This is a genomic window from Thermus caldifontis (assembly GCF_003336745.1).
GTDB classification, from domain to species: Bacteria; Deinococcota; Deinococci; order Deinococcales; family Thermaceae; genus Thermus; species Thermus caldifontis.
The window spans coordinates 108,458-217,651 of sequence record NZ_QGMX01000002.1; the positions used below are offsets into that span (position 1 = coordinate 108,458).

Sequence of the window (109,194 nt, forward strand, 5' to 3'; positions counted from 1 at the left end):
ATTACCGGAAAAGGCTTTGGGAGGAACTGGGGGAGAACCCTTCCATCAGAGTGGAACGCCTCCTCAAAAGCCTTCAGGGCTAGCTCCGAGAAACCACCCTTCCCCCTCCACCCGAACCCCCTCCCCGGGCTCCAGAAGGAAGGTGGCCGGGGGTTCCAGGTGGATTCCCTGCACCTGGCCCTTCCCTTCCAGAAGGGTTAGGAGAAGGGGTGCCTGCGGATGGAGGCCTAGCCCTCCGGGAATGCCTCCGCCAACCACACCTCCCCCACCCCCGGGCCAAAGCCCAAGGCGCCTTTTCCCCAAAGACGCAGCACCGGCTTGGGACGAAAATGCAGCACGGGGTTTAGCATAAGGGGTATGCGCGACCTGGATCGCGAGGAGACCTATCTCTCGGACCGCCGGGGCCTGGCTCTGGAGCTTCGCGACCTGGTGGGTTCGGGACCCGTGCCCACCCGGTCCTACCCCGCACCCCACGCCGCCTTGGGTTATGGGGAAGGCCATTTCGCCGCCCGGCTTTCCGGCCTTGCCGACTGGACAGAGGAAGGGACCCTGTTCGTGCTGGAGGGAGGGTACGACCTGGGAGAGGCCGCGGCCCTTTCCCTGCTGGCGGAGACGGAGCGGGTACAGGTGGTCAAGCTGGGCCTCCGCCCTGGTGTGGAGGTCTACCTCTCCCCTAGCCCTCTGAACCCTTACCGCTACCTGCGCTTCCTCCTTCTGGCCACGGGGCAGGAGGAAGCCCTTTCCGAGGTGGATAAGGTCCTGTTGGAGGAAAGAAGGCGCCTTACCCCGGAGATCCCCCTCGAGGAGAACCCCGCCAAGTTCCTGGCCTACACCCTGGTGGAGCGAATCCCCCTCCTCTACGCTCCCTTTTTCCGCCCCTTGGAGGAAGCAGGGCAGAGCCTTTTTGCCCGGATTGGGAAAAGCCTAGCCCTCACCCCACCCCATAGCGCCCTGGAGTTCTTCCTCACAGGCCTCGAGGCCCGCCACGAGCAGGGAGACCCCCTGGCCGCCCTCCTCCTGGGGGAGGGGGAGGCGGTACGCCTGGCCAAGGAGATTCTGGAAACCCGGGTGGACGCCATCGCCGAGGTACCGGCTCCCTCAGGCAGCCGCCTGGCCCAAGCCCTGGCCCTGTGGTACCGCCTGGCCTGGACCGCCTACTACCTGGCCCTGCTCTACGGGGTGGACCCCTCCGACCCCGAGGTGCTGGAGCGCCTGCGGGAGGCCACCTAATACCCCACCTGGGAAAGACCCAGATGGGACCCCGGTAAAGGCGTAACGCAAACCCAGTCCCGGTGGGGAGGGCAACGAGAAAGGGGGTAGCCGCCGTGCCCATGAAGGCCTTTCCCAAGCCAGCGGATCTCCAGGAAGCCATGACCCTGCAAAGGAGCCTGGCAGAGAAGGTGGTCCTGGAGGGAAGCCTGGAAGGCGTTCAGCGGATTGCCGCCCTGGACGCTTCCCACAAAAGGGGGAAGCCCCTGGTGGCGGTGGCGGTGCTATACCACCTGGAGAAGGGCCCTCTTGCCGTGGGGCTAGGGGTGGTGCCCGAGGAGGACCTCTTTCCCTACATCCCCGGTTTCCTCTCCTTCCGCGAGGCCCCTGCGTATCTCCAGGCGTTAAGCGGGCTTCCCGAGCCCCCCGAGGCCCTAATGGTGGATGGCCAAGGCATCGCCCATCCCCGGGGCCTGGGCATCGCCAGCCACCTGGGGGTGCACCTGGACCTCCCCAGCATCGGCGTGGCCAAACGCCTGCTCTATGGCCGTCTGGAAGGCCCCTTGCCCCGGGAGGCGGGAAGTGCGGTACGGCTCCTCTCCCCGGAAGGCCGCCCCCTGGGCTACGCCTACCGCAGCCGTACGGGAGTGAAGCCCCTTTTCATCTCCCCCGGCCACCGGGTAGGCCTGGAGGCCGCCTTGGCCTTTGTGCGGCGTCTTCCCACCCGCTTCCGCCTGCCGGAGCCCTTGCGCCTGGCCCACCTCGAGGCGGGCAGAGCCCTCCGCCGGCTGGACCCGTAAACTGGAACCCGTGGAGGCACACCGACCCAACCCCGTCTACCGGGCCGCCTGGTATCTGGCCCGGTTTCTCCTGCACCTCCTCTTCGGCTACCGGGTGGAGGGAGCGGAAAACATCCCCCCGCAAGGCTCGGTGATCCTGGCCGCCAACCACCTTTCCATCCTGGATCCCATCGCCGTGGGGGCCGGGGTGCGACGCCCCGTGAGCTTCCTGGCCCGGGCCGACCTCTTCCGCCTACCCCTGCTCTCCTGGCTTCTACCCCGGCTTTACGCCATCCCCGTGGAACGGGGGCAAAGCGATCTCTCCGCCATCAAAGGGGCCATCCGCGCCCTGGAAAGGGGTATGGCCTTCGGCATCTTCCCGGAAGGAACCCGAAGCCGCACGGGCAAGCTCCAGCCCTTTAAGACCGGGGTGGCGGCCATCGCCCTGCGCACCGGAAGCCCCGTGGTACCCGTGGCGGTGGTGGGCACCGACCAGGCCTGGCCCGTGGGGCAAAAGCTCTTCCGGTTGCGCAAGCCCATCCGGGTGATCTATGGCAAACCTATACCGGTTCCGAAGCTGTCCCGCTTTACCCACCAGGAGCTGGAAATCCTGACCCGGGAGATAGAGGCCCAGGTACGGGAACTTCTGCCACCCCAGTACCGCTAGAGCCAATACTTCCGTTATCACACATTGCTATACACAGGTATACAAATGGGTCAGAGTATTGCGTAGCTCCATTCACGCGTGCTATAGTCCTTGCGGAAGGGAAAAGAGGAAGGAGGTAAAGAATGGCAGCAAAGAAAACGGTCACCAAAGCGGATCTGGTGGATCAGGTGGCGGCCGCTACTGGCCTTAAGAAGAAAGACATCAAGGCGGCGGTGGACGCGTTCCTCTCCAAGGTGGAAGAAGCCCTCTCGGGGGGGAACAAGGTCCAGCTCACCGGCTTCGGCACCTTTGAGGTGCGCAAGCGCAAGGCCCGCACCGGCGTGAAGCCCGGCACCAAGGAGAAGATCAAGATCCCCGCTACCCAGTATCCCGCCTTCAAGCCGGGCAAGGCTCTCAAGGAAAAGGTCAAGAAGTAACGTATTCCCTTCCCCCGGGGGGCCTTGGCTCCCCGGGTTTATTCCTGGCCTCAGGCCCCTCCCAACGCTCCTCCCGGCTTGACCTTGGGCACCACCCGGGGGGTTTCCTTTTCCGGGCGCTCCTGGGGAGTACCCTCGTCCTCCTCTAGGGGCAGGCCCTCCACCACCTTTTGGAACTCTTCCCCGGTAAGGGTTTCCCGCTCCAAAAGGGTTTCCGCCACCCGCTCCAGGATTTCCCGTTTCTCCTGCAGGAGGTTTTTCACCCGCCCGTACTGCTCCTCGATGAGGCGGTGCACCGCCTCGTCTATGCGCTTAGCGGTTTCCTCCGAGTACTGGCGCACGTCGTAACCGCCCAGGTAGGTGTCCTCCCGCACGGCGTAGGCCACCGGGCCGAACTCGGGGTGCATGCCCCACTCGGTGATCATGCGCCGGGCCAGCTCCGTGGCCTGGCGGAAATCGTTTTCCGCCCCCGTGGTCACGTCCTCAAAGATGAGCTCCTCCGCTGCCCGCCCCGCCAAGGCCACGGCGATCTGGTCCAGGAGGCGGTTCCGGCTCCAGTGGAGCATGTCCTCCCGCCTGGGCATCATGAAGCCCAAAGCCCGCCCCCGGGGCACGATGGTCACCTTGTGCACCCCATCGGCGTGCTCCAGGAAATGGGCGGCCAGGGCATGCCCTGCCTCGTGGTAGGCGGTGATCTTACGGTCGCGGGGGGTAAGGACCAGGCTCTTCTTGGCTGGGCCCATCATCACCCGGTCGGCGGCCTCCTCGAGGTCCTTCATGGTGATCTTCTTCCGGCCTTCCCGGGCCGCCAGGAGGGCCGCCTCGTTCAAGAGGTTCTCCAGGTCCGCCCCCACGAAGCCCGGGGTGCGCTTGGCCAAAAGGGCCAGGTCCACGTCCTCCGCCAAGGGCTTTCCCCGGGCATGGATGCGGAGGATCTGCTCCCGGCCCTTCACATCGGGGGCGTCTATGGCCACCTGGCGGTCAAAGCGGCCTGGGCGCAGGAGGGCCGGGTCCAGAACGTCGGGGCGGTTGGTGGCGGCCATAACGATGATGGTGGAGTCCTTTTCAAAGCCGTCCATCTCCACCAGAAGCTGGTTTAAGGTCTGTTCCCTTTCGTCGTTTCCACCCCCAACCCCGGCCCCGCGCCTGCGGCCCACGGCATCGATCTCGTCGATGAAGACGATGCAAGGAGCGTGCCGCTTGGCAGTTTCAAAGAGATCCCTAACCCTGGCCGCCCCCACCCCCACGAACATCTCCACGAAATCGGAACCACTGGCGGTGATGAAAGGCACCTTGGCCTCCCCCGCCACCGCCCGGGCGATGTGGGTCTTCCCCACCCCCGGGGGGCCCACCAGGAGGACCCCCTTGGGAATCCTGGCCCCCATCTCGTGGAAGCGGGCGGGGTTCTTCAGGAACTCCACGATCTCCTTCAGCTCCTCCTTGGCCTCCTCGGCCCCGGCCACGTCCTTGAAGGTGACCTTGGGGGCCTCGGTGAGCACCTTGGCCCGGCTCTTGGTGAAGCTGAAGGCGGAATCCGAGGGCCCGGCGCGGCCGTTGCGGGAAAAGTAGAAGAGGGCCCCGACGAGAAGGCCTACCAGCAACAAGGGCCAAAGGAACCCCAAGGGGCTTTGCCCCTGGGGAGGCTCCACCCGCACGCTCACGCCCCTTTTGGTCCAGGCCTCGAGGGTCTGGTTATCGGGAGGGCTAGCGGCGTAGGTGGTGAAGGTGGAACCATCGGTGAGGGTACCCTGGATGCGGGTATCCCCGGCGCGCACCACCACCTCCTTCACCCGGCCCGCCTGCAGGTCCTCCAGGAAGGTGGTGTAGTTCACCCCGCTTGCCGGGTTCCCCGCCGTACCCGCCAGGCTGAAAGCCCAGGCCAAAAGGAGCAGGCCCAAAACGAAGACCAAGAAGTTCAAGGGAAGCCGGGACATGTCTTCTCTTAGGGTACACGCTCGAAGGGAAATCCGGGTAGCATGGAGCACTATGATACAAACATGCTCAAGTCTCTTGACTTTTCTATGTGGGATGGTTTATGCTTGGGACGAGAGGTGTAGCTATGGCTAAGGCAGTGGGCATTGACCTGGGCACCACCAACAGCGTGATCGCCATCATGGAGGGCGGTAAGCCCGTGGTCCTGGAGAACGCGGAGGGGGAAAGGACCACCCCCAGCGTGGTGGCCTTCCGGGATGGGGAGACCCTGGTGGGCCGGATGGCCAAGCGCCAGGCGGTCCTTAACCCCGAGGGTACCATCTTTGAGATCAAGCGTTTCATTGGCCGCCGCTATGAGGAGGTCCAGGAGGAGGCCAAGCGGGTTCCCTACAAGGTGGTCCCCGGGCCCGATGGCGGGGTGCGGGTGGAGATCAAGGGCAAGCTCTACACCCCCGAGGAGATCAGCGCCATGGTCCTCCGCAAGCTGGTGGAGGACGCCTCTAAGAAGCTGGGGGAAAGGATCACCAAGGCGGTGATCACCGTGCCCGCCTACTTCAACAACGCTCAGCGGGAGGCCACGGCCAACGCCGGGCGGATTGCGGGCCTGGAGGTCTTGCGCATCATCAACGAGCCCACCGCCGCCGCCTTGGCCTACGGCCTGGACAAGAAGGGGAACGAAACCGTCTTGGTCTTCGACCTGGGCGGTGGCACCTTTGACGTGACGGTGCTGGAGATCGGCGAGGGGGTCTTTGAGGTGAAGTCCACCTCCGGGGATACCCACCTGGGCGGCAGCGACATGGACCACGCCATCGTGAACTGGCTGACCGAGGAGTTCAAGCGGGAGTACGGGGTGGACCTCAAGGCGGACCGCCAGGCCCTCCAGCGCCTGATCGAAGCGGCGGAGAAGGCCAAGATCGAGCTTTCCAGCACCCTGGAAACCACCATCAGCCTTCCCTTCATCGCCCTAGACCCCGCCAGCAAAACGCCCTTGCACCTGGAGAAGAAGCTCACCCGGGCCAAGTTTGAGGAGCTCATCGAACCCTTGCTAAAGCGCCTACGGGGCCCCGTGGAGCAGGCCCTTAAGGATGCGGGCCTGACCCCCGCCCAGATCGACGAGGTGATCCTGGTGGGCGGGGCCACCCGGGTGCCGGCGGTGCAAAGGGTGGTGAAGGAGCTCCTGGGCAAGGAACCCAACCGCTCCGTGAACCCCGACGAGGTGGTGGCCATGGGGGCTGCCATCCAAGCGGGGGTCCTCATGGGGGAGGTGCGGGATGTGGTCCTCCTGGACGTCACCCCCCTCTCCCTGGGGGTGGAGACCAAGGGTGGGGTGATGACCGTCCTCATCCCCCGGAACACCACCATCCCCACCCGCAAGTGCGAGATCTTCACCACCGCCGAGCACAACCAGACCGCGGTGGAAATCCATGTCCTCCAGGGCGAGCGGCCTATGGCCGCGGACAACAAGAGCCTGGGCCGCTTCCGCCTCGAGGGCATCCCCCCCATGCCCGCGGGGGTGCCCCAGATTGAGGTCTGCTTTGACATTGACGCCAACGGCATCCTCCACGTGACCGCCAGGGAGAAGTCCACGGGGAAGGAGGCCTCCATCACCATCCAGAACACCACCACCCTCTCCGAGGAGGAGATCCAGCGGATGATCGAGGAGGCCAAGCGCCATGCGGAGGAGGACCGGCGCCGCCGGGAGCACGCCGAGCTCAAGAACACCCTGGACTCCACCCGCGTCCAGGCGGAGAGGATCCTCCAGGAGAAGCAGGGTACCCCCGAGGCCAGGTCGCGCCTCGAGGCGGCCATCGCCCGGGCCAAGGAGCTCTCGGAAAAGGACGCCCCCGACCCCGAGCTGAAGGCCGCCACGGAGGAGCTTTTGCAGGCGGTAGAGGCCTACGAGAAGGCCGCCACCGCCGGGGCCACCGGGGCATCCAGCCGCGGCCCTGACGACGTGATCGACGCCGACTACAAGCCCGCCGACTAAAGCCCCCCTGCCCTGGCCCCTGCCGGGGCAGGGGCCTCCCCTTACCCCCTTTCGGAGGAAGCATGGAGAAGGAACGCGAGAACATCCAACAGGAGGAGGCCGCCCAGGTGGAGCAAGACCTCCAGACGGTAGGCCAGGAGGCCTTGGCCCCAGAACGCCTCCTGGCCGTAGAGGAGGAGCTCCGAGCCCTAAAAGACCGGTACGTGCGCCTTCTCGCCGACTTTGACAACTACCGCAAGCGCATGGAGGAGGAGCTTAGGCTTAGGGAACGGGAGGGGACCCTCCGGGCGGTCCGCGCCCTCCTTCCCGTCCTGGACGACCTGGAACGGGCCTTGGAGTTCGCCGAGGCCAACCCGGAGAGCATCCTCAAGGGCGTGAAGGCGGTGCGGGAAGGCTTCTTCCGCATCCTGGCAGGGCTTGGCATTGAGGAGGTGCCTGGGGAGGGGGAGGCCTTTGACCCCCGCTACCACGAGGCCATCGGCCTCCTCCCGGGAGAACCGGGCAAGGTGGCCAGGGTTTTCCAAAGGGGCTTCCGCCTGGGCGAGGCCTTGATACGCCCAGCCCGGGTGGCGGTGGGCGAGGAAAAAAGCCCGGAAGAAGAGGGCGTGGAGTAGGCCATGAAGGACTACTACGCCATCCTGGGGGTACCGAGAAACGCCACGCAGGAGGAGATCAAACGGGCCTACAAGCGCCTGGCCCGCCAGTACCATCCTGACGTGAACAAAAGCCCCGAGGCGGAAGAACGCTTCAAGGAGATCAACGAGGCCTACGCCGTCCTCTCCGACCCGGAAAAGCGCAAGGTCTACGATACCTACGGCACCGCCACCCCTCCCCCACCCCCGCCCCCGGGTGGGTACGACTTCTCCGGGTTTGAGGTGGAGGACTTTTCCGACTTCTTCCAGGAGCTCTTCGGCGGCGGCCTCTTTGGGGGCATGGGGCGGAGGAGGCCAAGGAGAGGCCGCGACCTCAGGGCCGAGCTTCCCCTTAGCCTCGAGGAGGCCTTCCACGGCGGTGAAAAGGTGGTGGAGGTGGGGGGCAGGCGGGTTTCCGTGAGGATCCCCCCAGGGGTGCAAGACGGGAGCACCCTCCGCCTGGCGGGCCTGGGCGGGCCTGGGGAACCCCCAGGGGACCTTCTTCTTTCGGTGCGGCTTCTGCCCCATCCCGTTTTCCGTCTGGAGGGCCAGGATCTCTACGCCACCCTGGACGTTCCCGCCCCCATCGCCGTGGTGGGGGGTAAGGTGCGGGCCCCCACCCTGGAAGGCCCGGTGGAGGTCACCATCCCCCCTAAGACCCAGGCGGGCAAAAGGCTCCGGCTTAAGGGCAAGGGCTTTCCCGGACCCCATGGCCGCGGGGACCTTTACCTGGAGGTGCGGGTGGTGATCCCCGAGCACCTCTCCCCCGAGGAGGAGGCGCTTTGGCGGAAGCTAAAGGAGGTGCGGTATGCTGGTGCGTAGCCCCTATATATCCATGGAGGCCCTGGCGGACTACGGCCTTTCCTTGGGGGTGGTGCGGGCTTACGTGGAGATTGGCTTCGTGGAACCCTTGGTGTGGGAAAGCAGCTGGTACTTCCGGGAAGAGGACCTTTGGCGCATGCTTAAGGCCGAGCGGATCCGCCGCGACCTGGGGGCCAATCTGGTGGGGGCCGCCTTGGTGGTGGAGATCCTGGAGCGCCGCTGACCCCTTAGCCCCCCCTTTGGGACATCCCTCCCTATCTTTTCCCTTTATAATCAAACCAAAGCGCGCTACCTTCTCCCCGTTGACCAGACCTCCTCTGGGTTCGGTGGAAGTTCCCGCGTTATCTTCGCATAACTATCTTGACAATATTTGTATCAAGTGATATGATTTGGCTAGTAGGAGGACAGGGGTATGAACCTGGAGCGCTGGACCCAAGCCGCCCGCGAAACCCTGGCCCAGGCCCAGGTCCTGGCCCGGGAGACGAGGCACCAGGCCATCGACCTGCCCCACCTCTGGGCCGTACTCCTCAAGGACCCCACGGGCCTGGCCTGGCGGCTTTTGGAGAAGGCAGGGGGAAACCCCCAGGCCCTCAAGGAGGCAGCCCAGCGGGAAATGGGCCGCCTGCCCAAGGTGGAGGGGGCCGAGGTGGGCCAGTACCTATCCCAAAAGCTGGCCCGGGCCCTGGACCGGGCCGAGGCCCTGATGGCGGAGCTCAAGGACCGCTTCGTGGCCATGGATACCTTGGTGCTGGCCTTGGCGGAGGCCTCGAGGGCCGAGCCCCCCTTCGGGGCAAGCCTTCCCGAAGAGGGTTCCCTAAGGAAAGCGTCCCTTGAACTTAGAGGAGGTAAGACCGTGCAGACGGAACATGCGGAAAGCACCTTTAACGCCTTAGAGCAATACGGCATTGACCTCACCAAGCTGGCCGCTGAGGGCAAGCTGGACCCGGTGATCGGCCGGGACGAGGAGATAAGGCGCACCATTCAGATCCTCCTCCGGCGCACCAAGAACAACCCGGTGCTCATCGGCGAGCCCGGGGTGGGCAAGACCGCCATCGTGGAGGGCTTGGCTCAACGCATCGTGAAGGGAGACGTGCCGGAAGGCCTGAAAGGCAAGCGCATCATCTCCTTGCAGATGGGCTCCCTTTTGGCCGGGGCCAAGTACCGGGGCGAGTTTGAGGAGCGCCTGAAGGCGGTGATCCAGGAGGTGGTGCAGTCCCAAGGGGAGATCATCCTCTTCATCGACGAGCTCCACACCGTGGTGGGAGCGGGCAAAGCCGAGGGTGCGGTGGATGCGGGCAACATGCTGAAGCCCGCCCTGGCCCGGGGGGAGCTCCGGCTCATCGGCGCCACCACCCTGGACGAGTACCGGGAGATTGAAAAGGATCCTGCCCTGGAGAGGCGCTTCCAGCCCGTCTATGTGGACGAGCCCAGCGTGGAGGACACCATCTCCATCCTCCGGGGCATCAAGGAGAAGTACGAGGTGCACCACGGGGTGCGCATCTCCGACCCCGCCTTGGTGGCGGCTGCGGTCCTCTCCCACCGCTACATCACGGAAAGGCGCCTTCCCGACAAGGCCATCGACCTCATCGACGAGGCGGCAGCCCGTCTGCGCATGGCCTTGGAAAGCGCCCCGGAGGAGATCGACACCTTGGAGCGGAAGAGGCTCCAGCTGGAGATCGAGCGGGAAGCTCTGAAGAAGGAGAAGGACCCGGACTCCCAAGAAAGGCTCAAGGCCATTGAAGGGGAAATCGCCGATCTGAGCCAGGAGATCGAGAAGCTCAAGGCCGAGTGGGAGGCGGAGCGGGAGGTCCTGAAAAGGCTCCACGAGGCCCAGCAACGCCTGGACGAAGTACGCCGTCAGATTGAGCTGGCGGAGCGCCAGTACGACCTGAACCGGGCGGCGGAGCTCCGCTACGGGGAGCTTCCCCGCCTCGAGGCCGAGGTGGAGGCCCTCTCCGAGGGGCTCAAAAACGCCCGCTTCGTGCGCCTGGAGGTGACCGAGGAGGACATCGCCGAGATCGTCTCCCGCTGGACGGGCATCCCCGTGTCCAGGCTTCTGGAAGGGGAAAGGGAGAAGCTCCTCAGGCTCGAGGAGGAGCTCCACAAGCGGGTGGTGGGGCAGGAGGAGGCCATAAGGGCCGTGGCCGACGCCATCAGGCGGGCCCGGGCCGGCCTCAAGGACCCCAACCGCCCCATCGGCAGCTTCCTCTTCCTGGGCCCCACGGGGGTGGGAAAGACGGAGCTGGCCAAGACCCTGGCCGCCACCCTCTTCGACACCGAGGAAGCCATGGTGCGCATCGACATGACGGAGTACATGGAGAAGCATGCGGTGAGCCGCCTCATCGGGGCCCCTCCTGGCTACGTGGGCTACGAGGAAGGGGGGCAGCTCACGGAAGCGGTAAGGCGCCGCCCCTACACGGTCATCCTCTTCGACGAGGTGGAGAAGGCCCACCCCGACGTCTTCAACATCCTCTTGCAGATCCTGGACGACGGCCGCCTCACCGACTCCCATGGGCGCACCGTGGACTTCCGCAACACGGTGATCATCCTCACCTCCAACCTGGGAAGCCCCTTGATCCTCGAGGGGATCCAGAAGGGGTGGCCCTACGAGCGCATCCGGGAGGAGGTCTTCGCCGTGTTGCAAAAGCACTTCCGCCCCGAGTTCCTAAACCGCCTGGACGAGATCGTGGTCTTCCGGCCCCTTACCCGGGAGCAGATCCAGAGCATCGTGGAGATCCAGCTCCAAGGCCTCAGAAACCGCCTCTTGGAAAAGCGCATCACCCTCACCCTCACGGAGGCCGCCAAGGGCTACCTGGCCGAAAGGGGGTATGACCCCGTCTTCGGGGCTAGGCCCCTCAAGCGGGTGATCGGGCGGGAGCTGGAAACCCCCTTGGCGGTGAAAATCCTGGCCGGGGAGATCAAGGAGGGGGATGCCGTGGTGGTGGACAAGGGTCCTGCGGGCCTGGTCTTCCGCGTGGAGGAACGCGTCCAGGCCTGAGAGAGGAGGCGGCATGAGCGTGGTGGAAGTCCTGCAACAAGCCTACCAGGATGAGCTTCTAGATGCCCTCCGGGCCGAGCGGGCAGCAAAGAGCGTCCCGTACCCCCACATCCGGGCCCTCCTGGAAGAGGTGGCCCATAGGGAGCGGGCCCATGCCGAGGCCATCGCCGAAACCTTGCGCCGCCATGGCGCCTCCCTTCCCCCTACGCCCAAGGTGGAAGAGGAAGGCTGGGAGGCTCTTCTCCGCCTCCTTTCTGAGGAAGGGTTTGACCGGGTTTACTATCTGGAAAGCACCTTCCCCGAGCCCCACCTCGAGGCCCTCTTCACCCGATTGGGCCATGAGGAAAGGCTCAACCAAGAGGCCATCCGCAAAGCAGTGGCTCTTCTAGGAGGTAACCTATGATCGGTAAGGAAGACATCCGGCGCATCAAGGAAACCCTCACCGTGCAGGAGGGACCCGTCCTCTCCCTCTACCTGGACCTCAACCCCGCCAAGCCCGAAAACGCCAGCCGGGCCTACGCCCTAAGGGCCAAGGACGCCATGAAGGCCCTCAAGGTGCCCCAGGACCTGCAGGAAAAAATCCTGGAGGTGCTGAAAAACCAAGTGCTAGAGGCAAAAACCGCCGTCTTCTTCGCCAACGAAAAGCTCTTTGAAACCCTGTTGCTTCAGGTGGAACTGCCCCTGGTTTCCAGCCTCAAAACCACCTTCCTAGGGGAAAAGGAAAGCCGCTTCTTTACGGACGGGGCTCTGGCCCACTACGGCGAGCCCTTCCTCCTCCCCCTTATCTACGCCCTGGACGAGTACGAGCGCTACGGGGTGGTCTATTTGGACCAGGAGCGCTGGCGGGTTTTTGAAATCTTCCTGGGTGAAGTCCAGGAGGTGAGCGACGCCTTCTTGGCCTTGGACACCGAGGCTTGGCGGCGGCTCTCCCTGGATGCCCCGGGGCGCCGCTTCAACCTGGCGGGCATCTCCCGGGGCGGGGCAGGCCAGGACCTCTTCGCCAAGCGCCTGGCCGCTTGGGAAGAACGTTTTTACAAGACCCTAAGCCACGAGCTGGAGAAACTTACGGAGGAACGTGGGTTCACCCGCCTCATCCTCATGGGCCCCGAGGAGCACACCAAGCTTTTCCTGGGCTACCTGCCGAAACGCCTTAAGGAAAAGGTGGTGGCCCTTCTTCCCTCCCTGCCCCATCCCGGGGTCAGCCCCGGCCAGGTGCTCAAGCGGCTGGAACCTGTCCTGGAGGAGATCGAGCGCAAGGGCGAGGTAAAGCTACTCAAGAAGCTGGAGGAAGCCTATCCCAAGGTGGCCTTCGGCCCGGAAGTCCTGGAAAGGGTTCAGGAAGGCCGGGTGGAGCTTTGGGTGCTTCCCTGGCACCTGGACCAAACCGTGTACGCCTGCGAGGGGATCTTCTTCCCCGACGAGGCCCGGGCCCTGGCCCACTGCCAAAACCTCGAGGCCAAACCCCTGGCCGTGGTCCTGCCCGAGCTGGCCACGGGCTACGCCGCCAAGCTGGAGTTCGTACGGGGCGAAGCGGAAAGGGCGCTTTTGGAGCGTGGGGGCATGGCCGCGCTCCTGAGGTGGTGAAAGGAGGTGAGGAGGATGGTGCGGTTTGACCCTTTTAGGGAGTTGGAGGAGCTGCAAGAGCGTCTGGCAAGGGCCTTTGGCACCGCCCCGCAGCAGGGGCCTAGGGTGTACGCCCCTCCGGTGGACGTGCTGGAGGATGAAGCCGGCCTCCACCTCCACATCTACCTGCCCGGCGTGGAACCGGATAAGGTGGAGGTGGTGGCGGAGGAAGGGGTGCTTTCCGTGAAGGCGGAGCGCCCCTTTGAGAAGCGGGAAAACGTGGCCTACCACCGCCTGGAAGGCCCTTATGGCATCTTCGCCCGGAGCTTCAACGTGCCCAGCACCTTTGACCTCTCCCGGGTGCAGGCCAAGTTCCGCCACGGGGTGCTCCACCTCACGGTGCCCAAGGCCGAGGCAAGCAAGCCCAAGAAGATCCAGGTACAGGTGGAATAGGAGGTGAGCTATGCGGCGGACCACGCGGTACATCCTGGCCACCTCTAACCCCATGGGCGACCTCGAGGCCCTGGAGAAGCTGGTGAAACTGGCCCCCGACACGGGAGCGGACGCCCTCGCCCTCGTGGGCAACCTCATGCCCAAGACGGCGAAAAGCCGGGACTACGCTGCCTTCTTCCGCATCCTCGCCGAGGCCCATCTCCCCACCGCCTATATCCCTGGTCCCCAGGACGCCCCCATCTGGGAATACCTGAGGGAGGCGGCCAACATCGAGCTGGTACGGCCCGAGATGCGCAACGTCCACGAAACCTTCACCTTCTGGAAAGGTCCCTACCTGGTGGCCGGGGTGGGCGGGGAGATCACCGACGACGGGGAGCCCGAGGAGGAAGAGGCCCTGCGCTACCCCGCCTGGGTGGCGGAGTACCACTTGAAGACCCTCTGGGACCTCAAGGACTACCCCAAGATCTTCCTCTTCTACACCAACCCCTACCACAAGGGCCTGGGCGACGCCGGCTCCCACGAGGTGGCCCACCTGGTGAAGACCCATAACCCCCTCCTGGTCATCACCGCTGGCAAGGGCCAAAAACACGAGATGCTGGGCGCCAGCTGGGTGGTGGTACCGGGAGACCTTTCGGAGGGCGAGTACAGCCTCCTGGACCTGAGGGCCAGGAAGCTGGAAACCGGGAACGTCCGCTAGAGGAGGGCCCCGCCCGGGGGCGGGGCCCCGCCTTGCCTGCTACAGGAGGGGAGTATGTTGGAGAAACTTTGGCCCTTTGGTCGTAACCAGGTGCGGAAAGCCTTTGAAGAAGCCCTGGAAAAGGTCTTCAAGGAAGAAGGCGAAACCCTGGAACCCCTCTCCGAGCTTTCCGAGCACGAGGACCATTACCTCCTGCGGGTGGAGGTCCCGGGCCTGGGCCCGGAGAGCCTGGAGGTGCGCCTTCAGGGGGACCAGCTGGTCATAGAGGGAGAGAAAAAGGAGGAGAAGCGCACCAAGCACCTCTCGGAGATCGTCTATGGTCGCATCTACCGGGCTTACCTTCTTCCCAAGGATGCCAAGAAGGAGGGCATCGAAGCCCGCCTGCAAAAGGGGGTGCTGGAGGTGAAAATCCCCCGGGAGAAGCGGGAGGCCGAACCGCCGGTGCGGATTCCTGTGGTGGAAGGTTAAGGGGGGTTACCCTAGCGAGTCCTGGGCTAGCCCAGAGAGACTATCGGGCCTAGACCTCTTCCTCTGGGCCTTGGGCATCCTGGCCCTGGTGGCCGGGCGCACCCTGGCGGTCCAGTTTCCTCCTAGGAGGCGGGCATGAGGGTGGAAGAAGCGGTACTTCCCGGGGTAGGACGGAAGTTCACCATCACGGTACAAAGCGGCGACCGCTTGGTCATCGTGGTCCACCATTCGGGAAAACGGGAGCTGCAGTACTTTGAGGCTGGGGACGATGAGGATGAGCCCACCATGGCCCTGGACCTTACCGACGAGGAGGCCCGGGAGCTGGGAGCCATTTTGGCAGGGGTCCTGTTCCATCCCGAGGCCGTGGGGGACACCCAAAGCAAGCTGGGGCAGAAGGTCATTGAATGGATCAAGGTCCTGCCCGGTTCCAAGTTGGCAGGAAAACGGCTGGCCGAGTTTACCCTGCCGCCGGGGGCCCACCTCCTGGCCGTGGACCGGCAGGGTGCGCCCTTGATCCCCAACCCTTCGCCCGAGGTGGTCCTCGAGGTGGGGGACACCTTGGTGGTGGCGGGAAGCCGCGAGGCGGTGGAAGCCCTGATGAGGACCCTCTAATGCACCCCTCCGTGGAGGCCTTTGCTCTGGCCGCAGGGCTTTTAGCCTTTGGAGCGGCCTTGGTCTACCGTTTTGGTTTCCCTCCCTTGCCCGTCTACCTCCTCACCGGGCTTCTCATGGGCAAGGGAAGGATTCTCCTACGGGAAACCCAAAGCCGCCCGGCCCGTATTCCCTAACGCCCCTGGTATATGCTTTTCCCATGGAAATCTTCTTCCAGCTCTTTTGGCTCTTCTTCATCCTCTCTGTCCTCACCCCTTACCTACAGCAACGGATGCTCCTGGGGGCCAGGGCCCGGAAGATGGCCGAGCTGGAACGCAAGCGGAAAAGCCGGGTCATCACCCTCATCCACCGCCAGGAAGCCGTAAGCTTTTTGGGCATCCCCATCAGCCGCTTCATCAGCATTGACGACTCGGAGCAAGTCCTGAGGGCCATCCGCCTCACCGACAAGAATGTGCCCATAGACCTGGTCCTCCACACCCCGGGGGGATTGGTCCTGGCGGCGGAGCAGATCGCCGAGGCCCTTTTGCGCCACCCCGCCAAGGTCACGGTCTTCGTGCCCCACTACGCCATGTCCGGGGGAACCCTTATCGCCCTGGCCGCCGACGAGATCGTGATGGATGAAAACGCCGTGCTGGGCCCCGTGGATCCCCAACTGGGCCAGTACCCTGCGACCAGCATCCTCAAGGTGCTGGAGAGGAAACCCATCCAGGAAATCGACGACCAGACCCTAATCCTGGCGGACGTGGCGGAAAAGGCCCTGAAGCAGGTGAAGGCCACGGTGAAAAACCTGCTTTTGAAGCGCATGCCCGAGGAACGGGCCGAGGAAGTGGCCACCCTGCTCTCCCAAGGCACCTGGACCCACGACTACCCCATCGACGTGAACCAGGCCCGAGAGATGGGCCTTCCCGTGAGCACCGAGATGCCCCTCGAGGTCTACGAGCTCATGGACCTCTACCCCCAGGCCCAGGGGGGCAAGCCCAGCGTGCAGTACGTGCCCATACCCTACCGCCACCAAGAGCCCAGGAGGCCTTAGGTGTTTCCCCTTTACGACATCAACCACGCCCGCCGGCCCGCTCTCGTGGTCAAGGGCCTGGTGCTCCTCAACGCCTTAGCCTTTTTCTGGCAGCTTTCCGTGGGATTGGAATGGTCCGCCCAGGGCTACGGCTTTATCCCCGCCTTATTCTTTCAAGACCCGGTGGGCCAGGGCTACCGCCTCCTCACCAGCATGTTCCTCCACGGAAGCTTTTTTCATATCCTCTCCAATATGTGGTTCCTGTGGGTTTTCGGGGACAACGTGGAAGACCGCATGGGACGCAGCCGCTTTCTCCTCTTCTATCTCCTGGGGGGAGTGGCCGCCGCCTTGGCCCAGGGGCTTTTCTCCCCCACTTCCACCCTCCCCATGATCGGGGCCAGCGGAGCGGTTTCCGCGGTGCTGGGAGCCTATTACGTCCTCTTCCCCAGGGCCTATGTGGTCTCCGTGATCCTCTTCATCCTTCCCCTCTTCGTCACCTTTCCCGCAGGCTTCTACATCGGGTACTGGGCCTTCCTTCAGCTTCTCCAGGGGCTTTTGGGCCTACCCGGGGTAGCCTGGTGGGCCCACCTGGGAGGGTTTCTCTTCGGCGCCCTCCTGGCTCGGCGCTTTGCCCCCAGGTGGCGGCGCTGGTAAACTTTGGCCCATGAAGGTAGCCGACCTGATGACCGCAAACCCCGAGACCATCGGACCCGAGGCCACCCTCGAGGAGGCCGCCCGGAAGATTCTGGAAAAACGCTACGGTAGTCTGCCGGTGGTGGACCAGGAAGGGCACCTCCTGGGGTTACTCCAGGTGGAAGAGCTCCTGCCTCATCCCGAGAACGTGCCCTTCTCCGATGTGGAGGCGCTACAGCTGTTTGGGGAATGGGTGGATGCGGATTTCTTGGAAGGGATCTACCAACGTTACCAAAGGACGCCCGTCAGGGCGGTCATGCGCACCGACCTCCCCCAAATCCATCCCGGGGATCCCGTGGGGAAGGCCCTCGAGGCCCTTCTGAAAAGCGGGATCCGCCATCTACCCGTGGTGGACGAAGGAAACCGACTGGTGGGCATCCTAACCCGTAGCGATTTCCTGAAGCTCATCCTAAGGAGGCAGTGATGCACGGGCCCGGGCATATTTTAGAAGTGTTCTATCTAATCCTGGCAGCGCAGGCCATGGCCTTCCTTTTCAAACGCCTAAACCAGCCCGTGGTTATCGGAGAGGTTCTGGCCGGCGTTCTGGTGGGCCCGGCCCTCTTGGGCCTGGTGCACGAGGGCGAGATACTGGAGTTCATCGCTGAGCTGGGGGCCATCTTCCTCCTCTTCATGGTAGGTCTGGAAACCCGGCTTAAGGACATCCTGGCCGTGGGCAAGGAAGCCTTCTTGGTGGCGGTCTTAGGAGTGGCCTTCCCCTTCGTAGGGGGATACCTATTTGGCCTCCAGATCGGCTTTGCCACCCTGCCCTCCTTGTTTTTGGGCACCGCCTTGGTGGCCACCAGCGTGGGCATTACCGCCAGGGTGCTGCAGGAGCTTGGGGTGCTCTCCCGCCCCTACGCCCGGGTAATCCTGGGGGCCGCCGTCATCGACGACGTGCTGGGCCTGATCGTGTTGGCGGTGGTGAACGGGGTGGCCAAAACCGGCCAGGTGGAAACCGGTGCCCTCCTCCAGCTCATCCTACTTTCCGTGGTCTTCGTGGGCTTAGCGGTCGCTCTTTCACCCCTCTTTGCCCGCTTGCCCCTGGAAAGGCTCCCCGTGGGTAGCCCCATGGGCTTCGCCCTGGCCTTGGGCATCGGCATGGCGGCCTTGGCCGCCTCCATCGGCCTGGCCCCCATCGTAGGCGCCTTCCTGGGAGGGATGCTCCTTTCCGAGGTGCGGGAAAAGTACCGGCTGGAAGAGCCTATTTTCGCTATTGAAAGCTTCTTAGCCCCCATCTTCTTCGCCATGGTGGGGGTACGGCTGGAGCTTTCCGCTCTGGTTTCTCCCGCCACCCTGACGGCGGGAAGCGTGGTCACGGTCATCGCCATCCTGGGCAAGGTGCTGGGCGGGTTCCTGGGGGCCCTGACCCAAGGGGTGCGCTCCGCCTTAACCGTGGGGGTGGGCATGGCCCCCCGGGGGGAGGTGGGGTTGATCGTGGCCGCCCTGGGGCTTGCCGCAGGAGCGGTCAACGAGGAGGAGTATGCCATTGTGCTTTTCATGGTGGTCTTCACCACCCTTTTCGCCCCCTTTGCCCTAAAACCCCTTATCGCCTGGACTGAAAGGGGCCTGCGCCAAGCTAAGGAATAGCCCGGTAGGCGGCATAGGCGGAAAGCACCTGGGCCAGGTACTCCCGGGGCTCATCCCGTTCCTGGAAGCGCAGGAAGGCATAAAGGTCGCCCTCCCGGGCAATGCCCCTGAGGGTGTAGCCGATGCCGCCGTTATAGGCGGTGACGGCGCAGGCCACTTGCTGGAGACCCCCGTAGGCGGCGCACCTGTCCAGAAGCCAGCGCAGGTAGCGGGCGGCGTAGCGGATGCTGGCCTCGGGATCAAAGGGATTGGCGGGATCCTCCCCCAGCATGCGGGCCACATCCGCCCAGGTGCTCCTTAGGAACTGGCCTAGGCCCAAGGCCCCCGTAGGGCTTACCGCCAGGGGGTCAAAGCGGCTTTCCACGTGGAGGAGGGCGTAAAGCAGGTTGGGGTCTAAGCCCTCCTTCCCCGCATATTCCTCCACCCACTCCCGGTAGGGGCGGGGATAGGCCAAGGCGGTGGACCAGGCTGCCCGGATACCCTCCCGGTAAGCCCCCAGGCGGTAAAGGAGGGGCACCAAGGCCGGCCAATCCTTGGGCCTTTGCCAAAGGGCATACCGCACCACCCCCCGGGCCCAGGCCTCCTTACCCCCCTGGCGGAGGGCCTCCACGATAGGCGCCTCTGGGGGTGGCGGAAGAGAAGGGGCAGGCGGAGGCGGCTCGGGTTCCTTGCCCAAAAGGAGGCCAAGCCCCCCCTTGAGGAGGGTAAAGGCCTCCCCTTGCACCCCGGCCAAGCCCAGCTCCCCCGCCAACACATAGGCCCTTAGGGCGGCGTCATCGGCGTAAGGACTGCTCCCGCCGGCCAAGGTGAGGTAAAGGGGAAGGGCCTCCCCCTTAAGGCCTTGCCGCTCTAGAAGCCCCGCAGCCCGCCAAAGGCCCTCGGGGGTGCTCCGCCGGTAGGCCTGTACCGCCTCGAGGGTCCTCCCCAGCTCCTCCAGAATGCGCCCCTGGGCGTAGCGGCTTTCCGGATGGTCGTAACGGGCCAGGGCTTCTAGGGCCTCCTCCTTCCGCCCAAGCCGCCAAAGGGCGTGGCCCAGACCCAGGTACCCCCGGGGGTCCTGCCCCGCCCACTCCCGGTAAAAGGGCAGGGCCTCCCGATAGCGCCCCAGGCGGAAAAGGGCCTGGGCGCGCAGGTCCGGGCGTTCCCCTTCAGGAAGAACCTTGAGGAGGGCCTCGTAGGCCCTTCCCCGGAAGAGAGCCAGCCAAAGCCGTTCCCCTTCCTCCAGGGAAAGGAGGGCCTCCACGGCCTCTTTATCTGGAAGGAGCCGTTCCCAGGCGGAAAAGGCCCGGGGGTCTTGGGCCTCCTGAAGGAGGCTGGCCGCCTTGCGCCAAGCCTCCCTGGCCTCAAAACCCGGTTCAAAGGCCCGCACCCCCTCCAGGAATAGGGCGTAGCGCCAGGCGTACTCCGCCCGCTCCGCCAAGGGTATCTCCTCCCGGGCCACAAGCAGCCAGCCCGAAAGCATCCGGGCATAACCCTCCCCCCCAAGGGCCACCTGGCGAATCTCTTCCACCTTTCCCCTTTCCAGGGCGGCAAAAGGCTCAGGAAGACCCTGGGCTCGGCAGGAAGCCAGCACCAGCAAAAGGAGCGGGATCCCGCGCACCCCCCCACCCTAGCAAAACTCCCATGAGAAGCCTAAAGGCCAAGCCCCGACCTTCGTCTAGAAGAGGCATTCCTTTCCTTAACGGAAGTCCCCCTGGCAGAACCCCCGGGCCAAGGCGTAGCCTGATAGGGCTTATGGCTATGGAAGGACGTATTCCCCCCCATAACCTCGAGGCGGAACAGAGCGTCCTGGGGGCCATTCTTTTGGATTCAGATGTGCTGGACGAGCTGGAAGGCCTCCTCCCCTCCCCCGAGGCCTTTTATGCGGAGGCCCACCGCAAGATCTATGCGGCCATGCAGGCCCTCAGGTCCCAGGGCAAGCCCGTGGACCTGGTTACCCTGGCGGAGGAGCTTTCCCGCCGGGGAGAGCTGGAGGCCCTGGGAGGGGTAAGCTACCTGGTCCAGCTTTCCGAGGCCACCCCCACCGCCGCCTATGCGGAGCACTACGCCCGCATCGTGGCGGAGAAGTGGACCCTGAGGAAGCTGATCCAGGCGGCGGGTGAGGCCATGCGCCTGGCCTATGAGGAGGCGGGAAGCCTGGATGAGATCCTGGACACCGCGGGCAAAAAGATCCTCGAGGTGGCCCTTACCCAAACAGACACCGAGGCCCGTTCCATTCGCGAGCTGGTCCACGAAACCTTTGAGCACATCGAATCCCTCTTTCAGAACAAGGGGGAGGTATCCGGGGTACGCACCGGCTTCAAGGAGCTGGACCAGCTCATCGGCACCCTGGCCCCGGGCTCCTTAAACATCATCGCCGCCCGCCCCGCCATGGGAAAAACCGCCTTCGCCCTCACCATCGCCCAAAACGCCGCCCTAAAAGAGGGGGTGGGGGTGGGGATCTACTCCCTAGAGATGCCCGCCTCCCAGCTCACCCTACGCCTTATGTGCTCGGAAGCCCGTATAGACATGAACCGGGTGCGCCTGGGCCAGCTCACGGACCGCGACTTCTCCCGCCTGGTGGACGTGGCGGGAAGGCTTTCCGAGGCCCCCATCTACATTGACGACACCCCGGACCTCACCCTGATGGAGCTTAGGGCCCGGGCAAGAAGGCTCAGAAGCCAGCACGACGTGGGCCTATTGATCATAGATTACCTCCAACTCATGTCTGGCCCTGGGGCCGGTAAACAGGGGGAAAACCGCCAGCAGGAGATCGCCGCCATCTCCCGGGGGCTAAAGGCCTTGGCCCGGGAACTCCACGTGCCCGTCATCGCCCTAAGCCAGCTCTCCCGGGCGGTGGAGGCCAGGCCCAACAAGCGCCCTATGCTTTCGGACTTAAGGGAGTCGGGTTGCTTAGCTGGCGACACCTTGGTCCAGCTGACCGACGGCTCAAGGAAACCCATCCGCGACCTGGTAGGCCGGTCGGGATTTCAAGTTCTGGCCCTTAACGAAGCTACCTTGAAGCTGGAAGCGGCCACGGTGAGCCGGGCCTTTGCTACAGGGGTAAAACCGGTCTTTGCCCTCACCACCCAACTGGGACGCCGGATCCGCGCCACTGCCAACCACAAATTCCTAACCCCTCAGGGATGGAAGCGCTTGGATCAGCTCCGCCCTGGGGAGTGGCTGGCCTTACCTCGGAAACTAGGCACGACATCCCAGCAAACCCTTAGAGATGAGGAACTTGCCCTCCTTGGCCACCTGATCGGAGATGGTTGTACCCTACCCCGTCACAGCCTCCAATACACCACGCGAGATCTAGACCTAGCCCAAGGAGTAGTTCAACTAGCCCTCGCGACGTTTGGAAACGCCCTTAATCCACGGATAAAGGCCGAACGAGGCTGGTTTCAGGTCTACTTGAGCGCAAGCCGACGTCTTGGGATGGGTATCCGCAACCCTCTGGCAAAGTGGTTAGAGGAACTAGGCATCTGGGGGTTAAAGGCTTCCCAAAAACGGGTACCCGAACCTGTATTCACCCAACCCCCCTCTGCCATCGCCCGCTTCCTTCGTCATCTTTGGTCAACCGACGGGTGCATTCACATCTTGGAAGGGAGAAGACCTTACCCAAGGGTTTACTATGCTACCAGTAGCGAACAGCTAGCCATGGATGTCCAGACCCTTTTGCTTCGCTTAGGAATTAACTCCCGTATTCGGCGCGTCTCACAGAAGGGAAAGGGCCGCGATCAGTTTCATGTCATCATTAGCGGACACCAAGATCTAAAAAGTTTTCTTGACCAGGTAGGAGCTGTGGGCTTACGTCAGGCTAGGGCTCTCAAGCACGTGGAGGCCTATCTTCAGAACCACAACAGCAATCCCAACCGGGATGTGATCCCAGTAGAGGTTTGGCTGCAGGCTGTGCAGCCCGCATTGCAGGAATCGGGGCTTTCTCGGCGTGAGCTTTACCACACCTTGGGTATAGCCTACGCAGGTAGCACCCTCTTCCGGCAAAACCTAAGCCGGGACCGCGCCTTGCGAATGGCCCACGCTCTGGAATGGGGAGCCTTAAGCCAAGTGGCCACTAGCGATGTCTACTGGGACAAGGTGGCCTCCATCCATCCGGACGGGGTAGAGGAGGTGTTTGACCTCACTGTCCCTGGTCCACACAACTTCATTGCCAACGACATCATCGTCCATAATTCCATTGAGCAGGACGCGGACCTGGTGATGTTTATCTACCGGGACGAGTACTATAACCCCCACTCGGAAAAGGCGGGCATCGCCGAGATCATCGTGGGCAAGCAACGCAACGGCCCTACCGGTACGGTGGAGCTTCAGTTCCACGCCGCCCACGTACGCTTCAACGACCTGGCCCGGGAACCCTAAGGGTGGCCCGCCCCCAAGAGGGTTGCCGCCCCCTGGGCCAGGGCTTCCTTGAGGTCCCGGTGGCCAAGGGCGAGGCCCAGAGAGAGGGCCTCGAGGTAGCTCTCCTCAATAAGGGCCACCTCTATGGCGAGGATCTTCTCAAAGGCCTCCACCGCCCCATAGATCTCCGCGCCCCGCAGCGCCGAGCGCATATGCTCCAAGGACAGCTCCTGGACGATGCCCATGGCGGGGACCATGGCCCTAGGGCCTATCCCCAGCCTGGCGTGCACCAAGCCAATCCGCCTGCGCCCTTCCGCATAGGCCCGGTCGTAGGTGCCAGAAAAGAGCTCGCTGTACCAGCGGATAAAGGTGCCGTAAAGCCGCTCCACCCTTCCAGGCACCGCATGGAGGATGGCCCCAAGCTCCTCATCCCGCCCCAGGTAGTCGTAAAAGGCCAAGGCTATCTCGGGAGCTAAGGGAACCATGAGGGCTCCCAGCTCCCGAAGCATGGCCGCATGCCCCTCGGTGAAACCGGTGCGGCGCTTGAGGAGGTCCAGAAGGGCCCCGGGGTCCACGGGACAAATGTACCCTCCCTGGCCCCCCCTCGTCCAGGGCCAAGGCCCCGGGGAGCCTGACCCCGGGGCCACCCTTTCCCAGCCCCCTAAACCTTGGGGTTCAGACCCAGCTGGGCCGCCACCTCCTTGCGCAAGGCCTCGGGGTCCAGCTCACCCCGGGCTGCCTTGAGGGCCTTTTCCCGGATTTCCTCGGCCTTAACGCCCGGGGGACCCTCGAGGGCCACCCTCCGCACCCCCTCTCCATAGGTCCTGGCCTCCTCGAGGCTGGGGCGCACCAGGCGCACCTTGGAATCGTAGAAGACCGCACTGCCCCCGGTGAGGTCCGTAAGCCCCACATCCTTTAGCACCGGGTCCACCCGCATGGCGGCGTTGGCGTGGATGCCCGTGGCCCTACGGGGATCGGCCTTGATCACCTGGCCGTTGATCTCTAGGTCGCTCGCCCCGTAGGCCCAGTGGCCGAATCCCAGGGCAAAGGCCAGGTGGCCGGGGCGCAGGCCCTCCATGACCTTCAGCTTGCCCACCATGGGTTTCTTGCCGAAGGGCCCCAGGTCCCAGACCCCCTCGGGATTGCTGGCGGAAACCACCTTGACCAGCTCCCCATCCTTGAAGCCCAGCCGCTTGGCATCCTCGGGGTTAATGGCGATGTAGTTCTCGGGGGTAATGTTGAGGAGCCAGTAGTTGGAAACGGTACGGCTCTTGGTCATGGTGATCCAGCGATGGGTGATCAGGGTCAGGTCAAAACCCTGCCCCTCATCCTGGATGGGCTGGTCCAGGGCATCCGTGTAGGGAGGGAAGAGGCGCGGCAGAGGCCAGTAGGGCTTGCCCGTCATGCTGTTCTTGCTCTTGGCGTGCTTCTCCAGGTACAGGTTGATCTGCCTGCCATAGGGGTTGGCCACCGTGCCATCGGGCTTAAAGGCCTTCTCAAAGGCCTGGAAGCGCCCACCCCGGTTCAAAACGTACACCGCCCGGCGGAAGAGGCTCTCATCCCCAATGGCCGCCTTCCACTTCTCCAGGTCAAACACCGAAGGAGGCAGGTGGCGGCGGGCCTTCTTGAAGATCTCCAGCTCCCGGTCATCGGCCTCGGGCACGGCCTCCGAGCCATCGGCCTTCTCCCCAAAAGCCAGGTTGGCCACCAGCTTCAGGTAGAAGTCCTCGGGCCTGCGGAAGGGCATGCCGTTTTTGAAGCCCTTCTCCCCAAACCCCGGCACGCCCAGGTACTCCGCCAGCGCCAAGAGGAAGGCCTCTGTGGAGATGGGCATCTTTTCCCCAAAGACCTCCACCTCCTCAGGGATGGGGGGAATGGCGGGCTGGCGGATGGTCTGCACCTTCCAGACCACGTTGGGGTGGCTGCCGTGGAACTCCCAGCGCTCAAGATAGGTGAGGTCAGGGATGATGTAGTCGGCATAGAGGTAGGTGTCCCCCACCACGATGTCAAAGGCCACGATAAGGGGGATCTTTTCCGGGTCCAGCATGGCCTGGATCTGGGTGTGACCAGCAGGCAGGGCGTAGGCGGGGGAGCCCATGTAGTGGAAGAGGATCTTCACCGGGTAAGGGTACCCCTGGGCGGCGGAGGGCAGGATCTCCTGGTAGACGTCGGAGCTATGGGGGAACCAGGGCCGCTTAGCCGGATAACCCTCAAAGAGGGTGGTCTTCTCGTAGTCCAGCTCGTGGCGGATCAGGCTGATGCCAAAGGGCTCCAGCTTCTTGGGGTGGAGCTTGTCCATGTAGAAGGGCCCTTCCGCCTTCTTGCCCACGATGTCGTAGGTGCTGGCCCGGACATAACCGCCATGGTGGTCGTAGTTACCGATTAGAGCGTTGAGGACGTTCCAGGCAAAAGCGTTATAGAAGCCGTTGCTGTGCTGGCTGGCCCCGCGGTGGATGTCCACCACAGCCTTTTTCCCATGGTTGGTGAACTCATAGGCCAGCCAGACGATGTCCTCCACCTCCACGCCGGCCAGATCGGCCCACTCCTCTAGCTTTCGGCTGAAGGCCTCCTCCCGCAGGAGTTGAAGGGCGCTCTTCACCCGAATGCCGTTAAGGGTGGTGTCCACGAAGAGGTCGCCGAAGACCGGCTTGTCCTCGCTCTGGGGGTCCACCGGGGTGGGCTTCCCCTGTACCAGGACCACGGGATGGTCAAAGACCACCTCCTTGCCCTCCAAGGTGCGGACCTCGGGGGCCATCCCCAGGTGGCTCATGCGCAAGAGCTTGGCGGGGAAGCCCTTTTCATCTATCTCCACCAGCCAGGTGGCGTTGGTCCAGCTGGGCTCACCGATGGCCTTGGCCGCTCCCTTGTTGGCGGCGGAGAGGAAGCGGGCGTCAAACCGCCCCTTCTCAAACATCCAGCGCATCATGCCGAAGGCCACGGCGGCATCGTATCCCGATTTGGTAGGGATCCACTTGGTGGCGTGGGCCACGCCCTTTTGGGCTCGAGGGTCCAGCACCACATACCTGAGCTTCCCCGTGGCCGCTCCCTGGGTCACCTCCTTCACCCTTAGGGGTGGGCCATAGTTCCCCTCAAAGATGTTGGCCCCCACGAAGATGACAAACTCCGCCCCCGTTAGGTCGGCTTGCCAGTAAAACTTCTCGCCCCCTGTCCAGGTGTACTCCCCTTTCTTCTCGTCGTAGGCTAGCTGGTAGCTCATGGCCTTGCCCGTGAAGTAAAGGGAACCCTGGCAGACCGTGGTGTGCCCGTGGAAGTTCACGGTACCCAGGCCGTTTTGGAAGAACCACTTGAAGAAGTCGCTCCGCCCAGCCTTAAGACGCCCGTAGGCGAAGACCACCTGGTTGTTCTTGGGCCCGAGGTCGGGATGGTTGGGGTCGATGAGGGTATCCAAATGGTCCTTGAACTCCTCCTTGAAGCGCTCCACCAGGGCCTTCTTCTTGGCGGGGTCCTTTTCGCGCCAGATCTCCTCCACCCGGGCCTTCATGGCCTTCATCACCTCGGGATCCCTCAGGGCCCAGACCTCCTTTAGACCCGGGTAAACCCGTTCGTCCCCAATCTCCGCAAAGAGCTTGCCCCCCTCAGCGATCTCCCTCACCGCCTGCTCAAAGGGGATCTCCTTCCACTTGCCGCTACCCCTTGGGCCCGCCCGCTTTAGGACCTTACGGAAACGGTAGGGGTCGTACACAGTCTGCAAACCCGTCTGCCCCTTGGGGCAGATGCCCCCATCCACCTTGGCCGCCTTCTCCAGGGGCGTTTCCAAGGGGAGATGAGGGTAAAGGGTCCAGGGGGCATAGGGGCTTCCGTCCATCTTGGCCGCCACCCCCTCGTACACCTTGACCTTGATGGGGCAGCCGGTGTTGCACTGCAGGCAAACCGTATAGATCTGGTTCTCCGGATCGTTCAAGGGGTAGAAGCCCGGAGCCTTCTGAGCCGCGGCCTCCGCCTGGGAAAGGAGCTCCGTGGCCTTTTCCCCCAGAAGAACCCCGCTTCCAGAAAGCACACCCAGCTTGATCAGTTCCCGCCGGGAAAGCATCACGCCACCTCCTTAAGAAGCCTGCCCTCAATCACGGGCAGGATGCGCACCAGCACGTAGGTCACGGTAAAGCCCAGGACCACGGAAAAGACCACCACGCTCCACTCAAACCACGTGGGAAAGTAGACAAAGGTGAGGCGGTGGTCATGGTAGGCATGCACCAGGCCCTCCAGCTTGGGGTGGACCAGGCTGGGAATCACCAGGTTGAGGCGGATGGCCAAGAAGGTAACCGCCACCAGGAAGCTGGCAAGGCCTATCGCCCCCAGGCGGCCCCGCACACCCCAAAGGAGAAGGAGAACGGGAACCACCACCCCAAGCAGGATGTGGAATACCCAGTACACGTACCAGAAAGGGCCAAAGAGGGTGTTCCACAGGGCCTTGAACTCGGAACCCACCCCATACCACATGGGGATGGAGTACTCCGCCCACTCCAGGAGGAGGTCAAAGAGGATGAGCCCCAACACCACCCGGCCCAAAAGAAGGCTTAGCTCCTTCCACTGTCCATCCTTCCTGGGCCAGAAGAAGACGTACACCGCTGTCATCAACGCCCCACCCGAGAGGAGGGCCCCCGTGAGGAAGAGGATGGGGTAGATGGGGCTATGCCAAAGGTCTTGGGCCACCACCGTGCCGAAGAGGGCGCCCACCCCCCCGTGGAAGGCAATGGCCAAGGGCACGCCGATGGTTCCCAAAACCCTAAGAATCCCCTCATCCCGGTGGATCTCCTCTTGGGTGAAGGGGGTCTTCCGGCCCCCTGTGAGCAGGCGGGCTAACAAGCCCGTAACTCCCCGGCGATCCGCATAGCGGGGCAGGTGCCGCCGCAGGGCAAAGTAAAGCTCCGAAAGAAGAAGGAGGCCATAGGCGGTGTACAGCCAGACCATCCAGGCCATCATGGAGCGGAAGTTGGGCCTCAGGTAGACGTAGTAGAAGCGCTCCAGGTGCCCCAGGTCAAACCAGATGGTGATGAGGGCCATGAGAAGGCTGGCCAAGGCCACCACCAGGGCCAAGGGAGCGATGGGCTCCAACCTGCGCACCCCAAAGACGTAAACCAGGGCGGATAGCAAGAAGGCTCCCGCTGACAGACCGATAAAGTAAATGTACGCGGCCACCCATAGGCCCCAAGGGACGTAGCTGCCGTAGCCCGCCAGCTGGTGGCCGGTGGCGAAGCGCAGGAAAAACCCCGCAAGGCCTATAGCCGCCAAAACCCCGTATAGGATCCAACCCCAAGCGCGCATCCTCGTCCTCCTTTACACCCTTCACACCAGGTAGTACACCCTAGGCTCTGTGCCCAGCTCCTCCTTAAGCCGCATGGCATTGGGCTGATGGATGAGCTGGAAAACCAGGCTTTCCGGATCGGAAGCATCCCCGAAGAAGGTGGCCCGGCCAATGCAGGTGGTCACGCACTGGGGCAAAAGCCCGTGTTCTAAGCGGTGCAAGCAGAAGCTACACTTGCGGGCGTTGCCCACAGGGCTAGAGGGAACCACCCCCTCCTTGCGCACATGCACCTCGCCCCACTCAAAGGTGGGGAGCTCCTCGTAAGGCATCTGGCCCTGGCCGGGGGTATCCTGCGTCCAGCTTTCCCCGAAGTCGAAGGTGCGGGCCTGATAGGGGCAGGAAACCAGGCAGTAGCGGCAGCCGATGCAGGCGTCGTAGTCGATCTCCACGATGCCGTCAGCCCGCTTCCAGGTGGCCCCCACCGGGCAGACAGGCACACAAGGGGGGTTGTCGCACTGCATGCAGGGCCGGGGCAGGAACCTCCAGCTCACCTCGGGATACTTCCCGATCTGTTCCTCAATCACCGAGCGGTACACCACCCCGGGAGGGAGCTTGTTTTCCACCGCACAGGACACGGTGCAGGCGTGGCAACCCACGCACTTGCGGGTGTCGATCACCATGACCCACTTGGGGGTGGTGCCCTTTTTTAGGGCTCGCTCCAGGTCCCGCTGCATGCGTACCAGAACATCCTCATACTCCAGCTCAGGCAGGATGGGCCCATCCGGGGGCCTTGGGGGAAGCTCCACCTTCACCGGCTCGGCCCCAGCCTTCACCGGCTGGCCTCCCAGCACCATGCCGGCAAAGACCGTGGAGGCCACCTTCTCCAAAAAGGCCCTGCGGCTTTCCATCTCGCTCATACCCCACCTCCAAGGGCAGCTTAGGAAAGGAAAATGCAGCCATCATCGGCGTTTCTCCGACAACCTGGCCGGACGGGTGTCCTCGGGAAAACACCTACAAGCTTCAGGACCATTGTCCCCCTCAGGCCCGGCATACTAAGGGCATGGCCCGGATCTGGCTTCTGGTGTTACTCCTCTTAGGGTGCGCCCGTCCCCCAGAGGCCGGCCCCTTGGCCCCCCTTCCCCAGATACGCCTCGAGGAGGAAGCCCCCTTGCGCGTCGCCATAGCGGGCATCCTCTCCCCCAAACGGAGCTACCCCTACTGGACCCTGGCCCAGACCCTCTGGCCTGAGGCCACGGTCCTGGGAAGGCGGGGCTACAAGGAGGTGCTGGAGCTCTTGCAAAAGGGTCAGGCCGACCTGGCCTTCCTGTGTACCTTCGCTGCGGCCAAGGCGGTGGTGGAGGGCTACGGGGAGGTCATCGCCAGCTCGGTTCCCGCACCCTGGACCCGGTACCGCAGCGTGGTCATCGTGGCGGCTAGTTCGGACCGGCGAAGCCTTGCCCACCTGGCGGGGGCCACCTTCGCCTTTGTGGACCCCCTTTCCAACACCGGCTACATCCGCCCCATCCAGGAGCTCAAAAGGTTGGGCTATCGGCCGGAGCAGTACCTGGGTCAAACCATCTTCACCTATGCCCACGACCGTGCGGTGGAGGCAGTAGCCCGCGGCCTGGTGGAGGCGGCGGCGGTGGACGGGATGGTGCTGGATGCCCTGGTGCGGAAGGATCCCGAGCTCAAGACCAAGATCCGGATCATCTGGGAAGGACCCCAGGACCCACCCCCGCCTGTGGTGGTGAGAAAGGGGCTAACCCCAAAGGCCAAGAAGGAGCTACTGGACCGCTTACAAGAAGCAGGGCAGCTTCTCGAGGTGGGGATAGCGGGTTTCGCCCCCGCCGATGACGGGGCTTATCGCCGTTTCTTAGAGGGATTTTAGGCATGAAGGGAAGTTTGCGCACACGCCTTTTGGCCACCTTCGCCCTGGGCATGCTCTTCCTGGGCGTGGGGCTTGGGGGAACCGCCTTTTTCCTGGTGAAGACGGGACTGGAAGCCAGCCTCGAGGCCCAAGGACGCACCCAGAGCCACTACCTGGCCCTTCAGCTGGAGGAGGACCTCCTTTTGAACGACCTTTACGCCGCCTTCCGCCAGCTGGAGGCTTTGAAGGGGGAAGGGGTGCTGGGCTTCATCCTGGACCCCAAGGGGGAGGTGCTGGTGCACACCTTCCCCGGGGGGTTTCCCCTAAACCTCAAAACCCTAGAGGGGCGCTTCCGCTTCCAGGAGGAGACCTATAGGCTCTACCGCAGTTCCATCGGGGATGGCGCCGTGGGCCTTCTGGCCCTGGCCTTTCCCGAAACCCCCCTTTGGCGGAAGCTGTCCCAGCTTCTCGTCCTGGGGGCCTGGATGGCCCTGGGGGTGGCGGCCTTGGCCTTCCTTCTGGTAAGCCGCGCTGCGGACCAGTTCCTTAAACCCTTAGAGGCCCTGGTCCAAGGGGTGCGGGCCTGGCAGGAAGGCAAGGAGGCCACCCTCCCCGATCCTGGCGGGGAGTTCCGGGTCCTCCACAAGGCCCTGGTGGCCTACCGGGAAGGGGTGCGGCAACGGGAGCAGGAACTTTCCACCCTGAACCAGGTGGCGGAGGCGGTAAACCGGGCGGAAACCCCGGAAGGGGTGCTGCAAAACGCCCTGGAGGCCCTGGCCCAAAGCGGCCTCTTCCGCTGCGGGGAGGCGTGGCTGGGAGAAACCCTGGTGGGCAAGGTCCTCTGCCCCTACCCGGAGTACGGGGACTGCCCCCTGCGCCAGAAAGGGCAAGGCCCCCACACCCTGGAGCTTACCGGAGCCCGCATTCTCCTGGACACCGAAGCCCCCCCGGCCTTCCTCGAGGCCATCAAGGCCCCCATAGAAGCCGGTCTCCACCGGGCCCGGTACACCCAGGCCCTAAAGGAAAGGGCCCAGGAGCGCTCCCAGCTCCTCAAGGCCCTCATCCAAGCCCAGGAGGCGGAAAGGGCCCGCATCGCCCGCGACCTCCACGACCAGATCGGCCAGATCCTCACGGGCATAGACCTGGGCCTTAAGGCGGTGAAGGAAGGGCGGCTGGAGGCGGTGCCCACCCTGCAGGAACTGGTGCGAACCGCCATCCAGGACGTGCGCCACCTCTCCCGTTCCTTGCGCCCCTCCGCCTTGGATACCCTGGGCCTCGAGGCGGCCCTGAAGCGCATGGCGGAAGAGTTCCAGGAACGGACCGGGATCCGGGCCAACCTCCTTTGCCGCCTAAGGGGCCGTCTTCCGGAAACCCACGAAACCGCCCTGTACCGGGTGGTGCAGGAGGCCCTTACCAACGTGGCCCGTCACGCCCAAGCAAGGCAGGTGTCCGTGGTCTTGCAACAGGAAGGGGACGAGATCAGCCTGGTGGTAGAGGATGACGGCCAAGGCTTTCCTCCCCAGGCCCAGCCCGGTTTGGGTATCCTGGGTATGCGAGAAAGGATCGAACTCCTGGGAGGCCGGTTCCAGATGGAAAGCCTTCCCGGCCTTGGCACCACCCTCTATGCCCGCATCCCCCTAAAGGAGGTGAAGGCATGATCCGGGTGTTTTTGGTGGACGACCACCCCGTGGTCCGGGCAGGGGTGCGCTACCTCCTGCAGAACAAGGTGGAGATCGTAGGGGAGGCGGAAACCGGCCAGGAAGCCCTGGCCAAGATCCCCCAGGCCAAGCCCCAGGTGGTGGTCCTGGACATCGCCTTGCCCGACATGGACGGCATCCAGGTGGCGGAAACCCTCAAGGCCCTCTACCCGGAAGCCCGGCTCCTGGCCCTGTCCATGTATGCGGAGCCGGAGTATGCGGAGCGCTTCCTCCAAGCCGGGGGCTCGGGGTACCTGCCCAAGGACGCCATCGAGCGGGAGCTGGAGGATGCCGTGCTGGCGGTGGCCCGGGGGGAACACTACCTGCCGCAAGGCCTCCTCTACCGCATGATCCAGGCCCAGACCGTCCGCAAACCCGGCCCGGAGGCCCTCACGGAAAGGGAACTCATGGTGGTCCGCTACCTGGCCCAGGGCCTCTCCTATAGGGAAATCGCCGAGGCCATGGGCATTTCGGAAAAAACGGTGGCCACCTATCGGGAGCGGGCCGCGGAGAAGCTGGGCCTGAAAAGCCGGGCGGAGCTGGTGCGCTGGGCGGTGGAGGAAAAGCTGGTGTGATGCCACCCCACCCCGGCTTGCGCCAGGGTGGGGTGGTATAAGGCCCTTCTACCGGCCTACCCCCAGGGAGAAACGGGACTACTCCGTGCTCACCCCCTGCTCCACCTGTTGGGCCACGGGCTCCACCATGCGGAAGTGCTGGGCGGGGTCCTCGAGGAGCCTCTCCAAGCGCCTGGCCTTCTCCTCCCGCTTGGCCTCCCTTAGGACCCGGATGTAGGCGGAAAGGAGCTCCTTCACATCCTCCACGCCCCTTAAGTCCAAAGGCTTCACCGCCACCTTGGCCCCCTTGGCCAGACGGCGCTTCATGGCCTCCTCGGTGAGGCCCATCTCCGGCCAGTGGCGGAGGTAGACCCGCCCCCCGGTCATGCCCGAGCAGATCCAGGGCCCAGGGTCCCCCAGGACCAAGGCCCGTCCCCGGGTCATGTACTCAAAGGCAAACCCCTTGGCCTGGGCCCGGGCAGCCAGGTTGCCGAGGTCATCCCTCAAGGGCCTTTCCGGCTCCCCGCCCAGGACCACATCCGCCCCGGAAAGCCGGATGCAGAAGCGGCTGTCCGCCACCCCCTCCACGATGAGGAGGCCCCCGATGGCCCCGTAGGCGAAGCTCTTGCCCACGGAGCCGTCCACATAGGCCCCATAGGGGTTCCGCCCCTTCAGGATGGCCACGGTGCCCCCAAAGGCACTCTTGGCCACCCCGTCTTGGGCCCCGCCCTCCACCACCACCTTGAGGCCCTCGAGGTTAAAAGCCGCCAGGCCATTCCCGGCCACGCTTCCCGCATCAAAGCGGAGCTCCACCTCCGCGTCAAAACCCTTGCCATAAAGGCGCCTTCTGGCGATCTCCCCCGCCAGGTGGGCCCCCAAGGCGCGGTCGGTGGAGTTCACCGGTCCCTCCTGGAAGACCAGCCTGCGGCTACCCTCCCCGTAGGCGGCCATCACCACCTCGGTGATGGTGCGGGTGAGCTGGTTCAAAGGCTTCCTCAGGACGTGGGCCGAGGTGTCCTTGAGCCATTCGGGCTCCTCCACCGGCAGGAAGAAGTAGGAAAGGTCCAGCTCCTCCAGGTGGTCCCGCTGGTAAAGGAGGTCCACCCTCCCCCTAAGCTCCCTTAAGGAACGGGCCCCCAAGGCGGCCACCAGCTCCCTTAGGGCCTCCCCCTTGGCCTCAAAGAAACGGGTGAGGTGCTCCACCGCCCGGTCCAGGTCCTGGGGCACAAAACGCTTCAGGCCATGGGCCAGGGCCTCCTCCACCGTCTCAATCTGGGTGGTGATGCCCACGTGGCAGGTGTCCAGCTGGCACCCCCGGCAGATGGTGCAACCGATGGCCACCATGGCCATGGTGGCCATACCCACCCGGTCCGCCCCCAGAAGCACCATTCGCAGCACGTCGTAGGCGGTCTTAAGGCCGCCATCCGCCCAGATCTCCACCCGGTCGCGAAGCCCAGCCCGCACCAAGGCCCTGTGCGCCCGCCGCACCCCGATCTCCACGGGAAGCCCCGCGTACTTAAGGGCGTGGAGCCTGGCGGCTCCTGTCCCTCCCTCAAACCCCGAGAGGGTGATGACATCCGCCCCCGCCTTGGCGATGCCCACGGCGATGGTGCCGATGCCGGGGATGACGGGCACCTTCACGGAGACCAGGGCCTTGGGGTTCACCGTCTTCAGCTCCTCTATGAGCTGGGCCAGGTCCTCAATGGAGTAGAGGTCGTGGTTGTTGGAGGGGCTGATGAGGTCCACCCCGGGCACGGCGTTGCGGGCGGCGGCCACCTTGGGGGAGACCTTCTTCCCCGGCAGGTGCCCCCCTTCCCCGGGCTTGGCCCCCTGGCCGATCTTGATCTCGATGACGGCAGCGGAGTTCAGCATGTAGGCGTGGACGCCAAACCGGCCCGAGGCCACCTGCTGCCCCCGCCAGTGGGTGTACTTGCCCAGCATGTCGGGGATCTCCCCACCTTCCCCGTTAATGCAAAGCATGTTGAGGCGCTTGGCCGCCTCCACGTAGGCGCGGAAGGAGGCCTCCCCTTGCGAGCCGAAGCTCATGGCGCTGATGACGAAGGGCAAGGAGTGCCCCCCCACGGAAAGGTCCACCTCCTCCGGGGAAACCTCGCTCCTTTCGGGGAAGCGCACCTCCAATAGCTGCCTGGCCGCCACCGGGCTTTCCCGCTCCAGGGAGCGGACCTTCTCCTGGAAGTGGCTATAGGGGGCCTGGCCGCTTGCCACCTCCTGGGCCGCTTTATAGATCCGGGGGTTGAAGCGGAAGTCCTTGGCGGGCATGACCTTCTCCGATCGGAAAAAGCCCTCCCGCTCCAAGAGGGTGCGCTCCAGCTCCAAAAAGCCATACCCCCCGGTTTCCGAACCCAGGAAGTTCCGGGTGCCAAAGAACTCGGCCAGCTCCGGCTTAAGCCCGATGGCGCTGAAGATCTTCCCGTAGCCCCGGAGCTCGTGGATGCCCATGGTGGAGATGACCTTCTCCAAGCCCTTGCGCAGGGCCTCGAGGACCCCCGCCACCCCCTTCCTCCCCTCCAGGGAGCGGGCCTTCTCCTCAAGAAGCCAAGGGGCCACCGCCTCCGCCCCCAGGCCCAGAAGGAAGGCCACGTCGTGGAGGTTCCTCACCCCCCCGGAGTGCACCAGGATGGAGGTGCGCCGCCTTAAGGCCACCCCCTCGGCATCCCGCTGCAAAAGGGCCCGATTCACCGCCGCCAGGGCTAAGGCGATGTCGATCCATACCCCCCCTTGGAAGGCCTCTCGGTCGGAGAGGATGAGGACCTCAGCCCCCTCCTTCACCGCCCTCACCGCCTCCTCCTCCAGGCGCCTAAGCCCCGCCAGCAACCCCTCCTCCACGCTGAAGCGGGGTACCAAGGTGGCGGTCTGGAAACGGGCCTTTACCTCCTCTAAGGTCAGGGTGCCAAAGCTTTCCGCCAGGCCCTGGTCCTCCTCCAAGACGATGGGCAAAAGAAGCTCCTCCACCCTGCCCCCACCCCGGCCGTCGGGCAAGGGGCGGCGGCCCAGGAGGGTGCGGGTGGAGAAGTGCTCGATCTCCCGCTCCCGGTCGATGGCGGGGTTGGTCACCACCGCCACGGTTTCCTTGAAGAACTCGGAGAGGTTGGGCTTTTCCGGGTTCAAAGCGGCCAGGGGGCCGTCGTAACCCAGGGAGCCGATGGGCTCATTGCCGGTTTTGGCCAGGGCCTCGAGGTAGGCCCCGTCCCAGCGGTCCCAGCCAAAGGCCCGCTCCAGGCCCAAGGGGGGCGGGGCGGGCTTCTCCTCCACCCTCACCTCGCTTCCCCCGGCCACGGGGGGCGGGGCCTGGCGGATGGGCCCCGAGAGGTGCACCCGGTACCCCGCCACCGGGGTGCGGGCGGCGATGCGCTCCAGCACCAGGCGCTGGTGCCGGTCAAAGGGATAGACCTTGGGGCCTTCGGGGGTGAGGCGCAGGTACACCTTTTCCCCAGGGGCCAGAGGCTTGGGCTCGGTCACGAACTCCTCGGCGTTGAACACCCCCCTTTCCGAGGAGAAAACGATCTCGTAAGGGGTTTCAAACTGCCAAAGGGGCCTTAGGCCCATGGCGTCGGTGGCGAAGACCGCCTCATCCCGGTAGCGGCTTACGATGGCGGCAGGCCCCTGGGCCAAGGGGCCGAAGCGTTGCCTTAGGGCCAGGTAGAGGTCCTGAAGCTCCGGGGCCAGGCCCTTCACCTCCCCCAGCACGGGAGGGAAGACCAGGTCCATGGCCTCGGGCAAGGAGAGGCCGTAGCGGTAGATGAGCCCCTCCAGCATGCGGTTTAGGTCCTGGGAGTCCGAGCCCCCGGTGCGGGGGATGCCCAGGTAGTCCAGCTCCCGCCTCAGGCGCTCAATGGTGTTGATCTCCCCGTTGTGGCCCAGAAGGCCAAAGGGCTGGACCTGCTCAAAGGTGGAGAGGGTGTTGGTGGAGTAGCGGTTGTGGCCCAAAGCCACGGTACTCTTGAACTCGGGCCGGGAAAGCTCGGGGTAGTAGCGCTTTAGAAGCTCCGCCGCCCCCCGCACCTTGTAGACCACGCTATAGGTGGAAAGGGATACCACGTGGACGGGGAAACCGGCCTCGAGCCTCAGGCCCAGCTCCCACAAGGGGCCGTCCCCATCGGGGCTAAGCCCCGCCACCTGAAGGAAGATGGGCTCGGTGCGCCGCCCCACCGGCCCCAGAACCTCGCTCACCACCTCCCCCCGGCGGAAGAGGACCGGCCGCACCCCCAGGGCCTGACCCTCCCGCCTCAACAGGTCATAAAACTCCTCGAGGCGTTCTGCCTCGCTCTTGGGCAGGAAGAAATGCCCCACGAAGAAGCGGGGGTTAAAGGCCAGCTCGGGTTCCAGCCCCGCCTCCTCCAGGAAGCGGGCCCATAGCTCCCGGGGAATGTCGGTCTGGATACCTGTCCCATCCCCTTCTCCCCGGATGGCCCCCGCCCGGTGGGCCATGCGGTACAGGCTTTCCAGGGTCCTCCGCACGATGCGGTGGGAGGGCTTGCCGCTTTTTTCCGCCATGGCGATGATGCCGCAGGCATCCTGGCCTAGGGGGATATCCGGGTAGGCTTCCTTCCAGGTCATCTTGGGGCTCCTTCTTTACGCTTGGGGTTTGGTGTAGGCAAAGGTATGCGCGTCGTTCCCAGGATTATACAGCCCCCCGGGGGTAGGGTCAAGGCGGGTTCCCACAGGCCGTCCCACCCCGTCAGCCCGGCCAAACCGTTAGTATGGGGGTAAATGCGGGTAGCCCTTTTCATCACCTGCCTGGCGGACCAGTTCTACGCGGAAGCGGGGGTGGCCACGGTACGCCTCCTCAGGGCCCTGGGGGTGGAGGTGGATTTTCCCCAGGAGCAGACCTGCTGCGGCCAGCCCGCCTTCAACGCCGGCCACTGGAAGGAGGCCCGGTCCCTGGCCCGGCGTACCCTAGGCATCTTCCAGGATGCCGAGTACGTGGTCCTGCCCTCGGGAAGCTGCGCCAGCATGGTGAAAAACCACTACCCAGAGCTCCTTCCCGGGGACGGGGAAGCCCTTGGGCTTTCGGAGAAGGTCTACGAGCTCTCCCAGTTCCTGGTGCGGGTGCTGGGCGTGTCCCAGCTGGGAAAGGGGCTTTCAGGGAAAAGGATAGCGTACCACCACGGCTGCCACGCCCTAAGGGAGCTGGGGGTTAGGGAGGAACCCCTTTTGCTCCTGGAAAACGCCGGAGCGGAGATCCTCCCCTGGGAGGCGGCGGAGGAGTGCTGCGGCTTTGGGGGGCTATTTTCGGTGAAGCTCCCCGAGGTCTCCCTGGCCATGGCCGACCGCAAGCTTTCCACCCTGCCAGAGGCGGAGGTCCTCACCTCCACGGACGCCGGCTGCCTCCTCCACCTTTCCGGACGCATGGGCAAAGGGGGAAGAAACATGCGGGTGGTTCCCCTGGCCACCCTCTTGTGGGAGGCGTATGCAGGCTAAGGCCAAGCTCTACCCCAAGGAAGCCGCCAGGCTCTTAAGGGAAAAGCCCGGGGTGCGGGAGGCGGTCACCGGGGCCACCCTGCACTTTGAGGAAGGCCGCAAGAAGGCCTACGGGGAGATGGACGCCGAGGCCTTAAGGGAAAGGGCCAAGAGGGTGAAAGACCACCTTCTCACCCACCTGGACCAGTACCTGGAGTTGGCGGAAAAGCGGCTACGGGAAAAGGGCGTCCAGGTGCACTGGGCGGAAGGCCCTGAGGAGGCCCACCGCACCTTGAGGGAGATCGTGGCCCGCCACGGGGTAAAGCGGGCGGTGAAGGCCAAGAGCATGCTCACCGAGGAGCTTGGGGTAAACCCCCTTTTGGAGTCCTTGGGGGTGGAGGTCTTTGAAACCGACCTGGGGGAGTATCTGATCCAGCTTCTCGGCGAACCCCCCAGCCACATCGTGGGCCCGGCCATCCACCTCTCCCTTCCCGAGATCCAAAGGCTCTTCCATGGGCGCTTCGGCACCCCCCTGGACGCCTCCCCCGAGGCCCTGGCCGCCGTGGCCAGGAAGGTCTTGCGGGAAGCCTTCCTCACCGCCGAGCTGGGCATCAGCGGGGCCAACTTCCTGGTGGCGGAAACCGGCACCCTGGCCCTCATGGAAAACGAGGGGAACATCCGCCTTTCCACCAGCCTTCCCAAGGTGCACGTGGCCTTTGTGGGCATAGAAAAGCTCCTTCCCCGGCTTGCCGACCTGGCCCTCTTCCTACCCCTTACCGCCCGGGCGGCCACGGGGCAGCGGCTTTCCACCTACGTTTCCCTCATCCAGGGCCCGGCGAAAGAAGGGGAGGAGGGCCCAGAGGAGGTGCACGTGGTCCTGGTGGACCACGGCCGCACCACCCTGCTCCACGACCTCGAGGCCTGGGAGGTGTTGCGGTGTCTCCGCTGCGGAGCCTGCCTCAACGCCTGCCCCGTCTACCGCCAAACCGGGGGGCACCCCTACGGCTACGTGTACTCGGGGCCCATCGGGGCGGTCTTGGACCCCGGGCTTTTGGGCCTCGAGGAGGCCTACCCCCTCCCCTACGCCTCCACCCTTTGCGGGGCCTGCTATGAGGCCTGCCCGGTGAAAATCCCCATCCCCAAGCTCCTCCTCACCTGGCGGAAGCGGGCGGTGGAGCGGGGCCTTGCCCCCACCTGGGAAAGGGGCGCCATCCAGGCCTTTGCCAAGGTGATGGAAAGCCCCACCCTCTACCGGCTCTTCTCCAAGGCCTTGAGGGGTCTTCCCCTGCCCCAGGACCTCCTTCCCCTCCTAAGGGCCTGGACCGAGGGGCGGGGCCCCTTGAAGCCCAGCCCCAAGCCCTTCCACCTGCTTTGGCAGGAACTCAAGGAGTAAGGCCATGGACGCAAAATCCCGCATCCTAAGCCGCATCAGGCAGGCCCTTAAGGGCATGCCCAAGGCCCTTCTTCCCGAGCACCCCCACCCGGCCTCCCCCCAGGACCCCTTGGCCCTTTTCCTAAAGCGCCTGGCGGAAAACGGGGCCGAGGGCCACCTCCTGGACGAGGAAGGGGTGAGGAGGCTTCTTGCGGACCTGGCCCAAGGGCTTCCCGGGGCCGCTTATGGCAAGGGGGTTCCCTCCGCCTTCCGCCTCCTGCCAGAAATCCCTCCCGAAGAAGCCCCCTTAGGGGTGTCCCGCGCCCTCTTCGCCGTGGCGGAAACGGGGACGGTGGCCCTCTCCTCGGAGGATGGCAGGAGGACCCAACTCTTACCCCCCGTTCACCTGGTCCTGGTGGAGGAGAAAAGGGTCTACCCCAGCCTCCTCGAGGCCCTCTTGGACCTGAAATCCCTTCCCAGCGCCCTAGGGCTCCACTCCGGCCCCTCCAAAAGCGCCGACATTGGCCAGGTGATGGTGAAGGGGGTGCATGGCCCTGGGAGGCTGGTGGTGGCCGTGCTTCAGGGCAGTTGGTAGGCGGGAGGCGGGGAAAGCCTTCTAAGGTTCAGGCGAAGCCCTCTCTCATCCCGCACGAAGATGGGCCACCACACGAAGCTGGCCCTGCCAGCGATGGCCTCCACGGGCACGGGTCCAAAGGTGCGGGAATCCTCCGAACCCCCCAAGGTGCGGTTATCCCCCATGACCAGGTAATACCCCTTCTTGAGCCGAATGCGCCCCACCTCGCAGGCCTCGGTGAAGCGGCTTCGGGCCAAGACCTCTTCCGAGGGGGGCAGGAGCATCTCCCTAAGGGGCCTTAGGTAGGCGGGCAGAAGCTCCACGGGGAAATCCCCCTGCTGGGTGAGGAGGCGGGTCATCCGCCCGTCCTTATAGCACACCCCCGGAAAGGAATCGGGCCAGGGGGCGATGCGGTCGGTGATGTGCCTTTCGTCCAGGGGTTTGCCGTTGATGTACACCACCCCCCGCTCCACATAGACCTCATCCCCCGGCACCGCCACGATGCGCTTGATGAAGAAGGCCCTGAAGCTAAAGCCCAGGATGGGAAAGCGGGCGGTGGCGTTAGGGGTACCTTCGGGAGGCTTGAGGATGGCAATCTCTCCCCTTTTCCACTCCATCAGGCCAAAGCGCACCAACCAGGTTTCCCACTTGGGCACCAGAACCCGCTCCCCGTTTTGCAGGGTGGGAAACATGCTCTGCCCCACCACCCCCACGGTGGTGAAGACAAAGGTGGTGACCAAAAACGCCACCAGAAGGGCTTCTCCCACCTGGCGGAACCACTCGCGAAAAAGATAGTCCCAAAACGCCTTCATACCCCTCCTACTCTACCCGTTATGGCTTGCCTGGCCGCCTTGCGCCCTGCTTCCACGATCTCCTCCAGGCGGCGGAAGTCCTCAATGCCCACCCCGGGCAGGCTGGGCCTCACGTACACCTCCGGGGCATATAGGGTGAGGCGCACCGAGGTGAGGTGTAGCTGCATCAGGTCCACCGCCCGCCGGGCCAAGGCCAGAAGCCCCTTGGGGGCCTCCTCCACCCGGCGCTCGGGGGTCACGTCCACGGCATAGACCTCCGTGGCCCCCAGGAAGCGGGCGGCATCCACGGGAAGGTTATCCAAAACCCCGCCGTCAAAGAGAAGCTGCCCCTCCCGTTCCACCGGGGCCAGAAGGCCAGGATAGGCCGCCGAGGCCAAGACGGCGCTGGGGAGATCTCCTTGGGTGAGGAAAAGGAGCCTACCCGAAACCACGTCCACCGCCGTGACCGCCAGGGGCCTTTTAAGCTCCTCAAAACGCCCGGGCAGGTGCTCCGCCAGGAAATCCTTGAGCTTCTTGCGGGAAAAAATCCCCTCCCTGGGGGAGAAGCCCAAAAGCCCCAGCCAGGGAGTCTTGCGGGCGATGGCCAGCATCTCCGCCGGGGTCTTGCCTGCGGCGTAGAGCGCCCCCACGATGGCCCCCATGCTGGTCCCGGCCACCACCTGAAACTCCAAGCCCGCCTCCAGGAAGACCTCGAGGGCCCCTACATGGGCAAGCCCCCTGGCCCCCCCACCGGAAAGCGCCAAGCCGCGCACGCCAAAAATCCTAACGGCTTCTGGGTGAAAGACGTGAGGGCTGGATATAGTGGAGGCGGTGAGCCTGGCGGGGAAGGTCCTTTTGAACCGATACCGGGTGGTGCGCCCCCTGGGCCGGGGGGCCTTGGCCACCGTCTACCTGGCCTTTGACCGCTATGGCACCCCCTATGCCCTCAAGGTCTTCCCCCCGGGGGCCGAGGCCAGGCGCAACCGGGAGTTTTGGGTGGGCCAAAGGCTTTCCCATCCCAACCTCAACCCGGTCCTGGAGAGCCTGGACCTGGAGGAAGGCCCCGCCCTCCTCCTGGCCTACGCCCCCGGGGAGGAGATGGGGCGCTGGATGCTCCGTAGTCCCGGCAGAAATCGGGCCCTTTTCGTCTTCCGCCAGCTCCTCCTGGCCCTGGCCCACATGCACGGCAAGGGCCTGGTGCACCGGGACGTGAAGCCGGAAAACATCATCGTGGCGGGAACGGACGAGGCCAGGTTGGTGGACTTTGACCTCTCGGGACCGGCCCTCGAGGCCTTCAAAAAACCCTTAAGGCTGGGCACCCTTCCCTACCTGGCCCCCGAACAGGTCCTGGGGCAAAGCCCTGGCCCCGAGGCCGACGTCTACGCGGCAGGGGTCATCCTGTACTGGGTCCTCTCCGGAGAGCACCCCTTCGTGGGGGGACCGGAGGAGGTGCTCCTCGGCCACCTGCAAGGGGCCGTGCCCCCCATACCGGGCCTGGGCCTCGAGGAGCAAGGCTATGTAGAACGCCTCCTGGCCAAGTCCCCTAAGGAGCGGTTTCCCTCGGCAAGGGAAGCCTTGGACGCTTTCCCCTTTTAAATGGCCGCTTGCCTTATCCTCTCCACCCTCCTAGGCTCCGCCCTCTTTGCGGGCCTGGGAGAGGTGGCGGCGGGAAGGCTTTTGGTGGAAGGGGGCCACTGGGCCCTGGTGGTGGCTCTCAGCGGGCATAGGCTCCGTTGGCCAAAAAGGTGAGGATGCCCGCAAGAAGCCCCTGGGCCACCCTCTCCCGGTAGGCGGGGTCGGCGAGGCGCCGCCCCTCCACCACATGGTCCCCGAAGCCGATCTCCACCAAGACGGCAGGGACCTTGGCGTAACGAAGCACAAAGAGATCCCCCGGAAAACTCCCCCGGTAGGGGCTCCCCGTGACCTGGGAAAGGTGCCGCCCCAGGGTTTCCGCCAGGCGCTGGCTGTAGCGCTGGTTGGCTTGGGCCACGATGTCGGAAAGGATCCTCTCCGCCACGGTGCAGGCCTCCTGGGTCAGGCGCTTTCCCAACTCCCCCCCGCCGTTTTCCCGGATCACCTGGGACAAGACCCTAGCGTCCTGGGCCCGGCCAAAGTAAAACACCTCCACCCCCTGGGCGGTGCGGGTGGGTGTGGCGTTCACATGAATGGAGATGAAGAGGTTCACCTGGGAACTATCGGCCATGGAAGCCCGCCGGGAAAGGTCCTCCCGTTTATCGGGGGAAAGGTGCATGTCCCGGTCCCGGGTGAGGCGCACCTCTATCCCCTCCCTCTCCAGAAGGCGCTTAAGGCGCAAGGCCACATCCAGCACCACCTCCTTCTCCACCACATGCCCCACCATCCCCGGGTCTATGCCCCCATGCCCCGGGTCCAGAAGGACCACGGGTTTCGGCGGCTTGGGAGGCCGGTTGCGGACGGGGTCCGGGGCAGGCTTGGCTGGGGAAGCCGCCTCTTTTTTCAAGGTCAAGTCCACCACCAGCCGCTCGGGGTCGGTATAGCGCACCACTTTAGCCTCCACGGGCCCTTTCAGGCGCACCACCACCCGCACCCCCTCCCCCTCGGAAACGGTCTGCACGGAAACCACCTCCGGGGAGTTCACCACCTGGTCCAGGGGGGCCACCTTTATCCCCTTAAAAACCACGATCAGCTGGTCCTGCTCCTGGGAAAGGCTAGGTTCTATCTCAGCCTTAGGTAGATCAAACACCAAACGGGTGAAGCCCTCATGCACCCCCACCCGGGGAAAGGCCAAGGCCAGGTTCCATACCAAGGCGAAAACCAGGAGGAATACCCGCATCCACGCCCATTCTAGCGGGATAGATGAAAGCCTGGTAAAATCCGGCTCATGACCAAGAGGGTTGTGATCCACCACCTGGTAGGCCACCGCTTCCTGGGCATCAACGAGCAAGGGGACAAGGTGATGATCGACGGGGACCAGCCCGCCACCGGCCCCCGACCCATGGAGCTCCTCCTCATGGCTCTGGGGGCCTGCACCGCCTACGACGTGGTGGACATCATGAAGAAAAAGAAGCAACCCCTGGCCCGCTACCGGGTGGAGGTGGAGGGCATACGGGCGGAAACCCATCCCAAGCGCTACACCCACATCACCATCACCCACATCGCCTCGGGACCGGGGGTGACCCTGGAGGCCCTCGAGCGCGCCGCCCACCTCTCCCACACCAAGTACTGCTCCGTTTCCGCCAGCCTCAACGCCGAGATCACCGTAAAGGTGGTGCTGGAGCCCTGGGAGGAAGACCAAGAGGCCCAAGGCTAAGCGCCATGCTCCTGGCCATAGACATCGGCAACACCTCCACGGTCCTGGGGGTCTTCTCCGGGGAGGACCTCATCGCCCACTTCCGCATCCACACCGACCGGATGCGCATGGAAAGCGAGTACCGGGTGGTGTTGCAAAACCTCTTCGCCCTGGAAAACCTCCCTCCCCCCAAGGCCGCCCTCCTTTCCAGCGTGGTGCCCCCGGTGGAAAGGGAGATGAAGGAGGCCATAGAGAAGCTTTTTGGCATCCGGGCCCAGGTGGTGGACGCCGAGGCCACGGGGCTGGAGGTGTGCATAGATAACCCCAAGGAAGCCGGCACCGACCGCCTGGTGAACGCCGTGGGCGCTTTGGGCTACGAAAGCCCCACCGGCCGCTACATCGTGGTGGACTTCGGCACCGCCACCACCTTTGACCTGGTGGAAGTTCCCAACCGCTACCTGGGCGGGGCCATCACCATCGGCCCCCAGACCGCCGCCGACGCCCTGGCGGCCCGGACCGCCAAGCTTCCCCGTATAGACCTGGTCCCCCCCCCTCAGGTGGTGGGCAAAAACACCCTGGACGCCCTGCGCTCAGGCCTGGTTCTGGGCTATGCCGCCTTGGTAGAGGGCATGGTGCGCCGCTTCCAGGAGGAAGCCGGGGAGGCCCTGGTGATCGCCACGGGAGGCTTTGCGGAAACCCTGCGGGACCTCTGCCCCTCCTTTGACGTGGTGGACGAGGACCTAACCCTTAAAGGCCTGCTTCGCATCCACAAGGGGCAAGGGTAAACCAGTACACCCACCGTCCCTCCTCCATAAGAAGGGCGTAGCGGTGCCCCTCCACCCGGTAGCACCCTAGGTCCCGCCAAAGGCCAGGCCGCTCCCGCAGGAAAACCCTAAAGGGGGTACCCTCCTGCTGGGCCAGAAGAAGCCGCAGGTTTCCCCCTATGGGCTCCTGGTTTCCCCGCTTACCCTCGCCCTGGTAGAGTATGCGGCCATCGGGCAAAAACACGTTGCGGTACCCCGACTCCCCCCGGTCCACCAGGAGGCTACGCCTCCCAATCCCCTTCCGGGTCCGGTGGTAGGCCAAGACCTCGCTCCAGCTTAAGCTTGACACCGCCCTTTCCCCCGGCTATCATCCTAAGTGCCCGGTCGGACGCCCCCGACCCGGCAACAACCTAAGGCCCCGTGGTGTAGTTGGTTAACACACCCGCCTGTCACGTGGGAGATCGCGGGTTCGAGTCCCGTCGGGGCCGCCAGGCCGAGGTAGCTCAGTTGGTAGAGCATGCGACTGAAAATCGCAGTGTCGGCGGTTCGATTCCGCCCCTCGGCACCAGCAGGAAAGCTGGACTGCCCTCTTAGGGAGGGCAGTTTTTCTTTTCCCCATCCTGGGTTGCCATTTTTGCTACACTACCCCTGAAGGAGGTGGGAACCTGCGGGAAACCCCTTTAGATTCCGGGTGGGTATTCGGATAGGGCATTTTTCGGCGCAAAGAGCCTTTATTCTAGGGTATTGCCGGTGAAATTTTCGGGGTGTGTTCAAGCTGGTGCATTGGTGGACTGTGAGGGCCTAGGCCCCGCAGTCGCCTTGTTTTTTTGAGGCCTTGTATTCCCCCCAAACCCGGAAGGTTCCCCCTCGCCCAACAGGGTACTACCCAGCTGGCCAGGGATGTGCTAGGCTGGGTAGTATAAATCTGACTCACTCCCAGAAACTGTTAAAGTAATGGCGATTTTCACCGTTATGATACCTATTCTTTACCTCTTGACAGTATTGACAGACCCCCCTAAAGTGAAAGACAAGCAAACGGGGCCAACCCCCCGGAAGCTTTAGGAAAAGGAGGGATGAAGATGAAGAAGCTGATCGCTAAGGTTCTGGCACTTCTCGGCTCTCTGGTGGCTTTGGGACTGGCGGCTGGGGCTAGCTCACACTGGCAGTAAAAACGGCCAAAATCTGGCCGTTTTTTTCTTTTGGGCCCCCAGGGTGGGGGCTTTGTGCTATCCTTAGGCCAGTATGCTCCAAAAGCTCCGCCGCCTGGAACTGCCCCCACCCAAGGTGTTAGCCCTCATCTCGGCTGTCTTTGTAAGCTTCCTGTTGCTGGAAGGCTATCTAATCCTGCACTACGGGTTCAGTCTTCCCCCACCAGGCTTCTCCTGGTTTGACCTCCTTTTCTGGGCCGCACTGGTCTTCTGGAGCGTGCGGGTGGAGATCCGCCTTCCCCTAAGCGCCAGCATGAGCCACCTTTTCCTTTTCGCTCTGGCCTTGGTAGTCCTCACGCCACCCTGGTTTGCTCCACTATGGGTTTTTCTGTTCCAATCCAGCGGTAACAGATGGTACAAGCAGCTATTTAATCGCTCCCAGGATGCCCTGGCCACCCTGGCCGCCGCCCTGGTTTGGCAATTTTTTCAAGCGAACCCCTTCATTCTTGGAACTTTCAACTTAAGTTCTGGCGCAGGAATAAGCTTAGCCTCAGTTACCTTTTTCGCAATTAATATAAGTTTAATGACCCTGGTTATTCATCTCGCTAGCGGTACCCCTATCCGAGAAATCTGGCGGAAAAACTATGGTTGGTTAGTAGCCAGCTATTTTCTCCTCTCCCCCTTCGCCTTGCTTATGGCCCAGGCCTACAAAACCCCGCTTATCGGTGGCTGGGGGGGCTGGACGATCCTTTTTTTCCTGGTGCCCTTGTACTACAGCCGTTTCTACTGGGACGAGAAGGTGCGGCTGGAGCAGGCCTTTGACACCACCCTTGAAGTCCTCATGCACGCGCTAGAGGCCAAAGAAAGGGAAACCCGCCTGCACTCCGAACGGGTGGCCGATATCGCTTCTGACATAGCGCGGGCTTTATACCAGGACGAAGCCAAGGCTCAGGAGATCTACCGGGCCGCAAGGCTTCACGACATCGGCAAAATCGGCATTCCCGAAGCCCTTCTCCTTAAGCCCGACAAGCTCACGCCCGAGGAATACCGGATTGTGCAAAGCCACACCACCAAGGGGGCTGAGCTCCTGAAGCCGGCGGAGAAGGTGGCCTTTGGGCCTGTGGTCTACAACGTGATCCTCCACCACCACGAGCGCTGGGATGGCCGCGGGTACCCCAAGGAGCTGGCCGGACACGAAATCCCCGAGGAGGCCCGCATCGTGGGCCTGGCCGACGCCTACGAGGCCATGACCGCGGGCCGCCCTTACCGGCCGGCCAAGTCCTCGGAGGAAGCCTTAAACGAAATCCAAAGCCTTTCCGGTATCCAGTTTGACCCCAAGCTGGTCAAGCTCTTCACCCAGCTTTGGCACGCGAACCCCATCTGGCGTGACCGCGAAGCTTACCTGAAAGCAAAGGAGGGACCCTTATCACGCTCTACCTGGCCGCAGCCCTATTCGGAATCGGCCTCGCCCTCGCCCTCGGAGCCAAACCCAAGGACCTTGGGGGAATAGAGTTAAGGGTGCCTTGGGCCTTCCTCCTGGCCGCCTTGGCCGAGGGGGGGTTGGCCTACGGAACCTACCGGGGCCTTTTTCAACCCGAATGGGCCGGGCCCTTGGCGAAGGTGCTGGTCCTCCTCCTGGTGGGGTACGGGCTTTACCGGAACCGGCACCTGAAAAGCCTCTACCTGGTGCTCTTGGGCCTTGCCCTGAACGCCCTGGTCATCTTCGCCAACGGGGGCCATATGCCGGTGAGCCTGGACGCCTTGAAAAAGGCAGGCATAGAAGGCTGGGAGGAGCTTCTCAAGACCCGGGGCGACGCCGTGCACAGCCTTTTGGATGAATCCACCCACCTTCCCTTCCTGGGGGATGTCATCGCCCTGCCACCCTTGCGCAAGGCGGTAAGCCTGGGGGACCTCTTCATTCTGGCGGGAATCGTTGGGGTGGTGGTGGAAGGGGCCCTAAGGGCCGGGGGAAGACGGCTTTCCAGGCGTCAGGCAGCCTTTAGGGTCCTGGTTTTTCTCCTGCTGGTTTTCGTTCTCCTTACCCTCCGCACCTGAGCCCAGCCTACTCATGGCCTGGTGTAGTGTATATTCCCCACAAGGGGGCTTACCCCTAGATCCGGAGGCAACATGGCGTACCGCATCTGCTTGATTGAGGGCGACGGCATCGGCCACGAGGTAATCCCAGCGGCCAGAAAAGTTCTGGAGGCCACCGGCCTTCCCCTGGAGTTCGTGGAGGCAGAAGCAGGTTGGGAAACCTTTGAGCGAAGAGGCGTTTCCGTGCCCGAGGAAACGGTGGAGAAAATCCTTTCCTGCCAGGCCACCCTCTTTGGGGCCGCCACCAGCCCCACCAGGAAGGTGCCGGGTTTCTTCGGGGCCATCCGCTACCTAAGGCGCAGGCTGGACCTTTACGCCAACGTGCGCCCCGCCAAAAGCCGCCCCATCCCGGGAAGCCGAAGCGGGGTGGATCTCGTCATCGTGCGGGAGAACACCGAAGGCCTTTACGTGGAGCAGGAGCGGCGCTATCTGGACGTGGCCATCGCCGATGCCGTGATCTCCCAAAAGGCCAGCGAGCGCATTGGCCGCGTGGCCTTGAAGATCGCAGAAGGCCGGCCCCGAAAAACCCTGCATATCGCCCACAAGGCCAACGTTCTGCCGGTAACCCAGGGGCTTTTCCTGGACACGGTGCGGGGGGTAGCTAAGGAGTACCCTTTGGTAAACGTCCAAGACATCATCGTAGACAACTGCGCCATGCAGCTGGTCATGCGCCCCGAGCGCTTTGACGTGATCGTCACCACCAACCTCCTGGGGGATATCCTCTCGGACCTTACGGCGGGCCTGGTGGGGGGCTTAGGCCTAGCCCCCTCCGCCAACATCGGGGATACCACTGCCGTCTTTGAGCCGGTGCACGGCTCCGCCCCCGACATCGCCGGCCAGGGGATCGCCAACCCCACGGCGGCCATCCTTTCCGCCGCCATGATGCTGGAGTACTTGGGGGAGAAGGAAGCCGCCAAGAAGGTGGAGAAGGCGGTGGACCTGGTGCTGGAAAAGGGCCCCCGCACCCCGGACCTAGGGGGAACGGCCACCACAGACACCTTCACCAAGGCGGTGGTGGAAACGCTTAAGGCCCTCTGAGGCTTGGGCCCAAGGGCCCCTCGAGGCGAGGTCCTCGAGGGGTATAGGCTTTCCTTAAGACGCATCCGGCTGAAACCAGCGAGGGAATGCCAGCGACCTCCTCTTCCCTATTCCAGGAAGACCATGTATACTGCAAGCAGGTTCGCCTATGGCTTGTAGCGGCCACACCGCTCTGTGTTGAGGAGGCGATGTGTTTTCGGGTTTCAGCAAGCTATTCCAACCCCGCGTGGAGGCGCTGGGCCTGGAGATCGGCGCCGCCAACTTAAAGCTGGTGGAGCTTTCCGGCAACCCTCCTGTCCTCAGGGCCCTAGCCACCCGGCCTATCCCCCCGGGCATGCTGGTGGAAGGGGTGATCGCCGAGCCCCAGGCCCTGGCCCAGGAACTCAAGGAGCTCCTCGCCGAAGCCAAGGTGCGCAAGCGCTATGTGGTGACCGCCGTCCCCAACCCCAGCGTCATCCTCCGCACCCTGCAGGTGCCCAAGATGCCCCTTAAGGAGATGGAAGAGGCGGTGCGCTGGGAAGCGGAGCGCTACATCCCCTTCCCCATCGACGAGGTGGTCTTGGACTTCGCCCCCTTGGACCCCCTGGCCGAGGCAGCCGAGGGGGAGCAGGTGGAGGTGATGGTGGGGGCGGCCCGGCAGGAAGCGGTGGCTTCCCTGCTGGAGGCCTTGCGGGGAGCCGGCCTGACCCCCGTTGTCCTGGACGTAAAACCCTTTGCCGGGCTCTACCCCCTCGAGGCCCAGCTCAGCAGCGACCCGGAAGGGGTTTCCGTGGCCGTGGAGATCGGGGCGGAAAGCACCAGCCTGGTCCTCCTTAAGGGAGACCGCCCTTTGGCGGTGCGGATCCTCACCCTTTCGGGCAAGGACTTCACCGAAGCCATCGGGAAAAACTTTGGCCTGGACTTCCTCACCGCCGAGGAGGTGAAGCGCACCTACGGCCTCGCCACCATCCCCACCGAGGACGAGGAGCTTCTTCTTGACTTTGACGCCGAAAGGGAGCGCTACAGCCCCGCCAAAATCTACGACGCCATCCGCCCCGTCCTGGTGGAGCTCACCCAGGAGATCCGGAGGAGCTTGGAGTTCTTCCGGGTGCAACTGGGGGATGTGCAACCCGAGGTGGGCTACCTCTACGGCGGGGGGAGCCGGCTTCGGGGTCTCGCCACCCTTCTCACCGATACCCTCGGGGTCAACTTCACCGTCCCCGACCCCTGGCAGGGGATCCAGGCGGATCCCAAGCGCTTCGACCTGGAAAAGCTAAGGGAGTTGGGCGCAGAGTTCATGGTGCCCGTGGGGCTCGCCTTACGGGGGGTGATGCCCTTTGATTAGGCTTAACCTCCTCCCCAAAAACCTACGCCGCCGCATAGAACCGGGCTGGTGGCGCCTAGCGGCGGCCACCTTCGCCCTGGTGGTGCTTTCGGTGCTGGGAATCCTCCACTACGGCGCATATACGGAGCTTAACCAAACCAAGGCGGAGCGGGACGCCCTAAGGGCCGAGGTGGAAGCCCTGAAACCCTTTATCGCCGAGCAAAACCGCCTGGAGCAGGAAAGGAAGGCCCTCGAGGCCCTCCTGGCCATCCGGGAAAGCCTTAAGAAGAACTTCGTCCCCTGGTCCGAGTACCTGGCCACCTTCATCCGCCAGATTCCACAGGAAGGGGGCCGGCTTCCCCTGGCCCTGCGCTCCGTGGGCACCCGGGCCGTTCCCGAGGAGGAGGCCACCCGGATGGCCCAGGCAGGCACCTTTGACGGCAAGCGGGTGCGGGTGGAGTTCACCGTGCAGGGGGAGGCGCTAAACCAAAACGCCCTGGTGAGCTTCGTGCGGGCCTTTGAAACCTCCCCCCGCTTTGGCATAGAGTTCCAAGGGGCTTCCTTGGACCAGAACCGGGGGCTTTACACCTTCAGCGCCCGGGTGGGCTTGGTGGGGGGTGAGGAAAGTGCTCGCTAGGCTGGGACAGCGGGAATGGGCCCTGATCGCCATCGCCCTCACCCTGGTGGTGGCCCTTCTCTGGTACTTCCTCCTCATCGTTCCCCTGCGCCAGGAAACGGAAACCGTGCGCCAAGAGATTGAGAGGCTCATCCCCGAGCGGAATAGGGGACGCCAGGCCCAGCGGGCCCTGCCGGAACTCCGGGCGGCCATCGCAGAATTGCAAGCGGAGCGCCAGGCCTTCCTCAGGGCCCTTCCCAAGGAAGAGCGCCTAGCCCAGGTCTTGAACGAGATCCTGACCGAGGCCCTTAGGAGCGGGGTCACGGTACGCTCCTTCACCCGCTCCCCCACCTCGGCCCCGGTACCCGAGGTGCGGGCGGTGAACCTGGCCCTCTCCTTGGAGGCGCCTTTCCCCGAAACCTATGCCTACCTGAAGCGCCTGGAAGGGCTTTCCCGCTTCAGCTCCCTTTCCGGGCTTAACCTCAGCGTCCAGGGTCAGGACCCAAACCCCCTTCTCTCCACCAGCCTGACCCTAACCCTCTACATGCTGGCCAAGGACCTGGGTCAGCCTGAAGGCGCTACCCAGACGCAAGGAGCTCCATCGCCGCCAGCGGCACAAGGAGGTGGTCGGTGAAATCCCTTCTCCCACGCCTGGCCGAGGCCTGGCGGAACCTCCCCCAGTCCACCAAGCTCCTTCTGGCAGGCCTCCTCTTGGTGAGCGCCGTGGCCATCTGGTACGTGGGCTTCTACTTGCCCGCCCAGGTGCCCGCTGTGGCCGAGCCCACCCCTGTCCCTGCACCCCAGGCCACCCCCAAGGCCATAGAGGCGCCTCCCATCCCGCCCCTCGAGGCGGAAGCAACCCCGCCCTCCCCAGGACCCACACCCCCTAAGGCCCAGGCGGAAAGACCTCAGGCCACGGAAGCCGCAAAGGCCCAAGCCCCGGTGCCGGTGCCGCAACCCCAAAAGGAAGCTCCCCTGCCCAATCCCTTCGTGCCCTTGGTGGTGGAGGCCCCACCCCCTGCTCCCCTGCCCACCCCTACCCCAGCCCCCAGACCCCAGCCCGTGCCCACGGGAGCCCCTGTACGGGTGAGCCCGGGAACCCCCTTGCCCGCCCCCACCGTGGCCCAGACGCCACCCCGACCCCTTCCCGGAAGCCAAGGGGCCCTGCCTGCCCCCAAGGTGCTGGCGCCAGCCTTCCGGGCGGAAACACCCAAGGCTGAGTTGGAAGCCCCTCCCATCCTCACCCCACCGGCTGGGCTCGTGGAAGCCCCCTTGCCCGCCCAGACACCAACAGAGGAAGGGAAGGCCGAACCCGTCCCCACCCCTGCTAAAAACCCTTTGGAAACCCTGGTGGAGGAAAGGGGACTCAAGCTGGCAGGCACGCTTCTAGGCCCGGTGAGCGTGGCCATCCTGGAAAGCAAGGAGGGGTACCTGGTGTTACCCGTGGGTAGCCCTCTTCCGGGTAGCGAGGCGGTGCTCCGGCGCATCGAAAGCGACCGGGTGGTTCTGGCACTAAAGGACGAAAGCCTTGAGATTTCCCTAGAAAGCATGCAAGCAGGAGGTGGTCAGTGAGAAAGGCACTTATAAAGCTTGTGATCCCCGGCCTTATGGCCCTAGGCATGGGGGCCCTGGCGGGAAGCCTTCCCCAGGAAGGGCGTTTTGACGCCAAGGTAGACCTGAAGGTTTCTGAAAGCCAGGTGCGGGCCGGGCTCACCCTGCCCTTGGATGTGGTCCTGGAAGCCCTAGCCCGAAGCGTGGGCCTCCAGCCCCTCATCTACCGGGCCTACGACGCCACCGGTGACCCGGCCAAGGCCCAGCCCCCCTTGCCCAACATCAAGCTGGACTTCCAGGGCAAGCCCTTCCGGGAGGTCTGGGACCTGCTCTTCGCCACCTACGGCACCCAGTTCAACCTGGACTACCTCTATCTGCCCCCGGATGTGGTGGTGGTGGCCCCCACCCAGGTGATCACCGCCTTGGTGGACGCCCCAAGCCGCACCGGGGCCATGGAGCGGAAGCCCTACCTGGTGGCCATCCCCGAGATCGCCTACCGGCGGACGGAAACCGATGCCCAGGGGCAGGCCCGCACCCTGGTGAACATAGAGGGGGCCAAGGGCTGGGTGCAAAACGATCTCCTTCCCTTCCTCTCCCGGGAGGCGGTGGGGCTTAGCGTGAACTGGATCGTGGTGGAGGAAGGGGGCAAGCTCAGGGCCCTCCTCTCGGTCCTGGCCACCCCGGAACAGCACGCCCGCTTCTCCGACATCCTCCAGCGGGCGGGGATCGACTTCCGCCCCCTGCCCGCCCTCACCCTGCCCAAGCCCCGGGTGGAGCGCCCCTATGCCCTCACCCACGCCACCTTCCCCGAGCTCCTCCCCTTTTTGCAAAACCAGGTTCCCAACGCCCAGATCACCCCTGTTCCCACCGACCCCAAACGGGCCATCATCAACGCCACCGAGGAGGACCATACCCGCATCAGCGAACTCCTCAAAACCGCCGACCTGCCCAAGCCCACCCCTTTGGTGCGCCGGGTGTACACCCTGCAACACCTCACCTATCAGGAAGCCCAGGAAAGGCTTCGCCCCATCCTGGACAAGGAGCTGAAAGGAGCCCGCCTCGAGGCCATTCCCGGAAACCCCAAAGCCCTCCTCCTGGAGGCCACCGAAACCGACCAGACCCTCTTCGTGGAAATCCTTAAGGCCGCCGATGTGCCTCCTCAGGTGGCCCCGCCCACCCAGGAGGCCACGGTGCGCCGGCTCTACCCCTTGCGCTTTGCCGACGCCGAAAAGGTAGCCCCCTTCCTGGCCCGGGAGGTGCCGGGGATTGTGGTGCAGACGGTTCCGGGGCAACCGGTCCTCTCGGTGCGGGGCACGGAAAGGCAACTTTCCGAGGTGGAAAACCTCCTCGCCCAGATTGACCGAGCCCCTGAGCAAGGGCCGCCCGTCTTCCAACGCTCCTACCAGCTCTCCAACGCTAAGGCCTCGGAGCTGGCCAAGGTGCTCCAGGAGGCCTTGCAGGCCCGGCAGGCCCAAGGCCAGGGTCCAGCGCAACCCCAAACCCCAGGACGCCAGGCCACGGTGGTGGCGGACGAGCGCACCAACACCCTTATCGTCACGGGCACGCAGGAGGACCTGGCCCTGGTGGAGGGCCTCATCCCCAGGCTGGACCAGGCGGTGCCCCAGGTGAACCTAAGGGTGCGCATCCAGGAGGTGCAGTCCAACTTCACCCGCAACCTAGGCCTCAAGTGGAACACCATTGCCGGCGGGAACGTGGCGGCCAGCATCCTGGATTCCGGGCTTTCCCTCATCTTTGACAGCACGAGAAGCCTGGCGGCCCTCAATATCCTCGCCACCCTCGAGGCCCTCCAGCGCCAAGGCCTTTCCCGGGCCCTAAGGGATGTGAACCAGACGGTGCTCAACAACCAGACCGCCCGCCTGCAGTCCGGGGAAACCTTCCTCATCCGGCGAGTAGTGGGGGACCGGGTGGAACGGGTTCCCTTTGACATCGGCATCATCGTGGAGGTCACCCCCCAGATCACCGCCGACGGCCAGATCCTCCTCAACATCAAGGCGGAGGTTTCCGGCAACGTCCAGCGCAACCCCGTGGACGGGGATGTGGACCGCTTCACCAAGCAGGTGGTGACCACCACCCTTAGGGTGCGGGACGGGCAGACCGTGGTCCTTGGGGGCCTCACCTCCCAGGAAAACAACCAGGTGCAACAAGGGGTGCCCCTCCTCATGGATATCCCCCTGATCGGGGAACTTTTCAAGCAACGCACCCAGGAAACCACCGACCGGGAACTTCTGGTGGTCATCACCGCCGATATCGTCAAGGAAACCGCAAGCCGCTAGCCCTCTTGCGTAGCCAAGGAGGTGGGGTTCCTTACTCCCCTGGTTGCTTCCTCGAGGGTTCTAGGGCCGTGCTATCCTAGACCTAGATGACCACTGAGGAACGGCTTTACAAGTTGGAGGGCATTGTAGAGGGGGTTATGGCTACCCTTCCTGGGCGCATGACCGCCCTGGAGAACCGCATGACCTCCTTGGAAAACCGCATGGACCTCCTGCGGCAGGAGTTAAAGGAGGAGGTAAGGGCGCTTGAGGATAAGCTCACCCAGCATATGGCCAGCCTTCGGCAGGAGTTTAAGGGGGAGCTCTCGGCCTTGCGGCAGGAGTTTAAGGGGGACCTCTCAGCCCTGCGGCAGGAGCTAGAGGGGAACCTCTCAGCCTTACGGCAAGAGTTTAAGGGGGACCTCTCAGCCCTGCGGCAGGAGCTAAAGGGGGACCTCAACACCGCCTTTAACCGCATGATGCTGTACCTCACCGCCCTGGCCGCTATCCTGGCCCTGCTAACCTTTCTGCGATAATTTTTCCCCACCCCGTACCCGGGAGGCTTGACAACGTCGTCTCTTTTTTAAAACAGGATAGAGGTGGCGAAAATGCAAGCCCTAATCCTTCTGGTCCTTCTCCTAACCCTCCTTTCCGGGTGCGGTACCCCCAGGTCAAAAGCCCAAACCAGCCCCCTGCCGAACCCGGATGGCTGGGCGGAACTGGCCCCTGGGATCCGCTACAAGATGGGGGAGGGAAGGGTTTCGCTTGAATACGACCCTCCCCTCTTCACCGCCCAAGGGGTGGCGAGGTTTGAAGGGTTTGCCCAAGAACAGATGGGCAAGGCCACCACGGAGGAGGAGAGGAGGTTTTGGGAAGAGGAAGTTGCGTTTGTAAAAGGGCAGTACGCCATTTGGTCGGACGAGGACCTGGTGGTCAACGCTTTGGAGTTGGCCTTTCTCGGCCAGTTTCCCCTCCCCCTGGACAAGGCCAACCGCCAGGCCCTGCGAGCCAAGCTAGAGGAGATTGTCCGTCTGATGAAGCAGGGCGTGGACCCCCAAAGCCTACCGGAACCAGAGCTTCCCCCCCAGCTCAGGACCCCTGACGGAGGAATGGTGGTAGGCCCGGACACCTTCCCCATCCTCATCCAAAGCCTTACACCCCAGTTCCTTTTCCCCTCCTGCAGCCTGGCGGCCTCCGCCATGCCCACCACGGCTTCACCTGGAGCCAAGGCCTATGCCATTGCCAGATGCAGTGATACCGTCGTTTGGGGTAGCACGGAATCCCGCACCGCAGCAAGGGCTGGCAACGATTGGGATTTCTGCCAAAACTCGGGCTGGCCCTTCTCCCAGTGCATGAGCGTAGCCTATGGCAGTACGGGCTGCTCTAGCGGTGCCTGGGCTGGTTATTACTACCATTGGCAGGACTTTAGACTATACAGTGGCAGTCGGTCTGCTTCCAACAGCCGCTGCCAGTAAATAGGACTCTTAACAAGGCTCTTCCCAGTTTCATCCAGGGGAGCTCTGCAAGCTTTTTCTCCCCGCCTAGCCTTGCCACGGCAACCCTTACAATAGGCCCATGAGGTTCTTGACCGCAGGCGAGTCCCATGGCCCGGAGCTTCTGGCCATCATTGAGGGCCTGCCCGCCGGCATCCCCCTCACCGAGGAGGACATCAACCCTTGGCTGGAGAGGAGGCAAAAGGGTTACGGACGAGGAAGGCGCATGGCCATAGAGACCGACCGGGTGGAGTTCCGGGCCGGCATTAGGGCAGGGCGCACCACGGGGGCCCCCCTGGCCCTGGCCATCAAGAACGCCGACCACCGCAACTGGGTGGAGATCATGGACCCCGCCCCAGGAAACGAACCCCGCAAAAAAGCCCTCACCGCCGCCCGCCCAGGCCACGCCGACCTCTCAGGAGGGATGAAGTACGGCCACAAGGACCTAAGGGACGTGCTGGAACGGGCGAGCGCCCGGGAGACCGCCATGCGGGTGGCCGTGGGGGCGGTGGCCCTTAAGCTCCTAAGCCTTTTGGGTGTGGAGGGGGTGGGATATGTGCCGGGCATGGCCGGGGTCTGGAGCCAGGTGCCCTTTTCCTGGGAGCTTCTTCCCCGTATTGAGGAAAGCCCCTTGCGCATGACCGACCCCGAGGCCGAGGCCCAGGTGATCCGCCTCATAGACCAGGCCAAGGCGGAAGGGGACACCTTAGGCGGGGTGATTGAGGCCCGCTTCCGCGGCCTGGTGCCCGGCCTAGGGAGCCACGTGCACTGGGACCGCAAGCTGGATGGCCGCCTGGCCCAGATGGCCCTTTCCATCCCGGCGGTAAAGGGGGTGGAGATCGGCCCCGCCTTCCAAAACGCCATGAAGCGGGGCTCGGAGGTACACGATGCCATTTACTGGAGCCCCGAGCGGGGCTTTTACCGAAAGACCAACCGGGCAGGGGGCCTCGAGGGGGGGATGACCACGGGGGAGGAGCTGGTCCTAAGGGCGGCTCTTAAGCCCATCGCCACCTTGATGAAGCCCCTGCCCACCGTGGACGTGGTGACCCACCAGCCCGCCGATGCCGCCCGGGAGCGCTCCGACGTCACCGCCGTACCCGCGGCCAGCGTGATCCTCTGCGCCCTTTCCGCCATCGTGCTGGCCCAGGCCTACCTGGAGAAGTTTGGCGGGGATACCCTGGAGGAGATCCAGGAACGGGTGGAGAGGTATAAGGCCCGAGTGCGGGCCTACTGAGGGATTAGGATAGGCCAATGGCCCGCCTGGAAGTCCCCCGCCCCGCCACCTTCGTAAGCCTCACCGGCTTCATGGGGGTGGGGAAAAGCCGCATTGGCCGGGAACTGGCCCGCACCCTCATGCTCCACTTCATTGACCTGGACCGTTACATTGAAAGGCGCACAGGGATTTCCATCCCCGATATCTTCCGCCACCTGGGGGAGGAGACCTTCCGAAAAATGGAACGGGAAGCGGTGGGGGAGCTTATCCAGAAGGAATACCTGGTCCTCTCCTTGGGCGGGGGAACCTTCATGGACCCGGAAAACCGCAGGAAGCTTCTCCATAGGGGCCCGGTGGTGGCCCTCTGGGCCAGCCCGGAAACCATCCTGGAAAGGGCCTCCCGCAAACCCGGGGAAAGGCCCCTTTTGCAGGTGGAAAACCCCTTAGAAAGGATAAGGACCCTCCTCGAGGCCCGCGCCCCCATCTACCGGGAGGCCCACATCCACGTTTCCACAGAGGGGCGGCGGGTGGAGGAGGTGGTGGAGGAGATCGTGGAGAAGCTCTGGGAGTATGCGAAGGCTAAGCGTGCATGAACCCGTCCCCTACCCCATCCTGATTGGGGAAGGGGTTCTGGAGGAGCTACCCCCCCTGGAAGGCCCCCTGGCCCTCCTCTACGACCGCCGGGTGGAAGGCTTAGCCCGGGAGTTGTCTGGGAGGCTAGGGGTAAAGCACCGTCTGGGTGTGGAAGGGGGGGAAGGAGCCAAAAGCCTGGGCGTGTATGGCCAGGTGCTTTCCTTCCTGGCGCAAAGGGCCCTCCCCCGGAACACCACCTTGCTGGTGGTGGGGGGAGGTACCCTCACCGACCTGGGCGGCTTCGTGGCCGCCACCTACCTGCGGGGCATCCCCTACCTCTCCTTCCCCACCACCACCTTGAGCGTGGTGGACGCCAGCGTGGGGGGCAAGACCGGCCTCAACCTCCCCGAGGGGAAAAACCTGGTGGGAGCCTTCCACTTTCCCAAGGGGGTATACGCCGAGCTCAGCACCCTTAAGACCCTTCCCCCCTTCACCTTCCGGGAGGGGCTGGTGGAGGCCTTCAAGCACGGGATCCTTTCCGGGGAGGAAGGGCTTTTAGAGGTGGAGGGCCTCACCCCCCAAAGCCCTCGCCTGGAGGCCTACCTGGCCCAGGCGGTGGCGGTGAAGGTGGCCATCACCGAGCGGGACCCTTTGGAGAAAGGGGAAAGAAGGCTTTTAAACCTGGGGCACACCCTGGGGCACGCCCTGGAGGCCTACACCCGCCACGCCCTGCCCCACGGGGCAGCGGTGGCCCATGGCCTCCTCTACGCCGCCCTTCTGGGCAGGCTCCTGGGGGGCGAGGACCTCACCCCCTTGGTCCTCCGCCTCCTCAGGTGGCTTAACCCCCCTCCCCTTCCCCCGGTTGCCTGGGAGGACCTCCTTCCCTACCTGCAAAGGGATAAGAAGAAGCTCTCCCAAAGCCTCCACTGGGTGGTGCCCCTGGCCCCGGGCCGGCTGGTGGTCCAACCCCTGCCCGAGGAAACCCTAAGGGAAGCCTTTGGCCTTTGGCGGGAGGTCCTCGAGGGCCTTGGTTTTTTTGACCAAACAAGTTAGTCTAATCTTATGCGCAGGGTGAGCGTACATGAAGCCAAGGCCAAGCTCTCCGAACTCCTAGAGGCGGTGCGCCGGGGAGAGGAGATCGTGATCACCCGTTATGGCCGCCCGTTGGCTCGCTTGGAACCTTGGGAAAAGGGGGTAAGGCTAGGCATCCTCGACCACCTGGGGCCTGTAGATTGGGAAGCCTTCCACGCCCCCTTGCCAGAGGAGGAGTTAACGGCATGGGAGGGCTAAGGCTTCTCCTGGACACCCATACCCTCCTCTACGCCCTTGTGGAACCAAAGCGCCTTTCCCCTCTCGCCCGAAGCCTACTGGAGGACTCCCAAAACACCCGTCTGGTAAGCGTGGCCTCCTTGTGGGAAATAGCCATCAAATCTCGGCTGGGCCGGTTTCCTCAGGGAGAGGCCCTACTCTCCGCTTATCCTGGATGGCTGGAACCTCTGAAAGCCCGGGAACTCCCTATCCAAGGCCCCCATGCCCTCCTAGCCCCCACCCTTCCTGGAGACCACCGGGACCCCTTTGACCGCATGCTGGTAGCCCAAAGCCTCTTGGAAAGGGCTGTCCTCCTATCTCACGATGAAGCCCTGCGAAGCCTGGGTGCTTCCACCCTATGGTGAAAGGCCTAAAGCCCCACCCCCACCGGGCGGAGCACCCCCGCCTTGGCCTTGCCGAAATCCAGGGGAAAGCTCCCCACCTCGGTCTTGAGAACCACCAGGGCGAGCGGAAGATCCTCCCCCTCCCAGGCCACCCCTTCCCCGGTGGCTAGGGCCAAGGCCCGGGGATCTTCCGGGGAGAAGGCCACCTGGGGAAGCTGGGGCCAAGGCAAGGTGGCGCCAAAGGCCAAGGCTAAGGCCTTGGCAGGGCGGAAGCGGCCCTTTTGCACCAGGCCCAGGTAAAGCCCAGGGGCCGGGGCCCTGATCCCCGCCAAGGAGGGTAGCTCCTCCGGCACCAGGTAAAGGTGGCCCGCGCGCTCCCAGATGGGCCCTTCCAGGGCCAGCCCCACCTCCTCCAAGAAACCCCCAAGGGCCCTTCGGGTCTCCGGGCCCAAGGGGGGGATACGCTCCTTAGGGGGCGTGCCCCAAGGGCCTTCCCCCTTGCGGAAGCGGGCCAGGAAGTGGCCCTCGCCTTCCAAGCGGTGGGGCCAAAGCCGGGCGGTTTTCCTTAGCTCGGGGTTTCCGTCCCCCCACTCCGGCACTCCCGGGGCAAAGAGGGGATGGTAACGGGCCTCCTCCAGGTGAAACCCGGGATGCTCCTTCAGGAAATGGGCCACCACCCCCTCGTTCTCCTCGGGGGCGAAGGTGCAGGTGGAGTAGACCAAGACCCCCCCTGGTCCAAGAAGCCTGGCCGCCTGGGAGAGAAGCCCTCTTTGCACCTCGGAAGCCCGCCTGGGGGCCCCAGGACCCCAGTGGCGGATGGCCTCGGGGTCCTTGCGAAACATGCCTTCGCCGGAACAAGGGGCATCCAGAAGGACCCGGTGGAAGTAGGCGCCAAAGGCCTCGGCCAAGGCCTTAGGTGGGGCCTGGACCACGGCTAGCCCCGCCCCCCAGCGCTCCACGTTTTCCAAAAGGCCCCGGATCCTCTTGCCGTCCACCTCGTTGGCCATAAGAAGTCCCCTTCCCCCCATGCGGGACAAAAGGTGGGTGGTCTTGCCCCCGGGGGCCGCCGCCAGGTCCAAAACCCGCTCCCCCGGTTGCGGGTCCAATAGCACCCCCACCGCCTGGGCGCTGGGCTCCTGGATGTAGTAAAGCCCGGCGTAGAAGAAGGGATGGGGCCCCGGCCTGGCCTCCGGGGGGTAGTAGAAGCCCTCCGGGCACCAGGGGATGGGCCTTAGGGGCCAGGGGGCGATCCTTTTCAAGTCCCCGGGGGAAAGCTTCAGGGTGTTCACCCTAAGGCCATAGCTCCTTTCCCCCTCCGTAAGGGCTTTTAGGAAAAGGGGAAACTCCTCCCCCAAAAGGGCTGCCATGCGGGAGAGGAAGGCCTTGGGCAACACCCACGTACCCTAGCACGAACCCACTCCCTGGCTCAAGGAACCTCCCCGGCTAAAATGGTCCCATGGCCCCTTGGGCGAAAAGGCTCACCCCCGGGACCCAGTTGGCCCTTAAAGGAAAAGGGCCTAGGGTACGGGGTAGGCCAGCTCCTGGCCATGGCGGGGGATAGCCGGGAACCTCACCTCCCATGATTCAAGCCATCGGTACCGACTTGGTGGACATAGACCGGGTGCGAAGGCTCCTGGGACGGCACGGGGAAAAGGCCCTAAAGAGGCTTTTTTCCGAGGAGGAGCTGAGCTACGCCCTCCGCCACCAGGACCCCGCCCCCAGCCTGGCTGCCCGGATCGCCGCCAAGGAAGCCTTCCAGAAGTGCTGGCCCGAGAGCCTTTCCTGGAAGGAGGTTTGGGTGGGGATGGAGGGGAGAAAACCGGTTTTGCGCTTTGCTCCTCGGGTAAGGGCCCGCCTCGAGGCCCAAGGCCTTAGGGCCCACCTCTCCCTAAGCCACGAAAGGGGCTATGCCCTGGCGGTGGTGGTCTTGGAGGCTAGGGCACCAGGCGCAGAATAAGGGCGTAGGTGTACGGTTCCCCCCTTCCCGCCGCCAAGGCCCCCCGGACCATGTTCCAAAGCATGAGGACTAGAAGGCCTAGGCCCAAGGGCACCGCCACCACCAACCCCACCACCGTGATGGCCAAAAGGAGGAGGCCCAGCCCGTAAAGGGTGTAGCTGATCTGGCCGTTCAAGGACTCCTTGGCGTGTGCCTGGACAAAGGCGCTTTTCGGCCCCCAAAGAAGGATGGCCAGGGGCAAGAGGATCTGGCCTAGTTCCATAAGGATAGCCTACCCTAAAGCCTAGAGCCTTTCCTGCCCCTCCTTGCGGCAGGGGTGGGAGGATTTGCCAGGGCCCCGGGCCTTGCCCAGTCCTACCCTTTCCCGCTAGATCGCGCCCGGTAGGTGCCCAAAGGCGTAGCTTGAAGAAGGGATTTACCGAGGCCCCCAAGGTGGGGTGGGATCAGGCGACCTCCTCCACCTCCTCGCGGATGCGGATGGGCCCCTGCTTTTCGGGCCTCAAGCCCACCTTGTCCTGGTAAAAGGCCCGAATAACCTCAAAGTCCCGCCTCAGGTCCCCGCTGGGCCAGAGGTAGCCGCCAATCCCCACCTCCTTCTTGCGGAAGTCCACGTAGCCCAAAGCGATGGGCACCCCCGCCTTCAGGGCCATGTAGTAAAAACCTGTACGCCAATAGGGCGCCTTCCCCCGGGTGCCCTCAGGGGTGATGAGAATGGCGATTTCTTCTTCCTGCCGGAAGATCTCTGCCACGCCCTCCACCAGGTTGTTTCGGCGAGAGCGGTCCACGGGAATACCCCCAAGAAGCCGCAAAAGCCAGCCCAAAGGGGGGCGGAAAAGCTCCTTCTTCCCCAACCACCGGGCGCGAATCCCCAGGGCCCAAAGGGCAAGAAGCCCCACGGGAAAGTCCCAGTTGGAGGTGTGGGGAGCACCGATAAGGACGTACTTCCTGCTGGGAGGAGGCAGCATGTGGTACCGCCACCCAAGGCTTTGCAAAACCAGGCCTGCCAGCTTCCGCATACCCTGAAAGTATACCCCCTGTGGTACACTGTTCCAAGGCGGGGTGGGGGCTTCCCCACCCCAGTTTTCTGGGGTGAGGATGCATAAGGTTGTCATCGTAGGCCGGCCCAACGTGGGCAAATCCAGCCTCTTTAACCGCCTCCTGGGCAAAAGGAGCGCGGTGGTGGCCGATGTGCCCGGGGTTACCCGCGACCTTAAGGAAGGTGTGGTGGAAAGCGAAGGGGGCCGCTTCCTCCTGGTGGACACCGGAGGGCTTTGGTCAGGGGACCGCTGGGAAAAGAAGATCCAGGAAAAGGTGGACCAGGCGCTAGAGGACGCTGAGGTGGTCCTCTTTGCCGTGGACGGCCGTTCAGAGCTCACCCAGGCGGACTACGAGGTGGCGGAGTACCTGCGCAAAAAGGGTAAGCCCGTGATCCTGGTGGCCACCAAGGTGGACGACCCCAAGCACGAGCTTTACCTGGGCCCCCTTTACGCTTTGGGCTTTGGCGATCCCATCCCCACCTCCAGCGAGCACAATAGGGGCCTCGAGGAGCTCCTCGAGGCCATCTGGGCCAAGCTTCCCGTTAAGCACATTGAGTCGGAACCGGAGGTGGCGGGCATTAGGCTCGCCATCGTGGGCCGGCCCAATGCCGGGAAAAGCAGCCTTCTCAACGCCATTTTGGGGGAGGAACGGGTCATCGTTTCCGAGGAACCCGGCACCACCCGGGACGCCATCGACGTCCACTTCACCTTCCGCGGCCAACCCTTCATCCTGGTGGACACCGCCGGCATCCGCAAGCGCCCGGAAACCCTGGTGGAGGAGCTGGCCATCCGGAGAAGCCTTAAGGCCATAGAGGAGGCCGACGTGGTCCTTCTGGTCATAGACCCCTTCCAGGTGGGGGACCGGGAGCTTAAGCTGGCCAATCACGCCCTGGAAAAGGGCAAGCCCGTGCTTCTGGTCATCACCAAGTGGGACCTGGTGAGGAAGGAGGAGGCCCCCAAGGTGCGCCGGGAACTCAAGGAAAAGCTTGCCCATCTGGAGCATCTGCCCCGGGTGTACACCTCCGCCTTTACCAAGCAGAACCTGGAGAAGATCTTCAGCGAGGCGGTGCGCCTCTTTGGGCTCAACCACACCCGCATCCCCACCGCCGAGCTCAACCGTTGGCTTTCCGTCTGGACCGCCAAGGTGCAACTCCCCAACTTCAAGGGCAAGCCCTTGAAAATCCTCTACGCCACCCAGCCCGAGGTGGCCCCACCCACCTTTGTCTTCTTTGTGAACCACCCCGAGTTCGTGACCCGGGCCTTTGAAAACTACCTGAGAAACCGCGTGGGTGAGGACCTGGGCCTTAAAGAGGTGCCCTTCCGCTTGGTCTTCCGCGGACGGAGGGAAGAAGGCTAAGGGCGGCTTCTCCAGCGCGCGGTAGCCCCAGGCCCTCCCCCACCCTAAGGAGGAGCAGGAGCACCACCCCAGCCCGGCCTAAGGTGGCCAGGTCAGCCAGAAGCCGAAGGATCAGGGCCGTCCTCATGCAAAAGCGCCTCCAAGCCCTCCACCGCTCCCATCCTCAAGGAGAGGTGGGCCAAGGGGGTAAGGGGGGTGGGCTCGGGGTTCACCTCTATCAGGTAAGCCCCGCCGGCATAGGCAATGCGGCCCAGGGAGGCGGCAGGCTCCACCTCGGCGCTGGTGCCCACCACCAGGGCCACATCCGCCTCGGCAAAGGCTTTCTCCGCCCGTTCCCAGGCTCCTTCCGGCAAGAACTCCCCAAACCAGACCACGTCGGGCCGAGCCCTGTGCCCACAAAGGGGGCAGAAGGGGGGAGGGGTGAAGGGATCGGGAAGGGCAAAACGGTGCCCGCAGGCCTCGCACCGGGCCCTTAGGATATTGCCGTGGAGCTCCACCAGGTTGCGGCTTCCCGCCCGGGCGTGGAGGCCGTCCACGTTCTGGGTCACCAGGAGAAACGCCCCGCCCCGGGAGAGGACCTGCTCCTCGAGGCGCACCAGGGCCAGGTGGGCGGGGTTGGGCCTGGCCTCCCGCACCTTGGCGATGCGCCAGGCGTACCAGGCCCAGACCCTCTCCGGGTCCCTGGCGTAGGCCTCCGGGGTGGCGTAGTCCAGGGGGTTGAACTCCTTCCAAAGCCCCTCGGCATCGCGGAAGGTGGGGATGCCCGAGGGCTTGGAGATGCCTGCCCCCGTCAGGACCGCTACCCTTTGGGCCTTCTTGAGCCTGGACCGGGCCTCTTTTAGTTCCATGGGGCGCCCCCTCCAGGAGTATTCTAGAAGCCATGGCCACCACCTTGAGGCTCTTCACCCCCGAGGCCATGCGGGAAGCCGACGGGAAGGCGGTGGAAATGGGCTACCCTTCCCTCCTCCTCATGGAGTGGGCGGGGATGAAGGCGGCATGGGTCTACCGGAAGCTTTTTGGAAACCGGCCCGCCGTGGTCCTCGCTGGCAAGGGGAATAACGGGGGGGACGGGCTGGTCCTGGCCCGGCACCTCTTTTTGGGAGGGGTGCCGGTGCGGGTCTATGCGGCGGAAGGCCAAGGGGGGGATGCCCTCTTGGTCCGGCAAGCCCTTCTGGCTCAGGGGCTAGAGATCCGCCCCCTCGAGGAGGCCCTTTGGAACCGGGAGGAGGTTCTGGTGGATGCCCTTTTTGGCACCGGCCTAAAGGGACCTCTGGAAGGCTTCTATGGCGGCCTGGTGGAGCGGATGAACGCCTCCGGGCTTCCCATCCTGGCCCTGGACCTGCCCTCGGGGCTTCCCTTCTTCCCCCACGTGCGGGCCACGGCCACCGTGGCCTTCGCCGCCTTTAAACCCCCCCATTTCCTCAAGCGAGAGGCCTGTGGGCAACTCTTCCTGGCGGATATCGGCCTACCCAGGTCCCTTTTGCAGCGCGAGGACCTGCCCCAGATCGCCACCCCGGAAGGGCTCCTTCCCCTCCTGCCCAAACGCCCCCTCACGGCCCACAAGGGAAGCGTGGGCCGGGTGGGGATTATGGGGGGTTTTCGGGGCGAGGGGCTTCGCTATGCCGGGGCCCCGGTGCTGGCTGCCTTGGGGGCCTACCGCATGGGGGCGGGGCTGGTGCACCTGGTAGCCCCTGAGGGCACCCCCTTGGAGCCCCTCGAGGCGGTCTTCCACCCCGTGCCCACGCCCTCCCTTCCCTCCATGCGGGTGGAAGCCCTGGCGGTGGGCATGGGCGGGGGACCCTGGGGACGGGAATGGGCCTTAGCGGCCCTGGAGGCCCGGCTCCCCACGGTGCTGGACGCCGACGCCCTGCACCTGGAGGTCCTCGAGGCCTACCGCAAAACCGGTGTACCCACCGTCCTCACCCCCCACGCGGGGGAGGCGGGAAGGCTTCTTGGGGTGCCTGCGGAGGAGGTGGCCGAAGACCCCATAAGGGCCGCCCAGGCCCTGGCGGAACGCACCGGGCTCACCGTGGTCCTCAAAGGGAACCCCACCGTGGTGGCCCAGGGAAGCCGGCTTTCCCTCAACCCCACCGGCAACCCCGCCCTGGCCACCGGGGGAACGGGGGATGTGCTCTCCGGAGCCATCGCCGCCCTTTTGGCGGCAGGCCTGGCTCCTTTTGACGCCGCCCGGCTTGGGGTCTACCTCCACGGCCTGGCGGGGGACCTCCTGGCGGAGGAAAAAGGCGTTGGCCTCCTGGCCCGGGAGGTGGCCGAGGCCCTGCCCCGGGCACGGACGGCCCTAGCCTCAGGCCACAGCACCCTGCCCCTCATCTAGAGGACTGGAAGTAGGCCGCGTTCATGGTCCCAAGAAGGGCGCTGGCAAAAGGCGGGCTGGAAAGCGGGTTTGCGCTCCGCTATCCCACCCCTATCGGCCCCCTTCAAACGCTGGAAATACGCCCTGGGCGGAAAAGAAGCAGGGCCAAGACAACCCCTATAGCGTAGGGCTCCGCGGCCAAATCGCCCATGCGATCAGCAAAAGCCCCGGGAGACACCAAATCCAGGAGGAAGTAAAGGAGGATTACGGCAATGAGGGAGAGGACCATGGCCTTCGGGGCGTTAAGGACCACGCCCCCATCCCAGCCCAGGTGGAAGGCCAACCCCGCACCCACGCCCAAGAGCAGTGGCAACCCACCCCAAATACCCCTCGGTTCGAGAAGAAACGCAAGAATCGTAAGAATCACAAATAACCCCAATGAGAGAAGCCTTTTTAGGATTTCTCGCTTCTGAAAGCGCATCCCAACACCCCCCTTCACCTGCACTGCATCTCACACGCCTAACGGCACTCAGTCTACCCAATCACCCTATTAACTTTGTACACCATGCCCCGACGGGCTGGCCCAGTTTCCAGGTCTTCCTCTGGGTATCGTCGAAGACGAGAAAGACCCCTTTGCTCAAGGGCTCAGCAAGCTCCGAACTCCGCCCGTGACCCCGGTACTTGTAGACGGCGTTGGGGTGGTAAGGATTCGGCTTTTTCCCTTTTCCCTCCTCCTGCCCTATACCAACAGAAGATAGCCGTACAATCTAGAGGTTGTGTGTCCGTCAGGGCACGAGAGAATATGCGATATACGTTATAGCCACAAGGGCACACGTATACGCCAAGCCCACAGAGCGATAGGTTAGCCAAACCATTAAGGCCAAGGCGAAGGCCACAAAGACGTCGTCTGCGGAAAACGTTCCACCCTTCCAATGCGTAAAAACACTATGAGCAAGCTCAAAGAAGACCACAGGAAACAGGGTATACCAACCTGCTAGCGCGGCTGCCCTTAGATGCCTGTTTAGTGCACGCAATATGTCTGACATCTCTCCTCCTGCCTCGGAAAGCATTCGTTTACCCAACCGAAAGCCGTACAAACGAATACTGTAGCTATGCAAGGGAAAGGATACGTCGAGCCGTAACCCGTGCAAACCGCTATGCCGGCTATACAGGCCCATTTCAGCGTGCAATCATACACGGTTACTGTTTAACATTTGGTAAAGCAGGTATAGCCTCCGCACACTGCCGAGCCCCCATTTCCCGGGTCCAAGCACTGGTTATCTAGGGGCTTTACCAACCCATCCCCCAAAAACGGGCAGGAAGGTCCTTCCGGGTACAAAGGCGCTTCCTGCCCCACGGCCACCGGTAAACCCAAGATAAGAGACACCAGCCCTCCTAGAATAACTGGCCTCATCATAGCACCTCCACCCCTAAGGCAGGGCTTCTTCTTGTCAAGGCCCCAGAAAGCTCCTGGTATTCTGGGGGCGGTGTAGAACATATGGATCACCCAGCCCGCCTCTATGTTCCCGCCACCCTGGCCAACCTGGGCTCGGGGTTTGACGCCTTGGGGGTGGCCCTGGACCTCTACCTGGAGGTGGAGGCCGAACCCGCCCGGGAGGACACCTTCCTCTACCAAGGGGAGGGCCAGGTGGAGGGCAAGGACAACCTGATCCACCAGGGTTACCGGGCAGGGATGAAGGCCTTGGGCCTACGGCCAGAGCCCCTTCTCATCCGGGCCTTCAACCCCATTCCCTTGGCCCGGGGGATGGGAAGTTCCTCCGCCGCCTTGGTGGCGGGGGTGGCCCTGGCGGACCGGCTTTCGGGGGAAAGGCTTGGGCGGGAAGGGGTCTTTCGGGTAGCCGCCAGCCTGGAAGGCCACCCCGACAACGTGGCCCCGGCGGTCTATGGTGGGTTCGTGGCGGCCCTAGCGGATCCTCCCCTGGCCATTCCCTTGCCCAGACCCGAAGGGGTCTTTTTCGTGCTGGCGGTACCCCCCTATGAGGTGCCCACCCCCCTGGCCCGGGCAGCCTTACCGGAGATGGTCCCCTTGGCCGACGCCGTCTACAACCTGGCCCGAAGCGCCCTTTGGCCGGCAGCCCTCTACTCGGGAAGGCTTGAAGCCCTACGGGAAGCCTGCCAAGACCGCCTCCACCAGCCCCACCGGGCCCACCTGATGCCGGGGGTTTTAGAAGCCATAAAAGGGGCCCTAGACGCCGGGGCCCTGGCGGCCTTCGTTGGGGGAGCGGGTCCCACCGTGGCCGCCCTGAGCCATGAGGATAGCCTGGAGGAGGTGGCCAAGGCCTTGGAGGGCTACCGGGGGGAGGGGCGTACCCTAATCTTGGGTATAGGGGAGGGATACTTCTGGAAGGAAACCTGAACGCCATCCCTCTTGTGGAGCTTTTGGAGCTGATCCACGGCCACCGGCGTTCCGGGGTCTTGGAGCTCTCCGTGGGTTACCTGCCCCTTTCCCTGCGCTTCACCGGGGGGGAGGTGGTGGGGGCGGCCATTCTGGACTGGGAAGGCCTCGAGGCCCTCTTCAGCTTCCCCTTGCATCCCCAGGAAGGGGTGTTCCGCTTCCAGATAACCCCACCCACCGGAGACAAACCCCTGATGCCCTTCTCCGCCCTTGTGGGGGAGTGGGCCCGGGTCAACGACGAGTGGGACCGGTTCCGTACCCTGGTGGACTCACCCAGCCGGGTCCTCGAGGCCATCCGCCCAAAGCCCCCCTACGAGGTCTTCCAGGGGGGGAAAAGCGTGCGGGCCGCCGCCAAGGCCTGGGAGGTCCCCCTCCTCATCGCCATGGAGCGGGCCTATATGGGGGTGAGGGAAGGGGACCTTTACCCCCTTCGCCGCTACGCTTGGTATGCCCTGCGCATCAAATACCAGGGGAAAAAGGGCAAGACCCTGGAGGAGTTCGGCCAACTCCAGGCCCTCCTGGACGGCAGCCGCAACCTGGGGGAGGTCATCGCCTCGGGGGTGCCCGTGGGCCTGGTGCGCCGCTACCTGGTGCAGGCCCTGGCCTCGGGGGAACTCAGCCCCCCGGGCCGGGGATGGCTTCTGCGGGACCTCACCTGGGAGATGGAAAAGGAAGAGGAAACCTAGAGAACACTCCTAGGCTCCAAACGAGCCTACCCCCCTGGCCTCGCCAGGGGGCTAGCCCTACTTCTTCTTGCGCGGACGGTACTTACCGTAGGTGCCCCGCCAGATCTTGCCCCTACGGGTGCGACGGTCGCCTTTGCCCATCCTCTTCCTCCTAAGCGCTCACCGCGGAAAGGAACTTCTGCACCTTGCGCATCAGCCGGGACTTCTTCCGGGCAGCCGCGTTCTTGTGCAAGGTAGAGCCCTTAGCCGCCTTATCTATAAGGCTTTGCGCCTGGCGCAGGATCTTCAGGGCTTCCTCCGCCTTGCCCTCCTGCGCCAAGAGAACGGCCTTCTTGCTCAGGGTCTTGATGGCCGACTTCTTGGCCTTGTTGCGAAGCCGGCGCTTCAAAGACTGCCGGTGCCGCTTCAGAGCGGAAAGGTTCTTCTTGGGCTTCTTCTGCGCCATCGTTCTCCCCTCGTGCCCCTTAGGGGCAGACCAGGCCTAAGTGTAGCATACCCCGCCTCAAGGGGCAAACTTGGTGGCCACCCAGTCGTAGCGCACCTGGCCCTTGGCCCTCTGAAGCCTAATGCGGAGGAGATACTCCCCTGGACCCACGGGGAAGCGCACCTCTTCCTGGAAGCTACCCCGGTATACCTTCTCCCCCACCGGCCGGCCTTCCTTGAGGAGGGACACGGAGAGCTCCCCTTCTCGCAAGCTTCCCGCCACCTTGACCTTCACCGCATCGTGCAGGCCGGTTACCCGAAGGGGATACCGGGCCTCGCCCGTGTAGTTCCAGTAGAAAACCGGCAGGAAGGGGGGGTAGCCCACCGCCAGGCCGTACCGCTCCGCATACCAGTAAAGGCCTAGAGCTAATACGGCCAAAAAGAGCAGGGTCCGCATTGCCTTCAGTATACTTGGGCTCATGGCAGGCGCCGACACCAAGCCCTCTCCGGAAGAGGCCCTGGCCCTCCTCAAGCGGGGAGCCGAGGAGATCATCCCCGAGGAGGAGCTCCTCCTGAAGCTGAAGGAAGGCCGCCCCTTGGTGGTGAAGCTGGGGGCCGACCCCACCCGGCCTGACCTGCACCTGGGGCATGCGGTGGTCCTAAGGAAGATGCGCCAGTTCCAGGAACTGGGGCACAAGGTGGTGCTCATCATCGGGGACTTCACGGGTATGATCGGGGATCCTTCGGGCCGGAGCAAAACCCGGCCCCCCCTTACCCTCGAGGAAACCCGGGAAAACGCCAAGACCTACGTGGAGCAGGCGGGGAAGATCCTCAGGCAGGAACCCCACCTCTTTGAGCTCCGTTACAACTCCGAGTGGCTGGAAGGCCTCACCTTCAAGGAGGTGGTGCGCCTCACCTCCCTCATGACCGTGGCCCAGATGCTGGAAAGGGAGGACTTCAAGAAGCGCTACGAGGAGGGCATTCCCATCTCCCTGCACGAGTTCCTCTACCCCTTCGCCCAGGCCTACGACTCCGTGGCCATCCGCGCCGACGTGGAGATGGGGGGCACGGACCAACGCTTCAACCTCCTGGTGGGCCGGGAGGTGCAACGGGCCTACGGCCAGCCCCCCCAGGTGGCCTTCCTCATGCCCCTCCTTTTGGGCTTGGACGGGCGGGAGAAGATGAGCAAGAGCCTGGACAACTACATCGGGGTTTCCGAGCCCCCCGAGGTGATGTTCAAAAAGCTGATGTGGGTGCCCGATGCCCTCCTGGAGGGCTACTTCCGCCTCCTCACCGACCTAAAGGAGGCCGAAGTCCAAACCCTCCTCCAGGCGGGCCCCGTTCCCGCCCACCGGGTCCTGGCCCGCCTCCTCACCGCCGCCTACGCCCTACCCACCATCCCCGCCCGCATTGACCGGGCCTTTTACGAAAGCCTGGGCTACGCCTGGGAGGCCTTGGGCAAGGACAAGGGGGTGGGGCCAGAGGCCGTGCGCCAGGCGGAGGAACGCTATGACCAGGTGGCCAAGGGGGCCATTCCCGAAAACCTCCCCGAGGTGGCCATCCCCGCCTCGGAGCTCAAGGAGGGGCGCATCTGGGTGGCGAGGCTTTTCACCCTGGCGGGCCTCACCCCTTCCAACGCCGAGGCCAGAAGGCTCATCCAGAACCGGGGCCTAAGGCTGGATGGGGAACTGATAGAGGATGTGGCCCTCGAGGTGGACCTCTCCCGCCCCCGGGTCCTCCAGCGGGGCAAGGACCGCTTTGTGCGGGTGCGGCTTGCGGACTAAGAACCTTCCATGGGCCTTAGGGGCACCTCGTGCCCGGTGGCGTAGAGGGTATCCCCTTGGGCCTCGAGGCGCAGGCGAGGCAAAGGGTAGCGGGGCGGGCCGTACACCGCCTTCCCCCCAAGGAGGGGATCAAAGGCGCCAAAGTGGCAGGGGCAGCCCAAAAAGGGCCTCTCGTAGCGGAAGTTATAGAGGATAGAGGCCACCTCGGGGTCGGGCACAAAGTTCACGGTGCACCCCTGGTGGGTACAGATGCGGCTTAAGGCCAGGTAGTGCTCCCCTTCCCAGGAAAGCCCCCCCAAAACCGGCTCCGGCAGGCGGAGGAGAAAGGCCTTTAACGACCCCAAGGGCAAGGGGTAGGCAAAGGCCTTGGCCTGCCATATTCCCAGCTCCCCCCGCCGGGCCACCGCTACCCTTGGCCCCTCCCTCCAGACCGGCTCCCCCACCGTGGGCCTAGGGCGGAAGCGGAGGTTATAGGTGCGCACCCCAAGCCAGAGGAAAAACCCCCCCGCCACCGCCACGGGAATGTAGAAGAGGAGCTCCCGCCGCTTCATAGGCTAGACAAGTAGTCCAGAAGGGCCTTCAGCTCTCCCTCGTCCAGGGGTACCGCCGGCATCTGGCCCCGGCCCTTCAGCACGATCTCCCTCACCGCCTCCGGGGCCTTCAGGATGGGGTTTCCCTGGAGCTTAGGCCCCACTCCCCCCTGGGCCTCCGCCCCGTGGCAGGCGGCGCAACGGGCCTGGTAGACGCTCCTCCCATCCTTCCCCCCCTGGGCCTGGGCCCGGGCCATGGCGATGAGGCCCTCCACCCTCTCCCGGGCCTCCCCCCCCACCTCCAGGTACCTCTCCCAGGCGGCGATGGCCTCCTGGGTCTGGCCTTTTTGGAAGTAAATGTTGCCCAGAAAGAGCCAGCCCTCGGCGGCCTTGGGGTCGGCGTGCTGGGCGATCTGTAGAAACATCTCTGCCTCGTCGGGCCTTCCCCCCATGAAAAGGAGGATCCCCACCCGCCGCACCGCCTCCACGTTCCTGGGGTCCTTCTTGAGGACCTCCAGGTAAGCCTCCGCCGCCTGGTCAAAGGCCTGGAGCTCATAGGCCCGCCTACCCCAGGCCAGGAGGTCGGCCACCTCCCCGGTGCGCTTGGCCTTGTCCTGCAGGGCCTTAAGCTCCCGAGCCTCGGCCCTGGCGGTCACCGTGGTCTCCCCGGGAAGCCTGGGCAGGGTGTAGCGCCAAAGCCCCACCCCCAGGAGGACCACCACCCCCAGGGCCAGGACCACGGGCCAGGGGTTGAAGGGACGAGGCTTTGGGGGGCGCCAGCCGTCCAAGGCCCGTTCCAGCTCCACCATCCGGGCTAGGGCCAGCTTCTTCTCCTCCCCTTCCAGGTTCTGCACCTCTTCTTTAAGGATCTCAAGCTCCCTTAGGAGCTCCTCCCGCCTAGGGGGCTCGGAGAAGGGTTCCTTAGGCCCCCACAGAGGCCTCAAGGCCACGTACAGGCCGAAGAGAAAGAAAACCAGAAAGATAAGGGTTGCCATCATGCCGGAGGCTCCTTAAGCCGGCGCTCCGCCTCCTCCAATAGCTCAGGAGGCAGGGGTTTCTTGGGCCGGAAGTAGGCAAAAAGCCCCAGGCCCAAAAGGGCGAGACCCAAAACCGGAAGCACCCAGACCCAAAGGGTCACCCCCCGCTTAGGGGGCTCGTAGAGGATCCACTCCCCGTAGCGTTCCACGAAGAAGGCCTTGATCTCGTCCTTGGTTTTGCCCTCCTGGAGCATCTCCGCAATGAGACGGCGCATCTCCACCGCCACCCCGGAGTTGCTCTCCGCCGCCGACTCCCCCTGGCACACGGGGCAGCGGAGCTCCCGGGCGATGGCGAAAACCTCTGGAGGAAGGTCGGGGGGCGGAGAGGCGGAGCCACCCTGGGCCCAAGCCCCCAGGAGGAACAGAAACAAAAGCGCCCAAGCCCTCACGGCAACACCTCCTTCAGGTACTTCTCCAAGCTGGCCTGGTCTATGGCCCCCGCATGCCGCACCATTACCCGGCCCTCCCCGTCGATGACGAAGGTTTCCGGAACCCCGTACATGCCGTAGTCCACCCCCACCCGGCCCCTAGGGTCAAAAACCTGGGGGAAGGTGAGGCCAAACTGCTGGATGAAGCGAAGCGCCTCCCCTTCCTTGTCCTGGGTGTTGATGCCCACAAAGAGCACCTGGTCCTTATACCGGCGCCAGGTGGCCTCGAGGACCGGGGCCTCCTCGTAGCAGGCGGGGTAGCACCAGCTGGCCCAGAAGTTTAGGACCACGGGCCTTTTCCCCAGGTGGTCGGAAAGCCTAAAGGTCTCCCCCCACTCCGCCCGGTAAGGAGGCAATACGGGCAAGGTAAAGTCGGGGGCCGGGCGGCGCTCCTTGGCCAGGACCGAGGGAAGCTCCTTGGGGTTGCGCTGCATCCCCCAGTAGAAAAGCCCTCCCAGGGCCAGGACCAAAAGGAGCCAAAGCCAGTTCCTAAAGCTCCCCACAGGAAGCCTCACGCCGGGCTCACCCCCTTAAGCTCCTCCCGCCTGGCCACCGGCCAGAGGATGTAAAGGGTGCCCAAGGCCATAAGCCCCCCCGCCACCCACATCCAGAAGACCAAGGGGGTGACGATGAGCCGGATGGAGGCCCACTCCCCCCTTTCCCGGTCAAAGTCCATGAGGAGGAAGTAGTAGTCGTTGCCCGGGGTGTAGACCACCTTGGGGGCCGGCAGGGGGGAGTTCATCTGGGGGTAGAAGTGGAGCCTGGGCCGCACCTCCCCGAAGCGGTCCGTGCGCAAGGAAGCCTCCACGGCAAACCGCCTTCCCTCGTCCAGGGCCCGCACCCCCAAAAACTCCATGCGCACCCCCCCCACCTCCCAGGCCTGGCCCCGGTAAAGGGTCTTCTCGCCCTCCAGGCGGTAGGTCTGGCTGAAGGCGATGCCAAGCCCCATGAGGGCCACGGCAAAGTGCACCACCAAGCTCCCCACCCGCCTACGGTTTTCCAAGAAGCCCCATGGGGAAAGCCCCGCCTTAACCCGGGCCCCCACCCCCTCCCGCACCAGGAGGAGGATGGCCAGGGTGTTGTAGAGGAAAAGCCCCACCGCCAAGGAAGCCCCCAGGGTATACCCCCGGAAAAGCCCAAGCAGGGTCCCCAGGAGAAGGACAGCCAGGAGCACGTACAGGTTTCGGAAGACCTCCGCCTTGGGCCTTCGCCAAGGCAGGATGGGCCCCACGCCCATGAGGAGGAGGATCCCTGCCCCTATGGGTGCGGAAACCTGGTTGAAAAAGGGCGCCCCCACGCTCACCTTGGCCCCAGCAAAGGCCTCCACCAACAGGGGGTAAAAGGTGCCGAGCACCACCACCAAGGCCCAGCCGGCGAAGAAAAAGGCCCCGAGAAGCAAGGTCCCCTCCCGGGAAAGGGGCCGGAAGACCACGGTGTCCCGCACCTCCCGGCTCACCCGGGAAAGGAGACCCAGGCCCAAGGCGGTGAAGAAGAGGAAGGCCCCCAAGAAAGCGGGTCCCACCGGCCCCTCGGCGAAGGCGTGCACCGACTGGATCACCCCGCTACGGGTGAGAAAGGTGCCCAGCACCGTGGCGGCGAAGGCCAGGGTCACGAAGGCGAAGTTCCAGGCCTTAAAGGCCCCCCGGGTCTCCTGCACGATGGCGGTGTGCAGGAAGGCGGTGGCCAGAAGCCAGGGGATGAAGGAGGCGTTTTCCACCGGGTCCCAGGCCCAGTACCCACCCCAGCCCAAGACCTCATAGCTCCACCACATCCCCGCCACCTTCCCCGCGGTGAGGAAGCCCCAGGCGATCAGGGTCCACCAGCGGGTCTCCCCCACCCAGGTCTGGTAACGGCGCACCACCATAGCTGCCACCGCATAGGCGAAGGGCACGCTGAGGCCCACGAAGCCCAGGTACATGAGGACCGGGTGGACGGCCATCATCCAGTGGTTCTGCAAGAGGGGGTTAGGCCCCACGCCGTCGGCGGGAGGGTTGGGGAGGGTCTGGAAGGGGCTGGCGATGGTGGCCATGACCCCGAAGAAGAAAACCTGGATGCCGAAGAGCACCGCCAGCACCAAGGAGGCCCGCCATGGGTCTAAAGGCTTGCGGCTGGCAAGAAGGGTGTAGAGGGTTTGCAGGAGCCCCCAAAGGAGGATGCTCCCCTCGAGGGCCGCCCAGGGGGTCACCAAGGTGACCCAAAGGGGGTCCTGGACCGAGTGGTTGCGGGCCACGTAGGCCAGGCTGAAGTCGTGGGTGAGCAGGGCCCATTCCAGGGCCAAGAAGGCAGCCAAAGCCGCCAAGAAGGCGGGCAGGACCAGGGCCCTGGCCCCCTTCAGGAAGCGCCCATCCCCCTGGTGGTAGGCGAGAAGGGCAAGGGCCAGGCCCAGGAGGCTAAAGGCTAGGGCCAGGCTTACACCCAGGTTGCCCAAGAGGGCCGGGGTCATTTGGCCTCCTCAATCAGCTTGCGCACTTCCTCCGGGGTCCAGCCCGCCTTGGGGGCCTGGTAGGTTTCCGAGTGCTTTACCAAGAGATTGGTCCCGTGGAAGACCCCTTCCCCAAAGCGCCCTTCCACCACCACCCCCTGCCCTTCCTTGAACATGCCCGGAGGCGTACCCTTGTGCACCACGGGCACCTCCGCCACCCCATCGGTGAGGATGAAGCGGAGCTCCAGCCCGTCCTTGTCGTAGTGGACCGTTCCCTCCTTCACCAAACCCCCCAGGCGCACGGGGCGGTTTTGGTAGCGGGCCTGGTCCTGGAGGTACTCGGAGGGGGTGAGGAAGTAGACCAGGTTCTGGCCCAAGCCGCCAAAGATGAGGTAGGCCAAGGCCCCCAGGATCAGCAAGAGGCCGATCAGGTACTTCGCCTTCATCGCGTCCTCCGGTAGCGCCAAAAGAGGTAGGCCAGGTAGCCGAAGACCGTGAGGTAGGTGAGGGCGTAGACCCAGGTGACGAAGACCTCCTTCACACCTCCTCCTTCCTGGCCTCGAGGGCCGCCAAAAAGGCCCGGAAGCGGACAAAGCCCAAGTAGAGGAGGGTGAAGACGAAGAGGTTGAAGAGGAGGGCCTGGAGCATAGCGGGATCCATGTGGATCTTCCCCGTGGTGAGGTCGATGGACTGGGTCTGGTGCAGGCTCCGCCACCACTTCACCGACATGTAGCTGATGGGTACGTTGATGAAGCCCAAGATGCCCACCGCCGCCGCCGCCTTTCTCCTAAGCTCTGGGTCCTCTATGGCCCCCCTAAGGAGGAAGTAGCCCACGTAGACGGCGAAGAGGATGGCGGTGGTGGTGAGCCGGGGCTCCCAGGTCCAGTAGACCCCCCAGGTGGGCCGGGCCCAGAGCATCCCCGTCACCAGGGCCAGGCCCATGAAGACCAGGCCGATTTCGGCGCTGGCCAGGGCTACCCGGTCGTAGCGGGGGTCTTGGCGGAAGAGGTAGAGGAGGGAGTAGAGGAAGGTAACGAAAAAGGCCAGGTACCCCAGCCAGGCCCCGGGCACGTGCAGGTACATGATCCGGGCCAGGTAGCCCTGGTTCACGTCGGGAGGAGCGGAAAGGGCCAGGTAAAGCCCCGCGGGCAGGAGCAAAAGCCCTAGCCCCAGGAAAACCCAGGTGAGGGCATCAGGCCGGTCGGGTTGCGCCGCTTTTAGCATCTTGACCTCCACGGCCCCTAGCATAGCCAAGGGCCAGGTGAAAAATCTGTGGCCTCCATACCCCAGGCCCTAACCTTCCATAACCAAGGGGAAAAGAAGGGCACTGGCGGTAAGGTAGACCACATCAAAGACCAAAAGGAGCTGCCACCACGGGGACACCTCCCCTAGGGGCAATCCCTCCACCAGGCCCATGGTGGCCCGCACGGAAGCCAGAACCACGGGCACCACCAAGGAGAAAAGAAGGAGGGGAAGGAGAACCTCCCGCCCCTTAAGGCGGGCTAGGAGGCCCGCGTAGAAGGTGGCCACGCTGGCGTAGCCCAAAACCCCAAGGGCCAGGGTCAGAAAGAGGGAGAGGAGGCGCTCTAAAGGCAGATAAAAAAGGCCTGCCGCCATGAAGAGGGACAAAAGGGCCAGGGGAAGCAAAAGGAGCATCTGGAAAAGCAGCTTACCGAAGTAGATCCACTCCTTGCCCCCCGGGGTCAGGAGGAGGTCGTCCAAGGTGCCCTCCTCCACCTCGAGGGCAAAGGCCCGGGTGGAAAGCAGGGTGCTCCCGAAGGCCAAGGCCACCCAAAGCACCCCGGGAGCCGCCCGGCGCAAAGGGCCCTCCTCCGGGCCCAAGGCCAGGGCCATGATGAAGAGCATCACCGCAAAGAAGGCTAGAACGGAAAGGAGCCCCGAGCGGTCCCGGACCTCGAGGCGCAGGTCCCGTAAGGCCAAAAGCAAAACCCGCTTCACCGCTCCTACCCTACCGCCGCCAGCAACTTGCGGCCATCCCTTGGCGGGAACCCTCATGCCGCCCCCAGTTCCAGGGCCCGGTCCGCCACCTCCTCCGCCAGGTGGCGGTCGTGGGTGGCCAAAACGATCCCCGCCCCCTTGCGGGCCTCAGCCAGGGTGGCCAGCAAAAGCCCTCGCCCCTCCCGGTCCAAGGCGGTTTCCGGCTCGTCCAGAAGCCAGATATCGGGAGCTAAAAGGCTGAGGCGGGCCAGAGCGAGCCTCTTCCTCATGCCGCTGGAAAAGGCCAGAAGGGGAAGGTCCTCAGGTAGGCCGAAGCGGGCCAAGGCTTCCCGCCAGTCCCCCCCCTTTCCGTGGAAGGCCAGGTCGTAAAGGAGGTGTTCCCGGGCGGTGAGGCGGCGGTGGAAAGCGGGAGGGTTAGCCAGGAAAAGGGCTTGGCCCAGCCGCTCCACCTTCCCCCGGGTGGGCTTTAAGAGCCCCGCCATGAGGCGCAAAAGGGTGGTCTTCCCCGAGCCGTTCGGCCCCAAAAGGGCCACCACCTCCCCCCTTTGCAGGGTGAAGGAAAGGTCCCGCACCACCCAGTCCCGACCAAAGCGTTTGGAGATGGCCTGAAGGCGAAGCAACATGCCTCCTTCAGTTTAGGGGGTTCTCCTAGTAAGACATTAGGCCCCCCCTGGGGAAAGGAGCCCAGGCACCCGGCCCCTTACTGCTTACAGATACTTCTGCAACCACTCCGGGGTAATCCTGAGGAAGAAACTGTTCAAGGCGGAATACGTGCCCGTGAGGAGCAAGAGCCCCACCAGGAGAAGCACCGCCCCTGCGAAGAGCTCCACATAGTGGGAAAGCCGCCCCGCCCGCCTCAGCCACCCCTTGATGCGCTCAGCGAAGAGGGCCACCAGCAAAAAGGGCACCGCCAGGCCCAGGATGTAGGCCAAAAGGAGCCCCACCCCGCCCCCCACCGCCGTGAGGGTAAGGATGGCCCCCAGGATGGGCCCGATGCAAGGAGTCCAGCCCAGAGCCAAGGTAGCCCCCAGGAGGAAAGCCCCCAAGGGGCGGGCGGTTTCCCCCTCGTAGCGCAAGCTTACCCCCCAGCGGGGCCTCAGGCCCAGCATGTAGAGGCCAAAGAGGATCAGGACCACCCCTCCCACCCGGGCCAAGGTCTGGCGGTGCTCAAAGAGGAGCCCACCCAGAAGGGTAAAAGGCAGGCCCAAGAGGAAGAACACCAGGCCAAAACCCAGCACGAAGAAGAGGGCGTTGAAAAGGGGGCGCCCCCTCTCCCCCCCCAGGTAGACCAGGTAGGTGGGCACCAGGGGCAACACGCAAGGGGAGAGAAAGGAGAGCACCCCCGCCAAAAACGAAGCCGCCACGGAAACGCTCATGCCTCCATCCTAGGGCAAGGTAAGCCAGGGGAAGCGGCGTTTGGTTTCAGGGTCCAACTGCAAAAGTTCCCGGGCGGGCATCTTCACCTGGGGCAGGGTCTTCTGGTTGATGGGGTCATGGGCGTCGATGATCCCGTTCATGTACAGGAGGAAGGCCACCAGGTGGTAAACCTCCTCATTGGTGAGGGTGCCTTCGGCCCCAAAGGGCATGGCCCGGCGGATGTAGTCGTAAAGGGTGGTGGCGTACTGCCAGTAGTTGCCAATGGCGAACTCCGCGGGTTCGGCGTCCGGGGTAATGGGGAAGGGCTCCGCCACCAAGCGGTTGAAGGGGTACCCCTCCCCTCGAGCCCCGTGGCAGGAGGCGCACTTTTCCGCGTAAATGCGCTCCCCTTCCTCCACCTTCCCCTCCCCCGGGGGAAGCCCCCGGCCATCGGGGAGGACCACGGGCCTAAGGTCGTACTGGGCCACCAGCTCCTCGGAGATAGGGGTGCCCAGATTGTACCGGGCTCCCACCGCTAGGCCCAAAAGGGCCAAAAGGATCAGGACGCGCTTAACCATCAAACACCTCCCCGCCGCATCCGCCCATGGGCCCAAAGGCCTGCTGGCCCAGGGGCCTATCCCCGTTCACCACCCGGCCGTCGGAAAGAATCCGCCAGGCCTGGATGGCGTTGTAGTGGTAGCGGTTGTTCCGGCCCCACTTCTTAAAGAACTCCTCCCGGGTGGGCTGGGTGTTCCCCTTCTCGTCCCAGGCCCGGCTCCAAAGCACCACCTCCTTGCCGTCCCAGTGCCAGGGCATCTTGAAGCGCACGAAGGCGTAGCGCTCCACCGGGGGTTCCAAGGTGGCCTGCCGCCAGGTCTTACCCTCGTCAAAGGAGATCTCCACCTTGGTGATGCGCCCATACCCGCTCCAGGCCAGGCCACGGATCTCGTGGAAGCCCGGCTTGATCTGCTGCAAGCCGGAGGGGTAGGTGATGATGGACTCGGGGTCCATGATCCAGGTGAAGGCCCAGACCTTGCCGTCCGCCATCACGTCCGTGTACTCGCTGGTCTCGTCCTTGGCCATGGCCGGCAGATCCGTGACCAGGATGCGCCTCAACCACTTCACCTGGATGCTCCCCTCCCAGCCCGGCACCACCAGGCGCACCGGGTAGCCCTGCTCGGGGCGCAAGGCCTCGCCGTTTTGGGCGTAGGCCACCAGCACATCCTCCATGGCCTTCTCCAGGGGCAGGGAGCGGGTGTAGGCAGCGGCATCCATGCCCTCGGGGATGAGCCACTTGGCCTCGGGCTTCACCCCCGCCTCCTTGAGGAGCAAGGCCAGGGGCACCCCCGTCCAGCTGGCGTTGGAGGCCAGGCCCCGGCTCCGGGTGGCGGTGAGGTTGGGGTCGGGGGGGTTACGGTAGCCGTTTTGCCCGTTGCCGGCGCACTCAATGAAGTAGGTGCGGGTCACGGAGGGGAAGCGCTTGAGGTCTTCCAGGGTGAAGACCAAGGGCCTTTCCACCATCCCGTGGATCACCAGGCGGTATTTGGCGGGGTCTACCTGGGGCACGCCGCCATGGTGCCGTTCAAAGTGCAGGCCGTTGGGGGTGATGACCCCCTCCAGCTTCTCCAAGGGGGCAAAATCCGCTCCGGAGTGGCGGGTGCGCAGGTTGGGGGAGATGTAGCGCACCACACCTTCCTCAAAGGGGCTCCTCTGGCCGTACTCGGAAAGGGGGGCCCCCAGGGTCCTCATGGGGGCGAAGGTGTCCTCGTCCCAAGGGGCCGCCTGGGCCTTAGCCTTAAGGAGGCCCAGCACGCCTCCTGCACCCAAAAGCCGGAAGAACTTCCTTCGGTCCATATACCCTCCCATCGTATCTCTTGAAGGCAAGGAAAACCCCGCCCCCAAAAGGGGCGGGGAAACACCCTTAGGCCGGGCCAAACATGTCGTTCCAGAGACCGGTGGCCCAGCCGATGGCGGCGGTGCCGTTGGCCGCCGAGCGCTGGTTATCCACGGAGCCCTGGGACTTGATCTGCTTGGCCGCCTCGTCCCAGGAGTAGTTGGCCGCCACCCAGATGGCCTCTTCGCTGTTCACGAAGGAGTAGCAGATGTTGTTGGGCAGCTCGGCGGGGATCTCCGCCAGGGGCTTGCCCTTAAGCCTCTCGGCCAGGTGCCGGGCCACGATGTTGCCGGAAACGTAGGCCACCATGCCGCTTTTGGGGTAAGGGGTGTTGCCGGTGATATCCCCCACCAGGTAGACGCGGTCGTCCTTCTCCGAGAGGAAGTAGGGGACCTTTACGTTGGCCCAGCGCTCCCCTAAGCCCGCGGTGCGCACCAACTCCCCCGCCTTCATGGGAGGGATGATGTCGGCCAGGGTGAAGGGCACATCCCCAAGTTCCGTCTTCACCACCTTTTTCCCATAATCCAAGCCGGTGATCCGGGTGTTGGGCACGTACTCCAGGTAGTCCTTGTAGAGGTCGTTGTAGGCGGCCAGGAAGCCCGGGGCCTTGGAGACAGGCTGGGGGTTAGCGTCCAGGACGATGAGCTTGCCCTTGACTCCCTTGGTCTTAAGCCGCCAGGCCAGCATGGCCGCCCGCTCGTAGGGCCCCGGGGGGCAACGGTAGGGGGGGTTGGGGATGTACATGACCAGCTCCCCGCCCGTCTCGTCAAACTGGTCCAGCATCCGGCGCAAGGCCACGTGCTCAAAGGGCTTGAAGCCCACGGGCATGAGGTGCTTCACCTCGGCGTACCCGGGGATGGCCTCGTACATATAGTCAATGCCCGGCGCCAGGACCAAGAAGTCGTAGCCGATGTACCCGCCAGCAGTCCGCACCAGGCGGCGGTCCCGGTTGATGTCCAACACCCTTTCCTGAACGAAAATCACCCCGTCCTTGACCACGTTGGTGTAGTCAAAGACCAGCCACTCCAGGGGCTTCACCCCAGCCAGGAAGAGGTTGGACATGGGGCAGGACATGAAGATGGGCTTCTGCTCGATGAGCACCACCTCCACGTCCACCCCGGACTGGACCAGCTTCCGGGCCACCGTGGTGCCGGCCCAGCCGCCCCCGATCACCACCACCCGCGGCTTGCGGGTCCGGGGAAGCAGGGTGGCCGGGCGGCTATAGAACTCCTGGGCGAAGGCCGAACCCGAAAGAGCCCCGGCTGCGGCCAAGGCCGCACCCGTCTTCAAAACCTGACGCCGATTCACCTTGCTCATACACCCTCCCTTTTATTCACCAGGGCGGTAGGGAACCCCGCCCGTGGCTTCCAGGATCTCCGTCATCACCTGGCGGGCCTCCTGGAGCATGGGCACCGCCGGCGTACCCATGACCCCAGGCATGATGGTCATGAGCATGGGTTCGATGGCCCCCACCAAGACGTCATTACCCATCTGCATGGCGAAGAAACGGCAGGGGGCAGCAAAGCCCCCGGCGGGCTGGGTGAGGAACATGATCCGGGCCCACTCGCTCTTGCAGGGCATGATCACGGTGACCGGGCCCACCTTTACGTTGGGCAGCAGGTTAAGTCCGTGGGAGGTGAGCTCGGTCTCCACCATGAGGACCACGTCCTCCGCTTTAGCGCCCGGCACCCGGTACATGAGGGCGGGCATCATGCCGCTCGCGGGATCGGGCATCATGGCGGGGGGCAGACGCTTCACGATGCCAAGCCGCCCCAGGGCCGCCTCGAGGCGCCACACCAGCCGCTCCACCTCCCCCCCATACACCTGAAGCATGGAGAAAAGGAGCCGCCCATCAAAGGTACCCACCTGGAACTTCCCACCCTGCCCGGTGATGAAAACGGTGGGCGGTAGGACAATGGCGGCCATGGGGTTTTTGGAAACCGCCTCAATGCTTCCCCCATCCGGCTTGAGCACCACCAGGCGGTACTCGGGGAAACCGGGGCCCGTCACCTGCCGCACCTGTTCCCCCAGGTTCAAAACCCGGTCGGGCTCTAACCCCACCGACTTAAGGGCCGCCAGGGTCTTGGCCTCCACCTCTTCCAGGGAACCCCGGACGTCCACCAGCAACGACTGGGCCAAGCCTAAACCCAAAAGGGCCACCAGAGCCAAAAGCTTCCTCATTGCGAACCTCCCTCCACTTCCAGGCCAGCATCCAGCCAGCCTTTGAAGCCGTGAGCAATGTTCTTGGCGTTTTTGTAGCCAAGGGCCTGCAGGTAAGCGGCCACCACCGCCGAAACGCTTCCCGAGTTGCAGTAAACGAGGATCAAGGCTTCCTTATCCTGGGGAAGCTCCGCCAAGCGATCCGGCACCTGACCGGCATAGATATGCACCGAGCCGGGGATATAGCCCTTCTTCCGCTCCTCCTCCGTGCGCACGTCCAGGATAAAGGGGTCAAAGAGCAGGAGGTCCTTGGCCTCCGTGGGGTAGACCAGGTAGCTGGCGGGGGGTACCCGCTTAATGAATTCCCCAAAGGCCTTTACCCAGCCCTCCCCATCCCCTCCCCCCTGGGCGTGGGCCAGGGGAAGCAGGGGAAGAAGGGCCAACACCTCCCGGCGGCGCATGGCTAGCGGGTGAAGAAGGGCAACTCCTCAAAGGAGTGCCCGGCCTTGGTGGCCTCGGCCAGCATGTATACGGTCAAGGCGATGTGCACGTCGGAATAGAACTCCGGCTTGGGAATGGCGATGGACTCGTAGCAGAAGTTGATGCGGTCCTCCATGGTGTAGAGCTTGTCCTCCTCAAAGCGGTAGGCGGGCCACTCGTTGCCCAGGCCCTGCTTGGGGCTCCTGACCGGGGAAAGCCGTACCCGCTGGCCCGCATACTGATCGTGGCAGACGGCGCAGCTCATGTCCCTGGCCCCTGCGCGGGTGTACCAAAGCTCCCGCCCCAGGTTGTACATGGCCAGCTCTGCCGGGTGCTTGGGCACCACCTGGATCTTAGCCTTGGAGGAGAAGGTGGCGATGTAGGTGGTGATGGCCTTCACCTCGTCCCGCTTGATCTCGTTGGGCTTGTACCCCTGGACGGTCTGCATGCAGGTGTAGACCCGGCTTTCCAGGTCCTCCACCCGCTTGGTGTCGGGGAAGTACTTGGGAAGGACGGCGTAGGCGCCTTCCAAGACGCCTTTCCCCTTGCCGAAGTCGCACTCCTCGAGGGTCTTGCCGCTAGGCCCCTTGCGGAAAAAGAGCTCCTTCCCCTCCTCCGCAAAGAGTTCCCCAGGGAGCACGCCAAAGGTCTCCAGGTACATCTGCCGCTGGCGCATGGCCTCCTCAAAGGGGTCCAGGGGCTTTTGCTGCTGGGTGTAAGCCCCCACGCCCACCAGGGTTCCCAAGGCCACTACGCCCACTAGAATCCAGCGCTTCTTACGTCCCATGGCTCACCTCCGGTTGATGGGGGACTCGGGGTCCAGGAGGAAAGCTACCAGGTCGGCGGTCTCCTCCGGGGTAAAGAGGCCGTGCACCCCACCCCGGTACATGAGGGAGCAGGGCACGAAGGCCCAGGCGTTGTAGATCTTCTCGTAGGTGTAGCGCACCACCGGCTCGGCGGTTCCCCGCTGGCCGTAGCCCGTGAGGCTTGGACCCATGGTACCGTGGGCCACCTCGGTGGCCACCCCAGCATGGCAAGCGTAGCAGTTCCCCCGCTTGGGATCGGTGAAGACCTTTTCCCCATTCCTCCAGTCCCCCATGAGCTTGCCGTTTGCCGGGTACTTGATCAGGGCCTTCTGCTCCGCCAGGAAGCCCGGGATGAGGTCAGGAGGAAGCTTGTCCCGGTACTGGGAGCAAAGGGCCTGGCCCTTGTCCTGAGCAAGCATCACTTGGGCAAACTCGTGACCGCCCGCATGCAAAGCCGCCTCGAGGCGCTCCCTAAAAGGGCTTACCTGGGTAAGCCCGAGTCCTAGAAGCAGGGCCGAAGTCAAAACCACTGCCGCTTTTTTCTTCATGAACTCACCTCCGGTACACGGTAGTTGCGTCCGATTACCCGCACGTTGGGCTGGGGCAGGACCTTGACCCGCCCCTCAGCCTTCAGGTACTCCTCGAGGACCTGGTAGATGGGCCTAGGCTGGTACCCGGCCTTGGCCTCCCCCACCCGCTGGAGCCTTCCCCCATAGGAGGCCGCCAGATAGCGGCGGTTGGGATCCAGGGGCTTGCCCCCCACCTCCACTTCCCGGATACGCTTGCCCGTGGGGGCATCGGGGTCCAGGACGTAGCGAAGGCCGTAGACCCGGCTCACATCCCCACCCTGTTGGTAGAAGGGGTCGGGAGTGAAGACGTTGCTGGCGATGTCCTCTAAGGTGTTCCGGATCTGCTCCCCCTTTAGCCAGAAGAGGTAAAGCTCCGGGTAGGTGAAGCCCAGATAGGCGTAGAGGTGGTCCCGGGTGATGGCCTGCCCCGGCAGGATGGTGGTACCCCAGCGCACCGCCGGGCTGAAGACCACCTCCACCTCCGGGTAAAGGGCCTTGACCGCCCGCCCCACCAGCTCATCCCAGGTGGAGTACAGGGTGTCCCGCTTGTAGAGCAAGGACTCGGAAACCGCCAGGGGCTCAAAAAGGTGCTGGTGGTGCGGGGCCACCTTGGACTCCACATAGGCCTCCACATCCTGGGCTTTGGGAAGATGGTCCGCCAAAACCGGCAACACCCTTACCCGGAGGTTGGCGATGCCCCCTTTGAAAAGCTTCAGGTCCACCCGCATCAAGGCCTTCCCGGCGGCGCTTCCCGCCACGATCCAGGTCTTCCCCACCCGCCAGGGGGAAGGGGTGAGGTCGTGGGTGTGACCAGAAAGGATCAAGTCAATCCCCTTCACCCGCTCCGCCAAGGCGGCATCCAGCTGAAGGCCATTGTGGGAGAGAAGGACCACGGCATCCGCCCCCTCGGCCCGCGCTTGGTCCACGGCCTCCTGCAAACGGCGCTCGTCCAGGGCAAAGGAAAGGCCTTCCGTGAACTCCTCCGGGTGGGAAACCTTCACGTAAGGGTAGGTGGCCCCCAGGATGGCCACGGCATACTTCCCCATCCTGTGGATGCGGTAAGCGGGGTAAAGGGGGTCGCCAAAGAGCTCGTCCACCACGTTGTAGGAAAGGTGTTCCCCCTTAAGCTTTTTGAAGAGCGCCTCCACCCGTTCCCGGCCCAGGGTCCACTCCCAGTGGGAAACCATGTGGTCCACCCCGGTGAGGTTCTGCCAGTCCACCAGGGCTTCCCCTTGGGTCAGGAGGGAAAGGCCCGAGTTGGTCCAGGTATCCCCCCCATCCAAAACCAGGGCCCTACCGCCCTCCGCCTCCACCTGGGCCTTCTGCTGGCGGATCAAAGCGGTGAGCTGGGCCATACCCCCGATGGGGCCAAAAGCCTTCGCCAACTCCCCAAAGTCCAGGTAGCTGAGGAGGTAGGCCAAGGGGGTTTTGCGGGCCACGCCGTAGTAGCGCAACACCGCATCCCCAGCCAGGTATCCCGGCCGGCCCATCAGCGCTTTCGGGGCGATCAGGTTGGGCGGCTCCATGTAGTAATGGGGAAAGGCCTGGCCGTGGAGGTCGGAGAAATAAAGGAGGGTGGCGTTGCCGTAGGGGGGGAGGTCGTAAAGCCGGGAAGGGTTCTCCAGGACCTGGGCCAAGGCCTTGGGCCCCAGGCCAGCTAAGGCAGAAAGGAGAAAGAGGAGCTCCCTACGGTTCATTTGGACCCCACCGCCGGCTTGGTGTTGAACTCAGAATCCGGATCCAGGAGGTAGGCCACCACGTCGGCGATCTCCTCAGGGGTTAAAAGCCCCTGGGCCCCAAAGCGGTACATGACCGTGCAGGGGAAGAAGGCCCAAGAGTTGTAGATCACCTCGTAGGTGTAGCGCTGGACCGCCTCGGACTGACCCCTTTGGACGCCATACTTCTCTAGGCTAGGCCCCACATCCCCGCCCAAATGAACAGGGGAGCCAAAGTGACAGGAGAAGCAGTTGGCCTTTTGCAGGTTGTTGAAGATGGCGCCACCCTTCTTCCAATCCCCCATGAGCTTGCCGCTTTCCGGGTACTTGATGAGGGCCCGTTGCTCTTCCAGGAACTTGGGTAGGAGATCGGCAGGCAAGCGGTTCCGGTAGGCGGAGCAAAGGGCCTGGTCTGGCCGCTGATTCAGGAAGACCTCGGCGTAGGCCTTGCCACCGGTCTTGATGGCCTCCAGCTCGGGAGGGTTGAAGTACGACTGGGCCAAGGCCACCACCAAGGGCGCAGCCAAAAGGATGGGGATAAGCTTTTTCGCCTTCATCACCGCCTCCTCACCGCACAAAGGCCGGCCACTCCTCCACTATGGCCCCATTGTTCTTGTAGGCCATAAAGAGCTCCAGGGCTAGGATGGGCAAGGAGTAAAGGGCAGGCTGGGGATGGCCAATGTTGCCGTAGCAGGCCCGGATCCGGTCCTGCATGGTCCAGATCTGGTCGTTGGAGTAGCGGTAGGCGGGCCAGTGGGTCCAGGACTTATCCTTGCCCAAGACATCCGCATAGGGCAGAACCCCTGCCCGCCGGCCCACGTAAGAGATGTGGCAGGTGGCGCAGCCTATATCCCGGGCTCCACTTCGGGCATAGAAGAGCTTTTCGCCAAGGGCATAGAGCTCCCGCTCCTGGGGGAAAAGGAGGCGCACCTGGATGGGCTTGCTGGTGGAGAAGCTGACGATATAGAAAGCCACCGCCACCACCTCCTGGCGCTTGATCTGGTCGGGCCGAAAGCCCTGGACCCGGGTCATGCAGGTGAGGATGCGGCTATCCAGGTCCTCCACCTTGCCCGTGTCCAGGAAGTAGCGGGGTAACCGGGCCGCCGCCCCCTCCAAAACCCCCTTCCCCAGGCCGAAGTCGCACTCGGCCATGGTCTTGCCGCTAGGGCCTTTGCGGTTAAAAAGCTCCCTTCCCTGCTCCACGATGAGCTCCGTGGGCAAGATGCCAGCTGTTTCCAAAAGAAGCTGCTTTTGCCGCTTGGCTTCCTCCCTGGGGTCCATCTCTCCCTGGGCCAGGACAAACCCCAAGAGGAAGAAAATCCCCGCCATCCCCAAGACCCGTAAAGGCATGCGCCACCTCCCGCAAACCCAGGCGCCCGGGGATTACCCGGGCGCCACCTTTAGGCTAGTTCCAGCTTTACCGTGCCTTCGCCGGTATCCCCGTCGGTGTCCTTCAGTTTTACAGTGAAGGTCCCCGCCTTTTCTGCCTTGAACATAAAGCCGTAAAGGGGGTTGGCGCTGGTGGAGGGGCCGGGCTTGGCCTCGGCCACCTTCTCCCCCTCAAAGTAGACCTCCACCTGGTTGATGTACTTGGCGGGGATGATCTTGCCCTCGGCATCCTTGCGGGTGCCGGGTTCGTTGGGGTGCTGGGCCACCACCTGAAGCTTAACGTTCTCGCCCGCTTTGGGCTTGGCCGGGGTCAAGCGAACAATGGTGCGAATGGCCATTTCCTACCTCCTTCCTCCTTAACCGCAACCACCCACGGTTACGCGGGTGCTGGCCGAGGCCAAAAGAAACTTGCCGTCCGCCGTTTCCACCACCGCCCGGATGGCGCTGGTCTCCGCCAGCCGCACCCGGGTGGCGTAGTAGGGCAGGGCCTTCATGGGCATGAAGGCCACCAGGTGGGGGGTGGGGTTCTTGTCGGCAAAAAGATGGATGGCCTTCACCTGGCCCGGGGGCAGGTTGACCTCCACCTCGGCGGGTACGTTGGCCCCGCTTTCGGCAATGGCCGGCATGTTGAGCTTGATGAGGTCGGAGGGGGTAAGGTCTTTAAACCCCTTTCCTAGAACCTCCTGCAGGGCCTTTTCCAACTTGGCCAGATCCTCCCCCTCGAGGGCCTGCGCCCGTGCGGGAACCCCCGCCAGGGCCAAAGCCCCCAGGGCTACGCCAGCAGTCTTTAAAAACGCTCGCCTATTCACCGCATACACCTCCTTTGGCACAGATCTGGCGCAACTCCTGTAGGAACTGCGCCCGGGGCCGGCTGCCAAAAAACCGGCCCACCTCTTCCCACGTCCCCTGGCGGTGGACGAGGAAGACGAAGGTAGGGGTACCCGGCACCCTATAGCGCCGGGCAAGCTCCTGGCCCTCCGGGGTTTCCGTGCCCACGGAGGCCACCACAAAGCGGTCCTCCAGAAGTTGGCTCACCTGGGGATCGGAGAGGACGAAGGTATTCATCTGGTCGCAGTAAGGGCAGTGGGGGGAATGGAAGTACACCATCACGATCCGCCCATGGGCCTGGGCCAGGTCCAGGGCCGCCCCATAGGGATACCACCGCCCGAAGTCCGGGGCAGCCAGGGCCGCGGTTAGGATCAGTACCACAAGGGACCAAAGTACCCGGTATGCGTACATCTTATACACCGCCTGGGTACACCCAAGGACATTTGTACCCTAGCACCCCTCGGGGGGTAATGTCAAGCTCCTTTGACACGGAACCCCCTTTTCATAAAGGCTTCTTTATAAGGGTTCCTCCTCGAGGCTCCCAAATTACCCCCCGGGCCTATACCCTAAAGGGAAGCTAAAGGTTCGGCTCCGCTTAGACCCTTGACAGGGGAAGTGGGACAAAATACCCTAGTACCCCGGAGGGTAAAGATGAAGCGGACCCTAACGGCTCTCCTCCTCATCGGCAGCCTGGCCTTTGCCCAGGCAGACGGCGCCAAGCTTTTCAGCCAGTGCGCCGGGTGCCACCAGGCCACCGGCCAAGGGGTGCCCGGGGCCTTCCCGCCCCTGGCCGGGCATGTGTCCGAGATCCTGGCCAAACAGGGCGGGCGGGAGTACCTGATCAAGGTGCTCCTCTGGGGCCTCCAGGGCTCGATTGAGGTCAAGGGCATGAAGTACAACGGGGCCATGCCCGCCTACAACGGGCTTAAGGATGAGGAGATCGCCGCTCTCCTCAACCACATCGCTACCACCTGGGGCGACGACAAGAAGGTCCGGGGCTTCAAGCCCTTCACCGCCGCCGAGGTCAAGGCCCTGCGGGAGAAGAAGCTCACCTCCCAACAGGTGCTGGAGGAGCGGAAGAAACTCGGCTTGAAGTAAGGGAAGCGGGCAAGGAAACCCGGAGGGAGACCCTCCGGGTTTCCTGTTTAACCTGCTTTAATGAGGGGGTGCTGGAGCTATCCTTGGAAAAATCCTTCCCCGGCTTCCGGCTGGCCCTAGAACTTGCCGTAAAGGAAGGGGAGGTGTTGGCCCTTTTGGGGCCATCGGGAAGCGGGAAGAGTACCCTGCTCAAGCTCATTGCCGGGTTGCTAGCCCCAGACCGGGGCTTCGTTCGCTTCCAGGGCCAAGACCTCACCCCCCTGCCCCCGGAAAGGCGGGGGGTGGGGTTCCTCTTCCAGGACTACGCCCTTTTCCCCCACCTCACCGTGGCGGAAAACATCGCCTTTGGCCTAGTGGAGGCCCGCTGGACCAAGAAGGAGCGGGAAGCCAGGGTGAGGGAGCTTTTGGAAAGAATGGAGCTTTCCCCCCACGCAGGAAAACGCCCCCAGGAGCTTTCCGGGGGCGAGCAGCAACGGGTAGCCCTGGCCCGGGCCCTGGCGCCAAGGCCAAGGCTTCTCCTCCTGGACGAACCCCTGGGAGCCCTAGACCTGAGGCTAAGGGAAGAACTCCTCTTCTTCCTCCGCAAAACTCTCCGGGGAGAAGGGATTACCACCTTGGTGGTCACCCACGACCAAGGCGAGGCCTTCCTCCTGGCCCACCGGGTGGCGATTTTGCACAAGGGAAGGCTGGTCCAGGTTGGCCCCCCGGAAGAGGTGTACGCCAGGCCCAAGGACGCCTGGACTGCCCGTTTTCTCGGACATAAGAACCTCCTTTCCCCGGAGGAGAGCCAGGCCCTGGGCCTGCCCTATAACCCCCACCTCCTGCCCCAGGCAGCCTTGCGCCTGGGAGGAGACCAAGAAGGGGTGGTGGAGGAGCGCCTTTTCTTCGGCAGCCGGGTGGGGCTTTGGGTACGCCTTAGGGGTGTGCGGGTGTACCTGGAGGCCCTAGATCCCCTCCCCCATCTGGAGGAAGGGGCCAGGGTCCCCCTAGGCCTGGACCTTTCCCAAGCCGTACCCTTGGAGAGATGAAGCGCTTCGCCCTTCTCCTAGGCGGGCCCCTTCTGGTAACGGCGGCCCTGCAGGAACGCCTAAAGGCCTACCGCTTAATGGCGGCGGACTCGGGCGCCCGGCATGCCCTGGCCCTTGGGCTTCCCCTGGAGCTTTGGCTTGGGGACTTTGACTCAAGCCTCAAGTGGCTACAAAACGCCCTTTCCGCTCCCAAGGAAGGGCTTCCCCGGGAGAAAGACCTTACGGACGGGGAAGCCTTGGTGCGCAAGGCCCTGGAGCTGGGGGCCGAGGAGCTCCTTCTCCTGGGGGGCATCGGGGGACGGTTGGACCATACCCTGGCCCACCTGGAGCTTTCCTTCCTTCTGGCCGAAAAGGGCGTGCGGGTGGAGCTCACCGATGGGCTTACCCGGGCTTTCCCTCTCCTAACAGGAAACCACGCCTTTCCCTTGGAAAAGGGCACCCCCTTTAGCCTTATCCCCTTTTCCGAGGCTACCTTGGGGGTAGAGGGGGCGCGGTGGAACCTCCCCCCCACCCCCCTGAAGGCCACCACCCTTACCCTGGAAAACCAGGCCCTGGGGCCCATCCGGATCCGGGTAGAAAAGGGAAGGGCGGTGCTTTACCTGTTCTAGCCGCCTTGACAGAGCCCTAAGGGAAGGCTACACTAGCTTTTGGCGTTAAGGCCAGCGCCATACACCCCTACGGTGTAGCTTGGGCCGCTAGCTCAACCGGTAGAGCAACCGACTCTTAATCGGTGGGTTACAGGTTCGAGTCCTGTGCGGCCCACCAGGAGGCCCCGGGAAACCCCCGGGGTTTTCCTTTACCATGGGGCCCATGAGGCTTCCAAAGACCCCCCTGGACCTCCTAGACCTGGATCTGCCCCGGGGCGAACCCTGGGGCTACGCCTTCGCCCAAAGCCTTCTTAGGGCCCCCTGGGCCTGGCGGGCCCTTAGGCCCACCCCGGGGCTTCTTCAGCTGATGGGGCAGGACCTCGAGGCCCTCTCCCAGGAGCTGGTGGGGAGGCGAAAGGAGTACCCCCTTTCTGACCTAGGGGAACGCCCCCCCCACCCCGCCGAGGAGGAGGCCCTAAGAGCCCTCCTTGCCCGCGACCCCGAGGCCCTAGCCCGGGTGCTCCAAACCCACGGCCCTTACCCCTTTGCCCTCCATCAGGCCTTTCGCTTTTCTGGCGAGGTGCACCCTCTCCGCACGTTTCGCCTGCCCCGGGAGGACGAACTTATTGGCTACGAGGCCCAACTCGAGGCCCTCAAGGCCAACGCCCTCCGTTTTCTTGCGGGCAGGCCCGCTCTCCACACCCTGCTCTATGGAGCCCGGGGCACGGGCAAAAGCACCGCCGCTAAAAGCCTCCTCCACCTTCCCCAGGCCCGCATGGTGGAGGTGGAACCCAAGGCCCTGGGCCACCTGGAAAGCCTCCTGGAGAGGCTGGCCCTCCTTCCCCACCGGTTTTTTCTTTTCCTGGACGATCTTTCCCTGGACCCTGAGGAGGAGACCTTCCACCACCTGAAGGCCCTCCTGGAGGGGAGCCTGGAAGGACCTCCCGAGAACGTCCTGCTTCTTGCCACCTCCAACCGCCGCCACCTGGTTCGCCACCAGGGGGAAAATCCCTTACCCGGGGCCGACCCTAGCGCCTGGGACGAGCTTCAGGACGCCCTAGCCCTCTCCGAGCGCTTCGGCCTGGTCCTCACCTTCCCCCCCTTTGACAAGGGGCTTTACCTGAAGGCAGTGGCCCACCACTTGGGCCGCCCCCTAACCCCGGAAGAGGAAAGGGAAGCCCTCCGCTTCGCCTTGCAGAAGGGCTTTTCCGGGCGGGTGGCCCGGCAGTTCGCCCTAAGCCTCCTCTAAAAGACCCGCGTGCCGGAGGGCTGCCTCCACAAAGCCGGCGAAGGGCGGGGAGGGGCGCATGGGCCGGCTCTTGAACTCAGGGTGGCTTTGCAGGCCCAGGAAGAAGGGGTGGTCCTTAAGCTCTATGGCCTCCACCAACCCCGCCCCCCGGCCCCGCATCCCCGGGGTGGTGGCGGAGATCACCAGCCCAGCCCGCTCCAGCCCGTCCACATAGAGGGGGTTCACCTCGTAGCGGTGGCGGTGCCGTTCAAACACCTCCTCCTTCCCGTAAAGGCGGTGGAGTAGGGTGCCCGGGCGGATGCGCATGGGCCAGTCCCCGAGGCGCATGGTGCCCCCTAGGCCTTCCACCTCCAGCTGCTCAGGCATGAGGTCAATCACCGGATGGGGGGTATAGGGGTCAAACTCCGTGGAGTTGGCCCCCTTAAGCCCGGCCACGTTCCGGGCAAACTCAATGACGGCAATCTGCAACCCCAAGCAGATGCCCAAGTAGGGGATGCCCTTCTCCCGGGCGTACTGGGCCGCCCGCACCTTGCCTTCAATGCCCCTAACCCCAAACCCGCCAGGGACCAGGATGCCGGCAACATCCCGGAAGGCCTCGTCCAGGTCAGCCCCCTCGAGGCCCTCCGCATCCACCCACTTCACCTCCACCCGGGCCCCGTGCCGGATGCCCGCATGCTTCAGGGCCTCCAGAAGGGAAAGGTAGGCGTCCGGCATCTTCACGTATTTACCGGCGATGGCGATCCTTAAGGTGCGCTCGGGGTGCTTCAAGACCCGCACCGCCTCCTGCCAGAAGGAGAGGTTGGGGAAGACGGGCTCCAGGCCCAAGGCCTTTTCCACCACCCGGCCTAGGCCCTGCTCCTCCAGAAGGAGGGGGATCTCATAGATGTGCTCCACGTTGGGGCTACTGAACACCTGCCCCGGGCGCACGTTGGTGAAGAGGGCCACCTTCTTGCGCACCTCCTCCGGCACCGGCTTCACCGAGCGGAGGACGATGGCATCGGGCTGGATGCCCACACCCCTCAGGGTGGCCACGGAGTGCTGGGTGGGCTTGGTCTTGAATTCCTCGCTGGTCTCCAGGTAGGGGACCAAGGTGAGGTGGATGTAGAAGGTATTGGCCTCCCCCTCGTCAAAGCGAAACTGGCGGATGGCCTCCAGGAAGGGAAGGCTCTCAATATCCCCCACCGTACCCCCCACCTCCACCACCACCACCTCAGCCCCCTGTTCCTCGGCCACCTGGCGGATGCGGTCCTTGATCTCGTCGGTGATATGGGGGATCACCTGCACCGTCTGGGAAAGGTACTCCCCCCGGCGCTCCTTCTGGATGACGGAAAGGTAGACCTGGCCCGTGGTGAGGTTATTGCCCCTGGAGAGGTCCAAATCCAAGAAACGCTCGTAGTGGCCGATGTCCAGATCGGTTTCCGCCCCGTCGGCGGTGACGAAGACCTCCCCGTGCTCGTAGGGGCGCATGGTGCCCGCATCCACGTTCACATAGGGGTCAATCTTGATGGCGGTAACCCTATACCCCCGGGCCCGGAAAAGGGCCCCCAGGGAGGAGGTGAGGATGCCCTTACCCAGGCTGGACACCACCCCTCCGGTCACGAACACGTACTTCCTTGGCCGTTGCGCGCTCTCGGAAACCCCGTTCACGGGATTCCAGCCTACCACATCTGGAAAAGGGGGCTGGGGTTATGGTAAAGTTTTCTTTGGCGTTCTTGCGGGGTCCCCCGATCCCCCGGCAAGAACAGGGTGTATCGCCTAAGGAGGGCCCTGGAAATGCAGCCCAAGACGTACGTACCGGAAAAGATTGAACCCCGGTGGGTTCTCATAGACGCCGAGGGCAAGACCTTGGGGCGGCTGGCCACCCAGATCGCCACCCTGCTTAGGGGCAAGCATCGCCCCGACTGGACCCCCAACCTCCCCATGGGCGACTTCGTGGTGGTGGTGAACGCCGACAAGGTCCGCCTCACCGGCAAGAAGCTCAAGCAGAAGATCTACACCCGGTATAGCGGCTACCAGGGGGGCCTTAAGGAGATTCCCGCCGAGAAAATGCTGGCCACCCACCCGGAAAGGGTGCTGGAGCATGCGGTAAAAGGGATGCTACCCAAAGGCCCCCTGGGACGGAGGCTCTTCAAGCGCCTCAAGGTCTACGCCGGCCCCACCCATCCCCATCAGGCGCAGAAGCCCGTTAAACTGGAGGTCAAGTGATGGAGCAGTATTACGGCACCGGCAGGCGCAAGGAAGCGGTGGCCCGGGTCTTCCTAAGGCCCGGTAGCGGTAAGGTCACCGTGAACGGCCAGGACTTCCAGGACTATTTCCAGGGTCTGGTGCGGGCGGTGGCGGCCCTCGAGCCCCTGAGGGTGGTGGATGCCCTGGGGCGCTTTGACGCCTACATCACCGTGAAGGGGGGCGGCAAGAGCGGCCAGGTGGACGCCATCAAGCTGGGGGTGGCCCGGGCCCTTCTCCGGTACAACCCCGACTACCGCGCCAAGCTGAAGCCCTTGGGCTTCCTCACCCGGGATGCGCGGGTGGTGGAGCGGAAGAAGTACGGCAAGCACAAGGCCCGCCGGGCACCCCAGTACTCCAAGCGCTAAGGAAGGCGTGGTTCGGGCCCCTGGGAGAGCATCCCAGGGGCTTTTTCCAACCCCTGTAGGGCCTCCTGAAGCTCCTCTGGCGAGAAGACGTGGACCTTCTTGTGCCGCAAATAGACCAAGCGGGCCACAAGATGTTCCCCTGAGGGGGAAGCAACCGCCTCCACCCCCCAGGCCCGCCGTACCGCCTCCCAGTAAAGGGCAAGCTGCAGGAGGTAATGCTCGGGAGCCAGGGACCGGTCGGTTTTGTAGTCCTCCAGGTACCACCTGTCCCCCACCCGGTAAAGCCGGTCCAGAACCCCGTGCCAGACCGTCCCCGCCAGGGGCAGGACCAGGGGGAGCTCGGGGTAATCCTCGAGGCGGACCGCCAAAGGAGGCAACACCCCACCCAGCATCTCCCGGTAGTGGCGGAGAAGGGTGCGCACCTCCTCCAGCAAGGCTTCCTTTTCCTCCTCGGAAAAGGGTAAGGCCACCTCCTGCAGGAGGAGGGCGCGCATCCTTCCCTCCTCCTCCGGGTCCAGGTCCCGGGCGATGGCGTAGTGGACTAGGGTACCCACGGCCCGGGCGAACTCTGGCAGGAGTTCCCCTTCTAAGGCCTCCGCCAGGGGCAAGGGCTCCCCTTCCGCCTTGCGGTGGGCGCTGGGGGAGTAGAGGGGAGGAAAGGGCTTGGGTTCCAAGGCCAAGGGGGCATAAGGGGCTGGGTCCAAAAGGGGCGCCGGCGGGAGCGAGGGCGAGGGGAAGGAAGCCCCAACGGGGTGGACCCGTACCCTGGGGTCTTGGGACCCAGGGCCTAAGCCCAAGGCCATGAGGGCCTTGGCCCAGGGGCCTGGCCGGGAAGAAGCGCTTCCCGTGAGCAAAAGGACATCCCGGGCCCGGGAAAGGGCCACGTAGAGAAGCCTTAGGACCTCCTCCTCCTCGGCCTCCTTCAGACCCTGCCTCACCTCCTGGTAGCCGGGCGTGCCCTTAAGGGCCACCTCTCCCTCAAGCCCCACCAGAAGGGGTTCTTCCGCGGAGCGCTCCTGTCTAGAGAGGTCAAAGACCCCCACCACCGGCCACTCCAGCCCCTTGGCGGCATGCACGGTAAGGAGGTTCACCCCCTGGCTCCCTTCGGGAAGCTCGGCGGCCTCGGGGTCCATAGCCCGCACCTTAAGCCACTCCAGGAGGGCCTCGAGGTCAGGAAAGCGCTCCGAGGCCGCCAGGAGGAGAAGGGTGTCCAGATTGGTGCGGGCCCTAGGGGAAAGCCGCCCCAAAAAGACCTCGTCCCGCACCAGGGCCTTAAGGGCCTCTAGGGGCCGCTTCCCGGCCAGCTCCCTCAGCCACTCCAGCCGGGCCTGGGCTTCAGCGGGGAGTTGGGAGAGAAGGTCCTTCCAGGGGGATTTCTTGGGTAAACCCTCCAGCCTTCCCAAATCGGCGCCCACAAATGGGCCCCGCAGGAAGGCCAAAAGGGAAAGCCGCTCCTCGGGGGAAAGGGGAGCCTCGGGTTCCAAGAGGCTTAGCCTAAGGGCATGGTAGATATCCCGCACCTCCGGGCGGATGAAGAAGCTCCTTCCCCGGCGGATACCGTAGGGAACCCCCAAGGCGCGGAAGGCCCGTTCCAAGTAGGGAAGGCTATGGCGGCTTCGCACCAAAACCGCCATCTGGGGGAAGGCATACCCTTGGTCCCGTAGGGCCAGAAGCCTCTTCCCTAAGACCAAGGCCTCTTGCTGGCGCTTCCTATCCAGCTCCCCTTCCCCTCCCACCCAGTGCACTTCCCAAAAACCCCTTTCCCGCCGTCTAGGCCTCACCAAAACCCGTTCGGTTTCGGGGAAGAACCGCTCCACAAAGCGGTTCAGAAACTCGGCCAGCTCCCCGCTGTGGCGGAAGGTTTCGTCCAGAAAGCGGACCTCCTCAGCCCTCCTTAGGGCCTCGCGGAACACCTCCACCCGGGCGTTGCGGAACAGGTAGATGGACTGCTTGGGGTCCCCCACGGCCACCACCTTGGCCCCCGCCTCCTCCAGGGCCTGGAAAAACCGCCCCTGCAGGGGATTTACATCCTGGTACTCGTCCAGGAAGATATGGCTAAACCGCTCCACCACCCGCCCTAGGGCCTGGGGGTTTTTCAGGAGGCGGAGGGCTTGGGCCTCGAGGTCCCCTGGCCCTAGGAGGTCAAGGGTGCGGGCCTGGTACCTCCCAAGGACCTCCTGGAAAAGGGCATAAACCTCCTCCGCTCCCGGTAAGGGCCGGAAGGCTTCCGCCAAGGAGCGCTTTTCGTAAAGGGCGAGGAGGGCCCCCACAAGCCCTTCCTCCTCCCCGGGGTTCCGGCCCTTCAAGTAGAGGAGGCTTCGGGCCTCCTCCAGGAAGAGGGCCTCGGCAAGGAACTCGTCCAAGACGGCGAAATCGGGGTCCAGGGAGAGGAAGGGAGCCGTGTGGCGTAAGGCCTCGGCCATGAAGCCGTGGATGGTGGTGAAAAGGGCGCCATAAAGCTCCCGCTTGGCCGTTTCCGCCTCCCCATCCCCCAGGGCTTTAACTTCCTCCAGGATGCGTTCCCTAAGCTCCTCGGCGGCCTTTCGGGTAAAGGTGAGGGCGGCCATGCGCCGTAGGGGCACCCCTTGGCGCAAAAGGGCCAAAAGCTCCTGGACCAAGGCATGGGTTTTCCCCGTGCCCGCTGAGGCCACGTAGAGCTTCACCTCTCCTCCTTTCGGCAGAGGTCTGCAAGGCCACAGGTGTAGCAGTGGAAGCCTGGCTTTGGGGGAAAAGCCCCCTCGCGCCAAAGGCGATAGGCCTCGTTCGCCTGTTGGCGTACCTCCTCCACCGGCTTGGGCAGGGTTCCCGAGGGTTGACGGCGAAGGAGGGAAGGCTTTCCCATCCAAGGCCAGGCCCAAAGCCTCACCTCGCTGACATCCCGTCGGCCCAGCAAGACCCCAAGGGCATACCACTCCGTCCAGCGCTTTTGCGGCCCCAAGTCGGCTTCCGCTCCCTGGGGCAAGAGGCGGTAAAGGTGAACGGTGTCCCCTTCCCGCCGCACACCATCCAGGCGTAAGGGAGGTTTCCCAGGCAAGGTGGACCAAAAGTGCATCCCCTCCCAATGCGCCCGATGGGCCTCCAACCAGGGACCCACCTGGGCGTGGCCCAGAAGCCTTTCCAACTCCGTGGGCAGGAGGTGCCACCCCAAGGCCCCATCCCGCCCCCCAAGGTCAAACCGCTCCACGTAGGCCCTAAAAGGGCACTCCCGGAAGCGGCGGAGGACCTCCAGGTGGGGCGGGGGCTCCCGCCCCGTGGGCAGGGGCGGGGTAAAGGGAAGCTGGGGAAGGGCCTCGAGGCGGCTTGCCGGGGGCAAGGGCTCAGGCTTAACCCCCCTCTCCAAGGGCGGGTAGAGCCCCGAGGGGCCGGCCTCCGGGTAAAGGAGAACCACCTCCTCCCCCCGGGTGGAAACCTCCTCCCAGAAAAGGGGGTCAAGGCCCTTAAGGCGCCGGGGAAGCCCCTTTAGAAGCCCTCTTTCCCTAAGCTCTTCCAGGAGGAAGTAGTCCTCCCGCTCCCCTAGGCTATAGCGCCCCGCCACCCAGTCCAGCACATAGGCCCTTTTGGCCCTTATGCCGAGGGCCCTCAAGGGAGGAAGCAGGGCCACCCCCCGGTTGGGCTCGGGGGGCAGGCTTTCGTCCAAAAGCAGGCTCCGCCACCAGGCCAAGGGGTTCCCCCTATCGGCCCGCTGGGCCAGGCGGAGGCGGGTAAGAAAAGGCTCCTTGGCTGCGATCCCCAGGCGCTCCAAAGCCTCCTCCGCCCAGGCCAAAAGGTCAGGCCCCGGGGTGCGGAGCTTTTGGAAGGCCCGCCACTCCTCCTCAAGCCCTTCCCGCTCCGCCAAAGCCCCAAGGGCCTCCTCCCCCGCCAGACCCAGCCTCAGGGCCTTCCTCCCCAAGGTGGGAAACCCCAAGGCCAGAAGGTCCCGCCCTGTGGGGAAAGGGTTTAAAAGGGCCAGCACCCTCTCCCCTTCCTCCGTGTCGCCCAAGGCCCTTTCCCGGCCATCGTAAAGGGGAAGGCCGTACTCGTCCTTGAGGAGAAGAAGCCCCCCGATGCGCTCCTCGGGGGCCACCACCAGGACCTCCCAGGGATCCAGGCCTTCCCCACCCATCCCCTTGGGGGCCAGGACCCGCTTTAAGGCCCTAAGGAGGTAGCGGACCTCCTCCACGGGGTTGGCCAGGGCCAGGACCTCCCTTTTTACCGGCCTAGGGGAAAGGGCTTTCCAGGGCGCAAGCCCTTCTGGGAGGAGTTCCGCCGTGAGGAGGACCGGCACCTCCTGGGCCAGGCGCCTTAGGAAGCGGAGGTCCAAAGGACCCACCTCCCGAAAGCCATCCACCACCACCAGATCGGGCTTGGGGAAAAGGCGAAGGGGCACCCGGCCTGCCCGGTAGCGGAAGTCATCGTAGTCCAGGGCCTTCCCCTTAAGGCGCTCGTAGGCGAAGTAGACCTGCCTGAGCCTTCTCGCCTCCCCCTCCTTGGGCAGGGCAAAGGGGGAAAGGCCATAGCGTTTGAGCTCGGCGATGGCTCGGGCAAATAGCCGCGCCTCCCCCGGGGCGATCTCCTCCCCGTAGAGGCTCCTCAAGGCCTCCCCCACCAGGGCCACCCTTCCCGCCCCGGGAAGCAAGGGCCCAAGCCGGCCCACCTCGGCCAGCACCCGGTAGTACAGGGCCTGGAAGGACATGAACTCCAGGCCCAGCACCGCCTCCTGCCCGCCGAAAAGACGGTAGACATAAGCCCTTTGGTGGGGCAGGCCCACCCAGTAAACCCTTCCCCGTTGCCTTAGCACCTCCAAGGCCCACTCCCGGGCCAAACAGGTTTTCCCCGAGGCAGGAGGGCCCAGAAGGGGATAAAGGCCAGGCTTCATAATGGGAACATTTTAAAACCCCAAGGCCTTCGCCTTGCCCAAGGCCTAAAGGCGGGGCGTATCCCCGGATGAAGCCCTTAACCTGCCGCTATCCTCCAGGTGAAAGCCCGCCACACCCCTCTCCGAGGGCCCTAGGGGCCACGCCGGGGCGGGCCCGGGGAAGGGGTTTCTTCAAGAGGGAGGGGCAAGGGGGTGAGGTCCAGACCCAGGCGCAACACCCCCACCACCCGTCCCCGGTGGAGGATGAAGCACCGGTACTCCCCCGGCAGGACCACCACCCACCGGGCCAGGGAAAGCTCCCGCAAAAAGGGAAAAGGCCGCTTACGTATGGGCCGGCCCCTGGGGGGGCCCATGTGGGGCATGGGCCTATCCCCTTCCAGGGCCAAGAGGAGCAAGGGCTCCTTCTGGCCCAGGACCAGCAAAAAGGTATCCCCTTCCCGGTAAAGGGCCTGGACCTCGAGGACCCGCACCAGGGCCCCGCAGCGGTTTAGGACCTCTTCCGGGGCCAAAACCACGGCCTTAGGGCCCCCCTCCCCCAGGGCAAAACCCCCAAGGCCGAGGAGGAGGACCCCAAGCCACCGCATCATGCCGCCATGGTAATCGGGCCCTGCCCGGGTGGGGCAGGGTTATACCACCCCACCCTGGCTTGCGCCAGGGTGGGGGCTCCGGAAAGGGCCTCCGGTAGGCGCCATCTCGTTGGAGCTTAGAGAGGGGAACAAGAGGAAAGGGTATTAGAAGCCGCGCTCCGCCGAGATCAGGGCCAAGGCTGCCTGCGCCAACAAGAAGGCCCGGCCAGGTTCCTTAGAGAGCCTGTTCTTGGCCTCGGCCACCAGGTCCTTCACCAGGTTGTCCTGGGCCCGGTAGTAGGCCAGCTCCTTCTCCGCCCGGTCCACCGCCACCGGAGCCCTTTGGGCCAAGCGGGCACCTGGGTCTTGCCCTTTACCCGGGGGGAAGGCATGGCCCCTAGGCCCATAGGGGTGATGCATCCCCATCCCCCTATGGGGCACGGGCCTTTCCACCTGGGCCCGCACCTGGGGCTCCCCTTGGGTAGCCCGGAAGAGGAGGAGGGCCGCCTGGGCCTCCCGTGCCGCCTTGAAGTAGTTCTTGGCCTCGTAGCTTTTCTCCGCCCGGGCCTTCACCTCCTTGGCCCAGGAGAGAAGCCTCTCCTCGGCTACACCCGTGACCTCTTGGGCCACCTTCTCCAGCCGGGCCAAGGCGGCTGCCGCCTTGGCCGCCTGCCGGTAATCGGTGGTCTGGGCCAGGGAAAGGCCTGCCGCCAGAACCAACACACCCGCCAACATCCTCCGCATTCCCATCACCTCCAAAGGGAGCCTAGTCCCCCTGGCTAAAGGGCGCATCGGGGGAAACCTTAAGGGAAGCTAAAGGCAGGAAAAGCCCTACCGCCGCTCCACCCCGGTTGGCTACCGCCGCCTTTCCCCCATGGGCCCGGGCCACCGCCGCCACCAGGGCTAGGCCCAGCCCCGTGCCCCTTCCCCCATGGACAAAGGGCTCCAAGGCTTTCGGCAGGAGTTCTGGGGGAAAACCAGGGCCTGAGTCCACCAGCCAAAGCCACACCCCTTCCTCCTCCTGCTGGATCCTGGCCTTCAGGGGAAGATTTCCGTGGCGGCGGGCGTTATCCAGCACGTTTTCCACCGCCAGGGCGAGAAGCTCGGGATCTACCAAAGCCTGGGCCTCTCCTTCCACCTCCAGGCCCCATCCCTTCAGGAAAGCCCTTAGGTCCAGAGGGGTAAGCCTAGGAGGTGTGGCCTCGAGGCGGGATAACCGGAGAAGCCCGGAAAGCAAGGCCTCCATCCTTTCCGCTTCCCGCAAGGCCCCCATGAGGGCCCTGGGCTCAGGCTTGCGCAGGAGCACCTGCAAGTACCCCTTCAAGGCGGCCAGGGGGTTTCGGAGCTCGTGGGAAGCGTGGTGGGCGAAACGACGGGCTGCCTCCTCCTTCTCGGAAAGCTCCTTAAGGAGACCCTCCACCTGGGCCAGGCGGCGGTTTAAGGCCTCCACCAAGGGCCCAAGCTCCACCAGACCCGGGTCGGGAAGGGGGCTTAAGTCCTCGGGGCGCCTTCCCTGCAGAAGCTGGGCCAGCCGCCTCAAGGGGCGGAGAGCCCAGGAAAGCCCCAGGGCGGAGAGGAGAAAGGTGGCCAAGAGCACCCCTCCCCCCCAGGTGGCGTAGAGGAGGAGGAGCCTCCGCCCCAGGCCCGCAACCCCCTCCAGGGGCACCGCCAGGCCGAACCCTCCCCCATCCCGGGGCAGGGCCACATAGAGCACCCCCCGCCATACCCCCTGGTAGGCCCTTCCTTGGGCGAGGCCCTCGAGGAGGCCAGGGGGAAGCTCGGGGGAAGGCACCTCGGTGAAGACCACGCCCTCCTTCCCCTTCACGAAACCCGTGCCGCCCCCGTAGACCTGGGCCAGGCGGAAAAGCTCCAGAAGCAGGGCCTCTTCCTCCTTGGGGCCTTCCTCCTCAAGGAGGTAAAGCCGGGTATAGAGGGCCCGGCGCAGGTCCTCGCTGGCGGCCCTTTCCGCCTCCCTGGCGGAAAGGAAGGCCAGGGGCAGGGCCAAAAGCACAAGGGCCAAAAAAAGAAGGGCGAAAAGCCTGCCCCTAAGGGAGGAAAAGGCGGTAGCCATAGCCGCGCACCGTCTGGATGGGACTGGGCTCCCCCAGGGCCTTTCTCAAGAGGGAAAGGTGCACCTCTAAGGTGGCGGGCTCCACCTCCTCCCCCCAGACCCTGTGCATCAGGGCCTCTTTGGAAAGCACCTCCTCCGGCGACTCCAAAAAGGCCTTCAGGAGGAGAAAGGCCTTGGGGGGAAGGGAAAGCCGCCTTTCGCCGCGGAAGGCTTCCATGCGCCTGGGATAAAGCCTCAGGTCCTTGTAGGCCAAGACCTCAGAGGGTCCCTTGGTCCGGCGCACCAGGGCCTCGAGGCGGGCCAGGAGCTCGGAAAGGCTATAGGGCTTGACCAGGTAGTCGTCGGCCCCCTCCTTTAAGCCCTTCACCCGCCACTCCACGGCATCCAAGGCGGTGAGCATCAGCACCGGCACCTCTGAACGGGCGCGGATCTCCTTAAGGAGGGAAAAGCCATCCCCTTCCGGCAAAAGCACGTCCAAAACCACCACTTCTGCCCAGGGCAAAAGGCTTAGGGCCTCCTGGGGGCTTTCCGTGGACCGTACCTGGTGCCCCTCCAAGGCCAGGCCCAGCTCCAAGGCCTCCCGAACCCCCGGGTCGTCCTCCACCAAAAGCACCCTCATGCCGGATTCCGCCAAAGGGCCAGGGCCCGCACCGGAGCGTAGACCTCCAAAGGCGGCAAGGCCTCCCCGGTCTTCAGGTCTATGCGGTGGATGCGGCTCGCCCCACGCCTGGCAGCATAGAGGATGCCCCCGAAGGGCAGAAGCTCCACCAGGCTCATGCGGTCCTCCCCTTCTAAAAGGGGTAGTGCGTAGGAGGCGAGGAGGGACCCGGCAAGATCCACCACCCGCACCTTGACCGCCTCCACATCGTAGAGGTAAAGCCTCTCCCCTTCTACCCCTACCCCGCCCAGGAGCCTTAGCTCCTCGCTTTCCTTAGAGCGGCGGAAGGCATAGCGGGATAAGTAGCGGCCATCCAAGGAGAGGCGCTGCACCTGCCGGTTGCCGTAGTCCAACACGAAGAGGAACTCCGAGGTGACCACCAGGGCCTTGGGGTCTTGGAAGGTGCCCCGGCCCATTCCTTGACCGCCAAAGCGCTCCTGGTACTGGCCCTTTAAGTCCAACCGGCTCACCGTGGCGGTTTCCGAATCCAGAACGAAAAGGCTACCATCCGCCACCGCTAGAGCTGTGGGAAAAAGGAACTCCCCAGGCTTCATCCCATAAGGGCCTGTGGAAAGGAGAAGCTCGCCCTCAGGGGAAAAGCGGTGGAGGAGCTTGGCCCCATGCTCAAAAACCGCCATCCAGATCCCCCCTTCGGGATCGGCGGCCACCGCCAAAGGCGGGGCCGGGAAGTGGCCAGGGCCCGAGCCAATGCCGGAAATGAGCCGGGCGGCGGTACCCGAAAGGTCCAGAAGCCGCACCGTGCCCTTTTTGGCCTCCACCCCCACCAAGAGGTAGAAGGGATGGGGCAAGCCCTTTTCCTCCTCCCAGGAGCCGGAGAGCACCTGGACCACCTCGTCCAGGGTGGGCCGCTTGGCGGGGTCCTTCTCCAGCATCTTCAGGACCAGATCGGAAAGAACCTGGGGAATCTGGGGATTGAGCTGCTTGGGAGGGGTGGGCACCTGGAAGATCTGCTGGTGGATCACGGTCTCGTACCCACCGGTGAAGGGGGGCTGGCCGGTTAAGGCCTCGTAGAGGACGATCCCCAGGGAGTAAATATCCGAGCGGTGGTCCAGCTTCTGCCCCTTGGCCTGTTCTGGGCTCATGTAGACCGGGGTGCCGATCCGGGCCCCGGTGATGGTGAGGCGGGTGAGGACCTTGCCGGCGGCGATGCCGAAATCCATGAGCCGCACCCCCCTGGGATCCACCCCGTCCTCCCTTAAGGCCCCCTTGAGGATCATGATGTTGCCGGGCTTGATGTCCCGGTGGACGATGCCTTGGGCGTGGATGTGCCTTAGGGCGTCGGCCACCCGGGCCAGGATGGCGGCCGCCTGCTTGAGGGAAAGGCGCCTTTCCTCAATGAGCTTGTCCAGGCCCTCCCCCTCCAGGTACTCCATGGCGATATAGTGGACCCCATCCACCTGGCCGTGGTCGTACACCTTGACGATGTTGGGGTGGTCCATCTTGGCCAAGACCTCCGCCTCCCGGTGAAAACGGCGCACAAAGCGGGGGTCGCCCAGGAAGCGCTCCTGGGGAACCTTTAGGGCCACCAGGCGGCCCGTTTTCTTGTCCTTGGCCTTGTAGACGGTGGCCATGCCCCCCACGCCCACCTTCTCCAGGATCTCGTACTGCTTTTCCAGAGCCCGGGCCTCCTCGGTGGTCCTGGAGGCGGAGGAAGGCCGCCCCTGGGTGCGGGGACGCCTTGGGAGCCGCCTTCGGGAACCCAGGTACACCCGGGGTGCCGCCAGGACCCCGAGGCCCAGGAGGAGCCAGGGGAAAACCCCATCCGGCCGTACCCCCGTGGCCCAGGCAGCTCCCGTGAGGAAAAGCAAGAGGAACCAGAGGGGCCAAGGGGAGAGGCGTGAGGCCAAGGCTGCGGTAAGGAGAACCAGGAGGAAGGCCAGAAGCCCCTGCATCACTCCACCCGTAAGGCGATGGCGGTCACGTTATCGTCCCCGCCCCGGCGCAAAGCCTCGGCCATGAGGCCCTCGAGGCTCGCCTGGAGGTCCTTGCCCAAAAGCCACTCTTCCTCCGGGAGCAGGCCGTAGAGCCCGTCCGTGACCAAAAGCACCCCTTCCCCTGGGGCGAGGCGCACCTCCTTCAGGTCAAAGCGGGCCTCGGGCAGACCCAGGGCTCGGGTAAGGACGTTGCGATAGGGGTGGCGTTCCGCCTCGGTGCGGGTCAAAACCCCCTCCTTCAGGCGCTCCGCCACCCAGGAGTGGTCCTCGGTGAGCCGCTTCAGCCCCTTGGCCGTGAGATGGTAAGCCCGGGAATCCCCGATATGCCCCACCACCCCCTCCTTGAGCCAGTCCGCATAGAGAAAGGCGGTGAGGGTGGTGCCCATGCCCTTCTTGCCCAGCCTTTCCGCCTCCTTTTCCACCCGCTTGGCCGCTAGGGTAAAGGCCTTTTCCATCACCTTGGCCAAGCCCACCGCCGGGCGTCCACTCTTAAGGTGTTCGGCATAGGCCCGTACCGCCTCGGAGAGGGCCTCGATGGCCACCTTGCTGGCCCACTCCCCCGCCTCCATCCCCCCCATGCCGTCGGCCACCGCCAGGAGGAGAAGGTTGCCCTGGGGAACCTCCAGGCGCATCACCCGGTGAAAGTCCTCGTTGTTCTGGCGACGGCCCACATGGGAGACCGCAGCCACGGCGTAACGGGGGGCAAGGCGCATCAGACCCATTATAGGATGAATGGGTGGAACACCTGGCCGACCTGGTGGACCTCTACGAGTACCGGGTGGAGGACCTGGTGGCAGGGCGCACCCCCAAGGGGGGCAAGAAGGCCCTTTTGGCCCTCCGGGCTTTCCTGATCCAGTCCCGCCTGCCGGGCGCCCTGGCCAAACGCTTCCGCCAGGCCGATGCCCGTTTCAGGGCCTTGCGGCAAAGCCAAAACCCTCAAAAGCCCCGAGAAGCCCCTCCCCTGGACCTTCCCATCGCCATACCGGAAGCCCCCGAGGAACCGGGCCAGGATACCTCCCCCTTGCGGGCCATGGCCTTAAAGGTCTGGCGCCTCCTGACGGCACGGGAGGTGAGGGCCCGGGCCAAGGAATTCCTCACCGGCAGACGGGAGGAACTAAGGCTCATCCACGCCTTCTTGCAGAACTACCTGGATTACCGGGAGAAGGAAACCTTCGGGCGGGACTTCAACCTCTCCCGCTTCCACCCCACCCACCCCATCCCCTCGCTTTCCGACAGCCTCATGGACCTCGAGGATCCCAAGGTGGCCGAGGCCTTGGTGCTGGAGTTTTTGGAAACCGCCCTGCACCTGCCCCAAGACCTCCCCTTGCCCCCCGAGGAGGTGCGCACCTATATCCGCCGCTTCCTGAACCGCATCCTGGAGTGGGAGGATGCCTATGGCCTTCTTCCCAGGCGGGACCTCCTGCCCTTGAAAAAGGCCCTGGAGGAAGCCAAGCGCATCGGGGCCAGCGCCCAGGAGATCGCCCGCCTGGAGGAGCGCCTCCGGAGGGAAGCCCAGGAGGAAAGGCGGCGAGAACTCCTCCTGGAAGAGGAAAAGCGTCGCTTCCGCGTGGCCATGGAAAAGGTGCTTTCCCTTCTCCGGCTTCTCCCTGCGCCCCAAGGGGAAACCCCTTGGCCCAAGGTCCCCGAGCCCGGCCAGGGGGAAGAAAGCCTTCTCACCCTGCCCCTGAAGCCGGGCCGCATCACCTTGGGCCCCCTCACCCTCACCCTAAGCCAGGTGGAGGGCAGTTGGCATCTAGGGATGGCAGGTGAGGACCACATCCTGGAGGGCACCTTGGTGATCCCCTGGGAGGACCTCGAGGTCCTGGCGGTGCGGGAAGGAAACCTGCTCCACCTGAGGCTCGAGGCCCGAAGCGGGCTAAGGCTTTACGAACTCCTCTCCGAAGGGCGGGTGCTGGCTCTTTTGCTGGAACCTACCCAGGACTACGCCTATCTACGCCTCCTCCGGGCCCTCTCCGCCCGCCTTAAGGGGGAGTTTAGCCCCCAGGCCTTTGGCCCGGAGCTGGCGGAAAAGTACCGACAAGCCCCCCCTGAGGCGCTTCAGGACTTTGCCCGGAAGGTTCTGGAACTCGCTAGCAAACGCCTGGGCGCCACCGACCCCGTTCCACTTTTAAAGGAGGTGGGCCAGGCCCTGGGGCAGGAGCGGGCAGCCCTGGCCTTGGCGGATGCCCTAAGGGAATACCTGGGCCGCCGTCCCCCCACCCGGGAAACCCTCGGGGGGGAGGTGCACCTCCTTTCCCTCGGGGCCGAACCCCTGGCCCTCAAGGTGGGGCAAACCGTCCTTTCCATACGCCCCAGGAACGCTTCCTCGGAAAACCCTCAGGAGGAGGCCCTTTACGTGGGCCAAGCGGGCGAGGTACCCCGCAGGCTCAAGGACCTCCTGGTCTACCGCCTTGCGGAGGGAACCGTGGTCCTGGCCCGGGAGGGAAGGCGGCTGGCCTATCTGGTGATGGGTAACCCTTGACGTGAAAAGGCTCTTGGTATACTCCCAGGCAAGGGGGTTTTATGAAGGCTTTGCGGCACAAGGCCTTCGCCCGCCTGATCCTCTCCTACCTGGTTTCCCAGGCGGGCAGCAAGGTGCACCGGGTAGCCCTTCTGGTCCTGGTCTACCTGCTCACGGAAAAGGCCCTTTGGGTTTCCCTCACCCTGGGGGTCCAACTTCTGGGTACGGTGGTCTTCTCCCCCCTCCTCTCCGCCTGGGCCGATACCCAGGACCGCAAGCGGCTCCTCGTCTGGTCCGATCTCCTTAGGGCGCCGCTTGTGGCCCTCATCCCCCTTCTTGGGGCCAAGAGCCTCCCCATCCTGCTCCTTCTCGTCTTCCTGATTGAGCTCCTAAGGGACCTGCACGACCCCATCCAAAACGCCGTGCTCCCCGACCTGGTGCCCAAGGAGGAGGTGGACGAGGCCAACAGCCTGGTCCTCCTGGCGGACCGCCTTTCCGAGGTGCTCTTCGTGGGGGCCGCCGGGGTCTTGGTGGCCGCCGTGGGGCCGGCCTTTGCCTTCTATCTGGATGCCGCCACCTACCTGGCCTCAGGGCTCATCCTGATGGGCCTTCCCTCCCTAAGGCCCCAAAGGCTTCCCAAGGCTGGCTTCTTCGCCCGGGTGAAGGAGGGGATCGGCCACCTGGTGGGCCACCCCGCCCTCCGCCGGGCGGTGGGGACCCTGTTCGTGGCCGCCGCCTTTGGCTCCGTGGAGACCGCCTTGGGGGTGGTGCTGGCCATCAAGTGGCTTGGGGTGGGTTCGGCGGGGTTTGGCTTTATGGAGGCTGCCATGGCCTTAGGGGCCATCCTGGGAGGCCTCGCCATCCCCTATCTCCTTAGGCGCATCCCCCGGGAAAGGCTTTTCCTCTTGGGGCTTCTCCTCTTCGGCCTCTTTGAAGCCTCCATCGGCGCCTTCCCCCTCTTCGCCTGGGTGCTCCTGGCCTTCTTTATCAGCGGCTTCCTCAACATGGCCTTCATCGTTCCCGCCCGCTCCATCCTCCAGCTCAACACCCCCCAGGAGATGCGGGGGCGGATCTTCGCCGCCTTCGGCGCGGTGATGAACGCCGCCGTGCTCCTGGGCACCATGTGGGGCGGGGCCTTGGA

At 64.3% G+C, this 109,194-nt stretch carries 111 protein-coding genes, 3 tRNA genes and 2 pseudogenes (2 of these 116 only partly in view); 64 read left to right on the plus strand and 52 right to left on the minus strand.

Annotated features, from left to right (window positions below; genetic code table 11):
• Positions 1–83, plus strand: partial view of an AfsR/SARP family transcriptional regulator gene (locus tag DK874_RS04305; RefSeq protein ID WP_114312802.1) — the 3' portion only. Its footprint begins 2,533 nt before the window's first position; 83 of the gene's 2,616 nt are visible here — the last part of the coding sequence; the start codon falls outside the window, past its left edge; the stop codon is at positions 81–83.
• On the opposite strand, the gene DK874_RS04310 is transcribed toward DK874_RS04305, so the two are convergent.
• The gene (locus DK874_RS04310; RefSeq protein WP_205387558.1) at positions 64–258 is read right to left on the minus strand and encodes a hypothetical protein; all 195 of its coding nucleotides are present in this window, start codon (positions 256–258) and stop codon (positions 64–66) included. The genes DK874_RS04305 and DK874_RS04310 overlap by 20 nt on opposite strands.
• Positions 259–357: 99 nt before the next feature.
• Between DK874_RS04310 and DK874_RS04320 the strand changes: the two genes are divergently transcribed.
• From DK874_RS04320 to DK874_RS04335, 4 genes are all read left to right on the plus strand, one after another.
• On the plus strand, positions 358–1,230 hold the full coding sequence (locus tag DK874_RS04320; RefSeq protein ID WP_114312803.1) for an SIS domain-containing protein: 873 nt from the start codon (positions 358–360) through the stop codon (positions 1,228–1,230).
• A 101-nt stretch (positions 1,231–1,331) separates the two neighbouring features.
• Positions 1,332–2,009: an endonuclease V gene (locus DK874_RS04325; protein WP_114312804.1), complete on the plus strand. Its 678-nt coding sequence runs from the start codon at positions 1,332–1,334 to the stop codon at positions 2,007–2,009.
• A gap of 10 nt (positions 2,010–2,019) precedes the next feature.
• Positions 2,020–2,655, plus strand: coding sequence for a lysophospholipid acyltransferase family protein (locus tag DK874_RS04330; RefSeq protein ID WP_114312805.1), 636 nt, complete (start codon positions 2,020–2,022; stop codon positions 2,653–2,655).
• Between the two features lie 122 nt (positions 2,656–2,777).
• Positions 2,778–3,071, plus strand: a complete 294-nt coding sequence (locus DK874_RS04335) for an HU family DNA-binding protein (RefSeq protein WP_114312806.1) — start codon at positions 2,778–2,780, stop codon at positions 3,069–3,071.
• Positions 3,072–3,121: 50 nt separating this feature from the next.
• Here DK874_RS04335 and ftsH read toward each other — a convergent pair whose 3' ends face one another.
• Positions 3,122–5,005, minus strand: coding sequence for an ATP-dependent zinc metalloprotease FtsH (gene ftsH / locus DK874_RS04340; protein WP_114312807.1), 1,884 nt, complete (start codon positions 5,003–5,005; stop codon positions 3,122–3,124).
• Between the two features lie 125 nt (positions 5,006–5,130).
• Between ftsH and dnaK the strand changes: the two genes are divergently transcribed.
• The 17 genes and pseudogenes from dnaK to DK874_RS04415 all read left to right on the plus strand — a co-directional run bounded on the left by dnaK (position 5,131) and on the right by DK874_RS04415 (position 18,527).
• Entirely contained in the window at positions 5,131–6,990 is a 1,860-nt protein-coding gene (gene dnaK / locus DK874_RS04345; RefSeq protein ID WP_114312808.1) for a molecular chaperone DnaK, read from the plus strand.
• A 62-nt stretch (positions 6,991–7,052) separates the two neighbouring features.
• Positions 7,053–7,604, plus strand: coding sequence for a nucleotide exchange factor GrpE (locus DK874_RS04350; RefSeq protein ID WP_114312809.1), 552 nt, complete (start codon positions 7,053–7,055; stop codon positions 7,602–7,604).
• A gap of 3 nt (positions 7,605–7,607) precedes the next feature.
• A complete protein-coding gene (locus DK874_RS04355; RefSeq protein WP_114312810.1) occupies positions 7,608–8,444 on the plus strand; it encodes a DnaJ C-terminal domain-containing protein in 837 nt (278 codons plus the stop codon).
• Positions 8,431–8,667, plus strand: a complete 237-nt coding sequence (locus tag DK874_RS04360) for a chaperone modulator CbpM (protein ID WP_114312811.1) — start codon at positions 8,431–8,433, stop codon at positions 8,665–8,667. The genes DK874_RS04355 and DK874_RS04360 overlap by 14 nt, the downstream gene beginning before the upstream one ends.
• Before the next feature lie 189 nt (positions 8,668–8,856).
• Complete coding sequence (gene clpB / locus DK874_RS04365; RefSeq protein WP_114312812.1) at positions 8,857–11,442, plus strand: ATP-dependent chaperone ClpB; 2,586 nt, start codon at positions 8,857–8,859, stop codon at positions 11,440–11,442.
• Positions 11,443–11,455: 13 nt separating this feature from the next.
• Positions 11,456–11,845 carry a ferritin-like domain-containing protein gene (locus DK874_RS04370; RefSeq protein WP_114312813.1) on the plus strand — a complete coding sequence of 130 codons (390 nt, stop codon included), beginning with the start codon at positions 11,456–11,458 and terminating at the stop codon, positions 11,843–11,845.
• Complete coding sequence (locus DK874_RS04375; RefSeq protein WP_114312814.1) at positions 11,842–13,026, plus strand: VLRF1 family aeRF1-type release factor; 1,185 nt, start codon at positions 11,842–11,844, stop codon at positions 13,024–13,026. The genes DK874_RS04370 and DK874_RS04375 overlap by 4 nt, the downstream gene beginning before the upstream one ends.
• A 15-nt stretch (positions 13,027–13,041) precedes the next feature.
• Positions 13,042–13,458: an Hsp20/alpha crystallin family protein gene (locus tag DK874_RS04380; protein ID WP_114312815.1), complete on the plus strand. Its 417-nt coding sequence runs from the start codon at positions 13,042–13,044 to the stop codon at positions 13,456–13,458.
• 10 nt (positions 13,459–13,468) lie between these two features.
• Positions 13,469–14,155 carry a metallophosphoesterase family protein gene (locus DK874_RS04385; protein WP_114312816.1) on the plus strand — a complete coding sequence of 229 codons (687 nt, stop codon included), beginning with the start codon at positions 13,469–13,471 and terminating at the stop codon, positions 14,153–14,155.
• Positions 14,156–14,209: 54 nt separating this feature from the next.
• On the plus strand, positions 14,210–14,623 hold the full coding sequence (locus DK874_RS04390; protein ID WP_114312817.1) for an Hsp20/alpha crystallin family protein: 414 nt from the start codon (positions 14,210–14,212) through the stop codon (positions 14,621–14,623).
• A 37-nt stretch (positions 14,624–14,660) separates the two neighbouring features.
• Positions 14,661–14,762: pseudogene (locus tag DK874_RS12095) on the plus strand (phosphate-starvation-inducible PsiE family protein); the annotation flags it as partial.
• The gene (locus tag DK874_RS04395; RefSeq protein ID WP_114312818.1) at positions 14,759–15,235 is read left to right on the plus strand and encodes a cation:proton antiporter regulatory subunit; all 477 of its coding nucleotides are present in this window, start codon (positions 14,759–14,761) and stop codon (positions 15,233–15,235) included. The pseudogene DK874_RS12095 and the gene DK874_RS04395, both read left to right, overlap by 4 nt.
• Positions 15,235–15,399 (plus strand): annotated as a pseudogene (locus DK874_RS11650) (cation:proton antiporter); the annotation flags it as partial. The gene DK874_RS04395 and the pseudogene DK874_RS11650, both read left to right, overlap by 1 nt.
• Before the next feature lie 35 nt (positions 15,400–15,434).
• Positions 15,435–16,268 (plus strand): SDH family Clp fold serine proteinase, encoded by an 834-nt coding sequence (locus DK874_RS04400; protein WP_114312819.1) that lies wholly within the window; start codon positions 15,435–15,437, stop codon positions 16,266–16,268.
• Complete coding sequence (locus DK874_RS04405; RefSeq protein ID WP_114312820.1) at positions 16,269–16,901, plus strand: rhomboid family intramembrane serine protease; 633 nt, start codon at positions 16,269–16,271, stop codon at positions 16,899–16,901.
• Between the two features lie 10 nt (positions 16,902–16,911).
• Positions 16,912–17,364 (plus strand): CBS domain-containing protein, encoded by a 453-nt coding sequence (locus DK874_RS04410; RefSeq protein WP_114312821.1) that lies wholly within the window; start codon positions 16,912–16,914, stop codon positions 17,362–17,364.
• Positions 17,364–18,527, plus strand: coding sequence for a cation:proton antiporter (locus tag DK874_RS04415; protein WP_114312822.1), 1,164 nt, complete (start codon positions 17,364–17,366; stop codon positions 18,525–18,527). Before DK874_RS04410 ends, DK874_RS04415 begins: the two co-directional genes overlap by 1 nt.
• Here the strand turns inward: DK874_RS04415 and DK874_RS04420 are convergent.
• Entirely contained in the window at positions 18,517–20,127 is a 1,611-nt protein-coding gene (locus DK874_RS04420; protein ID WP_114312823.1) for a transglycosylase SLT domain-containing protein, read from the minus strand. The genes DK874_RS04415 and DK874_RS04420 overlap by 11 nt on opposite strands.
• A 140-nt stretch (positions 20,128–20,267) precedes the next feature.
• On the opposite strand from DK874_RS04420, the gene DK874_RS04425 reads away from it, so the two are divergent.
• Complete coding sequence (locus tag DK874_RS04425) at positions 20,268–22,886, plus strand: replicative DNA helicase (protein ID WP_114312824.1); 2,619 nt, start codon at positions 20,268–20,270, stop codon at positions 22,884–22,886.
• Here DK874_RS04425 and DK874_RS04430 read toward each other — a convergent pair.
• The 4 genes from DK874_RS04430 to DK874_RS04445 form a co-directional block, all read right to left on the minus strand.
• Positions 22,883–23,440 carry a protoglobin domain-containing protein gene (locus DK874_RS04430; RefSeq protein WP_114312825.1) on the minus strand — a complete coding sequence of 186 codons (558 nt, stop codon included), beginning with the start codon at positions 23,438–23,440 and terminating at the stop codon, positions 22,883–22,885. The two genes, DK874_RS04425 and DK874_RS04430, sit on opposite strands and share 4 nt — an antisense overlap.
• Before the next feature lie 86 nt (positions 23,441–23,526).
• On the minus strand, positions 23,527–26,916 hold the full coding sequence (locus DK874_RS04435; protein WP_114312826.1) for a molybdopterin-dependent oxidoreductase: 3,390 nt from the start codon (positions 26,914–26,916) through the stop codon (positions 23,527–23,529).
• Positions 26,916–28,148 (minus strand): NrfD/PsrC family molybdoenzyme membrane anchor subunit, encoded by a 1,233-nt coding sequence (gene nrfD, locus DK874_RS04440; protein ID WP_114312827.1) that lies wholly within the window; start codon positions 28,146–28,148, stop codon positions 26,916–26,918. Before nrfD ends, DK874_RS04435 begins: the two co-directional genes overlap by 1 nt.
• Positions 28,149–28,169: 21 nt before the next feature.
• Positions 28,170–29,045: a 4Fe-4S dicluster domain-containing protein gene (locus tag DK874_RS04445; RefSeq protein ID WP_114312828.1), complete on the minus strand. Its 876-nt coding sequence runs from the start codon at positions 29,043–29,045 to the stop codon at positions 28,170–28,172.
• A gap of 143 nt (positions 29,046–29,188) precedes the next feature.
• On the opposite strand from DK874_RS04445, the gene DK874_RS04450 reads away from it, so the two are divergent.
• Genes DK874_RS04450 through DK874_RS04460 form a run of 3 tightly spaced genes read left to right on the plus strand, consistent with a single transcriptional unit; the run spans position 29,189 to position 32,267 of the window.
• Positions 29,189–30,016, plus strand: coding sequence for a PhnD/SsuA/transferrin family substrate-binding protein (locus tag DK874_RS04450; protein ID WP_114312829.1), 828 nt, complete (start codon positions 29,189–29,191; stop codon positions 30,014–30,016).
• Between the two features lie 2 nt (positions 30,017–30,018).
• Positions 30,019–31,653 carry a sensor histidine kinase gene (locus DK874_RS04455; protein ID WP_114312830.1) on the plus strand — a complete coding sequence of 545 codons (1,635 nt, stop codon included), beginning with the start codon at positions 30,019–30,021 and terminating at the stop codon, positions 31,651–31,653.
• Complete coding sequence (locus DK874_RS04460; protein ID WP_114312831.1) at positions 31,650–32,267, plus strand: response regulator transcription factor; 618 nt, start codon at positions 31,650–31,652, stop codon at positions 32,265–32,267. Before DK874_RS04455 ends, DK874_RS04460 begins: the two co-directional genes overlap by 4 nt.
• A gap of 78 nt (positions 32,268–32,345) precedes the next feature.
• Here DK874_RS04460 and DK874_RS04465 read toward each other — a convergent pair whose 3' ends face one another.
• Positions 32,346–36,824 (minus strand): glutamate synthase-related protein, encoded by a 4,479-nt coding sequence (locus tag DK874_RS04465; protein ID WP_114312832.1) that lies wholly within the window; start codon positions 36,822–36,824, stop codon positions 32,346–32,348.
• A 153-nt stretch (positions 36,825–36,977) separates the two neighbouring features.
• Here DK874_RS04465 and DK874_RS04470 point away from each other — a divergent pair, with 153 nt between their 5' ends.
• The 3 genes from DK874_RS04470 to DK874_RS04480 are packed head-to-tail and all read left to right on the plus strand — an operon-like array spanning position 36,978 to position 39,634.
• Complete coding sequence (locus tag DK874_RS04470; RefSeq protein WP_114312833.1) at positions 36,978–37,688, plus strand: (Fe-S)-binding protein; 711 nt, start codon at positions 36,978–36,980, stop codon at positions 37,686–37,688.
• Positions 37,678–39,060 (plus strand): LutB/LldF family L-lactate oxidation iron-sulfur protein, encoded by a 1,383-nt coding sequence (locus DK874_RS04475; RefSeq protein ID WP_114312834.1) that lies wholly within the window; start codon positions 37,678–37,680, stop codon positions 39,058–39,060. The genes DK874_RS04470 and DK874_RS04475 overlap by 11 nt, the downstream gene beginning before the upstream one ends.
• A gap of 4 nt (positions 39,061–39,064) precedes the next feature.
• The gene (locus tag DK874_RS04480; RefSeq protein ID WP_114312835.1) at positions 39,065–39,634 is read left to right on the plus strand and encodes a LutC/YkgG family protein; all 570 of its coding nucleotides are present in this window, start codon (positions 39,065–39,067) and stop codon (positions 39,632–39,634) included.
• On the opposite strand, the gene lepB is transcribed toward DK874_RS04480, so the two are convergent.
• Together lepB and DK874_RS04490 are read right to left on the minus strand one after the other, a co-directional pair.
• Complete coding sequence (gene lepB / locus DK874_RS04485; protein ID WP_114312836.1) at positions 39,619–40,425, minus strand: signal peptidase I; 807 nt, start codon at positions 40,423–40,425, stop codon at positions 39,619–39,621. The two genes, DK874_RS04480 and lepB, sit on opposite strands and share 16 nt — an antisense overlap.
• The gene (locus DK874_RS04490) at positions 40,422–41,177 is read right to left on the minus strand and encodes a patatin-like phospholipase family protein (RefSeq protein WP_114312837.1); all 756 of its coding nucleotides are present in this window, start codon (positions 41,175–41,177) and stop codon (positions 40,422–40,424) included. The genes lepB and DK874_RS04490 overlap by 4 nt, the downstream gene beginning before the upstream one ends.
• A 49-nt stretch (positions 41,178–41,226) precedes the next feature.
• Between DK874_RS04490 and DK874_RS04495 the strand changes: the two genes are divergently transcribed.
• Complete coding sequence (locus tag DK874_RS04495) at positions 41,227–42,000, plus strand: serine/threonine-protein kinase (RefSeq protein WP_114312838.1); 774 nt, start codon at positions 41,227–41,229, stop codon at positions 41,998–42,000.
• A gap of 118 nt (positions 42,001–42,118) precedes the next feature.
• On the opposite strand, the gene DK874_RS04500 is transcribed toward DK874_RS04495, so the two are convergent.
• Positions 42,119–43,216, minus strand: coding sequence for an N-acetylmuramoyl-L-alanine amidase (locus DK874_RS04500; protein WP_114312839.1), 1,098 nt, complete (start codon positions 43,214–43,216; stop codon positions 42,119–42,121).
• 48 nt (positions 43,217–43,264) lie between these two features.
• On the opposite strand from DK874_RS04500, the gene DK874_RS04505 reads away from it, so the two are divergent.
• A complete protein-coding gene (locus DK874_RS04505) occupies positions 43,265–43,693 on the plus strand; it encodes an OsmC family protein (RefSeq protein ID WP_114312840.1) in 429 nt (142 codons plus the stop codon).
• Between the two features lie 5 nt (positions 43,694–43,698).
• The gene (locus DK874_RS04510; RefSeq protein WP_114312841.1) at positions 43,699–44,457 is read left to right on the plus strand and encodes a type III pantothenate kinase; all 759 of its coding nucleotides are present in this window, start codon (positions 43,699–43,701) and stop codon (positions 44,455–44,457) included.
• On the opposite strand, the gene DK874_RS04515 is transcribed toward DK874_RS04510, so the two are convergent.
• Positions 44,420–44,785 (minus strand): SRA domain-containing endonuclease, encoded by a 366-nt coding sequence (locus tag DK874_RS04515; protein ID WP_114312842.1) that lies wholly within the window; start codon positions 44,783–44,785, stop codon positions 44,420–44,422. The genes DK874_RS04510 and DK874_RS04515 overlap by 38 nt on opposite strands.
• Positions 44,786–44,850: 65 nt before the next feature.
• Here DK874_RS04515 and DK874_RS04520 point away from each other — a divergent pair.
• The 17 genes from DK874_RS04520 to DK874_RS04600 all read left to right on the plus strand — a co-directional run bounded on the left by DK874_RS04520 (position 44,851) and on the right by DK874_RS04600 (position 59,408).
• Positions 44,851–44,927: transfer RNA gene (locus tag DK874_RS04520), tRNA-Asp, on the plus strand.
• Position 44,928: 1 nt separating this feature from the next.
• Positions 44,929–45,004 (plus strand) — tRNA-Phe (locus DK874_RS04525).
• A gap of 674 nt (positions 45,005–45,678) precedes the next feature.
• Positions 45,679–47,094 (plus strand): HD-GYP domain-containing protein, encoded by a 1,416-nt coding sequence (locus tag DK874_RS04530; RefSeq protein WP_114312843.1) that lies wholly within the window; start codon positions 45,679–45,681, stop codon positions 47,092–47,094.
• Positions 47,095–47,144: 50 nt separating this feature from the next.
• On the plus strand, positions 47,145–47,639 hold the full coding sequence (locus DK874_RS04535; protein WP_114313006.1) for a DUF5317 domain-containing protein: 495 nt from the start codon (positions 47,145–47,147) through the stop codon (positions 47,637–47,639).
• A gap of 72 nt (positions 47,640–47,711) precedes the next feature.
• Positions 47,712–48,716, plus strand: coding sequence for a homoisocitrate dehydrogenase (locus DK874_RS04540; protein WP_114312844.1), 1,005 nt, complete (start codon positions 47,712–47,714; stop codon positions 48,714–48,716).
• A 190-nt stretch (positions 48,717–48,906) separates the two neighbouring features.
• Positions 48,907–50,040 carry a type IV pilus assembly protein PilM gene (gene pilM / locus DK874_RS04545; protein WP_114312845.1) on the plus strand — a complete coding sequence of 378 codons (1,134 nt, stop codon included), beginning with the start codon at positions 48,907–48,909 and terminating at the stop codon, positions 50,038–50,040.
• The gene (locus DK874_RS04550) at positions 50,033–50,656 is read left to right on the plus strand and encodes a flagellar protein FliT (protein WP_114312846.1); all 624 of its coding nucleotides are present in this window, start codon (positions 50,033–50,035) and stop codon (positions 50,654–50,656) included. Before pilM ends, DK874_RS04550 begins: the two co-directional genes overlap by 8 nt.
• On the plus strand, positions 50,646–51,269 hold the full coding sequence (locus DK874_RS04555) for a type IV pilus inner membrane component PilO (protein ID WP_114312847.1): 624 nt from the start codon (positions 50,646–50,648) through the stop codon (positions 51,267–51,269). Before DK874_RS04550 ends, DK874_RS04555 begins: the two co-directional genes overlap by 11 nt.
• Entirely contained in the window at positions 51,266–52,207 is a 942-nt protein-coding gene (locus DK874_RS04560) for a competence protein (protein ID WP_114312848.1), read from the plus strand. The genes DK874_RS04555 and DK874_RS04560 overlap by 4 nt, the downstream gene beginning before the upstream one ends.
• A gap of 35 nt (positions 52,208–52,242) precedes the next feature.
• Complete coding sequence (locus DK874_RS04565; RefSeq protein WP_114313007.1) at positions 52,243–54,480, plus strand: secretin GspD/PilQ domain-containing protein; 2,238 nt, start codon at positions 52,243–52,245, stop codon at positions 54,478–54,480.
• 86 nt (positions 54,481–54,566) lie between these two features.
• On the plus strand, positions 54,567–54,992 hold the full coding sequence (locus DK874_RS04570; protein WP_114312849.1) for a DUF1640 domain-containing protein: 426 nt from the start codon (positions 54,567–54,569) through the stop codon (positions 54,990–54,992).
• A gap of 72 nt (positions 54,993–55,064) precedes the next feature.
• Positions 55,065–55,931 (plus strand): hypothetical protein, encoded by an 867-nt coding sequence (locus DK874_RS04575; RefSeq protein ID WP_114312850.1) that lies wholly within the window; start codon positions 55,065–55,067, stop codon positions 55,929–55,931.
• A gap of 100 nt (positions 55,932–56,031) precedes the next feature.
• Positions 56,032–57,183, plus strand: coding sequence for a chorismate synthase (aroC, locus tag DK874_RS04580; RefSeq protein WP_114312851.1), 1,152 nt, complete (start codon positions 56,032–56,034; stop codon positions 57,181–57,183).
• Positions 57,184–57,200: 17 nt separating this feature from the next.
• Complete coding sequence (locus DK874_RS04585) at positions 57,201–57,755, plus strand: shikimate kinase (RefSeq protein ID WP_114312852.1); 555 nt, start codon at positions 57,201–57,203, stop codon at positions 57,753–57,755.
• Complete coding sequence (locus tag DK874_RS04590) at positions 57,733–58,788, plus strand: 3-dehydroquinate synthase (protein ID WP_114312853.1); 1,056 nt, start codon at positions 57,733–57,735, stop codon at positions 58,786–58,788. Before DK874_RS04585 ends, DK874_RS04590 begins: the two co-directional genes overlap by 23 nt.
• A gap of 9 nt (positions 58,789–58,797) precedes the next feature.
• Positions 58,798–59,025 carry a type II toxin-antitoxin system Phd/YefM family antitoxin gene (locus tag DK874_RS04595; RefSeq protein WP_114312854.1) on the plus strand — a complete coding sequence of 76 codons (228 nt, stop codon included), beginning with the start codon at positions 58,798–58,800 and terminating at the stop codon, positions 59,023–59,025.
• Entirely contained in the window at positions 59,013–59,408 is a 396-nt protein-coding gene (locus DK874_RS04600; RefSeq protein ID WP_114312855.1) for a type II toxin-antitoxin system VapC family toxin, read from the plus strand. Before DK874_RS04595 ends, DK874_RS04600 begins: the two co-directional genes overlap by 13 nt.
• Before the next feature lie 5 nt (positions 59,409–59,413).
• Here DK874_RS04600 and rsmF read toward each other — a convergent pair whose 3' ends face one another.
• Positions 59,414–60,781: a 16S rRNA (cytosine(1407)-C(5))-methyltransferase RsmF gene (gene rsmF, locus DK874_RS04605; protein ID WP_114312856.1), complete on the minus strand. Its 1,368-nt coding sequence runs from the start codon at positions 60,779–60,781 to the stop codon at positions 59,414–59,416.
• A 185-nt stretch (positions 60,782–60,966) separates the two neighbouring features.
• On the opposite strand from rsmF, the gene acpS reads away from it, so the two are divergent.
• Positions 60,967–61,344, plus strand: a complete 378-nt coding sequence (gene acpS / locus DK874_RS04610; RefSeq protein WP_114312857.1) for a holo-ACP synthase — start codon at positions 60,967–60,969, stop codon at positions 61,342–61,344.
• Here the strand turns inward: acpS and DK874_RS04615 are convergent.
• Positions 61,322–61,606: a DUF4870 domain-containing protein gene (locus DK874_RS04615; protein WP_114312858.1), complete on the minus strand. Its 285-nt coding sequence runs from the start codon at positions 61,604–61,606 to the stop codon at positions 61,322–61,324. The two genes, acpS and DK874_RS04615, sit on opposite strands and share 23 nt — an antisense overlap.
• A 181-nt stretch (positions 61,607–61,787) precedes the next feature.
• Complete coding sequence (locus DK874_RS04620; protein ID WP_114312859.1) at positions 61,788–62,360, minus strand: 1-acyl-sn-glycerol-3-phosphate acyltransferase; 573 nt, start codon at positions 62,358–62,360, stop codon at positions 61,788–61,790.
• A gap of 79 nt (positions 62,361–62,439) precedes the next feature.
• On the opposite strand from DK874_RS04620, the gene der reads away from it, so the two are divergent.
• Complete coding sequence (gene der / locus DK874_RS04625) at positions 62,440–63,738, plus strand: ribosome biogenesis GTPase Der (RefSeq protein WP_114312860.1); 1,299 nt, start codon at positions 62,440–62,442, stop codon at positions 63,736–63,738.
• A gap of 92 nt (positions 63,739–63,830) precedes the next feature.
• Here the strand turns inward: der and DK874_RS04635 are convergent, their stop codons facing one another.
• Positions 63,831–64,586, minus strand: coding sequence for an SIR2 family NAD-dependent protein deacylase (locus tag DK874_RS04635; protein ID WP_114312862.1), 756 nt, complete (start codon positions 64,584–64,586; stop codon positions 63,831–63,833).
• A 44-nt stretch (positions 64,587–64,630) separates the two neighbouring features.
• Here DK874_RS04635 and DK874_RS04640 point away from each other — a divergent pair, with 44 nt between their 5' ends.
• Entirely contained in the window at positions 64,631–66,073 is a 1,443-nt protein-coding gene (locus DK874_RS04640; protein WP_114313008.1) for an NAD(P)H-hydrate dehydratase, read from the plus strand.
• 103 nt (positions 66,074–66,176) lie between these two features.
• On the opposite strand, the gene DK874_RS04645 is transcribed toward DK874_RS04640, so the two are convergent.
• Entirely contained in the window at positions 66,177–66,425 is a 249-nt protein-coding gene (locus DK874_RS04645) for a hypothetical protein (RefSeq protein WP_162798717.1), read from the minus strand.
• 1,125 nt (positions 66,426–67,550) lie between these two features.
• Between DK874_RS04645 and thrB the strand changes: the two genes are divergently transcribed.
• Together thrB and DK874_RS04655 are read left to right on the plus strand one after the other, a co-directional pair.
• On the plus strand, positions 67,551–68,429 hold the full coding sequence (gene thrB, locus DK874_RS04650) for a homoserine kinase (protein ID WP_114312864.1): 879 nt from the start codon (positions 67,551–67,553) through the stop codon (positions 68,427–68,429).
• Entirely contained in the window at positions 68,414–69,154 is a 741-nt protein-coding gene (locus DK874_RS04655) for a DUF4388 domain-containing protein (protein WP_114312865.1), read from the plus strand. Before thrB ends, DK874_RS04655 begins: the two co-directional genes overlap by 16 nt.
• Before the next feature lie 57 nt (positions 69,155–69,211).
• Here DK874_RS04655 and DK874_RS04660 read toward each other — a convergent pair whose 3' ends face one another.
• From DK874_RS04660 to DK874_RS04670, 3 genes are read right to left on the minus strand one after another with little or no spacing between them, the layout of a single operon-like run.
• A complete protein-coding gene (locus tag DK874_RS04660; RefSeq protein ID WP_008632889.1) occupies positions 69,212–69,295 on the minus strand; it encodes a 30S ribosomal protein THX in 84 nt (27 codons plus the stop codon).
• 10 nt (positions 69,296–69,305) lie between these two features.
• On the minus strand, positions 69,306–69,599 hold the full coding sequence (gene rpsT, locus DK874_RS04665) for a 30S ribosomal protein S20 (protein ID WP_114312866.1): 294 nt from the start codon (positions 69,597–69,599) through the stop codon (positions 69,306–69,308).
• 57 nt (positions 69,600–69,656) lie between these two features.
• Positions 69,657–70,034 carry a hypothetical protein gene (locus tag DK874_RS04670; RefSeq protein WP_114312867.1) on the minus strand — a complete coding sequence of 126 codons (378 nt, stop codon included), beginning with the start codon at positions 70,032–70,034 and terminating at the stop codon, positions 69,657–69,659.
• A 22-nt stretch (positions 70,035–70,056) separates the two neighbouring features.
• Between DK874_RS04670 and tyrS the strand changes: the two genes are divergently transcribed.
• Positions 70,057–71,361, plus strand: a complete 1,305-nt coding sequence (gene tyrS / locus DK874_RS04675) for a tyrosine--tRNA ligase (RefSeq protein WP_114312868.1) — start codon at positions 70,057–70,059, stop codon at positions 71,359–71,361.
• On the opposite strand, the gene DK874_RS04680 is transcribed toward tyrS, so the two are convergent.
• From DK874_RS04680 to DK874_RS04790, 23 genes are all read right to left on the minus strand, one after another.
• Positions 71,358–71,912 (minus strand): QcrA and Rieske domain-containing protein, encoded by a 555-nt coding sequence (locus tag DK874_RS04680; RefSeq protein ID WP_114312869.1) that lies wholly within the window; start codon positions 71,910–71,912, stop codon positions 71,358–71,360. The genes tyrS and DK874_RS04680 overlap by 4 nt on opposite strands.
• Positions 71,909–72,889, minus strand: coding sequence for a c-type cytochrome (locus tag DK874_RS04685; RefSeq protein ID WP_114312870.1), 981 nt, complete (start codon positions 72,887–72,889; stop codon positions 71,909–71,911). Before DK874_RS04685 ends, DK874_RS04680 begins: the two co-directional genes overlap by 4 nt.
• Positions 72,886–73,317 (minus strand): cytochrome c-type biogenesis protein, encoded by a 432-nt coding sequence (locus tag DK874_RS04690; protein WP_162798718.1) that lies wholly within the window; start codon positions 73,315–73,317, stop codon positions 72,886–72,888. Before DK874_RS04690 ends, DK874_RS04685 begins: the two co-directional genes overlap by 4 nt.
• A complete protein-coding gene (locus DK874_RS04695) occupies positions 73,314–73,790 on the minus strand; it encodes a TlpA family protein disulfide reductase (protein ID WP_114313010.1) in 477 nt (158 codons plus the stop codon). Before DK874_RS04695 ends, DK874_RS04690 begins: the two co-directional genes overlap by 4 nt.
• 77 nt (positions 73,791–73,867) lie before the next feature.
• Positions 73,868–75,799 (minus strand): heme lyase CcmF/NrfE family subunit, encoded by a 1,932-nt coding sequence (locus tag DK874_RS04700; RefSeq protein WP_114312871.1) that lies wholly within the window; start codon positions 75,797–75,799, stop codon positions 73,868–73,870.
• On the minus strand, positions 75,796–76,224 hold the full coding sequence (gene ccmE, locus DK874_RS04705) for a cytochrome c maturation protein CcmE (protein WP_114312872.1): 429 nt from the start codon (positions 76,222–76,224) through the stop codon (positions 75,796–75,798). The genes DK874_RS04700 and ccmE overlap by 4 nt, the downstream gene beginning before the upstream one ends.
• A gap of 91 nt (positions 76,225–76,315) precedes the next feature.
• On the minus strand, positions 76,316–77,002 hold the full coding sequence (ccsA, locus tag DK874_RS04710; protein ID WP_114313011.1) for a cytochrome c biogenesis protein CcsA: 687 nt from the start codon (positions 77,000–77,002) through the stop codon (positions 76,316–76,318).
• A gap of 69 nt (positions 77,003–77,071) precedes the next feature.
• The gene (locus DK874_RS04715; protein WP_114312873.1) at positions 77,072–77,737 is read right to left on the minus strand and encodes a heme exporter protein CcmB; all 666 of its coding nucleotides are present in this window, start codon (positions 77,735–77,737) and stop codon (positions 77,072–77,074) included.
• A gap of 53 nt (positions 77,738–77,790) precedes the next feature.
• Positions 77,791–78,360: an ABC transporter ATP-binding protein gene (locus DK874_RS04720; RefSeq protein WP_114312874.1), complete on the minus strand. Its 570-nt coding sequence runs from the start codon at positions 78,358–78,360 to the stop codon at positions 77,791–77,793.
• An 84-nt stretch (positions 78,361–78,444) separates the two neighbouring features.
• On the minus strand, positions 78,445–79,113 hold the full coding sequence (gene ccdA / locus DK874_RS04725) for a cytochrome c biogenesis protein CcdA (RefSeq protein WP_114312875.1): 669 nt from the start codon (positions 79,111–79,113) through the stop codon (positions 78,445–78,447).
• Positions 79,114–79,122: 9 nt separating this feature from the next.
• Entirely contained in the window at positions 79,123–79,671 is a 549-nt protein-coding gene (locus DK874_RS04730) for a c-type cytochrome (RefSeq protein ID WP_114312876.1), read from the minus strand.
• On the minus strand, positions 79,664–80,947 hold the full coding sequence (soxC, locus tag DK874_RS04735) for a sulfite dehydrogenase (RefSeq protein WP_114312877.1): 1,284 nt from the start codon (positions 80,945–80,947) through the stop codon (positions 79,664–79,666). Before soxC ends, DK874_RS04730 begins: the two co-directional genes overlap by 8 nt.
• A 67-nt stretch (positions 80,948–81,014) precedes the next feature.
• A complete protein-coding gene (locus DK874_RS04740) occupies positions 81,015–82,304 on the minus strand; it encodes an FAD-dependent oxidoreductase (RefSeq protein ID WP_114312878.1) in 1,290 nt (429 codons plus the stop codon).
• A gap of 12 nt (positions 82,305–82,316) precedes the next feature.
• Positions 82,317–83,168, minus strand: a complete 852-nt coding sequence (locus DK874_RS04745; RefSeq protein ID WP_114312879.1) for a DUF302 domain-containing protein — start codon at positions 83,166–83,168, stop codon at positions 82,317–82,319.
• Positions 83,165–83,608 (minus strand): rhodanese-like domain-containing protein, encoded by a 444-nt coding sequence (locus DK874_RS04750; protein ID WP_114312880.1) that lies wholly within the window; start codon positions 83,606–83,608, stop codon positions 83,165–83,167. Before DK874_RS04750 ends, DK874_RS04745 begins: the two co-directional genes overlap by 4 nt.
• 2 nt (positions 83,609–83,610) lie before the next feature.
• The gene (gene soxA, locus DK874_RS04755) at positions 83,611–84,414 is read right to left on the minus strand and encodes a sulfur oxidation c-type cytochrome SoxA (protein ID WP_114312881.1); all 804 of its coding nucleotides are present in this window, start codon (positions 84,412–84,414) and stop codon (positions 83,611–83,613) included.
• 3 nt (positions 84,415–84,417) lie between these two features.
• Positions 84,418–84,981: a sulfur oxidation c-type cytochrome SoxX gene (gene soxX, locus DK874_RS04760; RefSeq protein WP_114312882.1), complete on the minus strand. Its 564-nt coding sequence runs from the start codon at positions 84,979–84,981 to the stop codon at positions 84,418–84,420.
• On the minus strand, positions 84,978–86,699 hold the full coding sequence (gene soxB, locus DK874_RS04765; protein ID WP_114312883.1) for a thiosulfohydrolase SoxB: 1,722 nt from the start codon (positions 86,697–86,699) through the stop codon (positions 84,978–84,980). Before soxB ends, soxX (DK874_RS04760) begins: the two co-directional genes overlap by 4 nt.
• Positions 86,696–87,274 (minus strand): sulfur oxidation c-type cytochrome SoxX, encoded by a 579-nt coding sequence (gene soxX, locus DK874_RS04770; RefSeq protein ID WP_114312884.1) that lies wholly within the window; start codon positions 87,272–87,274, stop codon positions 86,696–86,698. Before soxX (DK874_RS04770) ends, soxB begins: the two co-directional genes overlap by 4 nt.
• 10 nt (positions 87,275–87,284) lie before the next feature.
• Complete coding sequence (gene soxA, locus DK874_RS04775; RefSeq protein ID WP_240307604.1) at positions 87,285–88,067, minus strand: sulfur oxidation c-type cytochrome SoxA; 783 nt, start codon at positions 88,065–88,067, stop codon at positions 87,285–87,287.
• Between the two features lie 50 nt (positions 88,068–88,117).
• The gene (gene soxZ, locus DK874_RS04780) at positions 88,118–88,444 is read right to left on the minus strand and encodes a thiosulfate oxidation carrier complex protein SoxZ (protein WP_114312886.1); all 327 of its coding nucleotides are present in this window, start codon (positions 88,442–88,444) and stop codon (positions 88,118–88,120) included.
• An 18-nt stretch (positions 88,445–88,462) separates the two neighbouring features.
• Positions 88,463–88,915, minus strand: a complete 453-nt coding sequence (gene soxY, locus DK874_RS04785) for a thiosulfate oxidation carrier protein SoxY (protein WP_114313012.1) — start codon at positions 88,913–88,915, stop codon at positions 88,463–88,465.
• Entirely contained in the window at positions 88,908–89,345 is a 438-nt protein-coding gene (locus tag DK874_RS04790) for a SoxW family protein (RefSeq protein WP_114312887.1), read from the minus strand. The genes soxY and DK874_RS04790 overlap by 8 nt, the downstream gene beginning before the upstream one ends.
• 240 nt (positions 89,346–89,585) lie before the next feature.
• Here DK874_RS04790 and DK874_RS04795 point away from each other — a divergent pair, with 240 nt between their 5' ends.
• The 5 genes from DK874_RS04795 to DK874_RS04815 all read left to right on the plus strand — a co-directional run bounded on the left by DK874_RS04795 (position 89,586) and on the right by DK874_RS04815 (position 92,896).
• Positions 89,586–90,032, plus strand: a complete 447-nt coding sequence (locus tag DK874_RS04795) for a c-type cytochrome (RefSeq protein WP_114312888.1) — start codon at positions 89,586–89,588, stop codon at positions 90,030–90,032.
• Between the two features lie 68 nt (positions 90,033–90,100).
• Entirely contained in the window at positions 90,101–91,060 is a 960-nt protein-coding gene (locus tag DK874_RS04800) for an ABC transporter ATP-binding protein (protein WP_114312889.1), read from the plus strand.
• The gene (locus tag DK874_RS04805) at positions 91,057–91,668 is read left to right on the plus strand and encodes a thiamine diphosphokinase (RefSeq protein WP_114312890.1); all 612 of its coding nucleotides are present in this window, start codon (positions 91,057–91,059) and stop codon (positions 91,666–91,668) included. The genes DK874_RS04800 and DK874_RS04805 overlap by 4 nt, the downstream gene beginning before the upstream one ends.
• Before the next feature lie 81 nt (positions 91,669–91,749).
• Positions 91,750–91,825: transfer RNA gene (locus DK874_RS04810), tRNA-Lys, on the plus strand.
• 36 nt (positions 91,826–91,861) lie between these two features.
• Positions 91,862–92,896, plus strand: coding sequence for a DUF815 domain-containing protein (locus DK874_RS04815; RefSeq protein WP_114312891.1), 1,035 nt, complete (start codon positions 91,862–91,864; stop codon positions 92,894–92,896).
• Here DK874_RS04815 and pyrG read toward each other — a convergent pair.
• Positions 92,882–94,543, minus strand: coding sequence for a CTP synthase (gene pyrG / locus DK874_RS04820; protein ID WP_114312892.1), 1,662 nt, complete (start codon positions 94,541–94,543; stop codon positions 92,882–92,884). The two genes, DK874_RS04815 and pyrG, sit on opposite strands and share 15 nt — an antisense overlap.
• 126 nt (positions 94,544–94,669) lie before the next feature.
• Here pyrG and rplM point away from each other — a divergent pair, with 126 nt between their 5' ends.
• Both rplM and rpsI read left to right on the plus strand, forming a co-directional pair.
• Positions 94,670–95,101, plus strand: coding sequence for a 50S ribosomal protein L13 (gene rplM, locus DK874_RS04825; protein ID WP_114312893.1), 432 nt, complete (start codon positions 94,670–94,672; stop codon positions 95,099–95,101).
• Positions 95,101–95,487, plus strand: coding sequence for a 30S ribosomal protein S9 (gene rpsI, locus DK874_RS04830; protein WP_114312894.1), 387 nt, complete (start codon positions 95,101–95,103; stop codon positions 95,485–95,487). The genes rplM and rpsI overlap by 1 nt, the downstream gene beginning before the upstream one ends.
• Here rpsI and DK874_RS04835 read toward each other — a convergent pair.
• From DK874_RS04835 to DK874_RS04870, 8 genes are all read right to left on the minus strand, one after another.
• Entirely contained in the window at positions 95,484–98,150 is a 2,667-nt protein-coding gene (locus DK874_RS04835; RefSeq protein ID WP_114312895.1) for a UvrD-helicase domain-containing protein, read from the minus strand. The two genes, rpsI and DK874_RS04835, sit on opposite strands and share 4 nt — an antisense overlap.
• Complete coding sequence (locus DK874_RS04840; protein ID WP_114312896.1) at positions 98,147–100,342, minus strand: PD-(D/E)XK nuclease family protein; 2,196 nt, start codon at positions 100,340–100,342, stop codon at positions 98,147–98,149. The genes DK874_RS04835 and DK874_RS04840 overlap by 4 nt, the downstream gene beginning before the upstream one ends.
• A 131-nt stretch (positions 100,343–100,473) precedes the next feature.
• The gene (locus DK874_RS04845; RefSeq protein WP_114313013.1) at positions 100,474–100,926 is read right to left on the minus strand and encodes a hypothetical protein; all 453 of its coding nucleotides are present in this window, start codon (positions 100,924–100,926) and stop codon (positions 100,474–100,476) included.
• A 147-nt stretch (positions 100,927–101,073) separates the two neighbouring features.
• Complete coding sequence (locus tag DK874_RS04850; protein WP_114312897.1) at positions 101,074–101,652, minus strand: hypothetical protein; 579 nt, start codon at positions 101,650–101,652, stop codon at positions 101,074–101,076.
• A gap of 22 nt (positions 101,653–101,674) precedes the next feature.
• Positions 101,675–102,979 carry a sensor histidine kinase gene (locus tag DK874_RS04855; protein WP_114312898.1) on the minus strand — a complete coding sequence of 435 codons (1,305 nt, stop codon included), beginning with the start codon at positions 102,977–102,979 and terminating at the stop codon, positions 101,675–101,677.
• Positions 102,954–103,598 (minus strand): response regulator transcription factor, encoded by a 645-nt coding sequence (locus tag DK874_RS04860; RefSeq protein ID WP_114312899.1) that lies wholly within the window; start codon positions 103,596–103,598, stop codon positions 102,954–102,956. Before DK874_RS04860 ends, DK874_RS04855 begins: the two co-directional genes overlap by 26 nt.
• Positions 103,595–105,550, minus strand: coding sequence for a protein kinase domain-containing protein (locus DK874_RS04865; protein WP_114312900.1), 1,956 nt, complete (start codon positions 105,548–105,550; stop codon positions 103,595–103,597). The genes DK874_RS04860 and DK874_RS04865 overlap by 4 nt, the downstream gene beginning before the upstream one ends.
• Complete coding sequence (locus DK874_RS04870; RefSeq protein ID WP_162798721.1) at positions 105,550–106,305, minus strand: PP2C family protein-serine/threonine phosphatase; 756 nt, start codon at positions 106,303–106,305, stop codon at positions 105,550–105,552. The genes DK874_RS04865 and DK874_RS04870 overlap by 1 nt, the downstream gene beginning before the upstream one ends.
• A 23-nt stretch (positions 106,306–106,328) precedes the next feature.
• On the opposite strand from DK874_RS04870, the gene DK874_RS04875 reads away from it, so the two are divergent.
• Positions 106,329–108,074, plus strand: a complete 1,746-nt coding sequence (locus DK874_RS04875) for a hypothetical protein (protein WP_114312902.1) — start codon at positions 106,329–106,331, stop codon at positions 108,072–108,074.
• A 41-nt stretch (positions 108,075–108,115) separates the two neighbouring features.
• A protein-coding gene (locus tag DK874_RS04880; RefSeq protein WP_114312903.1) for an MFS transporter crosses the window boundary here: on the plus strand, positions 108,116–109,194 show its 5' portion. Its footprint extends 127 nt past the window's final position; the window shows 1,079 of its 1,206 coding nt (coding positions 1–1,079); its start codon is at positions 108,116–108,118; its stop codon lies off the right edge, out of view.

Excerpts from the sequence above, each read along its gene's own strand:
- DK874_RS04570 (WP_114312849.1), top strand. The coding sequence starts at position 54,567 with ATGACCACTGAGGAACGGCTTTACAAGTTGGAGGGCATTGTAGAGGGG.
- soxB (WP_114312883.1), bottom strand. The coding sequence starts at position 86,699 with ATGAACCGTAGGGAGCTCCTCTTTCTCCTTTCTGCCTTAGCTGGCCTG.
- DK874_RS04320 (WP_114312803.1), top strand. The coding sequence starts at position 358 with ATGCGCGACCTGGATCGCGAGGAGACCTATCTCTCGGACCGCCGGGGC.
- DK874_RS04670 (WP_114312867.1), bottom strand. The coding sequence starts at position 70,034 with ATGCGGACCCTGCTCTTTTTGGCCGTATTAGCTCTAGGCCTTTACTGG.
- DK874_RS04385 (WP_114312816.1), top strand. The coding sequence starts at position 13,469 with ATGCGGCGGACCACGCGGTACATCCTGGCCACCTCTAACCCCATGGGC.
- DK874_RS04375 (WP_114312814.1), top strand. The coding sequence starts at position 11,842 with ATGATCGGTAAGGAAGACATCCGGCGCATCAAGGAAACCCTCACCGTG.
- DK874_RS04455 (WP_114312830.1), top strand. The coding sequence starts at position 30,019 with ATGAAGGGAAGTTTGCGCACACGCCTTTTGGCCACCTTCGCCCTGGGC.
- DK874_RS04615 (WP_114312858.1), bottom strand. The coding sequence starts at position 61,606 with ATGGAACTAGGCCAGATCCTCTTGCCCCTGGCCATCCTTCTTTGGGGG.
- DK874_RS04500 (WP_114312839.1), bottom strand. The coding sequence starts at position 43,216 with ATGCGGGTATTCCTCCTGGTTTTCGCCTTGGTATGGAACCTGGCCTTG.
- lepB (WP_114312836.1), bottom strand. The coding sequence starts at position 40,425 with ATGAAGGCGTTTTGGGACTATCTTTTTCGCGAGTGGTTCCGCCAGGTG.
- DK874_RS04685 (WP_114312870.1), bottom strand. The coding sequence starts at position 72,889 with ATGATGGCAACCCTTATCTTTCTGGTTTTCTTTCTCTTCGGCCTGTAC.
- DK874_RS04680 (WP_114312869.1), bottom strand. The coding sequence starts at position 71,912 with ATGAAGCGGCGGGAGCTCCTCTTCTACATTCCCGTGGCGGTGGCGGGG.
- DK874_RS04425 (WP_114312824.1), top strand. The coding sequence starts at position 20,268 with ATGGAAGGACGTATTCCCCCCCATAACCTCGAGGCGGAACAGAGCGTC.
- ccmE (WP_114312872.1), bottom strand. The coding sequence starts at position 76,224 with ATGAAGGCGAAGTACCTGATCGGCCTCTTGCTGATCCTGGGGGCCTTG.
- DK874_RS04530 (WP_114312843.1), top strand. The coding sequence starts at position 45,679 with ATGCTCCAAAAGCTCCGCCGCCTGGAACTGCCCCCACCCAAGGTGTTA.
- DK874_RS04510 (WP_114312841.1), top strand. The coding sequence starts at position 43,699 with ATGCTCCTGGCCATAGACATCGGCAACACCTCCACGGTCCTGGGGGTC.
- soxX (WP_114312884.1), bottom strand. The coding sequence starts at position 87,274 with ATGAAGGCGAAAAAGCTTATCCCCATCCTTTTGGCTGCGCCCTTGGTG.
- DK874_RS04505 (WP_114312840.1), top strand. The coding sequence starts at position 43,265 with ATGACCAAGAGGGTTGTGATCCACCACCTGGTAGGCCACCGCTTCCTG.
- DK874_RS04805 (WP_114312890.1), top strand. The coding sequence starts at position 91,057 with ATGAAGCGCTTCGCCCTTCTCCTAGGCGGGCCCCTTCTGGTAACGGCG.
- soxA (WP_114312881.1), bottom strand. The coding sequence starts at position 84,414 with ATGGGACGTAAGAAGCGCTGGATTCTAGTGGGCGTAGTGGCCTTGGGA.
- DK874_RS04585 (WP_114312852.1), top strand. The coding sequence starts at position 57,201 with ATGGCCCGCCTGGAAGTCCCCCGCCCCGCCACCTTCGTAAGCCTCACC.
- DK874_RS04845 (WP_114313013.1), bottom strand. The coding sequence starts at position 100,926 with ATGCGGTGGCTTGGGGTCCTCCTCCTCGGCCTTGGGGGTTTTGCCCTG.
- DK874_RS04595 (WP_114312854.1), top strand. The coding sequence starts at position 58,798 with ATGCGCAGGGTGAGCGTACATGAAGCCAAGGCCAAGCTCTCCGAACTC.
- ftsH (WP_114312807.1), bottom strand. The coding sequence starts at position 5,005 with ATGTCCCGGCTTCCCTTGAACTTCTTGGTCTTCGTTTTGGGCCTGCTC.
- ccdA (WP_114312875.1), bottom strand. The coding sequence starts at position 79,113 with ATGAGCGTTTCCGTGGCGGCTTCGTTTTTGGCGGGGGTGCTCTCCTTT.
- DK874_RS04355 (WP_114312810.1), top strand. The coding sequence starts at position 7,608 with ATGAAGGACTACTACGCCATCCTGGGGGTACCGAGAAACGCCACGCAG.
- DK874_RS04575 (WP_114312850.1), top strand. The coding sequence starts at position 55,065 with ATGCAAGCCCTAATCCTTCTGGTCCTTCTCCTAACCCTCCTTTCCGGG.
- DK874_RS04745 (WP_114312879.1), bottom strand. The coding sequence starts at position 83,168 with ATGAGGAAGCTTTTGGCTCTGGTGGCCCTTTTGGGTTTAGGCTTGGCC.
- soxA (WP_240307604.1), bottom strand. The coding sequence starts at position 88,067 with ATGCCTTTACGGGTCTTGGGGATGGCGGGGATTTTCTTCCTCTTGGGG.
- rpsT (WP_114312866.1), bottom strand. The coding sequence starts at position 69,599 with ATGGCGCAGAAGAAGCCCAAGAAGAACCTTTCCGCTCTGAAGCGGCAC.
- DK874_RS04590 (WP_114312853.1), top strand. The coding sequence starts at position 57,733 with ATGCGAAGGCTAAGCGTGCATGAACCCGTCCCCTACCCCATCCTGATT.
- DK874_RS04860 (WP_114312899.1), bottom strand. The coding sequence starts at position 103,598 with ATGAGGGTGCTTTTGGTGGAGGACGACCCGGGGGTTCGGGAGGCCTTG.
- DK874_RS04565 (WP_114313007.1), top strand. The coding sequence starts at position 52,243 with ATGGCCCTAGGCATGGGGGCCCTGGCGGGAAGCCTTCCCCAGGAAGGG.
- DK874_RS04815 (WP_114312891.1), top strand. The coding sequence starts at position 91,862 with ATGGGGCCCATGAGGCTTCCAAAGACCCCCCTGGACCTCCTAGACCTG.
- DK874_RS04435 (WP_114312826.1), bottom strand. The coding sequence starts at position 26,916 with ATGCTTTCCCGGCGGGAACTGATCAAGCTGGGTGTGCTTTCTGGAAGC.
- DK874_RS04600 (WP_114312855.1), top strand. The coding sequence starts at position 59,013 with ATGGGAGGGCTAAGGCTTCTCCTGGACACCCATACCCTCCTCTACGCC.
- clpB (WP_114312812.1), top strand. The coding sequence starts at position 8,857 with ATGAACCTGGAGCGCTGGACCCAAGCCGCCCGCGAAACCCTGGCCCAG.
- ccsA (WP_114313011.1), bottom strand. The coding sequence starts at position 77,002 with ATGCTAAAAGCGGCGCAACCCGACCGGCCTGATGCCCTCACCTGGGTT.
- DK874_RS04840 (WP_114312896.1), bottom strand. The coding sequence starts at position 100,342 with ATGAAGCCTGGCCTTTATCCCCTTCTGGGCCCTCCTGCCTCGGGGAAA.
- DK874_RS04795 (WP_114312888.1), top strand. The coding sequence starts at position 89,586 with ATGAAGCGGACCCTAACGGCTCTCCTCCTCATCGGCAGCCTGGCCTTT.
- DK874_RS04460 (WP_114312831.1), top strand. The coding sequence starts at position 31,650 with ATGATCCGGGTGTTTTTGGTGGACGACCACCCCGTGGTCCGGGCAGGG.
- DK874_RS04475 (WP_114312834.1), top strand. The coding sequence starts at position 37,678 with ATGCAGGCTAAGGCCAAGCTCTACCCCAAGGAAGCCGCCAGGCTCTTA.
- DK874_RS04790 (WP_114312887.1), bottom strand. The coding sequence starts at position 89,345 with ATGTACGCATACCGGGTACTTTGGTCCCTTGTGGTACTGATCCTAACC.
- aroC (WP_114312851.1), top strand. The coding sequence starts at position 56,032 with ATGAGGTTCTTGACCGCAGGCGAGTCCCATGGCCCGGAGCTTCTGGCC.
- der (WP_114312860.1), top strand. The coding sequence starts at position 62,440 with ATGCATAAGGTTGTCATCGTAGGCCGGCCCAACGTGGGCAAATCCAGC.
- DK874_RS04360 (WP_114312811.1), top strand. The coding sequence starts at position 8,431 with ATGCTGGTGCGTAGCCCCTATATATCCATGGAGGCCCTGGCGGACTAC.
- DK874_RS04415 (WP_114312822.1), top strand. The coding sequence starts at position 17,364 with ATGCACGGGCCCGGGCATATTTTAGAAGTGTTCTATCTAATCCTGGCA.
- DK874_RS04325 (WP_114312804.1), top strand. The coding sequence starts at position 1,332 with ATGAAGGCCTTTCCCAAGCCAGCGGATCTCCAGGAAGCCATGACCCTG.
- DK874_RS04850 (WP_114312897.1), bottom strand. The coding sequence starts at position 101,652 with ATGCGGAGGATGTTGGCGGGTGTGTTGGTTCTGGCGGCAGGCCTTTCC.
- DK874_RS04660 (WP_008632889.1), bottom strand. The coding sequence starts at position 69,295 with ATGGGCAAAGGCGACCGTCGCACCCGTAGGGGCAAGATCTGGCGGGGC.
- DK874_RS04480 (WP_114312835.1), top strand. The coding sequence starts at position 39,065 with ATGGACGCAAAATCCCGCATCCTAAGCCGCATCAGGCAGGCCCTTAAG.
- DK874_RS04695 (WP_114313010.1), bottom strand. The coding sequence starts at position 73,790 with ATGCAGCGCAACCCCAAGGAGCTTCCCTCGGTCCTGGCCAAGGAGCGC.
- DK874_RS04395 (WP_114312818.1), top strand. The coding sequence starts at position 14,759 with ATGAGGGTGGAAGAAGCGGTACTTCCCGGGGTAGGACGGAAGTTCACC.
- DK874_RS04350 (WP_114312809.1), top strand. The coding sequence starts at position 7,053 with ATGGAGAAGGAACGCGAGAACATCCAACAGGAGGAGGCCGCCCAGGTG.
- DK874_RS04635 (WP_114312862.1), bottom strand. The coding sequence starts at position 64,586 with ATGGAACTAAAAGAGGCCCGGTCCAGGCTCAAGAAGGCCCAAAGGGTA.
- rplM (WP_114312893.1), top strand. The coding sequence starts at position 94,670 with ATGCAGCCCAAGACGTACGTACCGGAAAAGATTGAACCCCGGTGGGTT.
- rpsI (WP_114312894.1), top strand. The coding sequence starts at position 95,101 with ATGGAGCAGTATTACGGCACCGGCAGGCGCAAGGAAGCGGTGGCCCGG.
- soxZ (WP_114312886.1), bottom strand. The coding sequence starts at position 88,444 with ATGGCCATTCGCACCATTGTTCGCTTGACCCCGGCCAAGCCCAAAGCG.
- DK874_RS04370 (WP_114312813.1), top strand. The coding sequence starts at position 11,456 with ATGAGCGTGGTGGAAGTCCTGCAACAAGCCTACCAGGATGAGCTTCTA.
- dnaK (WP_114312808.1), top strand. The coding sequence starts at position 5,131 with ATGGCTAAGGCAGTGGGCATTGACCTGGGCACCACCAACAGCGTGATC.
- DK874_RS04540 (WP_114312844.1), top strand. The coding sequence starts at position 47,712 with ATGGCGTACCGCATCTGCTTGATTGAGGGCGACGGCATCGGCCACGAG.
- DK874_RS04700 (WP_114312871.1), bottom strand. The coding sequence starts at position 75,799 with ATGACCCCGGCCCTCTTGGGCAACCTGGGTGTAAGCCTGGCCCTAGCC.
- soxC (WP_114312877.1), bottom strand. The coding sequence starts at position 80,947 with ATGGACCGAAGGAAGTTCTTCCGGCTTTTGGGTGCAGGAGGCGTGCTG.
- acpS (WP_114312857.1), top strand. The coding sequence starts at position 60,967 with ATGATTCAAGCCATCGGTACCGACTTGGTGGACATAGACCGGGTGCGA.
- DK874_RS04380 (WP_114312815.1), top strand. The coding sequence starts at position 13,042 with ATGGTGCGGTTTGACCCTTTTAGGGAGTTGGAGGAGCTGCAAGAGCGT.
- thrB (WP_114312864.1), top strand. The coding sequence starts at position 67,551 with ATGGATCACCCAGCCCGCCTCTATGTTCCCGCCACCCTGGCCAACCTG.
- DK874_RS04470 (WP_114312833.1), top strand. The coding sequence starts at position 36,978 with ATGCGGGTAGCCCTTTTCATCACCTGCCTGGCGGACCAGTTCTACGCG.
- DK874_RS04410 (WP_114312821.1), top strand. The coding sequence starts at position 16,912 with ATGAAGGTAGCCGACCTGATGACCGCAAACCCCGAGACCATCGGACCC.
- DK874_RS04730 (WP_114312876.1), bottom strand. The coding sequence starts at position 79,671 with ATGGTTAAGCGCGTCCTGATCCTTTTGGCCCTTTTGGGCCTAGCGGTG.
- DK874_RS04620 (WP_114312859.1), bottom strand. The coding sequence starts at position 62,360 with ATGCGGAAGCTGGCAGGCCTGGTTTTGCAAAGCCTTGGGTGGCGGTAC.
- DK874_RS04400 (WP_114312819.1), top strand. The coding sequence starts at position 15,435 with ATGGAAATCTTCTTCCAGCTCTTTTGGCTCTTCTTCATCCTCTCTGTC.
- DK874_RS04465 (WP_114312832.1), bottom strand. The coding sequence starts at position 36,824 with ATGACCTGGAAGGAAGCCTACCCGGATATCCCCCTAGGCCAGGATGCC.
- tyrS (WP_114312868.1), top strand. The coding sequence starts at position 70,057 with ATGGCAGGCGCCGACACCAAGCCCTCTCCGGAAGAGGCCCTGGCCCTC.
- soxX (WP_114312882.1), bottom strand. The coding sequence starts at position 84,981 with ATGAAGAAAAAAGCGGCAGTGGTTTTGACTTCGGCCCTGCTTCTAGGA.
- DK874_RS04750 (WP_114312880.1), bottom strand. The coding sequence starts at position 83,608 with ATGCGCCGCCGGGAGGTGTTGGCCCTTCTTCCCCTGCTTCCCCTGGCC.
- DK874_RS04445 (WP_114312828.1), bottom strand. The coding sequence starts at position 29,045 with ATGAGCGAGATGGAAAGCCGCAGGGCCTTTTTGGAGAAGGTGGCCTCC.
- DK874_RS04740 (WP_114312878.1), bottom strand. The coding sequence starts at position 82,304 with ATGAGCAAGGTGAATCGGCGTCAGGTTTTGAAGACGGGTGCGGCCTTG.
- DK874_RS04450 (WP_114312829.1), top strand. The coding sequence starts at position 29,189 with ATGGCCCGGATCTGGCTTCTGGTGTTACTCCTCTTAGGGTGCGCCCGT.
- DK874_RS04855 (WP_114312898.1), bottom strand. The coding sequence starts at position 102,979 with ATGGCTACCGCCTTTTCCTCCCTTAGGGGCAGGCTTTTCGCCCTTCTT.
- DK874_RS04870 (WP_162798721.1), bottom strand. The coding sequence starts at position 106,305 with ATGCGCCTTGCCCCCCGTTACGCCGTGGCTGCGGTCTCCCATGTGGGC.
- nrfD (WP_114312827.1), bottom strand. The coding sequence starts at position 28,148 with ATGCGCGCTTGGGGTTGGATCCTATACGGGGTTTTGGCGGCTATAGGC.
- DK874_RS04390 (WP_114312817.1), top strand. The coding sequence starts at position 14,210 with ATGTTGGAGAAACTTTGGCCCTTTGGTCGTAACCAGGTGCGGAAAGCC.
- DK874_RS04335 (WP_114312806.1), top strand. The coding sequence starts at position 2,778 with ATGGCAGCAAAGAAAACGGTCACCAAAGCGGATCTGGTGGATCAGGTG.
- DK874_RS04865 (WP_114312900.1), bottom strand. The coding sequence starts at position 105,550 with ATGCAGGGGCTTCTGGCCTTCCTCCTGGTTCTCCTTACCGCAGCCTTG.
- DK874_RS04720 (WP_114312874.1), bottom strand. The coding sequence starts at position 78,360 with ATGTTGCTTCGCCTTCAGGCCATCTCCAAACGCTTTGGTCGGGACTGG.